This is a genomic window from Pseudomonas sp. GW456-12-1-14-TSB6, from assembly GCF_059424205.1.
On sequence record NZ_JBWKZE010000005.1, the window covers coordinates 171,943 to 269,617 of the forward strand.

A 97,675-nucleotide genomic window follows, 5' to 3' on the forward strand; every position below is an offset into this window, starting at 1 on the left:
CCGTATCACTTTCCAGCGCCGGATTACCGCGCAGATCTTCTGGGGAAGCGCCGCTGATGCGCAGAATTACATTAATGGAGCGTGTGCGTCGTTTCGGCCTCGCCGGAATCGACAGCGTCGCAGTGTTCGGGCGTTCGACCCTGTTCCTGTTTCATGCCCTGCTCGGGCGAGGCGGCATCGGCGGCGGGTTTGGCCTGCTGGTCAAGCAGCTGCATTCCGTCGGCGTGATGTCGCTGGTGATCATCGTGGTGTCCGGGATTTTCATCGGCATGGTACTGGCGCTGCAGGGCTTCAACATTCTGTCGAGTTACGGTTCGGAGCAGGCTGTCGGGCAGATGGTGGCGCTGACCCTGTTGCGTGAGCTGGGGCCGGTGGTGACCGCGCTGTTGTTCGCCGGTCGTGCCGGTTCGGCGCTGACGGCGGAAATCGGCAACATGAAATCCACCGAACAGCTGTCCAGCCTGGAAATGATCGGGGTCGACCCGCTCAAGTACATCATTGCCCCGCGTCTGTGGGCCGGCTTCATTTCCCTGCCGGTGCTGGCGATGATCTTCAGCGTGGTCGGCATCTGGGGCGGTTCGTGGGTCGCCGTTGACTGGCTGGGTGTCTACGAAGGTTCCTACTGGTCGAACATGCAGAACAGCGTGAGCTTCGGTGACGATGTGCTCAACGGCATCATCAAAAGTGCAGTATTCGCTTTTGTCGTCACCTGGATCGCCGTATTTCAAGGCTATGACTGCGAACCCACTTCCGAGGGGATCAGCCGTGCCACCACCAAGACCGTGGTTTACGCCTCGCTGGCAGTACTCGGCCTGGACTTTATTCTGACCGCTTTGATGTTTGGAGATTTCTGATGCAAAACCGCACCCTGGAAATCGGTGTCGGCCTGTTCCTGCTGGCAGGGATCCTGGCTTTGTTGCTGCTGGCCCTGCGGGTCAGTGGCCTGTCTCCGACTTCGACCACCGATACCTACAAGCTTTACGCGTATTTCGACAATATCGCCGGTTTGACGGTCAGAGCCAAAGTGACCATGGCGGGCGTGACCATCGGCAAGGTCACCGCGATCGATCTGGACCGCGACAGCTTCACCGGTCGGGTAACCCTGCAAGTGGACAAAAGCGTCGACAATCTGCCGACCGACTCCACAGCATCTATCCTGACAGCGGGTCTGCTGGGCGAGAAGTACATCGGTATCAGCGTGGGCGGCGAAGACACCCGCCTCAAGGATGGTGGAACCATCCACGACACGCAGTCGTCTCTGGTACTGGAAGACCTGATCGGTAAATTCCTGCTCAATACCGTTAGCAAAGACGCCAAATGAGGAGCTTTTGAATGATCTCTACCTTGCGACGTGGCCTGTTGGTGTTGCTTGCGGCACTGCCGCTGGTGGCTAACGCCGTGGCGGCACAATCGGCGCACGATCTGGTTCAGGACACCACGAACCGGATGCTCGCCGACCTGGCGGCCAATAAAGAGAAGTACAAGCAGGATCCGCAGGATTTCTATACGGCGCTGAACACCATCGTCGGCCCTGTGGTCGATGCCGAGGGCATTTCCAAGAGCATCATGACGGTCAAGTATTCGCGCAAGGCAACCCCGGCGCAGATGAAGACCTTCGAGGAAAACTTCAAGCGCGGCCTGTTCCAGTTCTACGGCAACGCCTTGCTCGAGTACAACAACCAGGGCATCACCGTGGATGCGCCCAAGGATGAGTCGGGCGACCGCACCAGCGTCGGCATGACCGTCCAGGGCAACAACGGCGCGATCTATCCCGTGTCGTACACCCTCGAGAAGATCAACGGCGAGTGGAAACTGCGCAATGTGATCATCAACGGCATCAACATCGGCAAGCTGTTCCGTGACCAGTTCGCCGACGCGATGCAACGCAATGGCAACGATCTGGACAAGACCATCAACGGCTGGGCCGGGGAAGTCGCCAAGGCCAAGCAGTCGGCCGAGCAGAACGAGAAGCCTGCCCAATGACCGAGTCGGCCATTCGTCTGGACGAAGCCAGCGAGCTGCAGCTCAGCGGTGTGCTGGATTACCGCACCGGCCCTGACCTGCGCGAGCAGGGCCGGGCGCTGATCAAGTCGTGCACCGCGCCAGCATTGGTGATCGATTGCTCGGCGGTGGAGAAGTCCAGCAGCGTCGGTCTGTCGCTGCTGCTGTGCTTCATTCGCGATGCAAAGGCCGCCGGCAAGGCGGTCAGCATCCGCGGGATGCCTGAAGATATGCGCGAAATTGCTCAGGTCAGCGAACTGACCGAGCTGTTGGCGCAACCCTGAACCCGCATCAATAGAGAAGCCCCCCGTCAGAGTCCTGCGCAGCGGGGTTCGCAGGCGCGGGGCTTTTTTGTATGATGTCCGACCCGTGCGCACAGGGCGCCGATTGAGGTTGAGCATGCAGGCCGTAGAAGTGAAGAGCTTCCTTGAAGGAAAGCTGCCAGGAACGCTGGTGGAAGTTGAAGGCGAAGGCTGCAACTTTCAGCTGAACGTGATTAGTGATGAACTGGCGGCGTTGAGCCCGGTCAAGCGTCAGCAAAGCATCTATGCCCATTTGAACCCTTGGATCGCCGATGGCAGCATCCACGCGGTCACTATGAAATTTTTCAGCAGCGCGGCCTGGGCCGAGCGCACCTGAGCCCTAGGGCGTCGAGATTCTTATGGATAAATTGATTATTACCGGTGGCGCTCGTCTTGATGGCGAGATCCGCATCTCCGGGGCGAAGAACTCCGCCCTGCCGATCCTGGCCGCCACCCTGCTGTGCGATGGCCCGGTTACCGTTGGCAACCTGCCGCACCTGCACGACATCACCACCATGATCGAGCTGTTCGGTCGCATGGGCATCGAGCCTGTGATCGACGAGAAGCTCAGCGTCGAAATCGACCCGCGCACCATCAAGACCCTGATCGCTCCGTACGAACTGGTGAAAACCATGCGTGCGTCGATCCTGGTGCTGGGCCCGATGGTTGCGCGCTTCGGTGAAGCCGAAGTTGCACTGCCTGGCGGTTGCGCCATCGGTTCGCGTCCGGTCGACCTGCATATCCGTGGCCTGGAAGCCATGGGCGCGGTCATCGACGTCGAAGGCGGCTACATCAAGGCCAAGGCGCCTGAGGGCGGCCTGCGCGGCGCGCATTTCTTCTTCGATACCGTCAGCGTGACCGGTACCGAGAACATCATGATGGCTGCCGCTCTGGCCAAGGGCCGCAGCGTGTTGCAGAACGCCGCTCGCGAACCTGAAGTGGTCGACCTGGCGAACTTCCTTAACGCCATGGGCGCCAAGGTATCCGGTGCCGGCACCGACACCATCACCATCGACGGTGTCGAGCGTCTGGGCTCGGCCTTCTACAAGGTCATGCCTGACCGTATCGAAACCGGCACTTACCTGGTGGCCGCTGCGGTTACCGGTGGCCGTGTGAAGGTCAAGGACACCGATCCGACCATCCTCGAAGCCGTTCTGGAAAAACTCCGTGAAGCCGGCGCAGAAATCACCTGTGGTGAAGACTGGATCGAGCTGAACATGCACGGCAAGCGGCCGAAAGCGGTCAACGTGCGCACTGCGCCGTACCCGGCGTTCCCGACCGACATGCAGGCGCAGTTCATTTCGCTCAACGCCATTGCCGAAGGCACCGGTGCCGTGATCGAGACGATCTTCGAAAACCGCTTCATGCACGTGTACGAACTGCACCGCATGGGCGCCAAGATCCAGGTCGAAGGCAACACGGCCATCGTCACCGGCACCGAAATCCTCAAGGGCGCGCCGGTCATGGCTACCGACCTGCGGGCTTCGGCAAGCCTCGTGATCTCGGCCCTGATGGCTGAAGGCGATACCCTGATCGACCGCATCTACCACATCGACCGTGGTTACGAGTGCATCGAGGAAAAACTGCAGATGCTGGGCGCCAGGATCCGTCGCGTTCCGGGCTAGTCGCTGCATCTGGACACAGGGAAGTGTCCGTTGAATTCGTTTTGATCGGGGGTGGCAACGCCCTCGATGTATGTCCGGCGCCGATTGCGACCGGGCATGAGTACCTTGATAAGGACTGACGTTTCCCATGTTGACCATCGCACTGTCCAAGGGCCGCATCCTTGACGACACCCTGCCACTTCTCGCCGAAGCGGGCATCGTGCCGACCGAGAATCCGGACAAGAGCCGCAAGCTGATCATCCCCACGACCCAGGAAGACGTTCGCCTGTTGATCGTGCGGGCCACCGACGTGCCGACCTATGTCGAGCATGGCGCGGCCGACCTCGGCGTTGCCGGTAAAGACGTGCTGATGGAATACACCGGCCAGGGCCTGTACGAGCCGCTGGATCTGCAGATTGCCCAGTGCAAGCTGATGACCGCCGGCAAGGTCGGCGCGGTCGAGCCCAAGGGCCGCCTGCGCGTCGCCACCAAATTCGTCAATGTCGCCAAGCGTTACTACGCCGAGCAGGGCCGTCAGGTCGACATCATCAAGCTGTATGGCTCGATGGAGCTGGCGCCACTGATCGGTCTGGCCGACAAGATCATCGACGTGGTCGACACCGGCAACACCCTGCGTGCCAACGGCCTGGAACCCCAGGAATTGATCGCCACGATCAGCTCGCGTCTGGTGGTCAATAAAGCTTCGATGAAAATGCAACACGCCCGAATCCAGGCGTTGATCGACACCCTGCGCAAGGCAGTGGAGTCTCGACACCGCGGCTGATGTACCTGCGCGACGTTAAGTCGCGCCCGTCTATCCGCCTCATAGCCAGAATCTCAGGTGCCCAAGCGGAAACGACTGCTAAGTTAGGGCGCCTGAGTTTTTGCCATTCCTATGAGGCTCTCGCTATGACCGCACCGACTGCAATTCGCCGACTCAACGCTGCTGACCCGGATTTCGCGCATCATCTGGATCATCTGCTGAGCTGGGAAAGTGTGTCTGACGACTCGGTCAATCAGCGAGTGCTGGACATCATCAAGGCTGTGCGCGAGCGCGGTGACGCGGCACTGGTCGAGTTCACCCAGAAATTCGACGGCCTCGAAGTCGCCTCGATGGCGGATCTGATCCTGCCGCGCGAGCGTCTGGAGCTGGCCCTGACCCGCATCACTGTCCCGCAACGCGAAGCGCTGGAAAAAGCCGCCGCCCGCGTGCGCAGCTATCACGAAAAACAGAAGCAGGACTCCTGGAGCTACACCGAAGCCGATGGCACGGTGCTGGGCCAGAAAGTCACGCCACTGGATCGTGCTGGGCTGTACGTGCCGGGTGGCAAGGCGTCGTACCCGTCGTCGGTGTTGATGAACGCGATTCCGGCCAAGGTCGCCGGCGTGACCGAAGTGGTCATGGTGGTGCCGACCCCGCGCGGTGAAGTCAACGAACTGGTGCTGGCGGCGGCGTGCATCGCTGGCGTCGACCGCGTGTTCACCATCGGTGGTGCGCAAGCCGTTGCCGCATTGGCCTATGGCACCGAAAGCGTGCCGCAGGTGGACAAGGTCGTCGGCCCGGGCAACATCTATGTCGCCACGGCCAAGCGTCACGTATTCGGTCAGGTCGGCATCGACATGATCGCCGGCCCGTCGGAGATCCTCGTGGTGTGCGACGGCCACACCGATCCGGACTGGATCGCCATGGACCTGTTCTCCCAGGCCGAGCACGACGAAGATGCCCAGGCGATCCTGGTCAGCCCGGACGCCGAGTTCCTCGACGAGGTCGCCGCCAGCATCGACAAACTGCTGCCGACTATGGATCGCGCGACCATCATCGAAACTTCGATCAATGGTCGTGGTGCGCTGATTCACGTGCGCGACATGGCCCAGGCCATCGAAGTCGCCAACCGCATCGCGCCGGAGCACCTTGAGCTGTCGGTCGCCGACCCGCAGGCCTGGCTGCCGCAGATCCGCCACGCCGGCGCGATCTTCATGGGCCGCCACACCTCCGAGGCGCTGGGCGACTACTGCGCGGGTCCGAACCACGTGCTGCCGACCTCCGGCACCGCGCGTTTCTCCTCGCCGCTGGGCGTGTATGACTTCCAGAAACGCTCGTCGATCATCTTCTGCTCCGAAGACGGTGCTTCGGAACTTGGCAAGACCGCCTCGATCCTGGCCCGTGGCGAATCGCTGAGCGCCCACGCGCGCAGCGCCGAATACCGCATCAAAGACGAAGTGAAGGGGAACTGAACATGAGTAAATTCTGGAGCCCGTTCGTCAAGGATCTGGTGCCTTACGTGCCGGGCGAGCAGCCGAAGCTGACCCGTCTGGTCAAGCTCAACACCAACGAAAACCCGTACGGCCCGTCGCCCAAAGCCCTGGCGGCGATGCAGACCGAACTCAACGACAACCTGCGCCTGTACCCGGACCCGAACAGCGATCTGCTGAAAAACGCCGTCGCCAAGTACTACGGCGTACAAAGCAATCAGGTGTTCCTCGGCAACGGTTCGGATGAAGTGCTGGCGCACATCTTCCACGGTCTGCTGCAACACGATCAGCCGATCCTGTTCCCGGACATCAGCTACAGCTTCTATCCGGTGTACTGCGGCCTTTACGGCGTCAAGTTCGATTCGGTGCCGCTGGACGCGCAGTTCCAGATCAACCCGGCGGACTACGCCAAGCCGAACGGCGGGATCATCTTCCCTAATCCGAACGCACCAACCGGTTGCCTGCTGGCGCTGGAAGCGGTCGAGCAGATTCTCAAGGCCAGCCAGGATTCGGTGGTGGTGGTCGACGAGGCCTATATCGACTTCGGCGGAGAAACTGCGATCAGCCTGGTGGACCGTTATCCGAACCTGCTGGTGACCCAGACCCTGTCCAAGTCCCGTTCGCTGGCGGGCCTGCGGGTCGGTCTGGCGGTCGGCCATCCGGACCTGATCGAGGCGCTGGAGCGGATCAAGAACAGCTTCAACTCCTACCCGATCGATCGTATGGCCAACGTCGGCGCGGCGGCAGCGTTCGAAGATCGCGAATACTTCGACAAGACCTGCGCACTGGTCATCGATAGTCGCGAATGGGTGGTTGCGCAGTTGCAGGCCAAGGGCTTCGAAGTGCTGCCGTCGGCCGCGAACTTCATCTTCGCCCGGCATCCGCAACACGATGCGGCAGGGCTGGCAGCCAAACTGCGTGAACAGGGCGTAATCGTGCGCCACTTCAAGCAGGAGCGAATTGCCCAGTTCCTGCGGATCTCGATCGGCACGCCGGAGCAGAATCAGGCGTTGATCGACAGCCTGGGTGATCTTGTAAATCTATAAAGCAAGTCTTGCCCGCGAATAACGATGGCCCGATGTAACAGCTATACTGCGCCATTGTTCTTCGCGGGCGAGGCTCGTATTGGTTGTGATGCCGCTGATCCGGAACATCAACAACTGGAAGATACGGCTTGAGTGTGCGGATATATATTGGTTATTAGCCGTGTTTGATATCGAACAAGCCCAAAACTACCTTGCCGTCGGCTGCATTGAAGGACATCGCTCCCGTTGCTTGAACGCTGTGATCAAATTTGATTATCATCTGGCCGCTTATGCTCTTGTATTCAACGCCTGCAATAGTTACAAGTGCTCTTCCCGTATTTCTGCCCCACCCTTCACCTAGCTCAATCAATTCGGTTCCATAGCCACTTAGGAAGTCAATATCTACTTTGACTGTTCCATCTGAATTACCTGCCCGTATCATGTGCATTTCAGGGTTGTTGTCATACTCAACAGTATCGACATTGTATTCCTTGTTATCGACTTTTAGATGAAATGTCCCTGTGCTCTTCGAGGTCTCACGAGTTTGATCCATCTTTTCTTTAGTGTTTTTATGTGAGGTGATCATGTTTGGATTCCTTTGTTATATTAGAGATGTCCATTGACGGAAATGAGGATATGACTTGGCGGATATCTCGACTACTGATAAAAATGACAGTTTTTTATACTGTTTTATCCGGCCTTCCTCAGTCTGCCTGACAAAAAGGATATAACCCGCCCTCTTGTTCTTAATCGTATTGTGAATGTCGGCGCGGCGGCGTTCGAGGATCGCGAATACTTCGACAAGACCTGCGCACTGGTCATCGAGAGTCGCGAATGGGTGGTTGCGCAGTTGCAGGCCAAGGGCTTCGAAGTACTGCCGCCAGCGGCCAACTTCATCTTCGCCCGGCATCCGCAACACGATGCGGCAGGGCTGGCGGCCAAACTGCGTGAGCAGGGCGTGATCGTGCGTCACTTCAAGCAGGAACGGATTGCCCAGTTCCTGCGGATCTCGATCGGCACGCCGGAGCAGAATCAGGCGTTGATCGACGGTCTGGGCGACCTCTAAATTTTTATAGAAAATGCAGAGGATTCCGTGTTGCAGGGATAAACATGGAATCCTCTTTAAGAATTATATTTTCTTTTTTTTGTCAGTGCTTTGCGGGTACTGATTAGATCTGAAGGGTAGGCGTTGTATCAATCAGATTGATGCAAAGTCTCTTTCTGATTTACTGCGCTAATTCCACTTGATTTCAAATTTTCCTTCGATTTTTTTGCCACTCCCATCGGTAAAATCAAATGATCCGGAGGCCTCCAGGTTGTGGGAGAACTTTACGGTCACTCGTCCTGTTACTGCACTATAACGCTTGCTGCCATAGTCCAAAGTCCAATTGATGTGGGGTTTGTTCTCGAAATCATCCGTGTAGAGGTAGGTGGACTCTGTATTCGGCTTCGCGCTTTGGGCATACCCGATGAAAATAGCTTCTCCGTTGTTTGTTCCTGCTAGATAACCGCCGTTGTTTTCCGAAAATTCATGCCGCTCTACATTGTTGAAATCTATGGGCGAGCCGCCCTCAATTCGCACAGTAAAGTGGCCGACTTGTTTAACCGAAGCCATGATTTTCATTCCTTTGTAAGGAGCTGTTTTTTAAGAGGCGTTTAATAAACTTGTTGCACTGGTGATGCTAGTTTCATGTGATTCGGTTAGCTACTGTCATAAATGATAGGTTTTTAGAACTTTTTGCGATAATTCTGCACTCAATCAGAGGGAGTCGTGCGCCACTTCAAGCAGGAGCGGATTGCCCAGTTCCTGCGGATCTCGATCGGTACGCCGGAGCAGAATCAGGCGTTGATCGATGGGCTCGGCGATTTATGATTGTTGAATAAGCACAGTTCCCGCTTTGTCGGCGGGGACTGTGCGGATCAGCGGTCATAGCTCTGTTCTTGAACAGACTTATTCGAGACGTTTTTGGGCTTTGAATGTAATTTTTGCAACATCGCCGCTCTCGGAAATCATTTCAATGGTTGCGTCAATACTTCTGTAACCAGTTGAGAATGTTCCGGTGGTCGAGCCGGTTCTAGGATAGTGCAGTTTATTTTCGTACTTTAAAGCCCAGCCAAAATGATGGTCTGTAACGCCGCGTTCGTAAAACTGTTGAAAGTTATATTGTGTTTTGGCAAGCAGGCTAACGAGAAAGACATCATTGTCTGTCCCCCCCTCGGGTGAGCCGTCAGCCGGTTTTATGTAATTTGCGGTCATCAAGCCGCTATTGAAGAAAACAATTTTCGACGTAAGCCTTTTACCCTGCCATTCGATGTTGGCCTCTCCAATGTCGAAGCTTGGTTCATCCTTGCTGTCTGGTAGTTTTTTGAAATCGTACGGTTGTTGAGTTGTCATGGTTCTTCCTTTCAGAAACGAAGTTGATGGGATCAAACTCAACTCTCTGTGGCCGAGTGGCGGAAGCTCAACATTAATAGACAGACGAACTGAGCTCACCTGTCATATCTGACAGGTGAGTTAGATTCATTGGTTTGGAAAGTTATCGCGAACGCAATCAAAGGACATTCAGACACATTGCATGTCTGGGTGAGGGGGCGGCGCGAACGCCCCCGCTTTCATAGCCATTTGGGGCGAGTCTTACTCTTCTTTTTCCTTCATCGGTGCCGGCGGCGGACGCAGGCCGATCTCGGCAGTCAGCTTCAACTCCTTGCCATTGCGCATCACCTGAATCGTGACCTTGTCGGTCGGCTTGATCCGTGCAACCTGATTCATCGACTTGCGGCCATCACCGGCCGGTTCGCCGTCGATGCTCAGGATTACATCACCCAGTTGCAGGCCGGCCTTCTGGGCCGGGCCATCGCGGAAAATCCCCGCCACCACGATCCCCGGACGCCCGGACAGGCCAAACGACTCGGCCAGTTCCTGGGTCAGTGGTTGCACTTCAATGCCCAGCCAGCCGCGAATGACCTGACCGTGCTCGATGATCGACTTCATTACTTCCATCGCCAGTTTCACCGGGATCGCGAAGCCGATGCCTTGCGAGCCGCCGGACTTGGAGAAAATCGCAGTGTTGATGCCAGTCAGGTTGCCGTTGGCGTCGACCAGCGCACCACCGGAGTTGCCCGGATTGATCGCCGCATCGGTCTGGATGAAGTCTTCGTAGTTGTTCAGGCCCAGCTGGTTACGGCCGGTGGCGCTGATGATGCCCATGGTCACGGTCTGGCCGACCCCGAACGGGTTGCCGATCGCCAGTGCGACGTCGCCAATGCGGATATTGTCGGAGCGTCCGACGGTGATCGCCGGCAGGTTCTTCAGGTCGATCTTCAGGACTGCGAGGTCGGTTTCCGGATCGCTGCCGATCACTCGGGCCAGGGTTTCGCGACCGTCCTTGAGCGCCACGACGATCTGGTCGGCGCCGCTGGTGACGTGGTTGTTGGTCAGGATGTAGCCTTCCGGGCTCATGATTACGCCGGAGCCGAGGCTCGATTCCATGCGCTTCTGCTTCGGCGAGTTGTCACCGAAGAAACGGCGGAACTGCGGATCCTCGAACAGCGGATGGCTCGGCTTGTTGATGACTTTGGTGGTGTAGAGATTCACCACCGACGGCGCGGCGATGCTCACCGCGTCGGCATAGGACACCGGCCCCTGCTGCACGCTGGTGGTCTGCGGGGCCTGTTGCAGGTTGACGTCGAGGCTCGGAAGCCCGACCCACTGCGGGTAACGCTGAATAATCAACAGAGCGATAAGCACGCCGGCCAACAGCGGCCAGCCGAAAAAACGCAGCGCCTTGAGCATTAAGCACGTCCTGGAAAAGTTGCAGGCGGGGTCAGACCGCCCATAATGTCGCGCATTATACGAGGCCGCGCGTGCCTCTGAACGGGATATTTAGGAGTCTTTCATGGCCGTCGCCCTGAGCACCCTGGTCGAAGAAGCCGACCGTTACCTCGGCAGTGCGAAAATTGCCGATTATTGCCCCAACGGGCTGCAGGTCGAGGGCCGTCCGCAGGTGATGCGCATTGTCAGCGGCGTCACCGCCAGCCAGGCGTTGCTCGATGCCGCCGTCGAAGCCGAAGCCGATCTGGTGCTGGTGCATCACGGTTATTTCTGGAAGGGCGAGAACCCGTGCATCACCGGCATGAAGCAGCGCCGTCTGAAGACGCTGCTCAAGCACGACATCAGCCTGCTCGGTTATCACCTGCCGCTGGATCTGCACCCGGACGTCGGCAATAACGTGCAACTGGCCCGTCAGCTGGACATCACCGTCGAAGGGCCGCTGGATCCGGACAACCTGAAGATCGTCGGTCTGGTCGGTTCACTGAGCGAGCCGATGACTCCGCGTGACTTCGCTCGCAAAGTGCAGGAAGTCATGGGCCGTGAGCCGCTGCTGGTCGAAGGCAGTGCGATGATCCGCCGTGTTGGCTGGTGCACCGGCGGCGGTCAGGGCTACATCGACAACGCCATCGCTGCCGGCGTCGATCTGTTCCTCAGCGGCGAAGCCTCCGAGCAGACGTTCCACAGCGCCCGGGAAAACGACATCAGCTTCATCGCCGCCGGCCACCACGCCACCGAACGCTATGGCGTGCAGGCGCTGGGCGATTATCTGGCGAAACGTTTTGCGCTGGAGCACATCTTTATCGATTGCCCGAATCCGATCTGAGCGCCCGAACAGGCAGGCATATTCATATACCCTTTCGATCTAGTTGGCGTCCTGATTAGAAGGGGTCGCTGTGCTAGGATTCCCCGCTCGAACACGGCCCGCTGGCCGTTCATAAGATAGCTTTCGTGAGTAGCCATGGTCGACAAACTGACGCATCTGAAACAGCTGGAGGCGGAAAGCATCCACATCATCCGCGAGGTGGCCGCCGAGTTCGACAACCCGGTGATGCTGTACTCCATCGGTAAAGACTCCGCCGTGATGCTGCATCTGGCACGCAAGGCGTTCTTCCCGGGCAAACTGCCGTTTCCGGTGATGCACGTCGACACCCGCTGGAAATTCCAGGAAATGTACAAGTTCCGCGACAAGATGGTCGAAGAGCTTGGCCTGGACCTCATCACTCACATCAACCCCGATGGCGTGGCGCAGAACATCAACCCGTTCACCCACGGCAGCGCCAAGCACACCGACATCATGAAGACCGAGGGCCTGAAGCAGGCACTCGACAAGCATGGTTTCGACGCCGCTTTCGGCGGTGCCCGTCGCGATGAAGAGAAGTCCCGCGCCAAGGAGCGCGTCTACTCGTTCCGTGACAGCAAACACCGCTGGGACCCGAAGAACCAGCGTCCCGAGCTGTGGAACGTCTACAACGGCAAGGTCAACAAGGGCGAATCCATTCGTGTGTTCCCGCTGTCGAACTGGACCGAGCTGGACATCTGGCAGTACATCTACCTCGAAGGCATCCCGATCGTACCTTTGTACTTCGCCGCCGAACGCGAAGTGATCGAAAAGAACGGCACGCTGATCATGATCGACGACGAGCGCATCCTCGAGCACCTGTCCGATGAGGACAAGGCGCGCATCGTCAAAAAGAAAGTGCGTTTCCGTACCCTTGGCTGCTACCCGTTGACGGGCGCGGTGGAGTCCGAGGCCGAAAGCCTGACGGACATCATTCAGGAAATGCTCCTGACGCGAACTTCCGAGCGCCAGGGCCGGGTCATCGACCACGATGGCGCAGGCTCGATGGAAGACAAGAAACGTCAGGGGTACTTTTAAGCTTCGAGTTACAAGCCGCAAGCTGCAAGTTAAAGGCGGTACGCGTAACTTTGCAGTTTGGTGCTTGCAGACGGTTGCTGTGAGCCGGAATCGGATGGCTCGTAATGGATTTCGAGAAGCTGGTTGTTTGGCAGCGAAGCAAGTGTCTGGCAGTGGGGATCTACAGAGAGTTCGCACGATGTGGGGATTTTGGATTCAAGGACCAAATCACCCGCTCAGCACTTTCAGTGCCTTCCAATATCGCCGAGGGCATGGAGCGTCGTAGTACCAGAGAAAAAATTCATTTTCTTTGGGTTGCGAAAGGCTCTTGTGGGGAGTTGCGAACCCAGGTCCTTATTGCTCGAGACATTGCATATATCGCAGACCCGCTGGCTGAAAACTGGATTATGGAAACTCGCGAGCTTTCTCGAATGCTGGGCGGGTTGATTAACAAAATTTCTGACTAGCTGTACGCCGACAAGCTTGCCGCTTGAAGCTTACAGCTCGGAGCTTGAATGCAATGAGCCACGCATCTGATTTGATCAGCGAGGACATCCTCGCCTACCTGGGCCAGCACGAACGTAAAGAGCTGCTGCGCTTTTTGACCTGCGGTAACGTCGATGACGGCAAGAGCACCCTGATCGGGCGCCTGCTGCACGACTCGAAGATGATCTACGAAGATCACCTCGAAGCCATCACCCGCGACTCGAAGAAAGTCGGCACCACCGGTGACGACATCGACCTGGCATTGCTGGTCGACGGCCTGCAGGCCGAGCGCGAGCAGGGCATCACCATCGATGTCGCCTACCGCTATTTCTCCACCGCCAAGCGCAAATTCATCATCGCCGACACCCCCGGCCATGAGCAGTACACCCGCAACATGGCCACCGGTGCGTCCACCTGTGACCTGGCGATCATCCTGGTCGACGCCCGTTACGGCGTGCAGACCCAGACCCGCCGCCACAGCTTTATCGCATCCCTGTTGGGCATCAAGCACATCGTTGTTGCCATCAACAAGATGGACCTCAAGGGCTTCGATCAGGGCGTGTTCGAGTCGATCAAGGCCGACTACCTGAAGTTCGCCGAAGGCTTGAAGATGAAGCCGACCAGCATGCACTTCGTGCCGATGTCCGCTCTGAAGGGCGACAACGTGGTGAACAAGTCCGAGCGCTCGCCGTGGTACACCGGCCAGTCGCTGATGGAAATCCTCGAGACCGTGGAAGTGGCGGGCGACCGCAACTTCACCGATCTGCGTTTCCCGGTGCAGTACGTCAACCGTCCGAACCTGAACTTCCGCGGTTTCGCCGGCACCCTGGCCAGCGGCATCGTCAAGAAGGGCGACGAGGTCGTGGTGCTGCCGTCGGGCAAGAGCAGCCGCGTGAAATCCATCGTCACTTTCGAAGGTGAACTGGAACACGCCGGCCCTGGCCAGGCCGTGACGCTGACCATGGAAGACGAGATCGACATCTCCCGTGGCGACCTGCTGGTACACGCCGACAACGTTCCGCCAGTGACCGACAGCTTCGAAGCGATGCTGGTATGGATGGCTGAAGAGCCGATGCTGCCGGGCAAGAAATACGACATCAAGCGCGCCACCAGTTACGTGCCGGGCTCCATCGCCAGCATCGTCAACAAGGTCGACGTCAACACCCTCGAAGAGGGCCCGGCGAGCGCGTTGCAGCTCAACGAAATCGGCAAGGTGAAGATCGCGCTCGACGCGCCGATCGCCCTCGACGGTTACGACAGCAACCGCACCACCGGCGCGTTCATCGTCATCGACCGTTTGACCAACGGCACCGTCGGCGCCGGCATGATCGTCGCCCAGCCGGTGACCCACGGTACGGCTACGCATCACGGCAAACTGGCCCATGTAGCGACCGAAGAACGCGCTCAGCGTTTCGGTCAGCAACCGGCTACCGTGCTGTTCAGCGGCCTGTCCGGTGCTGGCAAGAGCACCTTGGCATACGCGGTCGAGCGCAAGCTGTTCGATCTGGGGCGTGCGGTGTTTGTGCTGGATGGCCAGAACCTGCGTCACGATCTCAACAAGGGTCTGCCGCAGGATCGCGCCGGTCGCACCGAGAACTGGCGTCGTGCCGCGCATGTGGCGCGTCAGTTCAACGAAGCGGGTCTGCTGACGCTTGCGGCGTTCGTCGCGCCGAGCGCCGAAGGCCGTGAACAGGCGAAGGATCTGATTGGCAAGGAGCGTCTGCTGACGGTCTATGTCCAGGCCTCGCCGACTGTTTGCGCCGAGCGTGATCCGCAAGGTCTGTATGCTGCGGGTGGCGACAACATTCCGGGCGAATCCTTCCCGTATGATGTGCCGCTGGATGCTGATCTGGTGATCGACACCCAGTCGCTGTCGCTGGATGAAAGCGTCAAGCAGGTGCTGGATCTGCTGCGCAAGCGTGGCGCGATTTAAGCGTTAGCTGCGAATGAAAAAGCCCGCCGGAGTGATTATCGGCGGGCTTTTTATTTCGGGCCAATTCGGTCGATTGTGGGAGCTAGCCTGCTAGCGATGACGGCCTTTGGGCCGATCAGGCTCTTGGAGTTTTGGGTGAATATCCGTTTCTGCGGGTGTTGCCGCTGGCGGTTCCGCTCTTACAGCGGCTCACTTTTCCAAACGCCGAAAAGTAAGCAAAAGGCTTGGCCCCTGCGTTCGGCCCCTCGCTGGGGCTCGGGGTTCCTTCGTTACGGGATTCATCCGGGGGCATCGCCTACGGTTTGCTTCGCTGCACCTCCTCTCGATGCATGCGGCTGCGCCGCACGGTCGCTGCGCTCCCACCCCCGGATGAATCCCTCCACTCAGCCGGCCGAAGGGGCCGGCACGTCAAGAGCGGTACTCGAGCTAACGCTCATTGTGTTGAGTGGTGGGAAGTTAAAAGCTAACTGTTTTCCTGTGGGAGCCAGCCTGCTGGCGATGGCGGCCTGACAGGCGATCAATTTCTTTCAGGTGTTCCCACAGGGGGGATCAGCGTCGGTTGGGATATTCGCGGTGCATCTGCTCCAGCAGCGCATCCTTGTCTTGCCACAGCTGGTTGATCCAGCCCTGGAATTGCAGGCGGTATTCGCCGTCCTGGTCGTAGTTTTTGCCGATGAACTGCGGTGGGATTTTCAGTTCTTCGAAGTGCACCACTACGTCTCGGACGTTGCCGCACAACAGATCCCAGAAGCCAGGGCGTCCGCCCGGGTAGTGGATGGTGACGTTGACGATCGATTCCAGCTGTTCGCCCATCGCATCCAGCACGAATGCGATGCCGCCGGCCTTGGGCTTGAGCAGGTATTTGAACGGTGATTGCTGCTGCGCATGCTTGCCTTCGGTAAAGCGTGTGCCCTCGACGAAGTTGAAGATGCCTACCGGATTGTCGCGGAATTTCGCGCAGGTCTTGCGGGTGGTTTCGAGGTCTTTGCCTTTCTTTTCCGGGTGCTTCTGCAGATAGGCTTTTGAATAGCGCTTCATGAACGGGAAGCCCAGTGTCCACCACGCCAGGCCGATGACCGGGACCCAGATCAGTTCCTGTTTGAGAAAGAACTTCAACGGCTGGATGCGTCGGTTGAGCACGTATTGCAGCACCAGGATGTCGACCCAGCTCTGGTGGTTGCTGGTGATCAGGTACGAGTGCTGGTAGTCCAGACCTTGCAGACCGCTGAGGTGCCAGCGGGTGCGGCGCACCAGGTTCATCCAGCCTTTGTTGTTGCTGATCCAGGCTTCGTGGGTGTGGCTCATCAGCCAGCGTGAGGCGCGGCGTGCGAGGTCGAACGGCAGCACTTTGATCAGTGCCACGAGAAACAGGAACGAGCACAGCAGAATCGTGTTCAGCGCCAGCAGCAGCGCGGCGATTACGCCGCGCAGGGTGGCAGGGAGAAAAGCCAGCATCGGGTCAGATATCCAGAGGTCGGTTGGCAGCCTGAATCGCGGTCAGGGCGATGGTGTAGACGATGTCATCGACCTGCGCGCCGCGCGGCAGATCGTTCACCGGTTTGCGCAGGCCTTGCAGCATCGGGCCGAGGCTCACGCAATCGGCGCTGCGCTGCACGGCTTTGTGGGTGGTGTTGCCGGTGTTCAGGTCGGGGAACACGAACACCGTGGCGCGACCGGCCACCTGGCTGTTCGGCGCCAGTTGCCGGGCCACGGTTTCGTTGGCGGCGGCGTCGTACTGCAACGGCCCGTCGATCAGCAGCGAGTGCTGTTGTTCGTGGGCGAGCAGGGTGGCTTCGCGGACTTTCTCGACTTCTTCGCCGGTGGCGGATTCGCCGCTGGAGTAGCTGATCATCGCCACGCGCGGGGTGATGCCGAAGGCGGCGGCCGAGTCGGCGCTTTGCAGGGCGATCTCCGCCAGTTCGCTGGCGCTCGGGTGCGGGTTCATCACGCAGTCGCCGTAGACCAGTACTTCTTCGGGAAACAGCATGAAGAACACCGACGACACCAGCGTGCAGCCCGGCGCCGTCTTGATCAACTGCAAGGCCGGGCGGATGGTGTTGGCGGTGGTGTTGATGACGCCGGAAACCAGCCCGTCGACTTCATCCAGCGCCAGCATCATGGTGCCGATCACCACGGTGTCTTCCAATTGCTGCTCGGCCATCGGCGCGTTGAGGCTTTTGCTCTTGCGCAGGGCGACCATCGGTTCGACGTAGCGCTCACGGATCAGGTCCGGATCGAGAATTTCCAGCCCCGGCGGCAACACGATGCCCTGGGCCCGGGCGACGGCTTCGACGTCCGCCGGTTTGGCCAGCAGCACGCAACGGGCAATCCCGCGTTCCTGACAGATCGCCGCCGCTTGCACGGTGAACGGCTCGCTGCCTTCGGGCAAGACGATGCGTTTGTTGGCGGCCTGGGCGCGTTGAATCAATTGATAGCGGAACACCGCCGGCGACAGGCGCATTTCCCGTGGCGTGCCACAGCGCTGGTGCAGCCAGTTGGCATCGAGGTGACTGGCGACGAAGTCGGTAATGATCTCCGCACGTTCGCGGTCATCGACGGGGATTTCCTTGTTCAGGCCGTTGAGCAGGTTGGCGGTGTCGTAGGAGCCGGTGCTCACCGACAGCACCGGCAAGCCAGCCTGCAACGCGCCACGGCACAGGTCCATGATGCGCGGATCGGGCAGGGTGTCGCTGGTCAGCAGCAGGCCGGCCAGCGGTACGCCGTTGATGGCCGCGAGGCTGACGGCGAGGATGATGTCGTCGCGATCGCCGGGGGTCACCACCAGCACGCCGGGCTTGAGCAGATCCACGGTGTTGCGCATGGTGCGGGCGCAAATGATGGTCTTGGTCATGCGCCGGGTTTCGTAGTCGCCGGCGTTGAGCACCTGGGCGCCCATCAGGTCGGCGACGTCGCGGGTGCGCGGGGCGTTGAGTTCAGGCTGGAACGGAATGCAGCCGAGCAGACGGAAATCCCCCGTGCGCAGCAATGGCGAATGCTCTTTCAGACGCGCGGCGAAGGCGTCCATGCTTTCGTCGGTCTTGACCTTGTTGAGGATCACGCCGAGGACTTTCGGGTCTTTCGGCCCACCGAACAACTGCGCCTGCAACTCGACGCGGCCGGACAGCTCGGTCAGCACTTCGTTTTCCGGGGCCGAGACCAGAATCACCTCGGCATCCAGGCTCTTGGCCAGGTGCAGGTTGACCCGCGCGGCGTAGCTGGCGCTGCGGGTCGGCACCATGCCTTCGACGACCAGTACGTCTTTGCCGATGGCGGCCTGCTGGTAGAGAGTGATGATTTCTTCAAGCAACTCGTCGAGCTGGCCGTCGCCGAGCATCCGCTCGACGTGGGCCAGGCCCAGTGGCTGCGGCGGTTTCAGGCCGTGGGTGCGGGCCACCAGCTCGGTGGAGCGCTCAGGGCCGGTGTCGCCCGGATGCGGCTGGGCGATCGGTTTGAAGAAGCCGACTTTCAGCCCGGCCCGTTCCAGCGTACGCACCAGCCCGAGGCTGATGGAGGTCAGACCCACACCAAAGTCGGTGGGCGCGATAAAAAAAGTTTGCATGCGGATTCTCTAAGGGTGCATGGCAATGGCGATCGTCTCTGTGTGCCGATCTGCCGCAATTCAGTCGCCAAGGTTATCGCTAACCGAGCCTTGTGCGCACCAACCGCAAGCAAAGGGTTGGCCTATTTTTTCAATACGTTGCGCGGCGTTCAGCACCCACGCCCGGGACTGCCAGGGCGGGAGGTGGCGCAGGTGCTGGGTGTGGCCGCAGGAGAGCTCGGCGACCCACTGGCCTTCCTCATCCTGATGGAATCCGCTGACGGTCACGGGCGCCAATCGATCCCGTCTGTCCGGGTTCTGTTCGCTTTCGGGCAAATCCTTGTTTAGACTTGTCCGTTCTTCATTCTTATGCAAAAGGTCTCGCCCCATGCTGATCGCCGCCAATAAGGCTGTCTCCATCGACTATACCCTGACCAACGACGCTGGTGAGGTCATCGACAGCTCCGCCGGCGGCGCTCCGCTGGTCTACCTGCATGGCGCAGGCAACATCATCCCGGGCCTGGAAAAAGCCCTGGAAGGTAAAGAAGTCGGCAACGAGCTGGACGTTTCCGTCGAGCCGGAAGATGCCTACGGCGAATACGCCGCCGAACTGGTCAGCACCCTGAGCCGCAGCATGTTCGAAGGCGTTGACGAGCTGGAAGTCGGCATGCAGTTCCACGCTTCGGCGCCGGACGGCCAGATGCAGATCGTCACCATTCGTGACCTGGACGGCGACGACGTCACTGTCGACGGCAACCACCCGCTGGCCGGTCAGCGCCTGAACTTCAAAGTGAAGGTCGTTGCCATCCGTGATGCCAGCCAGGAAGAAATCGCTCATGGTCACGTCCATGGCGAAGGTGGCCATCACCACTGATTTTCTGCGCTAAGCTTTCGAGTACTGGAGAGGCGCCCGAGGGCGCCTTTTTAGTCCGCGGCTGTCCTTGGTGGTCTCGCCAAGTGGCTGTTTCGAGTAGAAAACGGGAATCTGGAGTTCGTCATGAGTGCTTTTCACGACCTTAAGTTGACAGCCCTGGATGGCCAGGAGCTACCGCTGGCACCCTTCAAGGGCCAAGTCGTGCTGGTGGTCAACGTCGCCTCCAAATGCGGCTTGACCCCACAGTACGCGGCACTGGAAAACCTTTATCAGCAATACAAAGGCAAAGGCTTCAGTGTGCTGGGCCTGCCGTGCAACCAGTTTGCCGGCCAGGAACCGGGCAGTGAGCAGGAGATCCAGGAATTCTGCAGCCTCAACTATGGCGTGAGTTTTCCATTGTCGAAAAAGCTCGAAGTCAACGGTCACGACCGCCATCAGCTGTACCGTCTGCTGGCGGGCGAGGGCGCGGAGTTTCCCGGTGACATCACCTGGAATTTCGAGAAATTCCTGCTCGGCAAGGACGGTCGGGTGCTGGCGCGATTCTCGCCGCGCACGGCGCCGGATGATCCTTCGGTGATCACGGCGATTGAAAAAGCCCTGAGCTGAAGCACCAAAATCGCAGCCATCGAGCTGCGATTTTTTTCGCCTGCCTTTTGACCCTTAATCATTCAGATCAATAGTGCTATCGGCTGGGTGGAACTAAACATATTATCGCCGTCATATGAATCGCATGCCCGTCGATCAATTTTTCGTGGAGCCTCCCATGCCCGTGCAAGCCCTGTTCAAACCGTTCCAGCTCGGTGCCCTCGAACTGCCGACCCGCGTGGTCATGGCACCGATGACCCGTTCGTTTTCCCCGGGTGGCGTCCCCAATTCCAAAGTGATCGAGTACTACCGTCGCCGCGCGGCGGCCGGCGTCGGTCTGATCATCACCGAAGGCACTACCGTCGGCCATCAGGCTTCCAACGGTTACCCGAACGTGCCGCATTTCTACGGTGAAGCGGCGTTGGCTGGCTGGAAAAAGGTTGTGGACGCGGTACACGCCGAAGGCGGCAAGATCGTTCCGCAACTGTGGCACGTCGGCAATGTGCGCCGTCTGGGCACCGAGCCGGACGCAAGCGTGCCGGGTTACGGCCCGTCGGAAAAACTAAAGGATGGTCAGGTCGTCGTACACGGCATGACCAAACAGGACATCCAGGACGTGATCGCAGCCTTCGCCCAAGCGGCGAAAGATGCCCAAAGCATCGGCATGGACGGCGTGGAAATCCACGGCGCCCACGGTTACCTGATCGATCAGTTCTTCTGGGAAGGCAGCAACCAGCGCACTGACGAATACGGTGGCAGCCTGGCCAACCGTTCGCGTTTCGCCATCGAGCTGATCCAGGCCGTACGCGCGGCGGTGGGCGAAGGCTTCCCGATCATCTTCCGTTTCTCGCAGTGGAAACAGCAGGACTACACCGCGCGTCTGGTGCAAACCGCCGAAGCGCTGGGCGAATTCCTCAAGCCGTTGTCCGACGCCGGCGTGGACATTTTCCACTGCTCGACGCGCCGTTTCTGGGAGCCGGAATTCGACGGTTCCGACCTGAACCTGGCTGGCTGGACACGCAAGCTGACGGGCAAACCGACCATCACCGTCGGCAGCGTCGGCCTCGACGGCGAGTTCCTCCAGTTCATGGTCAACACCGACAAGGTCGCGCAACCGGCCAGTCTGGAAAAACTGCTGGAGCGTCTGAACAACGACGAGTTCGATCTGGTGGCAGTGGGGCGTGCGCTGCTGGTGGATCCGGACTGGGCGCTGAAAGTGCGCGAAGGCCGCGAGCAGGACATTCTGCCGTTCAGCCGTGAGGCGTTGATGACGCTGGTTTGATCGTTGTGGGAGGCTTGTCGCGCAGGTCGCGGCAAGCCCCCAACAAATGGTTTTCAAACTGTTCGACGATAGCCGCCCAACCCTGGCGGCTGGCGTGTTGGCGTGCGTTCAGGCGTACGCAGCGCAACCTTTCGTCTTCTTCCAGCAGCCACGCCGCTGCCTCGCAGAACGCCTCTTCATCCCCGGGCATCGCCAGCACGCCGTTGTAGCCATGGCGAATATGCTGGGCCGCCGCAGCCTGATCGTAAGCCACCACCCCAAGGCCTGAGGCCAGCGCTTCCAGCACGACGTTGCCGAAGGTTTCGGTCAGGCTCGGAAACAGAAACACATCCCCCGACGCATAGTGCGCTGCCAGTGCTTCGCCCCGTTGCGAGCCGCAGAAAATCGCCTCGGGCAGTTCCTTCTCCAGTGCCATTCGTTGCGGTCCGTCGCCGACCACGATCAGCTTCAGGTTGCGTTGTGGATACGTACCGGCGAGCTTTTCGAAACTGCGCTTGAGCAGGCCGAGGTTTTTCTCCGGCGCCAGGCGTCCTACGTGAATGACCGCAATGTCCTGCTCGCCAAGACCCCATTGCTCACGCAAGGCATTCAGGCGCTTGGCCGGGTGAAACAACTGACTGTCGACACCTCGCGACAGCAGCGCCAGGCGCTCGAAGTGCCGGCGCTCCAGTTCCAGGCGCTGGCTGACGCTCGGCACCAGGGTCAGGGCCGAACGATTGTGAAACCAGCGCAGATAGTGGGTGAGCAAGCGCGTCAGCAAACCCAGCCCATATTGGTGGGTGTACTGCTGGAAATTGGTATGAAAGCCGCTGACCACGGCAATCCCCAGACGCCGTGCCGCGCGCAATGCCGACAACCCGAGCGGGCCTTCGGTGGCGATATAGAGCACGTCCGGGCGCTGGCGCGTCCAGCGCCGCAGCAACTTGTGCATCGATGACTGACCCCATTGCAACCCCGGGTAACCCGGCAACGGCCAGCCTCGGCACAGCAGCAGCGAGTCATCTTCACTTCGCTGCGGATCGTCGGCCTGACGCGGTCGCACCAGTTCCACCCGATGCCCGCGTGCGCGCAAGCCGTCGCACAAGCGGCCAAGGGTATTGGCCACGCCGTTGATTTCCGGTGGGAAGGTTTCGCTGATGAGGGTGATATGTAGAGCTGTCGTCATGACCTCAGTGTCGGCTGAGGCCATGTCGTCATTGTGTCGGGTTGATGATGGATTGATGACAGGCTTTTTTGGCAGGGCCTCAACATTTAGCGGGGGCGGTCGTTAGCCTTTCGAATACTTCAATCAGGGAGAGAGTCATGACTGAAAATGCTTATGCGCCGCCCGAGGCGAATCTGTTGAGCGAGGATGTACAAGCGAGCGGGTTTTACGTGGTCGCCCGCTGGAAGTTCATTTTGCTGTCGGTGCTCAGTTTCGGTTTGTACTTCTACTACTGGTCTTACAAGAACTGGAGTCTGTACAAGCAGCGGACCCAGGAAGAATCGTGGCCGCTGGCGCGAGGACTGTTTTACATCTTCTTCGTCCACAGGCTTTTCCGCCAGGCCGACAAGGCGATCCACGACAGCGGGCGCAAGTCAGATTGGGACCTTGAACAGTGGGCGACAGTCTTTGTTGTATTGACTCTGGCTGCTGCGGTACTCGAAAAGCTATCCGGTCAATTCGAGAACCTGGCTTATCTGGCGGCATATGCTGTAGCCCTGTTGCCTGTCAGAGCCTATGTGGCCAGTGAAGGCCAGCGTCTGATCAACCTGGCCGCCAATGACCCTGAAGGCCAGAGCAACAATCGCCTCAACGTCTGGAACTTCCTGATCATCGTGCCGGGTCTTTTGTTATGGGCGATGGTGCTGTTGGGCTTGTGGGTCATTTTTCGCTGAAACGATACGAACCCGAGGCGGGGTTCAGGCTTTTTCCTGAACCAGCGCCTCGGCCCCGCGCTCGCGCACCCAGAACAGTGTCGCGCCAGCCACGGCGGCCGGCATCATCAGGATGTTGACCACCGGAATCAGCAACACCAGATAGACGATTGCGCCGAAGCTCATGCTCTGCCAGCGTTTCTGCCGCAGCCAGGCGAGCATCTCGTTCCAGCCGAGCTTGTGGTTGTCCGCCGGGTAGTCGATGTACTGGATTGCCATCATCCACACCCCGAACAGCAGCCACAGCGGTGCGGCGACGATGTTCACCACCGGGATGAACGAGAGGATGAACAGGCCGATCGCCCGGGGCAGGAAGTAACCGAGCTTGCGCATTTCCCGGGCCAGGGTGCGCGGGATCATGGCGATCAGTTCACCCCAGCTGAAGGCCGGGAAGTCGTCGGTGCCGCGTACCACCACTTCAACCTTTTCCGCGAGGAAACCGTTGAATGGGGCGGCGATCACGTTGGCCAGCATGGTGAAGGTGAAGAACACCATCAACGCCACCAGCACCACGAACAGCGGCCACAGGATGTAACTGAGAAAGCTCAGCCATTCGGGCAGCGACGGCATCAGCGTGTCGACCCAGAGGCTGAACTGGTGACCGGCCAGATAGATCAATCCGACGAACAGCACCAGATTGATGGCCAGCGGCAGCAGCACGAACAGGCGCAGGCCCGGGCTCAAGACCAGTTTGAGGCCTTCGCGCAGGTATTGCGGGCCGGACAGAACAGGGGCGGGCATAAGGTGCTCCGAGCAAGGGAAAACGCGCCGACCTTACCGACTTTGCAGAACCTGTGAAAGCGCGGCAGCGGGATCGACATTCACTGTAACAAAGACGTCCATCTCGTCAGTGTGTCGGCATAGAGACCACCTATGAGCTGGATTGTTAAACCGTATTTCCTTAATCTTGCCCCCCTCGATACGCTGCACCCAACTTTTTACAGGACTGTCGAGCTCACGCCTTCCCCAAGGTTATCCACAGTCCTTTTTTATTCCCGCCGGCAGTCCGGCGTCCGGCCAGGTGTCTTGGCCGGTCAACAGGAGCAGGTTCATGTCTGAAGTCCGTCATTCGCGAGTGATCATCCTCGGTTCCGGCCCTGCCGGTTACAGCGCTGCCGTCTACGCTGCCCGCGCCAACCTCAAGCCGCTGCTGATCACCGGCATGCAGGCCGGCGGTCAACTGACCACCACCACCGAAGTCGACAACTGGCCGGGCGACGTCCATGGTCTGACCGGCCCGGTGCTGATGGAGCGCATGCGTGAGCACGCCGAGCGTTTTGAAACCGAGATCGTCTTCGATCACATCAATGCTGTGGACTTCGCTTCCAAGCCATACAGCCTGACCGGCGACAGCGGCACCTACACCTGCGACGCGCTGATCATTGCTACCGGCGCCAGCGCTCGTTACCTGGGCCTGCCGTCGGAAGAGGCGTTCATGGGTAAAGGCGTTTCGGCCTGCGCGACCTGCGACGGTTTCTTCTATCGCAACAAGCCGGTGGCCGTTGTCGGTGGCGGCAACACCGCTGTCGAAGAAGCCCTGTACCTGGCCAACATCGCCAGCAAGGTCACCCTGATCCACCGTCGCGAAACCTTCCGCGCCGAGAAGATCCTGATCGACAAGCTCAACGCCCGTGTGGCCGAAGGCAAGATCGAGCTGAAACTGAACGCGACCCTGGACGAAGTGCTGGGCGACAACATGGGCGTGACCGGTGCACGTCTGAAGAACAACGACGGCAGCTTCGACGAAATCAAGGTCGACGGCGTGTTCATCGCGATCGGCCACACCCCGAACACCTCGCTGTTCGAAGGTCAGCTGGAGCTGAAGGACGGCTACCTCGTGGTTCAGGGCGGCCGTGAAGGCAACGCCACCGCGACCAGCGTCGAAGGCATCTTCGCTGCTGGCGACGTGGCCGACCACGTTTACCGTCAGGCCATCACCTCGGCCGGCGCTGGCTGTATGGCGGCACTGGACACCGAGCGTTACCTGGACGGTCTGCAGAACGCTTCGTTCTAAGATCGCAGACAACACGACAATGATCGTTCCCACGCTCTGCGTGGGAATGCCTCATCTGGACGCTATGCGTCCTTGGGACGCGGAGCGTCCCCGGCTGCATTCCCACGCAGAGCGTGGGAACGATCTGACGAAAAAAACCGGCCAATTGGCCGGTTTTTTCATGCCTGCGATTCGCTCGGAATCAGCGGCGGGTCAGCGGTTGCGCTTCGAATTTCACGCCCGCCAGACCGTGCTGGATCAGCGCACGGATATTGCCGTGATCGCTGCCTTCAGGCGTTGCCACGACCGAACGGTAGTGTTCGCCGAACGCCAGCAGTGCTTCTTCATCGCTCAAGCCTTCCAGCAGCGCCAGACCCAAAGTCTTGCACGAACCTTCGTTCTGCCCGGCGGCGTTTTCCACGCCGCCATTGTTGAACGCCTGCGGCTGGTAGTCGTAACCGGCGGCGATGAACGACAGGGTGTCGGCAAAAACGTGTTCGCCGCTCTTGAGGCTGGCGCGCAGGGTGTTCAGATCACTCATTGGGTTTTCCTTTGGCAAACGCCGCTTGCTGTTCGGCGCTGGCTTCTTGCTGATATTGGGCTTTCCAGTCGGCGTACGGCATGCCGTAAACCACTTCACGGGCATCGTCGAGGCTGACCTCGATCCGGCGCTCGTCGGCCTCGGCCTTGTACCACTTGGACAGGCAGTTGCGGCAGAACCCGGCGAGGTTCATCAGGTCAATGTTCTGCACGTCCTTGCGGCTGTCCAGGTGGGCGACCAGCCGGCGGAAGGCGGCGGCTTCGAGTTCGAGGCGTTGTTGTTCGGTCATGGAAGTCTCTTCGAGACAGCTGAGAGCGGCAAGCTCCAAGCTGCAAGATTCTGGATGGTGGGTGCCCCTAGCTTACCGCTTGAAGCTCGAGGCTTGAAGCTTAGCGGCTGGCGGCGAGGGTGATCGACACCGACTCGGCAAAACGCAAGGCATGCGGCTTGTCGACTTCAACCTCGGCATACAGCACCGACTCGTTGGCCATCACCAGATCCAGCAGCTCTTGGGTCAGGCGTTCGAGCAGCGCGAAGCGGTTGCCTTCCACGTGGGCGATGATCGCCTTGGTGATGGTGCGGTAGTTCAGCGCGTGGTCGATGTCGTTGTCACGCACCGCTTCCTGCGCGGCATACAGGATGGTCAGGTTGATCAGCACATCCTGCTTGTTGAGGATTTCGTCCTCGTTGATCCCGATAAAGGTGCGCAGGCGCAGATCCTTGACCCGGATGCGCGCCATTCCCGGTTGAAGTTGTGGCATTTACTTGCTCCGTCCAATCAATTGCAGGAACTCCTGGCGGGTGTTGCTCGACTCGCGGAAGGCGCCGAGCATGACCGAGGTGTTCATGGTCGAATTCTGTTTCTCGACACCGCGCATCATCATGCACATGTGCCGGGCTTCGATGACCACCGCGACACCGGCGGCATCGGTGACTTGCCGGACCGCTTCGGCGATCTGGCGGGTGAGGTTTTCCTGGATCTGCAGGCGGCGGGCGAACATGTCCACCAGCCGTGCGATCTTCGACAGCCCCAGCACCTTGCCCGTCGGAATATAAGCCACATGGGCCTTACCGATGAAGGGCAGCAGGTGATGTTCGCACAACGAATAGAGCTCGATGTCGGCGACGATGATCATTTCGTCGGTGTCGGAGGCAAACAACGCGCCATTGACGATCTCTTCAACGCTCTGTTCGTAGCCGTGACACAGATACTGCATGGCCTTGGCCGCCCGCACCGGTGTGTCGAGCAGTCCTTCGCGGTCAGGGTTTTCACCGAGGCCGATCAGGATCTCGCGGTAATTCTCGGGCAGGGAACGGGTCATGGAGCATCCTCGCGGGGGGCGTATTACTTGACGTGCCGCCCGCCGTTGACGGTCAGGGTCGTGCCGGTGACATACGGGTTGTCGAGCAGATAACGCAGGCTCTGATAAATCACTTCGCTGCCGGGTTCGATGCCCAGCGCGGACTTGGCCAGCGCCTTGGCGCGGTACGCCGCGTCGTCGTCGGGATTGAACAATAGCAGGGCTGGCGCGATGCCGTTGACCTTGATTGACGGCGCGTAGCGCGCAGCGAAGGACAACGTGAGACTGTCGAGTCCGGCCTTGCTGGCGCAATAGCCGATGTGTTTGCTGCTGCCCTTGCGCGTGACGTCATCGCTGATGTGGATGATGTCGGCAGGGCTCGAACGTTGCAGCAGTTCGGCGCAATGCAGGTTGATCAGGTAGGGCGCCAGCATATGAATGTTGAACATGCGGCTGAAGGCTTCGGCTTCGCCGTCGTCGGTTTCCGCCAGCCACTCCGAGGCGTTGTGCACGATGGCGCGCAGGCTGTCGGTGTGAGTCTTCAGTTCGGTGATGAACGCGAGGATCGAAGCTTCACTGGAAAAATCCGCATGCAACCCGAGGGCGCCCAGATCCCGCAACGTCTTCACCCCCGGTCGTTCGCTGCGATAGGTAAAGATCACCCGATGGCCGTCTTCCAGCAGACGCTGCGCACAATGCAGGCCAACCCGCTGGCCGGCGCCGGTGATGAGGAAGGGAGCTGTGGAGGAAGTCATGTACGGCTCGCGTCGAAGTCAGAGCAAAAACTATAACAGCGACGCGAGCGACGGCTTCAGCGATTTTGTGTGGAGGGGGCGGCAGGCAGCGGGCGTGCAGGCGCCGGGTTGAGCCAGCCGGCCAGCAGGCGGGTCGACAGCGGAATGAAGAAATAGACCATCAACGGGGTCAGACACAGCGTGCTGATGAAGACTCTCGGCAACAGGCTCATTTCAGCGAGCAGCGGGCCCAGCACGAAGTTGAACAGCAGCGACACCGGGAAGAACGCCAGCCAGATCGCCACGGCCTGTTTCCAGCGCGGCGGGCGATGACCGGCAGCACCGAACCAGCCTTCGATCCCGCTGACCCGATGTTCCGTCGGGTGGGCAAACAGATCGCTGCCACGGGCCAGCCATGCAGTGCGCGATGCCGAGTGTTCCCAGGCGTGCAGGGTCTGTTCGTCGACGAAGCGGAAAATGATCTGGAATTCATCGTCGCCGGGAGGCGGTGCCAGTACGCCGGAGCCGAGATAACCGGGGAAGTCGGTGGCCAGTTGTTCGCCTTCTCGCAACCAGGCGATCAGGTCCTGATAACGACCATTGGCGACACGACGCGCTACCATCAGCGTCACGGGGGAAGTAGACATTGTGTATCTCCGTATTGCAGGTGCGTCGCTCCGGGTAGGAGTTTCGCCTGACGCAGCGCCGGGGTAGAGGGCTGCGTTTTTTGACAAGCAAGGATTATTCCTCATTTTCGTGTCGAACCAGAGACTTTCGTCCCATTTGATTGCTTGAACCCTCATAGGGCATCAGGAGTAGAATGGATCCAACTTTGCCAACAAGGACGTGTCCGCACCAATGCCTGTGATCACAGACGTTCGCCCTGCTTTGCAGGCGCCTGTTGCGCTGGAGCGCGAGGAGTTGTTCCCGATCCGCGAAGTGGCGCGTCTGACCGGCGTGAACCCGGTCACGCTGCGCGCGTGGGAGCGCCGCTATGGTTTGATCCAGCCGACACGCACCGAAAGTGGGCATCGTCTGTATTCGATGACCGATATCGAGCGCGTTCGCAGCATCGTCGACTGGATCGATCGGGGCGTTTCGGTGAGCAAGGTCGGCAAGATCCTGGCCAAGACCGAGCCAATGAAAGTGCTGGCCCACTTCATTCCCGATGATCTGGTGCAGGCGGACTATCTCCAGTGGCAGGAACAGGTCCGGCAGGCAGTCAGTTCGTTCGACGATCAGTTGCTTGATCGCGTCTACGGTCAGATTTTCTCCTCCTATGCTCTGCCCGTGGTGTTTCAGGACATCCTGATGCCGCTGTGGCTGCAAATGCTGCAGCGTCAGGATGCGTTCGGACAAACCAGTGAGTGGCTGTTCTTCGATGGTTTTCTACGGGCGAAGGTGCTGCAGCGCATCGTCGTGCTGCGGGGCACGCAGCCGCGCAAGGTGATCGTCAGCGCGCTGGCCGGTCAGTGCCGCGAGCTTGAGTTGTTGGTGGCAGCGCTGTTTCTCAGCGGCAATGACGCGGGGGTTCGTGTGCTAACCACCGGTCAACCGTTCGATGAGCTGACGCTGGTGTGCGAGAAGATCAAGCCCGAGGCGCTGGTGCTGTTTTCCAATCACGCCCCGGCACCCGAGTTGCCGCGTCGGCTGAATCGTCTGGCGTTGAGTCTTGATTGTCAGTTGATGCTGGCGGGGGATGCTGCCGACCTGGCGCAGGACAGCCTGGCGGGATCATCGGTCGGCTGTCTGGGCAATGAAGGATCGACCATGCGCCAGCGCATGAATCAGTTTCTGGCGGGGACGCTGGATACCTGAGAATCAGGTGTGCAGGGCAGGGTGGGTCAGACGATGCTGTTGCAGGATGAACTGGCGCAGGCGCTCGGTTTCGTCGGCATCGCTCTGGCTTAGCTCGTAAGCATAAAAGCCGCTTTCGGTTTCCCGCTCGAAGGTCCCGCGCAGGGCAATCCGCTCATAGCCCGACGGGCTGAACCACAACGCAAAATGCTTCGGCGGCTTGGTTTTGTTGCGCACTTCCAGCAGCACACCCTTGTGCGAAACCTCGTGAACCCACAGAGTGCCCGGCTGGCCCTTGGCATTTTCCAGTGCCACCGGCTCTTCCAGGGTCAGGCGCCATGGACGCACCATCGGCCCGTCTTCATAGATGCTCGGCACCCCAAGACGCAGATGCAGGGCGTGGAACTCGTCTTCCACCAGATGCAGCGGGAAAGTCATCTGCTGATTTTCGAAGTTAGCCTGGATGGTGACTTGCTCATGGGCCGCCAGGCGCGTGAGCAGATCACGGATCTGCGAACCACCGTTGACCAGCAGGCTCGACGTCGCATCCCGCACATTGAGTTGCGGGTTGTGTTGCATGGTCTGGATGAAATCCAGCTCATCCTGGGTCAGGAGGGCGTCACGCTGCATGGCTAACTCGAAATGAATAATTACAAAGTCATTGGTGATTGTAGTTAATGACAATTAGTTCGCTGTTTTGTTTACGCCGTTCGTCGCTTTCAAGGCAGCAATTTCTGCTTCCAGTGCCGCAACCTGGGCTTCCAGTTGCGCCACCCGCTGCTGCGCCTTGACCTGAACCGTAACGTCCTTTTGTACGCCGACAAAGTAGGTCTGCCCGTCGTCGGCATTTTTTACCGTCGAAAGAGACAGTTCGTTCCAGAAGGGAGTGCCGTCCTTGCGGTAATTGCGCAGGATTTCCCGGCATGAGCCACCGTTTTTCAAAACATCGCGAATCAGTTCCAGACTGGCCTGGTCGCGATCCCCGGCCTGCAGGAAACGGCAGTCCTGATAGAGAATTTCTTCGCTGGTGTAGCCGGTCAGTTTTTCGAAAGCCGGATTCACGTAGATCAGGATGTTGTCCTGGTCGCCTTCTTTTTCTGCTACCACAATCCCGTCGTTCGACGCGTTGATCACCATTTTCAGCAGGCTGGCATTGATCATCTTTGAATCCTTTCAAGGTTGTCAGTGGCTGGCATTCTAGAAGATCGTCCAGCGCTGTCTACTGGCCGGCAGCCCTTATCGAGAGCCAATCGCATCATGGCGTCGCTGGCTGTTACTATCGCCGCTCTTTTTTCAGTTTCAGGATCAGATTGATGAAAGTCGCCATCCTCTCCGGCTCGGTGTACGGCACGGCCGAAGAAGTCGCTCGCCACGCTCAGAGCCTGTTGAACGCCGCCGGTTTTGAAACCTACTACAACTCGCGCGCCAGCCTCGCCGATCTCCAGGCGTTTGGCCCTGAAGCCTTGCTCGGCGTGACCTCGACCACCGGCATGGGCGAACTGCCGGACAACCTGCAACCGTTGTATTCGGCCATTCGTGATCAACTGCCGGCAGCCTGGCGTGGTTTGCCCGGCGGGGTGATCGCACTGGGCGACGCCAGCTACGGCGACACTTTCTGCGGCGGCGGCGAGCAATTGCGCGAATTGTTCGGCGAGCTGGGTGTGCGCGAAGTGCAGGACATGCTGCGCATTGACGCCAGCGAAAGCGTTACCCCGGAATCCGACGCCGAGCCTTGGCTGGAACAGTTGATCGCCATCCTCAAGGGGTGATCCCGCGCTCACGCAGCAGCGCCAGCCAGGCCTGTGCAGCCTTCGACAGGTAGGCACCCCGGCGCCAGATGAAAGCGATATCCCAGCGCAAGTAGTCTGGCGCATTCAGGGCCAGGCGCACCACGCCTGGCCGCACCAGACCGCGCGCCACCACGCTGGGCAGCAACACCACGCCTTGTCCGGCGGCGACCAGCGCCGCGAGAAAATCCGCCTGCCCGCTGCGCCCGCCTTCCTTCGGGGTGAAGCCCATTTGCTGGCACGCCTGGAGCAAACGATCGTTGAGCACGAAACTGCGCTGATACAAAAGAAACGGCGTATCTGCCAGCTCCTCCAGACCGATTTCACCTTTTGCCGCCAGTGGGTGATCCACAGGCAGCAGCGCATCCAGCGGTTCATCGCAGAATGGCTGAAAGTCGAATTGCGGATCCTTCGGCAGCAGACTGCCACCCAACTCCAGCTCCCCGCTGAGCACCGCCTGTTCGATGTTACGGCTGCCGCCTTCAAGCAATTGCACATTGATGTTCGGGTAGCGCCGTCGGTATTCGGCGAACAGACCGGCAAACAACGCATCGCTGCCCAGCAATGGCAACCCGAGACGTAACTCGCCGCGCGCGAGATGACTGAGGTCATCCAGTTCGCTGAGCAATTCATCACGCAACCGCAGCATGCCTTCGGCCCGTTGCAGCACCACGCTGCCGGCGGCGGTCAGGCGTATCTGCGAGCCGAGTCGTTCAAGCAAAGGCGTGCCGAGGCTCTGTTCGAGCTGGGCGATTTGCTTGCTCACAGCGGACTGACTGATGTGCAGGGTTTTTGCAGCTTGAGTGAAACCGCCCTGATGCATGACTTCGACGAAACTTCTGAGTTGTTTGAATTCCATGGCCTGATTCCAGATTGGAATGGCTTTGAGTCTAACAATTCGCTTCGGAGATGGCAGTCAGCTTCGTAAGATAGGCATCCGAAAGGAGCTCACCGATGAAAGTCTCAACCGTCAAATACCTCTCTCGCCTGCTGGCCGAACTGGCCGTGCTGCTTGCTCTTTACCTGCTCGGCTGCCAGATCGCAGCGTGGCTGGCCTGGCCGATTCCCGGCGGCGTGATCGGCATGGCGCTGTTGCTGCTGGGTTTTGCGTTCGGCTGGGTCAAACCGGCGGCGCTGCAAATGGGCGCAGGCTTGTTGATGGCCGAGATGCTGCTGTTCTTCATTCCGGCGCTGATGAGCCTGCTGGATTACGGCGCATTGTTGCGCGATGACGGCTGGCGGATCTTGTTGGTGATCGCAGCCAGTACGCTGATGGTGATGCTGGTGACCGCGTTCACTGTGGAGCTGGCCGTGCGCCTGAGGCGGTCCCATGAAGCTTGAATTGATGCCGATGTTCTGGCTGGCGTTCACCTTGCTGGCTTATCTGTTCAGTCGCTGGCTGTATCGGCGGACCGGACGTTACGTGCTGTCGCCACTGATTCTGGTCCCCGCGTTGCTGCTGGCGCTTGCCGTGCCGCTGCACACCGCTTATGCCGAATATTCGAGCAACACCCATTGGCTGATGCTGGTGCTCGGGCCGGTCACCGTGGCGTTTGCGGTGCCCATCTGGCAACAGCGACGCCTGCTGGTGCGGCATTGGTCGGCGTTGCTGCTGGGCATTCTGGCCGGCAGCGCTGCGTCGATCGCCACCTCGTTCGGCCTGGCGAAAGCGCTGGCGCTGGACAGTTCGGTGACGCTGTCGCTGGTGCCGCGCTCGATCACCACACCGTTCGCCATGCCGCTGGCGCAGGACCTCGGTGGCGTGCCTGAGCTGACAGCGGTGTTCGTGATGTTCACCGGGGTGATCGGCGCCATGCTCGGCGGTGTGCTGCTCAAGTGGCTGCCGTTGCGCAGTGCCTTGGCTCGTGGAGCGTTGTTTGCCGTGGGGGCTCATGGCGCGGGCGTCAGTCGCGCCCATGAAGTGGGCGGTGAAGAGGGCTCGGTGGCGGGGCTGGTGATGGTGCTGACGGGGCTGCTCAATCTGTTCGCCGCGCCTTTGTTGGCGTCGTTGCTTTGACATGGATCCAAGCTGTTTGCGTCGCTGACTCGTTCAGTCATCAAGCTGGCTGCCAATGCAACTACGCGACGGTCCGGGGCTGACTAGACTGCTGACACACGCAAAAACAATAAGAACGCAGAGGTGCATACAGTGAGCGTAGCCCCCGTCCCTTCGTCCGTGAGTGTCAAAGACCAGGTCAGTGCCGCGGAATGGCAGGCCCGGGTCGATCTGGCCGCCTGTTATCGTCTGGTCGCGCTGCATGGCTGGGACGATCTGATCTTCACCCACATTTCCGCCAAGGTGCCCGGCACCGAAGATTTCCTGATCAACCCGTTCGGCCTGATGTTCCATGAGATCACCGCGTCCAGTCTGGTGAAGGTCGACCAGGCCGGTAACAAGCTCATGGACAGCCCCTACGAAATCAATCCCGCCGGCTACACCATCCACAGTGCCGTGCACGAAGTGCGGCACGACGTGGCCTGCGTGCTGCACACCCACACCGCCTCCGGTGTTGCGGTGTCGGCGCAGAAGCAGGGCGTGTTGCCGATCAGTCAGCAATCGCTGTTCGTGTTGTCGAGCCTGGCCTTTCACGCCTACGAAGGTGTGGCGCTCAACCATGAAGAGAAAGCGCGGTTGCAGGCGGATCTGGGCGACAGCAATTTCCTGATGCTGCACAACCACGGTCTGCTGACCTGTGGCGGCACCATCGCCGACACGTTCCTGATGATGTTCACCTTTCAGCGTGCGTGCGACATTCAGGTCATGGCGCAGACCGGCGGTGCCGAACTGATCGCCATCGAACCGCAGATTCTGGCAGGCGCCAAAGCGATGATTGCCGGCGTCACCAAAAGTGCTCAAGGCATGGGTGGCGCGCTGGCCTGGCCGGCGCTGCTGCGCAAACTCGATAAACAAGACCCGGGGTATAGACTCTAATGCCTCTCGCCGAGATCCCTCTGAGTGTCTGGCGCAAACGCGGCCAGACGTTTGTCTTCCGTGGTCAGCCGATCCGTTACTGGACGGCCGGGCAGGGCGAACCGCTGCTGCTGATCCATGGCTTTCCGACGGCCAGTTGGGACTGGCATTACCTGTGGCAGCCGCTGTCCCAGCGCTACCGGGTGATTGCCTGCGACATGCTCGGCTTCGGCGACTCGGCCAAACCGCTCAATCACACCTATAGCCTGCTGGAACAGGCCGATCTGCAACAGGCCTTGCTGGCGCATCTGCAGATCGAACAACCGGTGCACATTCTGGCCCACGACTACGGTGACAGTGTTGCCCAGGAGTTGCTGGCCCGGCATTACGAAGACCTGATCGAAGTGGCCAGTTGCGTGTTCCTCAACGGCGGTCTGTTCCCGGAAACCCATCGACCGCTGCTGGCGCAAAAACTGCTGCTCAGCCCATTGGGCTGGATGATCGGCCGGGCCTTCTCCCGTGATGCGCTGGTCAAGAGCTTCCAGCAGATTTTCGGCCCGGACACCCGGCCCAGCGAAAGCGAAATGGATGATTTCTGGAGCCTGATCGAATGCAATCGCGGGCAACGCGTCATGCACAAGCTGATTCACTACATTCCCGAGCGCCGGGTTCAGCGTGATCGCTGGGTCGCGGCGATGCAGCGTGGCGAGGTGCCGCTGCGGGTGATCGATGGCGAAGTCGATCCGATCTCCGGGGCGCACATGGTCGAGCGTTATCGCGAGCTGATCCCCGACGCCGACACCGTGTTGTTGCCAGGCATCGGCCATTACCCGCAAAGCGAAGCGCCGGTGCAGGTGCTCAAGCACTACCTCGAATTTCGCGATCACTTCGTGTTGCCACCGCGCAAGGTGGCGTGCTCCTGACTTGGTGCCCGAGGCGCCTGACGCCTCGGCACGTTTCATCATCCCCCAGCCTTATCGCGCACCATTCAGCCTCAGCCGTGTTCGTTGTGACCGCACGCCCTGTGCCTGACACTCAGGGACACTGTCCCTCAGGTCTGCTGGAGTTGCCCCGATGAATGATTCTGTGCGTTTCGAAGATAAAGTCGTGATCGTCACCGGTGCCGGTGGTGGCCTGGGACGCGCTCACGCTTTGCTGTTCGCCAAACAGGGCGCCAAAGTGCTGGTCAACGACCTCGGCGGCTCGACCCAGGGTGAAGGCGCCAACGCTTCGGCCGCTGATCGCGTGGTGGCGGAAATCCGCGAGGCCGGCGGCATCGCCGAAGCCAACCATGACTCGGTCACCGACGGCGACAAACTGGTACAGAACGCGCTCGATGTGTTTGGCCGTGTCGATGTGGTGGTCAACAATGCCGGGATCCTGCGCGACAAATCCTTCCACAAAATGGAAGACGCCGACTGGGATCTGGTCTACCGCGTCCACGTCGAAGGCGCCTACAAGGTGACCCGCGCCGCGTGGCCACACATGCGTGAGCAGAACTATGGGCGAGTGATTTTCACCGCATCGACTTCGGGCATCTACGGCAACTTCGGCCAGTCCAACTACGGCATGGCCAAACTCGGTCTCTACGGCCTGACCCGCACCCTGGCCATCGAAGGTCGCAAGAACAACATCCTGGTCAACGCCATTGCCCCCACCGGCGGTACGCGCATGACTGAAGGCCTGATCCCGCCGCAAGTGTTCGAACAACTCAAGCCGGAGCTGGTCAGTCCGTTGGTGGTGTACCTGGCCAGCGAGCAGTGCCAGGAAACCTCGGGCCTGTTCGAAGTCGGCGGCGGCTGGATGGGCAAGGTGCGTTGGGAACGCAGCCTTGGTGCCGGGTTCGATCCTCGCGTCGGATTTTCCCCGGAAGATGTCGCGGCGCACTGGCAGCAGATCTGTGATTTCGAAGGGGCGGCGCATCCGAAGGACAACATTGAGGCGCTGAAGGAGATGATGGGGAATTTGCAGAAGTATTCGTTGTAGCTTGAAGTGGCCACCAGGCGGGAGCCTGGTGGCTGATTTGCTGATCAGGTGTATCTGTTTTCGGTCATGAACTTTGGAGGGGACCAGTTCGGGCCTTTGATCGCCAGACCGTGCTCCCCAATAGCCAATACACCGGCAGCGAAGAGTCGCGAATATGCGCTTTCTAGCGCACCATACTCTTTAAGGATGTCGCGGTTGTAGAGCCTGATCATCCTGTCCAGATGCGGATTTGGTTTGATCAGCGCGAATACCGCAACGATGTCATCCAGAGACTCGTTTTTTATTATCTGTTCTACGGTGTTCATTTCCACATCTCCTTCAGCAACTGCTGGTAAGCGCGTTTTGCTTGTTCTGCGTCTGCTGCCAGCGCTTCAGGTGTGTAGAGCAGAGTAGCGTCATCTTTCAGTTTGAAGTCTTCCAATGTTGCTGTGTGCACATTGTTCCAAACAGGTGAGTCTGGATCAGGCCGCTCGGTATCGCCATAACCCAAGGCTCTGAATCTTTCCAGCTCCCTCAACTCGTGAGTGTAGAAGCGCTTGTCTGTGTCCGTTATTTCAAGCTCTCCTCTGATGATTTTTTCCAGGCGGTCAATCATTACCTTATTGGCGGCCGATTCAGGAAATCTGGATATATGCAGTTTCACGTCAGTTGCTCCTTCTGATGTTGCAGTAACAGGTGTCCATGCCAAATCAAGAATTGAGCCGCCACTTTCTGTGGGGTTGAATGCGCGGCCGCTGTGCTCGCCATCTTCGACGCCTCCGTCATAAGGACTGCTGAAAACCACATACAGCGGTTCAATCCCCGAATCAGCCGGAAACACGATGATGAATCGATCCCAGCCTTCCACCAGTATCGGATTCAAATCCAGCCGTCCTTCAACCGGCACGATGGATACCCCGGAGTAAGCGGGAGAATCGGTATCCACTATTGGCGAGGCGGTCGAGGCGTCACCCGGCGAGATAGCGGGTGTCCAGGTCAAGTAGTCGGTGGGCGAGTCCGATAGCGCGACCTTGTATACGTCGTTGAGCAGATCGTAGGCGGCATTCAGGACCAGCACACTTGAGCGAATATGGAAGTCATCGCTCGTAGCGACGAACACTTGCATACCTGCACCGAGTCGCCTCACGCCGAGCCCGGCTTGCATCTCCAGCGTACCCTGTCGATCGGCGATTTCCCGGAGCGTCTCTGCCGGCTCGGACGACAACTCGGCGAAAGGAACACTCATGGAAAAGCGCTCGCCGTTGCCCAGATTTGAAGGCATCAACAGCGCCGCGAACCCCATCAATACCGGACTGCCGAACAGCGCCGTGCCCGTCGCTGTCAGGGTCGCTGTTGCGGTACGTAGTGCATTGAGTATTCCCGCCGAGTTGGCCGGGCTGAGGTTGACCGCTGTCGAAGCGAAAGAAACGGCAGGGCCGTTGCTGGCCATTGCTCCGGAAGCCGGGAAGACATGCTTCCTTTCCTCCTGTAACCGAGCCTGTTCTGCCGCAAGCGCCAGCGCCGCTGTTTCAGCTTTGGCTTGTGCCTCGGCCTGGGCGATCTTCAACGCAGCCACCCGCTCTTTCTCCCGAGCTTCAGCCTCAGCGTTCAGGCGCGCGGTCTCGGCCGCCAGTCGAGCCTGTTCGGCATCCCGACGTTGTTTCTCCGCCAATGCGGCCAGTCGAGCCTGTTCGCGTGCACGTATTTCCTCCTGCTCCCGGCGCGCTGCTTCGGCAATATCTCGCTGGCGTTGTTGCTCCGCCGCAATTCGGGCACGTTCCGCGGCCTGCCGCTGCGCCTCTGCCGCAGCCGCCTGATCCTGTGCTTGCACGGTGGCCAGCCAGTTGAGCACGCCGACCTGTTGCTGGTTGAGAAGCGCCAATGTCTGGCCCAGCAGCCGGGCTTCGTGGGCGGCCCGAAACGATTCACTCCATAACGCTCTGCTCTTGACCCCCGCGCCGTGCGCTCGTCGAAGGGCAGATGCCTGATCCAGGTAATCCTTGAAGGTTTTCCCCAGCGGATCGCTGCCATAAAAGCGGTTGGCGATGGCGGTCTGTCTTTGAAACTCTGCGCTCTTGCGTTGAATCAGCGTGTTCCTGACGCCCACTTCGCGAGCCAATGCCGCCGCGGGTGGCAGAGGGTTCGTCGGGCCTTCCAGTCTGATGGTCGCCAGTTCCACTTCGATGGATTGTGGGATCGAGGCGGCTTTTGCGTTGAATTCCTGTTCAACGGCAAGTTGTGTTTCATGCATCAATTGACGCGTTTGCGAATTGGCACCGGCAGGGCCGAATGTGCCGCTGTAGGAATAACCCACATTGGTTTCTTTGAATGGCTCGTAATCATCCGGGGCGAACTCCCGGATATGTAATGCGTCCAGCTCTAACGGTGGAGGTTTTGGCATATTCATGTCCTTTTGAATGTGCGTTTTCATTCGCCCGAAAAATGCCCACGGGGGCGATGACATCCGTGTCACCGGCGAATGGTTGAGGTGTTTCAGGTTACCTCGCAATGGCGGTGATCAAATCCGAGAAGCCCGTAAGTAACAGGGCGTTGTGTGGAAAGGGTTTTCGCGGGTTGCTGTTAATGCAGAAGGGATTCGTTCGGGACTCAAGGAAATGTCTGACGCGGTAATCGGAGGATCTTTGCAATCCGCCATCCACATTTTTTTAAACGCCCATAAAAAAGGCCGCTGCAAACGCAGCGGCCAAGGTAAGACGTTGGATCAAGGAGCTACAAATCAACGTCAGTGAACACCGGGGCGATGGATCGAAAAACGCTTCGCGCCATCAGAAATCGGTTGCCGACGACTCGGTCGCGGACTTCGTGCTTTCTCGCGGTCTGCGGTGAAAGCCGGCACAGAATAAGGGCTGGCGCCTCAGGGAAAAATAGCGATTCCGGACATGCACTGTTGCGGGGCGTGTAACAGTGGCGCGCACCGGGGTGGTCATTATCCGCTGCGTTGATAGTGGTCCATCCAGCCTGTTCATGGCGGGCGCAAACCCTTGTCGCAGGCGGGGATTCATCCTTTCGAGCGACAGCGTGAATACCTCCTTGGTGCGCTTATCCTCGTCGTGGCGCGGCAGTAGGGTGGGGCCTTCTGTCACTCACCGGGGAAGACGCATGACAAAAACAACAATGCGCGCCATCTTCACGCCGCAGGCGCTCGCCGCTGCTGTGGCTTTGGGTTGCTGTGCCCAGGCGCACGCGGTCGCTTTCAATATCGGGGAAATCGAAGGCACCTTCGATTCGTCGCTGTCGGTCGGAGCGAGCTGGGGCATGCGCGATGCCGACAAGTCGCTGGTCGGTACGGTCAACGGCGGCACGGGCCAGTCTTCCACCGGTGATGACGGGCGTTTGAACTTCAAGAAGGGTGAGACCTTTTCCAAGATCTTCAAAGGCATCCACGACCTCGAACTGAAGTACGGCGACACCGGTGTGTTTGTGCGCGGCAAGTACTGGTACGACTTCGAACTCAAGGACGAAGACCGCGAGTTCAAACAGATCAGTGACAAGGGACGCAAGGAAGGCGCGAAGTCGTCCGGCGCGCAGATTCTCGACGCGTTCGTTTATCACAACTACTCCATCGCCGATTTGCCGGGCACCGTGCGCGCCGGCAAACAGGTGGTGAGCTGGGGCGAAAGCACCTTCATCGGCAACTCGATCAACAGCATCAACCCGATCGACGTCTCGGCGTTCCGGCGGCCGGGTGCGGAGATCAAGGAGGGGCTGATTCCGGTGAACATGCTGTTCGCCTCTCAGGGGCTCACCGACCAACTGACGGTCGAGGGCTTCTATCAACTGGAATGGGATCAGACCGTCCTTGACAACTGCGGGACGTTTTTCGGCGTCGATGTGGCAGCGGACGGTTGCAACAACGGCTACACCGTCGGCAGCCCGGCGATCGCCCCGTTGGCGCCGCTGGCGGCAGCCTTCGGTCAGCCGATTCAGGTGACCCGCGAAGGGGTGATTGTGCCCCGTGGCGGCGACCGCGATGCGCGGGATTCCGGGCAGTGGGGTACGGCGCTGCGCTGGCTCGGCGACGACACCGAGTACGGCCTTTACTTCATGAACTACCACAGCCGCACGCCGACCGTTGGCACCAGCACCGCCGGCCTGTCGACCCTGGCGTCATTGCCGGGCATGGTCGGGATCGCCAACCGCCTGGCGCCCGGCAGCGGTTCGGGACTGGCGCAAAGCGTGATGCTCGGGCGCGGCCAGTACTACCTCGAATACCCGGAAGACATTCGCCTGTACGGCGCGAGTTTCTCCACCACGTTGCCAACCGGCACCGCCTGGACCGGTGAGATCAGCTATCGGCCCAATGCGCCGGTGCAGGTCAACACCAACGACCTGACCCTGGCGCTGGTCAATCCGATTGCCGGCGGTGCCGCGTCGCCGCTGGTCACCTCGCCGGGGGCCGACAACAAAGGTTACCGACGCAAGGAAGTGACGCAGATCCAGAGCACGCTGACGCACTTTATCGATCAGGTCTGGGGGGCGCAGCGCCTGACCCTGGTCGGCGAGGCGGCGGTGGTGCGGGTTGGCGGACTGGAGTCGCGCAGCAAGCTGCGTTATGGGCGTGACTCGGTCTACGGCCAGTATGGTTTCGGGGGGGATACCGACGGTTTCGTTACTTCCACCTCCTGGGGCTATCGCGCCCGGGCGATCCTCGATTACGCCAACGTGATCGGCGGGATCAACCTCAAGCCCAACCTGTCCTGGTCCCACGACGTCGCCGGCTATGGCCCCAACGGTCTGTTCAACGAAGGCGCCAAGGCCGTCAGCGTCGGGGTCGATGCCGACTACCGCAACACCTATACCGCGAGCCTCAGTTACACCGACTTTTTCGGCGGTGACTACAACGTCCTCGAAGACCGTGACTTCGTAGCCCTGAGCTTCGGTGTGAACTTCTGATCTGCCCGAGAAGGATGAATGCAATGCGCAAGATGATTCTGCAATGCGGTGTCCTGGCCCTGAGCCTGCTGGCCGCCAACGTGATCGCGGCGGTGTCGCCGGAGGAAGCCAACAAGCTCGGCACCAGCCTGACGCCGCTGGGCGCCGAGAAGGCCGGCAACGCCGACGGCTCGATTCCGGCCTGGACCGGCGGTATCCCGAAAAACGCCGGAGCAGTCGACAGCAAGGGTTTTCTGGCTGACCCGTTTGCCAGCGAAAAACCGTTGTTCACGATTACTGCCGCCAACGTCGACAAGTACAAGGACAAGCTGTCCGACGGCCAGGTGGCGATGTTCAAGCGCTACCCGGAAACCTACAGGATCCCGGTCTACCCGACCCATCGCACCGTGGCCGCACCGCCGGAAATCTACGAGTCGGCCAAACGCAGCGCACTCAACGTCACCAGCATCAACGACGGCAACGGCCTGGCCAATTTCACCGGTAACCGCTACTACGCGTTCCCCATTCCCAAAAATGGCGTCGAGGTGTTGTGGAACCACATCACCCGTTATCACGGCGGCAACCTGCGGCGGATCATCACGCAGGTGACGCCGCAAACCAACGGCAGCTACACGCCGATCCGCTTCGAAGAAGAGATCGCCGTGCCGCAACTGATGAAGGATCTCGATCCGGAAAAAGCCGCCAACGTCCTGACCTTCTTCAAGCAGTCGGTGACGGCCCCGGCGCGCCTGGCCGGTAACGTGCTGCTGGTACACGAAACCCTCGATCAGGTGAAGGAACCGCGTCTGGCGTGGATCTACAACGCCGGTCAGCGTCGGGTCCGTCGTGCACCGCAAGTCGCCTATGACGGCCCGGGCACCGCCGCCGACGGCCTGCGCACCTCGGACAACTTCGACATGTTCTCCGGCGCCCCGGATCGCTATGACTGGAAACTGATCGGCAAGAAGGAAATGTACATTCCGTACAACAGCTACAAGCTCGACTCGCCGAGCCTCAAGTACGACGACATCGTCAAGGCCGGGCACATCAACCAGGACCTGACCCGCTATGAACTGCACCGGGTCTGGGAAGTGGTCGGCACAGTCAAACCGAACGAACGGCACATCTACGCCAAGCGCCACATGTACATCGACGAGGACAGCTGGCAAGTGGCGCTGGCCGATCACTACGACGGTCGCGGGCAACTGTGGCGAGTGGCTGAAGGACACGCGCAGTACTACTACGATCACCAGGCCCAGGCCTACACCCTCGAAGCGCTCTACGACATCATCGCCGGCCGTTACATTGCCCTGGGGATGAAGAACGAAGAGAAGCACAGCTTCGAATTCGGCTTCGAAGCCAAGGCCGCCGATTACACCCCGTCGGCCTTGCGTTCGGAGGGCGTACGGTAAGGGTCTCGATACAGGGGCAGACAAAAAGGCGACCGCACGGTCGCCTTTTTTATGGGCGCCAATCAGCGTACTGAATACTCGTCAACAAGCAGCAGGGAGAGGGCTAGGGTGAGCGTACAACGATAAAAAGGCGTACCCGATGACCGCCATGACCCACGCTCCGGATCGTCCGGGATTCTTGCCCAGACTCTCGGCTCATCATCTTCCACGTCCGCGTCTGACTGCATCACTGCTCGAATCTGCGGCAAGGGTCCGGCTGATCTGCGCACCGGCCGGCAGTGGCAAGAGCACGTTATTCACCGAATGCCTGTTGCAGGCGCCCGTCGAATGTACGGTGTGCTGGCTGCCGTTGGCGGGCATGTCGATGAGTGTTGCGGCATTTTGCGAGCGACTGGCGCAGGCATTGGGGCTGGCCACGGCGGATGAGTCGTCGCTGCTGCATGAGCTGGCGTGCCGGTCCTCGCCGGTCTGGGTGTTTCTCGACGATTACTGTCGTGTTGAAGAGCCGGCGCTGGATGCACTGCTCGACCGGATGCTGGCGCTTGCCGGCCCCGCCGTCACCTGGTGGATCGGCACGCGTCGACGCCCGCAATGCAACTGGCCGCGCCTGTTGCTCGATGACGCCTTGTACGAGTGCGAATGCGCGGCGCTGGCGTTGAGTCGCGGCGAGATCGCGCAATTGTTGCGGCACCTGCCGTCCGTCCAGGCCGATCAAGTGGCTGCTCGCATTCATCAGCGCAGCGGCGGCTGGTGCGCCGGGGTGCGAATGCTGTTGATGCAAAAATGCGACTGGTCGCAAAAGACCTTGCCGCAGCAACGCATGGACACTCTGCTGGATTATCTGCAACACGAACTGTTCAGTGGATTGAGCCCGGAACTGGCCGAGGCCTGGCGGGTGCTGGCGCATCTGCCGCGGTTCAACGCCAGCCTGTGCGATCACCTGTTCGGTGCAGGCGAAGGCGCGCAGTGGATGCGCACGCTGCAAACGCTTGGGTGTTTTATCGAACCCTGGCAAGGGTCGCCGGACTGGTTGCAGGTGTGCGCTGCGCTGTCGCGCTTGATGCGCGATGAGCCCTGGCCCGCCGGACGTTCCTGGCATCGTCGGGCCTGTCAGTGGTTCGCTGCCGGACAGCATTGGAAATGCGCCTTTGAACAGGCGCTGCTGGCCGAAGAATACGAGGTGGCGGTGAGCCTGCTGCAACACTTCAGTTTCGAGCATTTGTTCGAGGAACAGACAGTCGTGTTGTTACTGCGCCTGTACGAGCAACGCGGCGAGGAACTGCTGCTGGGCTCGGCGCAACTGGTCGGTCTGATCACGGCGGCGTTGCTGTTCGCCGGACGATTTACCCAGGCGGCGGAATGCATCGGACAACTGTCGCGTTTTCTACCGCCACCGTCGGCGGGTCAGCAACGGCAATTGATCGCGCGCTGGCAGGCTCAGCAAGGATGGCTGTTGCATTTGCAGGGGCATATGGACGAGGCGCGCGAGCATTTCGAGCAAGCCTTGAACGATCTTTCGCCGCAGGCCTGGACGGCCCGTCTGCTGTGCCTGTCGGGCCGCACTCAGCAAGCGTTGCTGTGCGGTGATCTGGAGCTGGCTCATTCGATCAATCGTGAAGCGCTGTGCCTGGCACGGGCCGAGGGCTCATTGCTGTTCGAGGCGTTGCTGGAGCTTGATCACGCCCAACTGCTGGAGCAACGGGGCGCGTCGGCTCGCGCCGAAGAGTTGCTGGCCAATCTTTGCGAAATGCTTGAGTCCTCCATCGAGCGACCGACGCCGTTGTTGGGCCGTATCGCCTTGCGCCGGGGGCGACTGGCGCTGAGCATGGGGCAATCAATACGGGCTGCCGAGCTCTTTCAGCAGGGGCTCGACGACTGCTTGCGCAGCTTTGACAAGCGCGTGCTGTACGGTTTTCTCGGTCAGGCGCAACTGGCCGCTGATCAGGGTGATTATTCGCAAGCATTCATGCACCTGCGCGATGCCGAACGTTTGATGCAGCAGCGGCAGATTCCAGACACGGTTTATCGCGGTGTTCTGTTGCAGGTCAGCAGTGAGTTCTGGCTGCAACAGGGACGACCCGAACTGGCTCGTGAAGCGTTGAGTCGAGTGCTCAGGCACTATCGTGGCCCGCGTGGACGGCAGGCGCCGCCGGCGACGCTGGAGCTGATCCCGCGTATCGAGTATTTGCTGATTCTGGCCGAGACCCGCTTGAAGCAGGCGCACCAGCCGCAGGCGCGGCTGCAGTCCTTGCTCGAGCAGGCTCAGTCTTGCCGGATGATCGTTCTGGAAGCCGAGCAGTGGCTGGCAATGAGCGAGGTGGCGTCGATTCTCAATGATCGGGAATCTGCCCGACAGTATTTCGACAGGGGCCGCAAGCTGGCCTGTCAGTTCAACTTGCAGCGTCTGGTCATGAAGTTTGACGAAGCTGCTTCGGATATTCGCCCTGAGTCCCCCGAACATCCATTTCTTGATGGTAGTGATAATGAAAATTCATTAAGCCTGAGAGAATCGCAAGTGTTGGGGTTGATTGCGGCGGGAAGTTCCAATCAACAAATAGCGGATAAGTTGTTCATCTCGTTGCATACCGTTAAAACTCATGTCCGGCGAATTCATGCAAAGTTGGGCGTCGAACGCCGGACGCATGCCGTGGCGCGCGCGAGAATGCTGGGTTTGTGTTGTTAATCGTCATTTAATCAGTATGTTGGTTTTTTTTAAGTTTGATCTGTTAAATGTCTTGCAAAGGACGGTGGGTTTTTTATTGGTTTTGCTCCGGTTAAGTTGTTTGCACGGCTTGGACGATGTTTTGTCGTCTGGTTATCCTGTGTAATAACGGAGTTTTATCATGAATGCAGTTGGAAGGTTATCGGCGGAAAAACATCTGAGTGAAATCAATAAGCGCAGGTACGACCTGGAAGGTTTGCTGGGTGCACTACCGTCGTTCAAATCGCTTTTGCAGGATTTGGTGTTAAAGGAACTTCAACAGTTATCACCGAATATTTATATCAGCAAAACTTACATTGCCGCCCAGCATTCAGAGATTGCGAATCCACAACCGACCGGGTTGTTGATGGACGTGTTCATGCAGTGCCTGGTGTCCGGCAATGCGCCCGTCTATGACGCCAGTCTGTACGGCGTCTACGATTGGCCTGACTCCACGGATGAAGAGGACCGGATTGAAGGGCTGGATGTAGTAGCCGTCGGTTCGTTGATCGGTAATGTGCTCGGATCGCTGGCGCAGAAGTACACGCCTTTGCTGGCGCAATACTGGGCTGCATCTTCGGGGAAGGACGGTCTGGGGCGTGAGCTGGCTTCGCGCAGTCGTCAGTTGCAGGATGCCTATGCAGCGCTGTTCTGGCAGGAATTGGGCGCGACGGTGCAGATGCAAGGCGTTCGGCCGGAGGTAGAGGAAAGCTATGCCGTTTTCATCAAGGGCACATCTTTGACTCCGGCCTACAGTCTTTCACTGCAACTGGAAAACGGTCGATTCGCAACGCTCGCCGGCTGCTTTGTCACGTACCTTTCGGGGCGCTCTATCCCCGAACTGGTTCTGGACGATGACGAATGGGTTGTCCTCTACACTTCCGTGAACGGCCTGGAAACATTCCGCACACCCACCTTGATGCATCAAGCGTTGCAGCAACGCCTGGGCAATGCAGAAACCCGGGCACAACTGCTCGGGAGTGTTTCACAGGAAGATGCCGAGCAGCTCGGCAGCGTTCCGGATATCCGTTACCTGAACATTCAAGGCGAAATCTTCCAGACCCTCACCGCCCAGCTTCTTGAAAAACAACAGCGCGACGTTGCTTACCATCTTCGTCGGTTACAGGCGCCGGGCGGGGATCGGCCTGCTCTCGTGCGTTCGGTCGAGAGCACCCTTCAGCAGCAGGCAGTCATCGACGCTGCCCGGGGGCGGATCGCGAGACTACTGGCCCTGATGAACCGAAACGCCCGGCCGCAATGGTTGAAAGATGCCACCGCCAACCATCAGGAAGTATTCGCTTCTCTGGAAAAGGAACTGCTCAGGGGGCAGGTGAGCCTGCATGAGGCCCTGGGGGGAGTATCTTCTTTTCAGGACTACGTGCGCGGAGTTGTCGAAACCCACATCAGCGCGGGCGATACCCGGCGAGTGGACCCTGATACTGTCTGGGTAACAGTGGAATATTCTTTGCGTATGGGCACTCGGCGTATTGAACATGTCGAGCGTAAAACCCTGACTCAGTTGTTCATGTACGGCGTGCATGACACGGCGGCTCCCTACACGATCAAGCTCGAAGCCTTTCACACCAATCCTCGACTGACGGCTTCGAGTATCGAACTCGCCATCCGCCAGTTTGATCTGCGTTTGCAATATGCCAATCAACGCAATCAGCGTTTCGCACAGGCACGGATTCGCGAAGCCATGCGCGAAGTCCTGGGGCAGGAAATTGCGCTCAGCCACTTCGCCGCCGTCCTGCAAAAACACATCGGCCCGCAAGGGCAGAATATGGTGCAGCGGTATCTGCATGGCGATCCGGGAGTCGAAGCGTTTGGCGTTGCGTTTCGTCAATACTACAAGCCGTTCAAGGACATGATTGCGTTTCGTGCAAGGGGGGCTGCGCCAGACCTCCAGTTACATGTGCTGTATGCGCCAGGTGCCCCGACCGGGCAGCAATGGTACGAATTCTCCGATCTGACCGGATTGAAACGACAGTTCATCTCCTGGGGTTTCGAGCCACGTGATCGTGAATTCCTGACCGCTCAGGCTTTCAGCAAGGATCGCGCAGCTTTCGTGAAAGACGAGCTTTCTTATGTCGAGCCAGGCCCTGTGTTTGAACCGAGGTGGTGGGGTGGAGTCACCCTGGTCGAGTGGACTCGGGGGCACGGTGAAGGGCCACTGATGGGGGCCATCCATGAAATCATCGATTGGGAAATCGCTGAGGAACAGGTGGCCACGCCCGTCTGGTACAGGAATGCGGCGTCGCGGGATCGCGAGATGCTTACCCGAGTGAACACGGATTTCAAGGCGCTCTACGAACTGTCGAAAGACGAGCTGAATATCCCCACGCTGGTTTCTTATTCGCGAGACCAGGTGATGGAACGGTTGAACAGTCACCTGCGTCGTTCTGACCCGAACCACCCCTTGATCGATCCTGATCGCGTTAATGTCAAGGTGAAAGGGCAGGACTGGATGACGCTTACCCAGCTCTTCATTCAATGGCAGCTTTGGCCTGGTGATGATCAGGTGGCATTCGTCTCCAGGGATGGTTCTTCACTGGGAAATCTGAATGCGACGGTCGTCAAATCGTTGATCGGTTTGCGGCCGGGCATGATGTATGAGTGGCATCTGGTCGACCGCTTTGCCAACGGCCCGTCGCTGGATCTCAAGGCGAAACTGTTCTGCAAGCTCAAGCAGAACGAAATGCTCAGGGCCGCATTGACTCAGAAGATGCAGGGCTCTCTGTCCTCCGAACAGTTCAATTGGCTGGCGGGACTGGTCGACGGGCTCGATCATGACCGTCCTCATCAAGTGGAACCGTTCAAGCCGGGCACTACCCCGCAGGAGGGTATCTACACGCTGGTTCTTGAAGGGCGACGCATCGAGGGCGCTTATACGTTTGGACGCCGGGTGGCAGGGAAGCTGCAGCTGCTGGCCTATATTCCGAAGGCTCCGGACGGGCTGAGTTTCCGCCCGCTCGAATCCTTGACACTGGGGCTCAAGGACGCCGACCTGGGAAATCACGTCATTGCACTGACCAGGCTCGAACACAGGGGTGTCGTACAGAACTTTGTCATTCGCTGCCAAAATGCTTCAGGCGCTCTCCCTGTCCCTGCGTTGGACAACAGTTATGCCGTGACCCATTTCAAGTTCGAATTCGACAGCATGATTTCCCGTGTGCTCAGCGACGTTGACTATCAAACCACCACACCTGCCGAGCGATTCTGGAACACGGTCATGGTGATCACCGAGCTTGCGGTGGATATCGTCTCGCTGTTTGTCCCGCCGGTGGGATTGGTGAGCAGCATCGTGCGCATCACACGTTCGATCGTCCAGGGCATCGTTGCCTACAGTCTGGGAGATGACAAAGCCGGCAAGAACCATCTCGCCTCGGCGTGGAGAAGCTCCATTCTCTTGTATGTGGGAATTGTGGCAGGCGTTGGCGGATCTGTTTCGGCAGTGGGGCTGCTGTCGCGAGTCAAGGATATTTCCGAGATCGTGTCGACCGTGACCGGGGTGCCGGTGGGGATTGGATATGTCACCGCCGTGGCTTCTCCCTACGTGATCGCGGACAGTAAAACCCGAATCATCGGCTGACCCCTTGCCTCGTCAATCTGGCTGATAACCCATCCGCCAACTCACGGCCCGCGTCGCAGCCAATAACCGCTGCGCCGCCGGGCCGTTTTCGTCGGCGTGGAACAACGATGTCGGGCCGACGATGGTCAATACCGCAGCGACCTGGCCGAGGGCGTTGAACACCGGAGCCGACAGGGCATCGACGCCGGGCATCAGCAAGCCGTGGACATGATGCAGACCGCGTTCGCGGATCTGTTCGCACAATGCCTCATAAGCTTTTTCGTCCGCCAGCGGATGGCCGCCGACGGCGATTTCCTGTTCGCGCAATTCGTCGGTTTCCCGGTGCGGCAGGTAAGCGCCGAACACCAGGCCGGTGGAGGAACTGAGCAGTGGCAACACCGAGCCCAGTTGCGTCACCACCGTCACCGCGCGCACCGCCGGTTCGATGTGCACCACGGTCGCGCCCTGATTGCCCCACACCGCCAGGAAACAGGTTTCGTTGAGTTCGTCGCGCAACTCGGCCAGCGGCAGGGCGGCGACTTTCAGCACGTCCATACTGTTGAGAGCGGCCAGACCCACCCGCAACGCTTCACGGCCGAGACCGTAGTGGTTGGTGGCGGTGTTCTGTTCGGCAAAGCCCGAGGCAATCAAGGCCTGCAGATAACGGTGGACCTTGCTCGCCGGCATCTGCACATGTTCGGCCAGACGCGACAGCGAAGTGGACGGCGACAACTCGGCCAGAGCCTTGAGGATGTCGGTGCCGACTTCGGCGGAGCGGACTTTCTGTTTGCCGTTGCTGTCGCTGGTTTTTTCCATGGTGCTGCCGTGTCCCGGAACGAATGGGCGTCTTTATAGCTTGACGCTCGATAGCGAGCAAATTACGTTATGCGTAATTGAATTACGATAAAAATAACCCCGGCGTGCCAAGACCTCCGATCCAGAGCGTCCGGCCATGCCGACTCCCTGTTCAGGAGGCTCCATGAACCTCGATTCAGCCCTGGCTTACCAGTCCGGTTTTGGCAACGAATTCAGCTCTGAAGCGTTGCCCGGCGCACTGCCCGTCGGCCAGAACTCCCCGCAGAAAGCCCCGTACGGTCTGTACACCGAACTGTTCTCCGGCACCGCGTTCACCATGACCCGCAGCGAAGCGCGGCGCACCTGGATGTACCGGATCCAGCCGTCGGCCAATCACCCGGCATTCGTCAAGCTGGAGCGGCAACTGGCGGGCGGCCCGTTGGGCGAAGTCACCCCCAATCGCCTGCGCTGGAATCCGCTGGAGATCCCGGCCGAACCGACCGATTTCATCGACGGTCTGGTGAGCATGGCGGCCAACTCCGGCGCCGACAAACCGGCCGGCATCAGCATCTATCACTATGGCGCCAACCGTTCGATGGAACGTGTTTTCTTCAACGCCGACGGCGAGCTGCTGCTGGTGCCGCAACTGGGGCGCCTGCGCATCGCCACTGAACTGGGTGTGCTGGAAGTGGCGCCGCTGGAAATCGCCGTGCTGCCACGGGGCCTGAAATTCCGAGTCGAACTGCTCGATCCGCAAGCGCGCGGTTACGTCGCCGAGAACCATGGCGCGCCGCTGCGCCTGCCGGATCTGGGGCCGATCGGCAGCAACGGTCTGGCCAATCCGCGGGACTTCCTGACCCCGGTCGCCGCCTACGAAAACCTGCAAAAACCAACCACCCTGGTGCAGAAATTCCTCGGCCAGTTGTGGGGTACCGAACTCAATCACTCGCCGCTGAACGTGGTCGCCTGGCACGGCAACAACGTACCGTACAAATATGACCTGCGCCGCTTCAACACCATCGGCACCGTCAGTTTCGATCACCCGGATCCGTCGATCTTCACCGTGCTGACCTCGCCGACCAGCGTCCACGGTCTGGCCAACCTCGACTTCGTGATCTTCCCGCCGCGCTGGATGGTGGCCGAGAACACCTTCCGTCCGCCGTGGTTCCACCGCAACCTGATGAACGAATTCATGGGCCTGATCCAGGGCGAATACGACGCCAAGGCCGAAGGCTTCCTGCCCGGCGGTGCGTCCCTGCACAGCTGCATGAGCGCCCACGGCCCGGACGGCGAGACCTGCACCAAAGCCATTAACGCGGACCTGAAACCGGCGAAGATCGACAACACCATGGCCTTCATGTTCGAGACCAGCCAGGTGCTGCGCCCCAGCCGTTTCGCCCTCGACTGCCCGCAATTGCAATCCACTTACGACGCCTGCTGGGCCACGCTGCCCGCCACGTTCGACCCGACCCGGAGATAACCCATGACTCAGAATTCCATCACCCGCAGTTGGGTCGCTTCGGCCAACGACCACACCGAATTCCCGCTGCAGAACCTGCCGCTGGGCGTGTTCAGCACCAATGGCTCGGCACCGCGCGCCGGCGTGGCGATTGGCGAACACATCTTCGATCTGCAAGTGGCGCTGGAGGCCGGTCTGTTCGACGGCGTCGCGCGCAGTGCCGTCGAAGCCATGCGCGGCGGTCAGTTGAACGCGTTCTTCGAACTCGGCCGCGACGCCCGCGTTGCCTTGCGCGAACGTCTGCTGGAACTGTTCAGCGAGGGCAGCACTCATCGCGGCAACATTGAAGCCCAGGGCGCAAAACTGCTGCCACTGGCCGCCGATTGCCAACTGCACCTGCCGGCGCGCATCAGTGACTACACCGACTTCTACGTCGGCATCGAACACGCGCAGAACGTCGGCAAACTGTTCCGTCCGGACAACCCGTTGCTGCCGAACTACAAACACGTGCCGATCGGCTACCACGGTCGCGCGTCCACTGTGCGCGCTTCCGGTGCCGACGTGCGCCGCCCGAAAGGCCAGACCCTGCCAGCCGGTGCGACCGAGCCGACCTTCGGCCCGTGCGCGCGGCTGGACTACGAGCTGGAACTGGGGATCTGGATCGGTCAGGGCAACGAGATGGGCGAGCCGATCGCCATTGGTGACGCCGCCGAGCACATCGCCGGTTTCTGCCTGCTGAACGATTGGTCGGCCCGTGACATCCAGGCCTGGGAATACCAGCCGCTCGGCCCGTTCCTGTCCAAGAGCTTCATCACCAGCGTCTCGCCATGGGTGGTGACCGCCGAAGCGCTGGCACCATTCCGCACCGCGCAACCGGCGCGTCCGCAAGGCGATCCGCAGCCGCTGCCGTACCTGCTCGACAAACGCGATCAGGAGGGCGGTGCCTTCGACATCGAGTTGGAAGTGCTGCTGCTCACCGAAAAAATGCGCGAGCAGAACCTGCCGGCCCATCGCCTGACCCTGAGCAACACCCGCTACATGTACTGGACTGTCGCGCAAATGGTTGCGCACCACAGCGTCAACGGTTGCCAGTTGCAGGCCGGTGACCTGTTCGGTTCGGGCACCTTGTCCGGCCCTGAAAACGGTCAGTTCGGCAGCCTGCTGGAAATCACCGAGGGCGGCAAAAAGCCGATCGAACTGGCGTCCGGTGAAGTGCGCAAATTCCTTGAAGACGGCGACGAAATCATCCTGCGCGCCCGCTGCGCCCGCGAAGGTTTTGCCTCGATCGGCTTCGGCGAATGCCGTGGCACCGTGCTGGCGGCGCGCTGACAGGAGCGGCTCATGGACCTCTACACCTATTACCGTTCCACCTCGTCGTACCGGGTGCGGATCGCGCTGGCCCTCAAGGGCCTCGACTACCAGGCGTTGCCGGTCAATCTGATCGCACCGCCGGGTGGCGAGCATCGGCAACCGGCGTACCTGGCGATCAATCCTCAGGGCCGGGTGCCGGCGCTGCGCACTGACGAAGGCAAGTTGCTGATTCAGTCACCGGCGATCATCGAGTATCTGGAGGAACGTTATCCACAGGTGCCGTTGCTGCCCGAAGACCTCGTTGCCCGCGCCCAGGTGCGCGGCGTGGCGGCGGTGATCGGCTGCGACGTGCATCCGCTGCACAACGTCAGCGTGCTCAATCGCCTGCGCGGGTTGGGGCATGACGAGCCGCAGGTGACCGAGTGGATCGGCCACTGGATCAGTCAGGGGCTGGCGACGGTGGAGCAGTTGATCGGCGACAGCGGCTTCTGTTTCGGCGAGTGGCCGTGCGTGGCGGACGTGTACCTGATTCCGCAGTTGTACGCGGCCGAGCGGTTCAACGTTTCGCTGGAGGCGTATCCACGGATTCGTCGGGTGGCCGCGTTGGCCGCTGAGCATCCGGCGTTCATTGCGGCGCATCCGGCGAATCAGCCGGACACGCCGAAATAACTGAGCACACCCACGCTCTGCGTGGGTGTGCTGCCAAGGATGCTCTGTGCCCAGTGTGACGCGGAGCGTCACGGGATGCATTCCCACGCGGAGCGTGGGAACGATCTCTCGATATGCGCTGTGACCAAAAAATCATAAAAACAAAACAGGTACCTTGCGATGCACAACCAGATTGCCAGCTTCCGGGCGGCACTCGACGCCCGTCCTGTGTCCCGCTTTCAGTGGTTACTCCTGATGCTTCTCGCCTTGCTGCTGGTTACCGACGGCTATGACGCCCAGGTGCTCGGTTACGTGGTGCCGGCGCTGGCGCAGGACTGGGGCCTGGAGAAATCCGCATTCGGCCCCGTGTTCAGTGCCAACCTGCTGGGGCTGACCCTCGGCTCCCTTGCTGTGACGCCACTGGCCGACCGCTTTGGCGTTCGACGGATTCTGCTCGCCTGCGTGCTGATCTACGCCAGCCTCACCGTGCTGATGGTGTTCGCCGATTCCCTGAATACCCTGATGATCGCGCGCTTCATCTGCGGCATCGGCATGGGCGGCGCGATGCCCAGCGCCATGGCCTTGATGTCGGAATATTCACCGCCTCGCCTGCGCACGTTGATGGTCACGCTGGCGGCGTGCGGCTTTTCATTCGGCGGTGCGGCGGGTGGTTTTGTCGCGGCCGGTTTCATCGACCGTTTCGGTTGGCAGGCAGTGTTCCTCGCCGGCGGTGTCACGCCGTTGCTGCTGTTTCCGTTTCTCTGGTGGATGCTGCCGGAATCCTTGCCACGCCTGCTGCGTGACGCGCCGCCCTATGCGCGCCTGCGCAAGGTCACCGCACGGATGCTTCCGGACTGGCAACCGCCCGCTGCATCGGTCGAGCAGAACGAGCGCGAGCAGGGCAGCAAACTCACCGTGGTGGAGTTGTTCCGCAACGGTTACGCCCGCCCGACCTTGCTGATCTGGGCCACGTTTTTCGTCAGCCTGATCCTGTTGTATTTCATGATCAGCTGGCTGCCGTCGCTGCTGCTGGAAAGTGGCCTGAAGCTCAACGAAGCGAATCTGGTGACGTCGATGTTCCTGTTCGCCGGCACGCTGGGGGCGATCTGCATGGCGTGGTTCGCCGACCGGTTGAAAAGCAAGGTGAGGCTGCTGTCCGGTGTGCTGGCTGGCGCGGCGGTGTGCACGATCCTGCTGGGCCTGAATCACGACAACCCGCGCTATCTGGTGGCCTGTGTGTTCGCGGCAGGGTTCTGCATCATCGGCGGGCAACTGACGCTCAATGCGTTCGCCAGCAATTTCTATCCGGCCCACGTACGCGCCACCGGCACCGGTTGGGCGTTGGGAGTCGGGCGGTTCGGGTCGATTCTCGGCCCACTGTTCGGCAGTCTATTGTTGGCGATGCACATTCCGGTGGAGCAGATTTTCTTCTTCTGCGCGATTCCGGCGGTGATTGCGGCGTTGCTGATCATTCAGGTGAGTTCGCCAGCCACTGCCCTGCTCAGTGGACGACTGAGTTCGGCGGCAGATGCCCCAGTCGTTCCGTCAGGCGAAGTCGCTGAATCGGGTCGTCACTGAGCAATAGCGCGTGCTCCAGATCGAAACGCTCGGCGTTTGGGCAATCGAGGCGCTGGTACAGACTGGCCCGGGCCAGATAGTCGGCGGCGCTGGCATTGCCCAGTTCGAGCACGCGCTCGGCATCGATCAACGCGGCGATGAAGTCGTCGTGGGTCAGGTGCAACTGGCGCAGGTTGCGTGACAGGCGCTGAAGCATCTGCACCGGTTCGGCAGTCAGCAGGTGATCGGCGCTGAGTTTCATCTGGTGGCCGTACTGGCGGTGCAGCAGTTCGCGGCAATCGTTCGGATACAGACGCCGTCCGCCGCAGGGATCGAGCAGGTGATCGGCCCCGGGAACCTTGAGCAGGAAATGCCCGGGGAAGTTCACCCCGACCAGCGGAATCTCCAGGCCACGGGCCAGTTCCAGAGCGATCAATGCCAGCGCCAGCGGCTGGCCGCGTTTGGTCTGCATGACTTTGTGCACCATTGCGGCCTGTGGGCGCAGCGGTATGAAATCATCTTGCGCGAAGCCCAGATCGGTCATGCGCCGCAGCAGCGGTTGCGCCAGTTCGCTGACCGGCAGCAACGGCAAGCCATAGCTGACCCGCTGTTGCAGCTCCTTGAAGTCCTGCAGCAGTGCTTCGGGATCGGCTTGTTTGTCGTGTTCGGCGGCCATCCACAACGCGGCTTCGAACAGCGCGGGCGGTGAACGGTGCAGACATTCGAAAAAACGTTGGCGCGGACTCATCTCAATCTCCGGGGCATGCCTCGTTTTAGCCCCGTCTTTGCCATTCGTCCAGTGCCGGGCCGCTCTGCCATCGGGTTATGCCACAACCCGGTGATCAGTGGCGGCGCTTATTCCGGCGCGCTTCAGCAATTTTCAGGCGCAAGCCTATACTGGCGTCTACCAGAAGTGATTCGGGAGCCTGCCGATGTTCGCTCTCATGCAAAGCACTCGCCTGGAATCGCTGCACCTTAGCGTTGATCCGGTGTCCGGATTGAAGGCGGTCATTGCCATTCATAACAGTCGCCTCGGGCCTGCCCTGGGCGGGTGTCGTTATCTTGCCTACCCGAACGACGAATCCGCAGTCGAGGACGCCATACGCCTGGCCCAGGGCATGAGCTACAAGGCTGCATTGGCCGGACTCGCCCAGGGTGGCGGGGTGGCCGTGATCGTGCGGCCGGCCCATGTGGAAAACCGCGCCGCACTGTTCGAGGCGTTCGGTCGTTGCATCGATCAGCTCGACGGGCGCTACATCACCGCCATCGACAGCGGCACTTCGGTGGCGGACATGGACTGCATTGCCCAGCAGACCCAGCATGTCACCAGCACCACCTCCGCCGGCGACCCGGCGCCGCATGCGGCGATGGGCGTGTTCACCGGAATTCGTGCCACGGCCATGGCGCGGCTGGGCAGCGACAACCTCGAAGGCTTGCGCGTGGCGATTCAGGGGCTGGGCAACGTTGGTTATGCCCTCGCTGAACAGTTGCACGCAGCCGGTGCCGAGTTGTTGGTCAGCGACATCGATCACGGCAAGGTGCAACTGGCGATGGAGCAGCTCAACGCCCATCCGATTGCCAACGACGCCTTGCTCAGCACGCCGTGCGACATCCTCGCGCCGTGCGGCCTCGGCGGGGTGCTCAACAGCCACACGGTCACCCAGTTGCGCTGCTCTGCGGTGGCGGGCTCGGCCAACAATCAGCTGACGCACCTGGATGTCGCCGATCAACTGGAACGACGCGGCATCCTGTATGCGCCGGATTACGTGATCAATGCCGGCGGGCTGATCTACGTTTCCCTCAAGCATCGCGGCGAAGAACTGACGACCATCACCGCGCACCTGTCGAAGATCAGTTCGCGCCTGACCGAAGTCTTCGCCCACGCCCAGGCGGAAAAGCGTTCACCTGCGCGGGTGGCGGACGAGCTGGCGGAAAAGGTGTTGTACCGCTGAGGTTTGTCCGGACATGAAAAAGCCCCTGAGTCTTTCAACTCAGGGGCTATTCAATTCAGAGGCTGCAATTCAGATGCCGATTACTTCGCTGCCTTTGCTGCCTTGGCGGGTTTGGCTGGCGCTTCTGCCGGTTCGGCCACTTCGGCCGTTTCGGTCGCCACAACCGGTGCCGCCGGTGCGTTGATCAGCTCCGACAGGGCATCAGGCTGGCTCTTGAACGCCCGGGCGAACACATCGCGGTTCTTCGCCATGAAGATCCCGACTTCTTCCACTTGCTGCTCGCTCAACGAAGGAACGGCTTTTTCCAGCACTTCGGCCAACAGTTCGGCCAGTTCGAGCATTTTGTCATGACGGTCAGCTTCGGCTTTATCCATGAACAAGCGCTCCAGATCTCGGCTGCTGCGGTATACCACTTCGACGGCCATTCACCACCTCACATGCCTTCACATTAAGTTGTCTTTGCGACTACTGTATCTATATACAGCGAAAAGGATAAGCGAATCCCTGCGCTTTGGGTAGTGGCTTCTTAATGTAGACCGGATTCGGATTTTGTCAGCCCGACGCCTGCGCACAGGTGCGACCAAACGCCACGGCGCAGGTTTCGCGGCGGCTCGCCATGATGGCGTGGCCTCTTTTCTGCATGCATCTGCGTACGTGCGCAATAACCGTCACGTCCAGCAAGCAACATCCGCTCGAACCGGGCTAAGGAACCTTCATCGTGAAAATCAACTGGGCCGAGAAACTGCGGCAAAACGTGCATCAACTGGCCGAGTCCCTGGGCAACCTGTTCGTCGAGACTTTCCACTACCTGGCGCTGTTCGCCATTGGTGCGGTAACCGCATGGGCGGCGGTGATGGAATTTCTCGGCATGCTCGAGGAAGGGCACATCAAGATCGATGACATTCTGTTGCTGTTCATCTATCTGGAACTGGGGGCGATGGTCGGGATTTACTTCAAGACCAACCACATGCCGGTGCGCTTCCTGATCTACGTGGCGATCACGGCACTGACGCGCCTGCTGATCTCCAACGTCTCGCACCACAATCCGCCGGACATGGGCATCATCTACCTGTGTGGCGGGATTCTGCTGCTGGCGTTCTCGATCCTGGTGGTGCGTTACGCCTCGTCGCAATTCCCTTCGGTGAAAATCGAGAACCCGCACCGCAAGATCGGCACGGGTTCCAGTGAACATCCGGAAGTGGAGAAGGGCGAACTTTAAAGGCCGGCAGTTGGCCGGGGCTGATGTTTGGCCTGACGCGGTGGTGGAGCGATTCCGTCGCCGCGGGTCATGGCATCGAGGATCGCCATGGCGCTATGGCCCTGTTCGATGGCGATGCCGAACTGAATGCTTTGCACCAGGCGTTTGAGGCGCTTGGGGTCATTGCGCTGTTCGGCGCTGATCATCCGTTTGGCGACGATCCGCCCGCTTTTGGAGAGGGTCAGCATGATGCTGCCGTCGAGCCCCTGAATGCTCAGGTTGATCTGATAGTCCGGCGCGAAGGCATCGGTAATGATCTGAAAAGGATTGTCCATGATGCGTCACCGCCTGATTGAACGTGCAGTTGTTGACCGGCCTTGATCGGGTTGGTTCGCCAAACCTGACCATCGGCCTTTCCGTGGTCCTGTCTCCTTCAGCGATGTAGCAAGGGACATGCCGGGAATATTGTCGAACAATGAAACCGGCCAAAAAGAAGGCGAGCCCCTGGCTCGCCTTCTTCGTTTGCGGCCCGTTTCAGGGCAGAACCGAGTAGATGATCGCAGACAGTGCAATCAGGCCGATCAACACCACGAACACGTTGGACGCCTGGCCCGAATACTGGCGCAAGGCCGGCACGCGGCGGATGGCGTACATCGGCATCAGGAACAGCAGGCAGGCAATCACCGGCCCACCGAGGGTTTCGATCATGCCGAGGATGCTCGGGTTGAAGGTCGCCACGGCCCAGCAGCTGAGGATCATGAACAGCGCGGTCGCACGGTTCAGCCAGCTCGCCGACATCACCCGGCCACGGCTGCGCAGGCTTTTGACGATCATGCCCTGGAAGCCTTCGCTGGCGCCGATGTAGTGGCCGAGGAAGGATTTGGTGATCGCCACCAGCGCAATCAGCGGCGCGGCGTAAGCGATGACCGGGGTCTGGAAGTGGTTGGCCAGGTACGACAGGATCGAAATGTTCTGCGCCTTGGCCGCTGCCAGATCCGCCGGCGACAGCGCCAGCACGCAACTGAAGCAGAAGAACATCACCGTCACCACCATCATGCCGTGAGCCATGGCGAGGATACCGCTGCTCTTGCGCTCGGCCTGCTCGCCGTAACGCTGTTTCTGCTCGACGGCGAACGCGGAAATGATCGGCGAATGGTTGAACGAGAACACCATCACCGGGATCGCCAGCCACAGGGTCTTGAGGAACACCGACAGTTCCATCGGTTCTTGAGCACTGGCGAAGAACGCGCCATTCCAGTTCGGAATCAGGCTGATGCCGAGCAACAGCAGCGCGGCGACGAACGGATAGACCAGCACGCTCATGGCTTTGACGATCACGCTCTGACCGCAGCGGACGATGGCCATCAAGCCGAGGATCAGCGCCAGCGACAGCACCGCGCGTGGCGGTGGGGCGATGTGCAATTGATGTTCGAGGAAGCTGCTGAGGGTGTTGGTCAGCGCCACGCTGTACACCAGCAGGATCGGGAAGATCGCGAAGAAATACAGCAGCGTGATCAGTTTGCCGGCGCCGATGCCGAAGTGTTCTTCCACCACTTCGGTGATGTCACCGGAACGGCCCGACAGCACGAAGCGGGTCAGGCCCCGGTGCGCGAAGAAGGTCATCGGGAACGCCAGCAACGCCAGGATCAGCAACGGCCAGAAGCCGCCGACACCGGCGTTGATCGGCAGGAACAAGGTGCCGGCACCGATGGCCGTGCCATACAGGCCGAGCATCCAGGTGGTGTCGAATTTGCTCCAGCCCTTGTGGGCGGTTTCGGTATTGCGTGTGCGGTCTACAGCGGGATTTTCGGCAGCAGGTGTGCGTACATCGGTCATCGTTTTTGCCTCGTTATTATTCTTGCTCGGGCTCACGTGTTACGGGCGGTCAGGGAGTGCTCCTCAGCACTCCACCCAGCTCACGGCCAGGCCGCCCCGTGAAGTCTCTTTGTATTTGTCATGCATGTCGGCGCCGGTATCGCGCATGGTGCGGATCACCCGGTCGAGAGAAATGAAGTGTTTGCCGTCGCCGCGCAGGGCCATTTGCGTGGCGTTGATCGCCTTCACCGCAGCGATGGCGTTGCGCTCGATGCACGGCACCTGTACGAGCCCGCCAACCGGGTCGCAGGTCAGACCGAGGTTGTGTTCCAGGCCGATTTCGGCGGCGTTTTCCAGTTGCTCCGGGGTGGCGCCGAGCACATCGGCCAGACCTGCAGCGGCCATCGCACAGGCGGAGCCGACTTCACCCTGGCAGCCGACTTCGGCACCGGAAATCGAAGCGTTTTTCTTGCACAGGATGCCGACCGCTGCCGCGCCCAGAAAGAACGCAACCACGTCGTCGTCCGACGCATCCGGATTGAATTTCATGTAGTAGTGCAGGACGGCCGGGATGATCCCGGCGGCACCGTTGGTCGGCGCGGTCACCATGCGCCCGCCGGCGGCGTTCTCTTCGTTGACGGCGAGGGCGAACAGGTTGACCCACTCCATCGCCGACAGGGTCGAACTGATGACGTTCGGCTTGCCGATTTCCAGCAGGCTGCGGTGCAATTTCGCAGCGCGGCGGGGAACATTCAGACCGCCAGGCAGGATGCCTTCGTGACGCAGGCCTTGCTCGACGCATTCGCGCATCACCGACCAGATGTGCAGCAGGCCCTGACGGATCTCGGCGTCGCTGCGCCAGGCCCGTTCGTTGGCCATCATCAGTTCGGACACCCGCAGGTTGTGCTGCTTGCACAGCGCCAGCAGTTCGACGGCGCTGGAGAATTCGTAAGGCAACTCGACGTCGCCGGCCGGCGCCACACCCGATTCGGCTTCGGCCGCTTCGATGATGAAACCGCCGCCGACCGAGTAGTACGTTTGCTCGAACAGTTGGCCGGATGCACCGAAGGCTGTCAGCGACATGGCGTTGGGGTGGTAGGGCAGGCTCTCGTCCAGCAGCAGGAGATCGTGCTGCCAGTTGAAGGCAATTGAACGTTTACCGGCCAGAGACAGTTGGCCGGTTTCGCGCAGTTGCTGGATGCGTGGCTCGATGGTCGACGGATCGATGCTGTCCGGCCATTCGCCCATCAACCCCATGACCGTCGCGCGGTCAGTGGCATGGCCGACGCCGGTGGCCGAAAGCGAGCCGTACAAACGGATTTCCACCCGCTGCACATCGTTCAGCAAATGCTGGTCGATCAGGGCCTGGGCGAAGGTCGCGGCGGCGCGCATCGGGCCGACGGTGTGGGAGCTGGACGGGCCGATGCCGACTTTGAATAGATCGAAAACACTGATAGCCATGCTAAACCCTTACAAGCAATGGAGTAGGAATCGCTGCCATTTTTTGTAGGACAAGCGCAATGTCGGCGATACTGCCTACCTCGCTTCGACGTGACTAACGAAACTTCCTAAGTAAGCCTTTAGCAGGACTAAACCATGAGTCGTCAATTGCATGCCCAGACTTACGTCTGGCTGCAGGTGTTTTCCTGTGCCGCGCGGCACCTGTCATTTACCCGTTGTGCCGAAGAACTGCACATCACGCCGGGGGCGGTGAGTCAGCAAATCCGACAGCTGGAAGAGCGGCTGGGATTTCGCCTGTTTCATCGCCGTGCGCGGGGCGTGGAGTTGAGCGCGGAAGGGCAGCGACTGGCGATCACGGTCAACGAGGCTTACGGCAGCATCGACGCGGAATTGCGTCGCCTGGATGCGGGGATGATCAGCGGGATTCTGCGGGTCCGTTCGATTCCGTCGTTCCTCAGCAAGTGGCTGACCCCGCGCCTGCCGCGCCTGCAACAGCGATACCCGGACATCCAGTTGCGGCTGGTGGCCGAGGACAGCAGCGTGCCGTTGCATGAAGGGGATTTTGACCTGGCCATCGACCTGAACGACGGCAGTTATCCGGGACTGTTATCCACAGCCTTGCTCGACGAGCAGATTTTCCCGGTGTGCGCGCCGGGCCTGCTGCGCGGACGGCCGCCGCTGCACGGGCCGGCGGATCTGGTGCATTTCCCGCTGCTGCACGACATCACCGCCTGGCGCGGCAGCTATGAATACGCGGAGTGGGAGTTTTATCTCAATGCCATCGGTTTCGAGGGCGCGGATGTGCGGCGCGGGCACACGTTCAATCGCAACCACCTGACCATCGAAGCGGCGATTGCCGGCATGGGCGTGGCGATTGCCCGGCGCACGCTGCTCAACGACGAGCTGGAGCGGGGGACATTGATCGTGCCGTTCGGGATTTCGGTGCCCAATCACAAGCGCTATGTATTGCTTTATGCGCCGGGGGCCCTGAGCCATCCGGGCGTACGGGCGGTGCATGACTGGCTGGTGGAAGAAGCGGGGATTTTTCGCAGCCTGCACCCGTTGGGTGATGGCCAATTGTGAGCAGATTTTTCGGGGTGGCGGGGCGACCCAACTCCCGACCTTACCAGCGCTTTACTCGGTTGTCCGGCTTTTTTTGCGAATGAATATTTATCTTTTTTAAGGGGTTGAAATGTTCGTCCGGCGGGCCGATTGTTGTAATCAAGAGGTCACGAAATCCTGTTCCAGGCCTCTTGCGAGCTAGCTGAAATAAGGGATGAACTATGCAAATCCAAGTCAACAGCGACAACCATATTCAAAGCAGCAAACGACTGGAGGAGTGGGTACGAACCACAATTGAGAGCACGCTCGACCGTTATGAGGAAGACCTGACCCGTGTCGAAGTCCATCTGAGCGACGAGAACGGTGACAAACCAGGTCCTCATGATTTGCGCTGCCAACTGGAAGCGCGGCCAAAAGGCCATCAACCGATTTCCGTCACCCACAAAGCCGATTCGCTGGAACAGGCGATCGATGGTGCAGCCGAAAAACTGGAGCACGCGCTGGAGCACCTGTTTGGCAAACTGCGCGGCAAACCGCGAGCCGCTGTGGTGCCATTCACAAGCAAAGCCAATGACAAGCTGTTGGCGGAAGAGTTTGACGAGAACGAACAGGCAGCGATCAACAGTTGATGCGCTGATTTTCCAAGCCACCCAATGAGAAAGGGCCTGCAATTGCAGGCCCTTTCTGTTTTCAGCAGGGGTCAGAACGCAACGGAAGTCTGCACGTATACCGTGCGTGGCTCACCGACATACTTTCCTTTGTTGTTGTCATCGAACGAGCGGGTGAAGTACTGGGTGTTGAAGATGTTCTTCACCCCCACCGCGACGTTCAGGTCCGACAGTTGCGGGCCGAAGTCATAACCGGCGCGGCTGCTGAATAGCATGTAACCGGGGATCTTGCCGGTGCTGCCGTCGGCGCTTTCTTTCGAGGTGTTGGCGTTGTCGGCGAACTGGTCGCTCTGGAAGCTGCTGTCCAGGTTGAGCTTCCACGGGCCTTCGGTGTAACCGACGCCGATCGTGCCTTTGTGTTTCGACGAGAACGGCACACGATTGCCCTTGTTCGGCCCGTCTTCGCGGATGGTCGCGTCGACATAGGCGTAAGTGGCGTACACGTCGAAACCAGCCAGTGCCGGGCTCAAGTCATCCAGCGCGTAATTGACGCTGGTCTCGATGCCCTGATGGCGGGTTTCGCCACGGGCGATCACCGAATCATTGGTCTGGTTGCTTTCGTACTGGTTGTCGAAGTTGATCAGGAACGCGCCGATCTCCGCTCGCAGCGCGCCGTTGTCGTAACGGGTGCCGACTTCCCAGGTGCGGGCCTTCTCCGGTTTCACTTCGCCGCTGCTCACGCGGTTGGGCATCTGGCTGTATTGCACGCTGCCGAATGAACCCTCGGTGTTGGCGTACAGGTTCCAGCTGTCGGTCAGGTGATACAGCACGTTCAACGCCGGCAGTGCGGTGTTGTAGTCGCCCTTGTATTTGACGTTGGTCAGATTGTTGGTCTGTTGCGACTCGATCATCTCGTAGCGCACGCCCGGGGTGATCGTCCACTTGCCGATGTCGATCCGGTCATCGACGAAGAACGCATTGGCTTCGGTGCCGCCGCGAGTGTCGCGGTCATTGCGGCTGTTGGTGGTCGGGTATTCGTTGCTGCTGATCGGCGTGCGATAGCGCAGTTCGTGGCCGGCTTCGTTGATGTAGCGATAGCCGACGCCGACTTCATGGCTGGTGGCGCCGAGGTCGAAGCCTTGGGCGAAGCGGGTTTCCAGACCGCGCACCCAATACTCGCGCGGCGACAGCGACAGGAACGTGCCCTGATCCAGGTAACCGCTGCGCAGGGTCTTGGTGAAGAAGGTATTGGCGGTGAATTCGCGGCGGTCTTCCTGATAGCGATAGCCGACATTGAACATCGTGCGACGGCCCCAGAACTGGTCTTTTGGCCGGGTCGACTGATACGGATCGGCATCGTAATCGGCGACATTCAGGCCGCCGGGCATGTCGGCCTTGCCTTCGTAATACTGGGCCATGGCGTTGAAACTGTTGGCCTCGTCGAGTTGGTATTTGCCCTTGAGGATCAGGTCGTCGATTTCTGTATCGCTGTGCTCACGCCAGTCGCCTCCGCGAGTGCCGGAGTACAGCAACGCGCCGCCCAGACCGTTGGCATTGGTGCCGCCGGCCAGCAGGTTGGCGCTGGTCTTGAAGCCGTCATGGCTGGACGATGGACTGGTTTCAGTCTGGAAACCGCCCTTGACGGTCGGCTCGTCCGGAATCGCCCGGGTCACGAAGTTGACCACGCCGCCGACGTTCTGCGGGCCGTAACGCACGGCGCCGCCGCCCCGCACCACGTCCACGGCGTCCATGTTGCCCATGCTGATCGGCGCGAACGACAACTGCGGCTGGCCATAAGGGGCGAAGGGCACCGGAATGCCGTCCATCAACACGGTCGAACGTGCGGCCAGGCGCGGGTTGAGACCGCGAATGCCGAAGTTCAGCGCCATGTCGTGGCTGCCGGTGCCGTTGTTTTCCGGGGCGTTGACGCCGGGAATGCGGTTGAGCACATCGCGGGCCTGGGTCGCGCCCTGGCGTTCGAACTCTTCGCGGCGGATCACGTCACGGGCACCGGGATGTTCGAACACGTTGACCTGCGCCGCCTCGCCCAGCCAGTCGCCGACCACTTTCGAGGTGTCCAGCTCCAGGGCGTTGTCGTTCGACGGCTGCAGGCTGAAGGCATTGCCACCCTCGGCGCGGGCTTGCAGGCCGGTGCCTTCGAGCAGCGCGTTCAGACCTTGTTCCGCTGTGTAGTTGCCTTCCAGACCACGGCTTTGCACACCGCTGGTGACTTGCGAGCCGAACGAGATCAGCACGCCGGCTTCACGGCCGAACTGGTTGAGGGCGTTTTCCAGCGTCGACGGGGCGATGTGATAAGCCTTGGTATCGGCGGCTTGCGCAAGGGGCAGGGCGCTGAGGCTCAGGCTGGCGCCGAGGACGAGGTTGCGCAGGGTTCGGGCCAGCGGCGTGAGACGGGTGGGGTGCATGGAGGACGGTCCTGAGAAGGTTGAATCAAGGGGGCTTTCCTTCTCTGTCACGCCAGATCTGAAAAACGGCTCATTTATTTTTACGGCTGATCAAACCTTGGCTTCGACCGTCACCCAATAGCGAGTAAAACGCTTCACTTTCACGGGCAGGCTTATTTCCAGCAGGTCGAGAATCCGCTCGCTGTCGTCCAGTGGGTAAGTCCCGGAGATCAGCAAGTCAGCGACTTTCGCATCGCAATTGAGCTGCCCGCGACGGTAGCGGCCGAGTTCGTCGAGGAAGTCGCCCAGGCGCATGTGCGCGGCCACCAGCATGCCGTCGGCCCAGGCGCCGCTGTTGGCGTCCAGCGGTTTTGCCACGCTGACGCCGGTGGTGCTGAAACTCAGTTGTCGGGCGACCGGCAGCAGCATCGGCGCGCGACTTGGCGCGTTCAGTTCAACCCGACCTTCAAACAGTGCAACCTGCGTGCGGTCGGCAAACTGCCGTACGTTTATTCGCGCGCCCTGGGTTTTCAGCAGGCCTTGGGCGGTTTGCACTTCGAAGGATTGCGTGGCGGTCAGCAGCATTTCGCCTTCGAGCAGACGGATCAAACCATCGCCCCGTACATCCGCCGCGCTCGCGGTGTTGAGCTGCAACTGGCCGTCGGCGCCGAGCGAGATCTTGCGCCGCTGACCAATCGGGCTGCGGTAATCGGCCAGCAGCGATGGCAACGGATTGTGCTCGCGCATGCTCCAGGTGACTGCTGAGCCGGCGCCAAGAATCATCAACAGCTTCAGCGCCTGACGACGGCTGCCGGACTTCGGCGCATTCAGCGCGGCGTGAGCCAGTGGCGATGACAATCCGCGCAACCGCGAATTGACCCGCTGAATGTGCTCCCACGCGCGGCGGTGTTCGCTGTGGGCATCGATCCATTGTTGCCAGGCTTGTTGCTGACGCGGGCTCAATTGGCCCTGCTGCATTTCCAGCAACCAGTGCACCGCCTGTTCGGCGACCTGCGCGGAAAAATCCATCGACGGGTTCACAGGGCGAAGTAGCAGCGCATCGCTGCCTTGTTCAGATGACGTTTGACCGTGGCCACGGAAATGCCCAGTTCGGCGGCGATCTGCGGATAGGTCAGGCCATCGACCTGCGCCAGCAGAAATGCCCGTTTGACGACGCGCGGCAGGCCATCAAGCAACTGATCCAGCTCCATCAGGGTTTGCAGGATGATGGCTTTCTCTTCTTCCGAAGGCGCGACCATCTCCGGCATCTGCGCGAGGGTGTCGAGGTAGGCGCGCTCCAGGTCCTGGCGGCGGTAATGGTTGAACAGCACGCGCTTGGCCAGGGTGGTGAGGAATGCGCGCGGTTCGATAATCACTGGCGGCTCGCGGGCGGTCAGCACCCGGATGAAGGTGTCCTGAGCGAGATCGGCGGCGCTGTCCGGGCAGCCGAGTTTGCGCCGCAGCCAGCCGGTGAGCCAGCTGTGATGGGCCTGATAGAGCGATTCGACAGGATGGGCGGACGACAACGGCATCACTCCGGGCGCATGCGGGATGCGTTAGAGAACAAGAATGGTTCGCATTGTAGGGCTGCCAGTGAAGTCCGGCAATCAGACTCTTTTGCGTATGAGAATATTTATCATTAATATTGCTCGCCTGTCGTCCGGCGTGTTGGCCGGGCGTTAACCGTTTCAGGGTCGAAACATGAAAGCCAAACTCGCCACACTTCCCCTGTCCTATCGTCTGGCCGTCACTTCGCGGGTGCTCGCGGCGGTGTTCGGCGGCTATCTGGTCGCGGCATTGGCCAGCGTGACGCTGACGTTGTGGCTGCCGCTGAACCGCGCCGAGGCGGTGGTGACCGGCATGACCGTTTCGTTCCTGGTCTATCTGGTGGCGGTGCTCTGGTGTTTCGCTTGTCGCACGGCGTGGTCGGCGTGGGTTGGTCTGCTGGTGCCAAGCGTGATCCTGGCGACCGTTTCCGGGGCAGCGCGCGGTTTGGGTCTGGCATGAAAGAGGGCTTCCGGCAGGCGATGGCCTGGCTGCACACCTGGACCGGGCTGATTTTCGGTTGGCTGTTGTTTGCGATTTTTCTGACAGGGACACTTGCTTATTTCAAAGACGAAATCAGTCACTGGATGCAGCCGGAGATCACGGCCCATCCATTGAATGCCGAAAAAAGCCTGACGCTGGCCCAGCAGTATCTGCAACAAAACGCCCCCGACGCTTCGCGCTGGATCATTGGCCTGCCCGACGCCCGCGATCCCGGGCTGAGCGTGGGCTGGCAGCAGACATCAGCCAAACCCGGCGAGCGCGGCGCATTCACCCGCAAGACCCTCGACGCGCAAACCGGTGCCGAAGTGCGGCCCCGGGAAAGCATGGGCGGCGAGTTTTTCTACCGATTCCACTTCCAGCTGCAAATGCCTTATCCGTGGGGCCGCTGGCTCTCGACCATCGCCGCGATGGTGATGTTTGTCGCGCTGATCACCGGGATCATCACCCACAAGAAAATCTTCAAGGACTTCTTCACCTTCCGCCCGCGCAAGGGCCAGCGTTCGTGGCTCGACGGGCACAACGCGGTGGGTGTGCTGGTGTTGCCGTTTCATCTGATGATCACCTACAGCAGTCTGGTGATCTTCATGTCGATGGTGATGCCGGCGAGCATTCTGGCTTCGTACGGCAACAACGTCCGAGCGTTTTACGACGAGGTATTTCCCGAATCCAGCATTCCTGAACGGGCCAATCAACCGGCGACACTGGCACCGCTGGCGCCCCTGTTGCTGGCGGCCAGTGAGCAATGGTCGGGTGGACGTGTCGGGCGTATCAGCGTGAACAATCCGGGCGATGCCAATGCCTCGGTGGTGATGTCCCGTGCGGGCTCCGACCGTGTGGTGAGTGATTCCGGCAGCGCCTTGACCTTCAGCGGTGTCAGCGGACAAGTCATCGGCACAACGCCCGATCAGCCAATGGCGATGGCGGTTGCCGGCAGTTTCTACGGTTTGCACATGGGCCACTTTGCCGGGCCGGTGTTGCGTTGGCTGTATTTCATCTGTGGTCTGGCGGGCACGGCGATGATCGGCACCGGGCTGGTGATCTGGCTCGGCAAGCGTCAGCTCAAACACATCAAAAGCGGTGTGATGCCCTTCGAGTTGCGGCTGGTGCAAGTGCTGAACATTGCCAGCATGGCCGGGCTGGTGGCGGCGGTCGCCGTGTTCTTCTGGGCCAATCGTGTGCTGCCGGTGAGTCTGGCCGGGCGTGCCGATTGGGAAGTGAACGCGTTTTTCATCGCCTGGGGCTTGAGCGTGGTGCACGCGATGTTGCGGCCGGGGCGCAAGGCCTGGGTCGAACAGCTGTCGCTGGGGGCTGCACTGTTTATCGCGGTTCCGCTTCTTAACGGTTTGACCTCCCCGTATCACCTCGGCGTGACAGTGCCTGAAGGCGACTGGGTTTTGGCCGGTTTCGACCTGACGTGTCTGGGCGGCGGCCTCTTTCTCGCCTGGGCCGCCCGGAAAATGCAGCGCGCCGGACACACCGTCAGCGTGCAAAAGCCAGCCCGCCAAAACGCCCGGTCGCTCACCGTTGAGCAGGGGGCGAACTGAATGCTGCTGGCGCTGTTGCTCTGTTATTGCGCATTCACGGCGCTGTGCCTGGCGATGCCTCGGCATCATGAAGAACTGCTGGGCCACAAACCTTCGACTCGCCGTCGGCAAGGTTTGAAACTCGCAGGCTGGCTGTTGCTGGGGCTGTCGCTGTGGGCGGCGGTTGCCATGAAGGGCTGGAGTTTTGGTCTGGTCGACTGGTGCGCGGTGTTGATGCTCAGTGCGCTGACGTTGGTGCTGTTGTTGCCCTATCGCCCACGCCTGGCCTTGACCATGGCCGGACTGAGCCTGCTCGCCAGCCCGGTCGCTGCATGGGCCTTGAACTGACATGCTGATCGGCCATCCTCCCGAGCACCGCGACGACGAACCCCACGGCGCCCGTGCGCATTTTCTTCAGGTGTTCCTGTCCCAGCGTTCGCAGATGGAAGCGCTGGTGAGCCGGCGCGTCGGTTGCCGGGCGACGGCAGCGGATCTGGTGCAGGATCTGTTCCTGCGTTTCTGGCGTCGACCGCTGGTGCAGGTCGAAGAACTCAGCACTTATCTGTTGCGCTGCGCCGGCAATATCGCCATCGATCATTTGCGCAGCGAAGGCGCGCGGGTGCGGGTCAACGAAGGCTGGCAACCGGACGAGCCGGACAGCAGCGCCAGCGAACCGCAAGCGGCGCTCGAAGCGGGCAACGATTTGCGCCATGTCGAAGCGGCGTTGCGCGCGTTGCCCGAGCGCACGCGGCAGATCTTTTTGCTCAATCGCATCCACGGGCGCAAGTACGCCGAGATCGCCAAAGCCATGGGCCTGTCCCAAAGCGCCGTGGAAAAACATATGATGCGCGCCCTCGAGGCCTGCAAGGCCAGCCTGCGCGAACCCGCGCCACGCCTGCCAGGGAAAGCACCGTGAACAACACCGACCGCGTCATCCCGACGCCCGCTCAGGAACAGGCCGCTTTCGCCTGGCTGAGCCTGCTGCATGACCGCCCGAGCACCGGTGATCAACTGACCTTCAGTCAATGGCTGCATGCCGATCCGGCCCACGCCGAGGCCTATGCCCAGGCGCAAGTGGTGTGGGAATTGAGCGAAGGGCCGGCGCGCACTCTGGCCGATGAAGACGCGCTGGCGTTGCAGGGGTTGCTCAATGCGATGGACCGGCCGCGTCGTCCGCAGGTCCGGCGTTGGGCCGGCGCGCTGGCGATGGCGGCCTGTCTGCTGCTGATGATCAGCCTCGGCAGCGGTTGGCAGCCGCAGCGCTGGATCGATGATCTGGGCGCTGATTACGTGTCGGCACCGGGCGAGATCCGCACCGTGACCCTGGCCGATCAATCACAGGTGACGCTGGACGCCGACAGCGCCATCGCCGTGGATTTCAGTCACGGCGAGCGGCATGTGCAATTGCGCCGAGGGGCCGGATTCTTCAGCGTGACTCACACGGGTGATCCCTTTGTGGTCGAGGCCGAGAAAGGCCAGGCGCGAGTGTTGGGCACGCAGTTCGAAGTGCGCCTGCAACCTCATGGCGCACAAGTCACTGTGCTTTCAGGGCGCGTCGGCGTGACGGCGGCGCGTGATGCCGAGCAGCAGATTCTCACCGCCGGCCAGCAAGTGGCGTACGGCGCCGGCACTGCAGAAAAACTCCACGCGGTGGACAGCGAAGCTCAACTGGCCTGGCGCCAGGGTTGGCTGACTTACTACAAGTCGACACTGGCCGATGTGGTGCAGGATCTGCGGCGTTATTACTCCGGACGGATCGTGTTGCTCAACGACGAACTGGGTGCGCGCAAGGTCAGCGGCAGCTTTCCGAGCAAGGATCCGCAAGCGGTGCTGAACTCGCTGCAAGGGGTGTTGGGATTCGAGCAGCATCAGGTGTTGGGCAAGCTGATCATCCTGCGCTGAAAATATTTTCAACTTTGTGGTGAGGTAAACCCGGACGCCATCCGTGTAGTGACTGAAACTGCGAGTCATTCGCATCCGTTGCGGTTCTACACAGGTCATGAGCAATGAAGTCCAGGGCAAAATCGGGTTCGGTCAAACAGTGGTTGGGCGTTTCGGCCTTGAGTTTTTCGGCATTGGCCCTGTTGCCGGTGAGCGTGGCGCTGGCCGCTGAATCCGTCAGCAGTCAGCCACAAAAGCAATTCAGTTTTTCCCTGGCCGCCAAGCCGTTGCCTCAGGCCCTGAGCGACTTCAGCCGCGTCACCGGGCAGAGCGTGGTTTACACCGATGAAGCCCCGTATGGCCTCACCGCTCCAGCGATCAACGGCCAGATGAGTGCCGAACAGGCGCTGCAACGTCTGCTCACCGGCTCCGGCCTGACCTTCCGCCGCACCGACAGCCATACCCTGGCGCTCGAACCGCAACCGACCGCAGGCGCGTTGAACCTCGGCGCGACGAACATCACCTCGGTCATCGATCAACCGATGAGTTACCAGCCACCGGAAACCAGTTCGGTGATGCGCTCTTCCGCTTCGCTTCAGGAAATCCCCCAGACGGTCAACGTGATTGCGGCCCAGGTCATTCGTGATCAGGCACCGCGCAATCTCGATGATGCACTGGCCAACGTCAGCGGCATCACCCAGGGCAACACCTTGGGCAGCACCCAGGATTCGGTGATGACCCGCGGTTTTGGCGATAACCGCAACGGCTCGATCATGCGCGACGGCATGCCGCTGGTGCAGGGCCGTGGCATGAACGCGACCGTGGATCGCGTCGAAGTGCTCAAGGGCCCGGCCTCGCTGCTCTACGGGATTCAGGACCCGGGCGGCGTGGTCAACATGGTCAGCAAGAAGCCTGAACTGACCCAGTACAACGCGCTGACCCTGCGTGGCTCGACCTACGGCGACGGCAAGAATGGCAGCGGCGGCTCGTTCGACAGCACCGGTGCGCTGGGGGATTCCGGCCTCGCGTATCGCATGGTGCTGGACCACGAAGACGAGGATTACTGGCGCAATTTCGGCACTCACCGCGAAACCCTGATCGCGCCGTCGCTGGCCTGGTACGGCGAGCGCACCAAGCTGTTGTTCGCTTACGAGCACCGTGAATTCCTGACCCCATTCGATCGTGGAACCCTGATCGATCCACGCACCAACCATCCGCTGGACATCTCGCGCAACGAGCGTCTCGACGAGAAATTCAACGACATGGAAGGCCGCTCGGACCTCTATCACTTCGAGGCCGACCACGAACTCAACGACGACTGGAAAGCCCATTTCGGCTACAGCTGGAACCGCGAAACCTACGACGCCAGCCAAGTCCGCGTAACCGCGATCGACACCAAAAAAGGCACCTTGACCCGCAGCATGGACGGCACGCACGGCGCGATCAGCACCGACCGCTTCACCACCGCCAGCCTCGAAGGCAAGGTCAACGTGCTGGGCATGCAGCATGACCTGGTGTTCGGCGTCGAAGACGAGTACCGCAAGATCTACCGCGCCGACCTGATCCGCCAGAAAAGCCTGAGCACCTTCAGTTACGTCAATCCGGTGTACGGTCGTGAGGTCGAAGGCACCACCGTCAGCCCGGCGGACAGTGCGCAGACCGACGAACTGCGCAGCGATTCGGTGTTCCTGCAGGACTCGATCCACCTCAACGACCAGTGGATTCTGGTGGCCGGCGGGCGTTTCCAGGAATACGACCAGTACGCCGGCAAAGGCGTGCCGTTCAAGGCCAACACCGACAGCAACGGCCAGAAGTGGGTGCCGCGCGCAGGTCTGGTGTATCGCTACACCGACGCATTGTCGTTCTACGGCAGCTACACCGAATCGTTCAAACCCAACTCGACCATCGCGCCGCTCAGTGGCAGCAGCACCGTGCTCGACGGCAGCATCGCGCCGGAAGAAGCCAAGTCCTGGGAGTTGGGCGCACGTCTCGACATACCGGGTCGCATCACCGGCAACATCGCCCTGTTCGACATCAAGAAACGCAACGTGCTGGTGGCCAATTCCGAAGGGCCGACGACGATTTACAGCGCCGCCGGCGAAGTGCGTTCCCGGGGCCTGGAAGTAGACCTGACCGGTCAGCTCAGCGACCGCTGGAGCATGATCGGCAGCTACGCCTATACCGACGCCGAGGTTACGGAAGATCCGGACTACAAAGGCAACAGGCTGCAGAACGTGGCGAAAAATACCGGCTCGCTGTCGGCGGTCTACGACTTCGGCAGTGTGATCGGTGGTGATCAACTTCGGGTCGGCGCCGGCGCGCGCTATGTCGGTGAACGAGCGGGTAACGCGGTCAACGATTTCGATCTGCCGAGCTACACCGTGGCCGATGCGTTCGCCACTTACGACACCAAAGTCGAAGGGCAGAAGGTCAAGTTTCAACTCAACGTGAAGAACCTGTTCGATCGTACCTACTACACCTCGGCGGCGAGCCGTTTCTTCGTGTCGATGGGCGATTCGCGGCAGATTTCGTTGTCGAGCACGCTGGAGTTCTGATCAGCGCAAAAACGCCTGGCGATAATCGCCGGGCGTTCCACCCAGCACCTGGCGAAAGCGGTTGGTGAAGTGGCTGGCACTGGCAAATCCGCACGCCAGGGCAATCTCCCCCAGCGGCAACGCTGTGCCCCGCAACAACTCCCGCGCCCGACTCAAACGCCGCGCCAGCACATACTGATGTGGCGGCAGTCCGAAGCTCACCCGGAACATCCGCGCGAAGTGGTATTCCGACAACGCACACAACCCCGCCAGTTGCCCGAGGCTGATCGGCTCGGCCAGTTGGCTGTCGATGAACTCCACCAGTTGCCGACGTTGATGCGACGCCAGCCCGCCCTTGAGACGCAAGCCGTGGCGTACGCCGACCTGGCTCAACAAGGTTTGGCTGATCAGTTCGTGGGCCAGGCTGCTGGTCAGCAGACGCTCGCCAGGCTCGTCCCAATTTAGAGTGAGTAACTGGCGAAACCGTCGGGCCTGTTGCGGATCTTCCAGAAAAGTCTGTTCGCGCAGCTGCATTTCCCGGGGCTCGCGATCCAGCAGCGTGACGCAACCCAAGGCAAATTGTTCGGCGCTGAAATACAGGTGGGCCAGGCGAATGTCGCCATTGATCACCCACCCCGACTCGTGGTCGGCTGGCAGGATGCACAACTTGTCCGGACTGCCTTTGTTTCCGGGGGCGCCACGGCGGAACGTGCCGGTGCCGCCAGCGATGTAGCAGGAGAGCGTGTGATGGCTCGGCGCGTCATAGTCGCGGGCGTCGTGGTGGTTGGTCCACAAGGCTGCGGACAGACCGTCCCCCAGCTCGGCGCTGCGCACAAGGCATGCGTTGGGCGAGCTGTTCAAGGCTTGAAAGACTTGCAGGGTATCGATGGCGGCCATGGTCGGTTCTCTTCAACGCCTTGCATCCTACTCCGTAGATGTTGCGCTGCCAGCCTGCGCGCCGACAAAAGCGCAAGTTTATGCAAGCGAGGGGTGAAGGCGCAGGCGGACACTGAAACCCAATCGAGGAGTGTCTGCCATGAACCTGTCGTTGTATTTGTTAACTGTGCTGATCTGGGGCACCACCTGGATTGCCCTTAAATGGCAACTGGGCGTGGTGGCGATTCCGGTGTCGATCGTCTATCGCTTCGGTCTCGCGGCGCTGGTGTTGTTCGCGCTGTTGCTGCTCAGCCGTCGCCTGCAACCGATGAATCGGCGCGGGCATCTGATCTGTGTCGCGCAGGGGTTGTGCCTGTTCTGCGTCAACTTCATGTGTTTCCTGACTGCCAGCCAATGGATCCCCAGCGGTCTGGTGGCGGTGGTGTTTTCTACCGCAACGTTGTGGAACGCGCTGAATGCGCGGGTGTTCTTCGGCCAACGCATCGCGCGCAATGTGCTGATGGGCGGGGCGCTGGGGCTGTCGGGCCTGGGCCTGTTGTTCTGGCCGGAGCTGGCCGGGCATCACGCCAGTCCGCAAACCTTGCTCGGTCTTGGCCTGGCGCTCTGCGGCACGCTGTGTTTCTCGGCGGGCAACATGCTCTCGAGCCTGCAACAGAAGGCCGGCCTCAAGCCGCTGACGACCAATGCCTGGGGCATGGCCTACGGCGCGGCGATGCTCTCGGTGTGGTGTCTGGTCAAAGGCATTCCGTTCGAGATGGAATGGACGTCGCGCTACATCGGCGCGCTGCTGTACCTGGTGATACCGGGTTCGGTGATCGGTTTCACGGCGTACCTGACGCTGGTCGGTCGCATGGGGCCGGAGCGCGCCGCCTATTGCACGGTGCTGTTCCCGGTGGTGGCTTTGAACGTTTCGGCCTTTGCCGAAGGCTATCAATGGACGGCACCCGCATTGGCGGGGCTGGTATTGGTGATGCTGGGGAATGTGCTGGTGTTTCGTAAACCCGCAGTTGCAGTTGTTTCCACGCATGGAAAGTTGGCCTGAGATCGATTTGGCTTTGAGCGCTGTCTATTCAGCGCTCGTTTTTCAATGTTATGAAAATCAGTACAGGCAATATGAAGTCGACAATATGTCGTGCCCAGTCTTTCGCATTCCATACTTGTGAAGTGTCCATGTCGAACCATTCAACACCGATGGTTTGCAGGCAAACGTAATAGGTGAAGATTGCGATCAGCAAGCCAATGATCGAGAACCTTTTTGCCTCGTGAAATACAGCCGCAGATTCATTGACTTTGCGATAGAGATAATAAGTGCCGAGCAGGCAATAGGCGGTGTAGATCGCTTCCGTCGTGATGATGAACCAATAGATCCGATGGTGCATCATGGGCGATTCAATCGCCCTGTAACGTATGTTCTCGTTGATTTGAGTGGTATCCATACTCAGGATGTGTCCGACGTACACATAGTTTGCCGAATAGTCGGTCAGGTTTCCGTACATCACCAATAGTCCAAAAAAACTGATGTAGGCCATCAGGCAGACTTTGCTGTAACGGATTAATTGATCGGTATTGGAAATTCTCAAGGTGGCTATTCTCTGGAGTGTTTATCGTTATATTTGATAAGTCCGGAAATTTTATAGCGCGATAGTTTATTTTGTTGGTGTGTTGATTTTCAAAGTATGTATTGGCTGTAAGTTGTGCGGGCAAGTACTTTGCAATACTTGCCCGATTTATTTATCCGCGCCAGACCTGCGGGTTCACCAGATCCTGCGGACGCTCGCCGAGCAGGGCACTGCGCAGGTTGGCCAGGGCACGATTGGCCATGGCTTCGCGGGTTTCGTGGGTGGCCGAACCGATGTGCGGCAAGGTCACGGCGTTTTTCATCTGGAACAGCGGTGACTCGGCCAGCGGTTCCTTCTCGTAGACGTCCAGACCGGCACCGCGAATCCGGTTGTTCTGCAATGCCTCGATCAATGCCGGCTCGTTGACCACCGGGCCGCGGGAGATGTTCACCAGAATCGCATCCGGCTTCATCAGCGCCAGTTCGCGATGGCTGATCAGGTGGCGGGTCTTGTCGCTTAGCGGCACCACCAGGCAAACGAAGTCGGCCTCGGCCAGCAGTTGGTCAAGACTGCGGAACTGTGCGCCGAGTTGCTGTTCGAGTTCGGTCTTGCGGCTGTTGCCGCTGTAGAGGATCGGCATGTTGAAGCCGAAGTGGCCGCGACGGGCGACGGCGGCGCCGATGTTGCCCATGCCGACGATGCCCAGGGTCTTGCCGTGCACGTCGCAACCGAACAGCGGTGCGCCGACGCTGGCCTGCCATTGGCCGGCCTTGGTCCAGGCGTCGAGTTCGGCGACGCGGCGGGCGCTGCTCATGATCAGGGCGAAGGCCAGGTCGGCGGTGCTTTCGGTGAGCACGTCCGGGGTGTTGGTAAGCATGATCCCGCGTTCGTTGAAATAGGCGAGGTCGTAGTTGTCGTAGCCGACGGAGACGCTGGAGACCACTTCGAGTCTGGCGGCGGTTTCCAGTTGGGCCTTGCCGAGTTTGCGACCGACGCCGATCAGGCCGTGGGCGTGGGGCAGGGCTTCGTTGAACTGGGCGTTGATGTCGCCGTTTTTCGGGTTGGGGACGATGACGTCGAACTCTTGTTGCAGGCGTTCGATCATGGGCGGGGTGATGCGGCTGAAGGCCAGGACTGTTTTTTTCATTGGCATTGGGCTCGGCTGTTCTGGGTTGCCAAGCAAGCTAACATTCTTCGCCAGGTTTGGCTTGTCCTTGGCGGCCTCTGGGCCGACCAGGTTCTTGGGGTTTTGGGTGAATATCCGTTGCTTCGGGGGTTGCGGCTGGCGGTTTCGCTTTTACAGCGAGTCACTTTGGCAAACGCCCCAAAGTAACCAAAACGCTGGGCCCCGGCGTTCGGCACCTCGCCTAGGCTCGGTGTTCCTTCGCTCCGGGATTCATCCGGGGGCATCGCCTCCGGTTTGCTTCGCTGCACCTCCTCTCGATGTGTTTGGCTTCGCCAAACGGTCGCTGCGCTCCCACCCCCGGATAAATCCCTCCACTCAGCCTTCCGATAGGGCCGGTACGTCAAAAGCCTTACTCGAGCTAACGCTCATCGTTTTGAGTGGTGAGAAGCGAACAGCGAACTCGAGCTAACGCTCATCGTTTTGAGTGGTGAGAAGCGAACAGCGAACTTGAGCTAACGCTCATCGTTTGATCGTTCCCACGCTCTGCGTGGGAATGCAGCCCGGGACGCTCTGCGTCCCATCCGAGCTGCCAGCGAATGCGGTTGTCGCTGGCAGGTCGGTTTGGTCAGAGCGGCTTAGCTGTGTGTGGGATGACGTTGTACTTCGACGTTATCCAGCACGCGGTTCACGGCGAGCTCGGCGAGCATGATGACTTGTTGGATGCCCAGAATCCGGTGTCGCTGTGGTGAGTCGACATAGGCTGCCACGTCACTGGCCATGACGCTGGCCGAGGCCAGGGATTCGCAGGCGTGGGCCAGCAGGCTTTCGTCGTCCATGTCCGGTGAAATCTGGAACATTTCGCTCGGTTTGCGGCCGGGGCATTTTTTCGGGAGAGGGTTCAGGTAGTGGTCGAGCGCGCGTTCGGCGGCGTCGTGGAGTTTGTTTGAATCGGCGGATTCGTAGGGCGAGGTGTCGTTGGTTTCAGGGGGATTCGGAGTAAGTTTTTTCATGGCAAAGATCCTTAAGTCTTGGAGGAGCTGCCATTTTTCGTTTTCCAGGCGAAAGAGGTGGCAGCTGTACGCGGACTGGAAAAACCGGAAAGGATCAAACCCGGCAGACCCGAAGGTCTCCCACGTACAGCTACCATAACGTCGCGAAAAAACGCCGCATTATGTCATGGGCTGTGATCCTGAACTTCGGGTTTTCCAGACCCGGCCGCTGATGCGTCAGCGACCCTCAAAAGCCTATCCACCTCGTTTCCGAGGGACAACCGACGCGACTTGTCGGAAACGTCCCCCCAAATCACCCCGTCTGTAGGACGGTAAACTCAGTTCGCGAGCCTGGCTCCACCCAGACTCCCACTCATCTCATAAGCCGCCAACTCCGCCTGATGCCCCGCCAATATCTCCGGCAGCGAACCACGCAGGTATTCAACCCAGGTCTTGATCTTCGCATCCAGGTACTGCCGTGACGGGTAGATCGCATACAGGTTCAGTTCCTGCGAGCGGTAGTTCGGCATTACCCGCACCAGTGAGCCGTTGCGCAAGCCTTCAATCGCCGCGTACACCGGCAATACGCCGACACCCATCCCACTGGTGATCGCGCTTTTCATCGCGTCAGCGGAGTTCACCAGGAAAGGGGAGCTGTTGATAGTGACCACTTCCTGACCGTCAGGACCATCGAAGGCCCATTTTTCCAGGGGGATCACCGGGCTCACCAGGCGCAGGCAGGCGTGGTTCAGCAGGTCGCTGGGTTTTTGTGCGCAGCCGTTGGCTTTCACGTAGGCCGGCGAGGCGCAGACGATGCTGTAGGTGATGCCCAGGCGTTGCGAAACGAAACCCGAGTCCGGCAGTTCGCGGGCCAGGACGATGGACACGTCGTAGCCTTCGTCGAGCAGGTCCGGCACGCGGTTGGCCATGGTCAGGTCGAAGGTCACGTCCGGGTGGGTCTTGCGGTAGCGGGCGATGGCGTCGATCACGAAGTGCTGGCCGATGCCGGTCATGGTGTGCACTTTCAATTGTCCGGCCGGGCGGGCGTGGGCCTCGCTGGCTTCGGCTTCGGCCTCTTCGACGTAGGCGAGGATCTGCTCGCAACGCAGCAGATAGCGCTTGCCGGCTTCGGTGAGCGCGATGCGGCGGGTCGTGCGATTGAGCAGGCGGGTTTGCAGGTGGGCCTCAAGGTTGGAGACCGCGCGCGATACGTTGGCGGTGGTGGTGTCGAGCTGCACGGCGGCGGCGGTGAAGCTGCCGGCTTCGGCCACACAACTGAAGGCGCGCATGTTTTGCAAAGTGTCCATGGGGTGCTCTCAAGGGAGATGGCAAATTGTGACACGAAGTTTCAGGGTCTGAGACCCCCGACCAAGGGATTATCTCGTTAACGGTAACAAAGATTCACAGGATTCCCAGCTTATCGCCGTAATGGCGCCCCCCTAGAATTGCGCCCACCTCGAAACATCTCCCACCTCAGGAATTCGCAGCAGTGCCGCGTCGCATCAACAGAGCGCTTTTGCCGCTCAGTGTTCTGGCTCTTTCGTTAGGTCTCGGCGGCTGCATTGGAACCGGAGGAATTGCCCCGCAGGGCAAGGCTCTGGAGGCTAATGAACTGGCCACCGACGAGGCCATCGCCCACGCCGCCCGTGACGCAAACTGGCCCACCGCCCAATGGTGGCAAGCCTACGGTGACCCGCAACTCAACCATTGGATCGACCTCGCCGTGCAGGGCAGCCCGACCCTGGCCATGGCCGCCGCGCGCGTGCGTCAGGCCCGGTCCATGGCCGGTGTCGCCGAGGCCGCCGAGTCGTTACAGATCAATGGCGAGTCGACCCTCAAGCGCCACAACTGGCCGACCGATCAGTTCTACGGCCCCGGTGAGCTGGCCAACAGCACCACCTGGGACAACAACGCCGCGCTGGGTTTCAGTTACGCCCTCGACCTCTGGGGGCGTGAAAGCAACAGCACCGAGCGGGCGGTGGATCTGGCGCACATGAGCGCGGCCGAGGCGCGTCAGGCGCAGCTCGAATTGCAGAACAACATCGTGCGCGCCTATATCGAGCTGTCGCTGCATTACGCTCAGCGCGATATCGTGGCGGCGACGCTCAAGCAGCAACAGCAGATTCTCGAACTGGCACAGAAACGCCTGGACGGCGGGATCGGCACCCACTTCGAAGTCAGCCAGGCCGAAACCCCGCTGCCGGAAACCCATCGGCAACTGGATGCGCTGGACGAAGAAATCGCCCTGAGCCGCAACCAGATCGCTGCACTGGCCGGCAAAGGGCCGGGCGCCGGGACGCAATTGCAGCGGCCGACCCTGTCCCTTGGCACAGCGCTCAAACTGCCGTCGGCACTGCCCGCCGAACTGCTCGGCCAGCGTCCGGACGTGGTCGCCAGTCGCTGGCAAGTGGCGGCGCAGGCGCGCGGGATCGATGTGGCGCATGCCGGGTTTTACCCTAACGTCGATCTGGTCGGCAGCCTCGGCTACATGGCCACCGGCGGCGGGGCGCTGGAGTTCCTGACCGGCAAGAAACTCAACTACAACGTCGGGCCGGCGATCTCGCTGCCGATCTTTGACGGCGGGCGACTGCGTGCGGAGCTCGGCGAAGCGTCGGCGGGTTATGACATCGCCGTCGCGCATTACAACCAGACCCTGGTCAATGCGCTGAAGAACATCTCGGATCAGTTGATCCGCCGCGAGTCGATGGACAAGCAGCAGACATTCGCCGCCGAATCCGTGGCCACGGCGCAGAAGACCTACGACATCGCGATGATCGCCTACAAGCGCGGGCTCACCGATTACCTCAACGTGCTCAATGCGCAGACCTTGCTGTTCAAACAGCAGCAGGTGCAGCAGCAGGTGCAGGCAGCGCGGTTGAGTGCCCATGCGGAACTGGTGACGGCATTGGGTGGTGGACTTGGTGCGGGTAAAGACGTGCCGACTGCCGCACAGACCGCCGCCCCGAAAACCCCGGCCCTTCTTCAAGCCCTCGACCACTGAGCAAGCCTTAATGACTCCCTTGCCCGCACCTTTGCGCTGGCTCTACTCCCTGGAATGGCGCCGGGGTTTCTTCGACTGGGCGCGCAGCGACGGCGTGACCTGGGTCTACATCTTCAAGGTGTTGATTGCCGCGTTCCTGACCCTGTGGCTGGCAATGCGCCTGGAACTGCCGCAGCCGCGCACGGCGATGATCACCGTGTTCATCGTCATGCAGCCGCAGAGCGGCCAGGTGTTCGCCAAGAGTTTCTATCGCTTCCTCGGCACCCTGGCCGGGTCGGCGATGATGGTCACGCTGATTTCACTGTTTGCCCAGAACACCGAATTGTTCCTCGGCTCGCTGGCGATCTGGGTCGGCATCTGCTCGGCCGGCGCCGCCCGCTGCCGCAACTTCCGCGCCTACGGTTTTGTGCTGGCTGGCTACACTGCCGCGATGGTGGGACTGCCGGCACTCGCCCATCCTGACGGTGCGTTCATGGCGGCGGTGTGGCGGGTGCTGGAAATTTCGCTGGGGATTCTCTGTTCGACCCTGGTCAGTGCCGCGATCCTGCCGCAAACCGCCAGCGCCGCGATGCGCAACGCCTTGTATCAGCGCTTCGGTGTGTTCGCGTTGTTCGTCACCGATGGCCTGCGCGGGCGCAGCAAGCCGGAGTCGTTCGAGGCCAGCAACGTGCGCTTCATCGCCGAAGCGGTGGGGCTGGAAGGGCTGCGTAGCGTGACCGTGTTCGAAGACCCGCACATGCGGCGGCGCAACGGTCGGCTCAGTCGCCTGAACAGCGAGTTCATGGGCATCACCACCCGTTTCAACGCCTTGCACCAGTTGCTCGAACGCCTGCGCAACAACGGTGCCGATCATGTGGAAGCGGCGATCAAACCGGGCCTGCAGGACTTGGCCGAAGTGCTCGACGGCTTCAGTGGCCGCGCCCTGACCAGCCCGGATGCGGCGCGTCTGGTGCTGGCGCTGGCGGCGTACAAGGAAGGCTTGCCGGCGCGGGTGCGCAGTCTGCGGGCGATCTTCCAGGAGAGTGAACCGAGCGACGCCGAGCAGCTGGATTTCCACACCGCATACGAGCTGCTCTATCGCTTCGTCGATGACTTGCACAGTTATGCACAGACCCACGCGTCTCTGGCCGATCACAGCCACGAACGCGAGCGCTGGGATGAGCCGTTCACCCCGCAAACCAGTTGGTGGGCTGCAGCGGCTTCGGGGATTCGTGCGTCATTCATTCTGATCGTGCTTGGCAGTTACTGGGTCGCCACTGCGTGGCCGAGCGGCGCGACCATGACCCTGATCGCTGCCGCTACCGTGGGCCTGTCGGCCGCCACGCCGAACCCGAAACGCATGGCCTTCCAGATGGCCTGCGGCACGTTCCTCGGGGCGTTGATCGGCTTCGTCGAGATGTTTTTCATCTTCCCGTGGATCGACGGTTTTCCGCTGCTGTGCATGATGCTCGCGCCGGTGATCGTGCTTGGATCGTTCCTCGCTTCGCGGCCGCAATACGCCGGTGTCGGCCTCGGGCTGCTGATTTTTTTCAGTACCGGTTCGGTGCCGGACAACCTGACGATCTACAACCCCTACACCTTCATCAACGACTACATCGCCATGGTCATGGGCATGCTGGTCTGCGCAGCGGCGGGCGCGATCATTCTGCCGCCGAACAGCCGCTGGTTGTGGCAGCGCCTGGAGCAGGACCTGCGCGGGCAAGTGGTGTACGCGATCAGCGGCAAACTCAAGGGCCTGGCGTCGAGTTTCGAAAGCCGTACCCGCGACCTGATGCATCAGGCTTATGGGCTGGCGGCCGGTCAGCCGCAGGTGCAGAAAAACCTGCTGCGCTGGATGTTCGTGGTGCTGGAAGTCGGCCACGCGATCATCGAGTTGCGCAAGGAACAGGCGATCCTGCCGGTGCATCCGGCGTATGCCGAATCCCAGCCATGGCGCCAGGCAATCCGGGTCATGGGGCGCTCGCTGGTGCGGCTGTTCCTGCAACCGAATTCGAGCAATCTCGAACGCGCACTGGTCGCGGTCGATCACGCGATCAGCCGGGTCGCCGCCACCGACGAGCCGTTCGCCCCGCACTTCGATACCTCGGCACTGCGGCGGGTGAAAAGCTACCTGCACTTCATCCGCACCTCGCTGCTCGACCCGCAATCGCCCCTTGCTGCCTACGCCATCGCCAAGCCCGAAGGACTTGCCCATGCCTCGTGAAATCGCCTTCCACGGCGTGTACATGCCGACCATGACCCTGATGTTTTTCGTCGCTGCGGCACTGGCCTGGGCGCTGGACCGGTTTCTGTCGGGGTTCGATCTGTATCGCTTCTTCTGGCACCCGGCGCTACTGCGCCTGAGCCTGTTTACCTGTCTGTTCGGCGCGATGGCGCTGACTGTCTACCGTTGAGAACGTTCTGATGAAAAAGTTTTTCAGCCTGCTCGCGACCCTGCTGGTGCTGGCCCTGGCGTTGTGGATCGGCCGCACGTTGTGGGAGCACTACATGAACACGCCGTGGACCCGCGACGGCCGGGTCCGCGCCGACATCATCAACGTCGCGGCCGACGTCACCGGTGAAGTGGTCGACGTGCCGGTGCACGACAACCAGTTGGTGAAGAAAGGTGATCTGCTGATGCAGATCGACCCCGAGCACTATCGCCTGGCGGTGAAACAGGCGCAGTCGCTGGTCGCTTCGCGCAAGGCCACGTGGGAGATGCGCAAGGTCAACGCCCATCGCCGCGCCGACCTCGACAACCTGGTGATCTCCAAGGAAAACCGCGACGACGCCAGCAACATCGCCGACTCGGCGCTGGCCGATTACCAACAGGCTCAGGCGCAACTGGAAGCGGCCGAACTCAACCTCAAACGCACCGAAGTGCGGGCGGCGGTGGACGGCTACGTGACCAACCTTAACGTCCATCGCGGCGATTACGCCCGCATCGGCGAAGCGAAAATGGCTGTGGTCGACATGAACTCGTTCTGGGTCTACGGCTTCTTCGAAGAAACCAAACTGCCCCACGTGCGCGTCGGCGATAAAGCCGACATGCAGCTGATGAGCGGCGAAGTCCTCAAGGGCCACGTGGAAAGTATTTCCCGTGGCATCTACGACCGCGACAACCCGGAAAGCCGCGAGCTGATCGCCGATGTGAACCCGACCTTCAACTGGGTGCGTCTGGCGCAACGGGTGCCGGTGCGGATTCACATCGATGAAGTGCCGGAGGGTGTGCTGCTGGCGGCGGGGATTACCTGCACGGTAGTTATTGAGGGTTTGAACTAAAAGCAAGCATGTCGCGAGAGATAAGTGCTTTCGCGACTTGTGCTTTTAGTTGTGGTTGTTAGTGGAGTGTTTGAAGTTTTTTTTGAATTGTAAGTGCCTATTGTTTTTCGGTTCCTGACTTTATTCCTGTGTTAGTGTTTTTTCGTCGTCTGGATAAAGGCGCTATCTCATTGATTTTAATATTGCCGATTGCAATCAGGCATTGGCAGCTATTGGCTTTTTAATAGGAAGTTTTAAGTTATGGAACTGATTGATATCAGGATGGATGACTTTGTCAGTCATATAGTCAGCGGGGAAACGGTGACATTGGGCTTTACAATGTTGACCGATGGTACGCCACCCCCCGTTGGCTCGCGTATGCAGTTTCGGGCCTACAACGGCGCAGCGTTTGTGCACGCTTCGATGCCCGCCAGCGGTGCGCAGATGAGCTATTCCGAAGCGTCAAAGTCCGCCACTTTGACCATTACCGAAGATCAACTTGAAGGATGGAATCCAAGGCGCACGCTGACGTTTACAGCACCTGTGAACATGGACCCTTCAGAAGTGTGCGAAATGTTAAGCATTGTTTATTATCAGCCCCGGTATGAGGCAGGGAACTTTTCTGTACTCGTTAAGCCGGATGGGGAACAGGCCATTTCGGCCCGGCAGGTATTTACTGCGAAATGGCAGGACATTGTGACCGGCGGCTGGGTTTATAGTTACGACGTTATGGTCCAAGCAAATAATCAATCGTTTGCCCAATGGAAGTTTTCAAGTGCAGGCTTACCGGTGGGAACGAAAATTTACGCCAATCCGTGGCTTGACGTCGTTCATGATGCAAAAGAGGGCATTGTCGAACTGGCCACACCACCGGGAGACAAGTATTTTCTGATCCCGGGCCAGGAAGTCGCCATTTCGATCCAGCTCTTATACCCAGCAGCATCGGGACAATCTCCAGCCTTTGAATCCTTGCCCAATCTGATGGCGTTCCCGCGCTGACGCTACGGGGTAACCAGGTTGTGATGGTTTGAGCCCGCCGCTGGCGAACTCAAACCTGTGGATCAGAGTTTCCCTTGCAGCCCGAAGCGCTTCATCAACGTCGATTCCAGCAAGCCTTTCGGCAACAACGTCGCCAGCAACGGCAACGCCCGGCTGCCATTGCCGATGCGGATCAGCCGTGGCGGCTTGTTCTGCTGCACAGCCTTGAGCAGCTCGGCAGCAAATTCGCTGGCCGGGGTCGGTTTGTCCTGGGACGCCTTGGCCCGCGCCCGGATGCCTTCACGCAACGGAAACCACGGCGATTGTTCGTTGATCAGTTGTTCGGCCTCATGCCCGGCATTCCTGGCGAAACTGGACTGGATCGCTCCGGGCTGCACTTCCATGACGCGAATCCCGAACGGCGCCAGCTCCATGCGCAACGCATCGCTCAACGCGTGCACCGCCGCTTTCGACGCGCAATAGGCGCCGGCAAATGGCGTGACCAAAACCCCGGAAACACTGCCAACATTCACCACCAGGCCCTTGGCCCGGCGCAGCACCGGGAACAGCGCACGGGTCACGCCGACAATCGAAAACACGTTGGTTTCGAACTGGCGCTGCATGGCCGGAACACCGCCATCGAGCAGCGGCCCCATGGCGCCGTAACCGGCGTTGTTGATCAGCACGTCGAGGCCGCCGTGTTGCTGGTTGATTCGCTCGGCAAGTTGTTCCAGCGCTGCATTGTCATTGACGTCAAGCTGCACGGCCGTGAACCCGGCAGCGGCAAGTGCCGCAACATCTTCAGCCTTGCGCGCGCTGGCCCAGACCTCGTAGCCGGCGGTTTTGAAGGCATCGGCGAGGGCGCGGCCGATGCCGCTCGAACAACCGGTAATCAACGCAACGGGCATGGCGCATTCCTTGTGCAAAAGAGTGGGAGAGGGGATCAGTCGGAGAAACTACCCTGCAATCGCTCGGCGCGAAACTCCAGGGTTTGCGGGCGATAACCGGGACGCAACGGCGGCATCGGCAGACAGTCTTCCCAGTTGCCGCCAGCCTGCAATTCGCCGGGGCCGCGATAGCGCGGGGCGGCGTATTGGTTGTCGGCCAGGTTCACGGTGTCGCCCGGCGCGTACGCCGCGATGCGCCAGCGCAGTTCGGTCAGCGGCACGTCGTTACCATTGTTCAGCTTGAGCAGCAGCGGACGGTCGGCGGGGCAGTGTTCGGGGGCATAGACGATGCGCAGTTCCAGACGCGCCAGCTGCTTGACCTCGCGATTGTCCAGCCACACCACCCACATCGCCACCAGCCCCAGGCCCACAGCGGCGGCCATCGACACCGGCAAGGCCTTGGCCGGGTAGCGCAACAGCAGGATCAGCCAGGTGATGACCAGCAAGACGCCGATGAACATGTTCTAACGCTCCTTGAACTTGTGCCTGCCATCCTACCGAAGGGGCGCGGGAATGGACATTCGTGGGTAGATCGACGGCGCCGGTGGTCGAGACTGTAATTTCTGACAGTAGCCAAACGAGCGCTGCGCTTGCTCAGATACCCGAGGCAGAAAGAATGCCGGTCGCGGGGGGAGCGCGCTTCATGAGCTTGCATGCCAATACGCCGAGGATGTCTGTGGTCGACCCACGCGGCTTGCCGGTCCGCACGGTCGACTATTGCCGTGTAGTCCAGGGTGGACCTGTCGAGCCCCGGATCAACCGAGTGCTTCATGATCCACAGGGAAACGCGATCAAACAGTGGGATCCACGCCTGTGGCAACGGCAAGCCGAAGACCCTATGACACCGGCCAACCTGACGCAGGTATTTACCCTCGACGCCACCGTGATTCGTTCGGACAGCGTTGATGCCGGCACGCAAATCGAGTTGAACGGGCTCGCCGGGCAAACAGTGTTCAGTTGGGACAGCCGGCAGACGCGACGCGACATTGAATGCGACTTCATGCAGCGACCAGTCGCAATATTCGAACAAGGCGCAAACGAGCCACGTCGTTGCGTAGAGCGAATGACCTACGGTCATCCCGGCTGTGGGGATCAGTCGCGAAACCAGTACGGTCAGCTGATTCGTCATGACCATCCGGCGGGCAGCGTACTGTTCAAAGGGTTTGCAATCAGCGGCCCCTGCACCGAAGACATCCGCCACTTCACGCTGGAACCGCTGGCAACTGACTGGCCGGAGCGGGAGGAGGATCGTCTGCGGCTGCTGGAACCCGGCGCCGGTGCGACATCGCGGTGGCGCCATGGTGCGCTCGGCGATGTACTGGAGCAGACGGACGCCCGAGACAACCGACATACATTCGCGCTGACCGTCGATGGCCGCTTGCGCGAGCGCCGCTTGCAGTTGAGGGGTGAGGCTGAACAGATCCTGATCAGCGATATTCACTACAACGCTTACGGCAGTATCGAGCAGGAAACCGCTGGCAACGGTGTGCAGACCACCCGCGTATATCGGCCCGAAGACGGTCGCCTGATGGTCCGTCGGGACGAAGACACTCGCGGTGGAGTGCTGCAACACTTGCGTTATGGATACGACAGGACTGGCAATGTCCTGAGTATCGAAGACAAGGCGCTGCCGATCCGTTACTTCGCCAACCAGCGAATCGATCCGGTCAGCCGCTTTGTCTACGACAGCCTTGACCAGTTGATCATGGCGTCGGGCTGGGAAGCCGGAATGGCGAGGCAGGGCCCGCAATCGATAGGGCGCGTCGATCCGGCGGTTGTCAGTAACTATCAGCAGACTTACGAATATGATCCCGCTGGCAACCTGCGCAGGCTGACTCATGCGGGCGCACAAAGTCACGGGCGCAAACTGCAACCGGCGAGTTACAGCAACCGCGCTCTGCCTTATGACGACACACCTCCCGACGACGCTCAAATCGAAGCCGCCTACGACCGCAGAGGCAACCTGTTGCAGCTGGAACCGGGGCGGGTACTGAGCTGGAACCTGCGCAACCAACTGCAATCAGTCAGCCCGGTGGAGCGCACCTTCGGGCTCGCCGACCAAGAGGTCTATCTCTACGCGTCTGGCAGTCAGCGAGTACGCAAGATCCGCTCATTACGAACCAACGCCCGCACCCTGGTTTCCGATGTGCGCTATTTACCTGGACTGGAATTGCGCATCGACAACGGCACCGGCGAACGGGTGCAAGTCATCATTGCCGACAACGCTCGAGTACAGCACTGGGAAAGCCCGCCGCCTTCGGGAATCAACAATCGGTATAGATATCAACATGTCGATCATCTGGGTTCGGTCTGTCTGGAAACCGCCGCTGACGGCGCGATGATCAACCGCGAAAGGTTTCACCCTTTCGGCACCAGCGCCTGGCGGGACGGCGAATTCAGCTGCAAATTCGTCCGTTACTCGGGCAAGGAGCGCGATGCCTCCGGGCTCGACTACTTTGGTCTGCGTTACTACATCCCATGGCTACAACGCTGGTCCAGTGCGGACCCTGCCGGTCATGGCGACGGTGCCAACCTCTACCGAATGGTTCGCAACAATCCACTCACCTTCACCGATGACGAGGGGGCGGTCACGCGTAGAAGGCTGGCCAACGGATTGTGGCAGCCTGTTATCGCGACGGGGGCTGATCGATTGATGACCGGAGCTCTGGAGGTGAAAAGCGGCGCACCTCGGCGCGGAGTGCCCGCAACAGGCAGGTCTGGCAACATCCGAAAGTCGCTGGAGATTGGCGAGCTGGGCAGGATTGAGGTCAGTACCAAACTGCTGGACCCCACTCCCGGACGTTACTCGAACGAAACCGTCGCGCAGTTGAGCCGCCGTAACGGTGGCGCCGAGTTTATTTTCAGTATGGATCGCATGACTTATTCCGGTGCTGGCAGTGGGGAATTCAATGCTTTGCGGATCGTCGATATTCCCAATGGCGAGATCCCTGACCAGAACAACGCGGTATCCGGGTATTGGGCGCCTCAGGGTGGCTATGTCGATATTCCGCTGCATCCGACAGGTACTCAGCCTGACTATGTATTTACCCCCGGTTTCAGCGGTTGCTCACTGACGGTGGATCAACTCAACGACAACGTGCTGCGTGTCCGGCATGTGGAAGGCGGATATGAAAATGCCCAATACAACGATCTCTCCGAAGGCCACGGAATGGGGCAGGCCGCCGCCATGGAATATCAGGATTATGGTTATGCACCGGATGATCAGGGCCGTCAGGAAAACCTCACGACCGGTTTCGCTTTCATGAAGTACGACCGCAAACAGCAGCAATGGAACATCCATTATCAGACCATTCAGGGCTCCAGCGGAATCGAGCGTTACAGCCCTGGCAGCACCGGGTTTTTCAAGAAAACCAATGCATCGGTTTCGGTTTATCCACAGACACGTATCAGGAAAACCATGAGCCGAGCAGTCATTCCGAGTGACAGGCGCAAGACGGGCTGAAAAAAGCCCCCGCCCAACCCGCTGCGGATAGGGGACGCAGCGGGCTGGACGGGGGCTTCTTATTGCAGGTCGATCACTGCGCGATGGGTTTCACCGACACGCCGCGTTCGACCGGGGTGGAGCGACCGTAGATATCTTCGAAGCGCTCGATATCGTCTTCGCCCAGGTATGAGCCCGACTGCACTTCGATGATTTTCAGCGGGATCTTGTCGGGGTTGCGCGCAGGTGCCGTTGGTCGGGACTGTAATTTCCGACAGTAGCCGAACCAGCGCTGAGCTTGCTCAGATGCCCGGAGGCACAACAAATGCCGGTTGCGGGGAAGTACGCTCCATGAGCTTGCACGTCAATACGCCGAGAATGTCTGTGGTCGACCCGCGCGGCTTGCCGGTGCGCACGGTCGACTATTGCCGAGACATCGAGGACGGACCGGTCGAGTCCCGGATCAACCGCACCCTGCATGACGCTGCGGGGCGTGCGGTGAAACAGTGGGACCCGCGACTTTGGCTGTCGCAGGCCGGCGATCCGCTGCCCCCGGCCAACCTGACGCAGGTGTTTACTCTGGACTCCACGGTGATTCGTTCGGACAGCGTTGATGCCGGCACGCAAATCGAGTTGAAGGGGCTCGCCGGGCAAACAGTGTTCAGTTGGGACAGCCGGCAGACGCGACGCGACATTGAATGCGACTTCATGCAGCGACCAGTCGCAATATTCGAACAAGGCGCAAACGAGCCACGTCGTTGCGTAGAGCGAATGACCTACGGTCATCCCGGCTGTGGGGATCCGTCGCGTAACCAATACGGTCAGCTGATTCGTCATGATCATCCGGCCGGCAGCGTGCTGTTCGACGCGTTTGCAATCAGCGGTCCCCGCACCAAGGACATCCGCCACTTCACGCTGGAACCGCTGGCGACTGACTGGCCGGAGCGGGAGGAGGATCGTCAGCGGCTGCTGGAGCCAGGCGTCGGTGCGACCACACAGTGGCGCTATGGTGCGCTGGGTGATGTGCTGGAGCAGACGGATGCCCGAGACAACCGGCATACGTTCGAGCTGACCGTCGATGGCCGTTTGCGTGAACGCCGACTGCAGTTGAAGGACCAGCCCGCGCAGATCCTGGTCAGTGACATCCGCTACAGCGCGGATGGCAGCATCGAGCGCGAAACGGCCGGCAATGGCGTGGTGGCCGCGCTGACGTATCGCCCAGAGGACGGTCGCCTGACGGTCCGCCGGGATAAGGATGCCGCCGGCCGAGTACTGCAGCACTGGATTTACGACTATGACCCGATGGGCAATGTCTTGAGCATCGAGGACAAGGCGCTGCCGATCCGTTATTTCGCCAATCAGCGAATAGAGCCGGTCAGCCGGTTTGTCTATGACAGTCTTTATCAGTTGATCATGGCGTTCGGTTGGGAAGCTGGCAGTGCCAGTCAGGGCCCGCAATCAATGGGACGAGTCGACCCGGCGGCGGTCAGCAACTATCAGCAGACTTATGAATATGATTCCGGCGGCAACTTGCGCAGGCTGACTCATGTCGGCGCACAAAGTCATGGGCGCAAACTGCAACCGGCGAGTTACAGCAACCGCGCTCTGCCTTACGAGCACGCACCTCCCGACGACGCTCAAATCGAAGCCGCCTACGACCGCAGAGGCAACGTGTTGCAGCTGGAGCCGGGGCGGATACTGAGCTGGAACCTGCGCAACCAACTGCAATCGGTCAGCCCGGTGGAGCGTGCCTCCGGGGGCAACGACTGCGAGGTCTATCTCTACGGCGATGTCGGCCTGCGAGTGCGCAAGATCCGCTCATTAAAAACCAACGCACGCACCGTGGTTGCCGAGGTGCGCTATTTGCCCGGGTTGGAGCTGCGTACCGATAACGAGATCGGTGAACGTTTGCAGGTCATCACTGCCGAGGGCGGGCTGAACAATATTCGAGTACTGCATTGGGAGATCCCTCCGCCCACGGGGACCAACGATCGATATCGATATGCGTGCTCGGATCACCTGGGGTCAGTCAGCCTGGAGTCGGACGACCGTGGCGCAATTATCAGTCAGGAAGTATTTCACCCGTTCGGTACTACGGCCTGGCAAAGCGGTGAACTCAAATATAAGTACGTGCGTTACTCGGGCAAGGAGCACGATGCGACGGGGCTTTACTATTATGGCTTCCGTTACTACATCCCGTGGTTGCAACGCTGGGCCAGCACCGATCCTGCCGGCTATTCGGATGGGCTGAATATTTACCGGATGGTTCGCAACAATCCGCTCACGATGAGAGACGCGCTGGGGCTGCAAGCCGAGACCGGAACCTACGAAGCGGACGTGGGCATTCGAGTGAGATTGGCCTTCAAGCTGCTTTCCTCCCAAGCACATGTGTCCAGGCTTGACCTGGGAGGTGTGGAATACAGCAAGTCTGCTGATTTCAAACTGGTTGAAGTCGGCGAGGGCCCGGATTTTTCAGTGAGCAAGCGCGAGCTCTTGAGTCATCTGAGGATGTACCGGCGCCAGTACCGTGAGATGTACCACGACTCTATGCGGCGAGAACTGCAGAACACAAATGTCAGCGCGGAACAAAATTTTGAATTGGGAAAAGAGATCGCCGAGATCACATCCTCGTCCCTCAAGTATTCAAGCGAACCACGGGTATCGGAGGAAAAAACGGTCACCAAGCACTTCTTCGCACTGATCAATCGCGACGATGTCGAAAAAAAGGGCCAGGATAAAGTGATTTATGGCATCGCTGAGTTGAGTGTCTCGTCAACAAAGGGCGGAGAAAGCACGGTTCATGTGAGCAACGTAATTGCGCACCCACTGACGCAGCCGGGCGTGGATAAGTTCCTGGGTGAATCGGTCGAGACCACCGAGGCCATCCAACCTTTCAAATTGCGTGGTATTGGGACCTACCTGACCGTCAAGTCGTTGGCCAGGATGGTGAGCACGCACAACGTTCAGAAAGTCAGGACGGCCGCGGTCAATCCGCGATCAGCGGCTATCGCCAAAAGACTGGGAGCCAGAAAAGTGGCGTAAAAAAGCCCCCGCCCAACCCGCTGCGGATAGGGGACGCAGCGGGCTGGACGGGGGCTTCTTGTTACGGAACGCTTACTGCGCGATGGTTTTCACCGACACGCCGCGTTCGACCGGGGTGGAGCGACCGTAGATATCTTCGAAGCGCTCGATATCGTCTTCGCCCAGGTATGAGCCCGACTGCACTTCGATGATTTCCAGCGGGATCTTGCCCGGGTTGCGCAGGCGATGCACCGAGGCGATCGGGATGTAGGTCGACTGGTTTTCAGTGAGCAGAAACACGTTCTCGTCGCAGGTCACTTCGGCGGTTCCGCTGACTACGATCCAGTGTTCGGCGCGGTGGTGGTGCATCTGCAGCGACAGGCACGCGCCCGGCTTGACCGTGATGTGCTTGACCTGGAAGCGACCGCCCATGTCCACCGAATCGTAGGAGCCCCACGGACGGTAGACCTCAAGATGGTTCTGGGTTTCGCTGCGACCCTGCTCGTTGAGGGTGTTGACCATCTGCTTGACGCCTTGGACCTTGTCCTTGTGGGCGATCATCATGGCGTCCTTGGTTTCGACCACCACGATGTTTTCCAGGCCGATCACCGACACCAGTTTGCCGTTGCCGTGGATCATGCAGTTCCTGCTGTCCTGGATCACCACGTCGCCCTTGCTGACGTTGCCGTTGGCGTCCTTCTCGTTGACTTCCCACAGCGACGACCAGCAACCGACATCGCTCCAGCCGGCCGTCAGCGGCACCACGCAAGCGCGCTGGGTTTTTTCCATCACCGAGTAGTCGATGGAGTTGTCCGGGCAGCAGGCGAAGGTGGCTTCGTCCAGTGTGACGGTATCGGCATCCTGTTGGCTGCGCTCGAGGGTCAGCAGGCAGGTGTCGTAGATGTCCGGATCATGCTTTTTCAGTTCTTCGAGGAAGCGGCTGGCGCGGAACAGGAACATGCCGCTGTTCCAGTAGTAACCGCCGGACTCTACGTACTCGGTGGCGCGTTTGACGTCGGGTTTTTCCACGAAGTGCGAGACGCGGCTGACGCCTTCCGGCAGCAGCGAATCACCGGTGGACTTGATGTAGCCGTAACCGGTTTCCGGTTTGGTGGCCGGCACGCCGAACAGCACCATCTCGCCGTTTTCGGCGGCAACGGTGGCCAGAGCGAGGGCACGTTGCAGGGCTTTCTGGTCTTCCAGAACGTGGTCGGCCGGCAGCACCAGCATCAGTTCGTCGCGACCTTCATTGACCAGCATCATCGCGGTCAGGGCCACGGCCGGCGCGGTGTTGCGACCGAACGGTTCCATCAGGATCCGCTGGCATTCCAGATTGCGGCTGGCCAACTGCTCGTTGACGATGAAGCGGTGATCCTTGTTGCAGACCACGATCGGGGTGTCCATGCCTTCGAACACCAGACGCTCGAGGGTTTGCTGGAACAGTGTGTGTTCGCCGGTCAGGGCGAGGAACTGCTTGGGAAACTGCTTGCGCGAAAGCGGCCAAAGACGTGAGCCGCTACCACCTGACAAGATCACCGGAATCATATTGTTTACTCCTAAAAATGCAGTTGGGAGCTGCAAGCTGCAAGCGGCGAGTTAGAAGCACTTCACTTGCAGCTTGAGGCTTGTAGCTGATAGCTCGAGCGATTAGCGAGTCGACACCGGGCGTTTCACCCAGACTGGCGACAGGTTGCTGCCGTTGCCGGTGACGTACAGCACGGCTGCTTCACCGCGCTCCAGGGCGACTGGTTTGACGTCGCCGACTTTCTTGTCACCTTCGTACAGCGCCAGGCTGACTTTCACCGGGTTGATTTCACGCTCGCCACGGCCCTTGGCGGCCACGTTCGGCACCACGTCGGTCTTGCCGTCGGCGGTCTTCAGGGTCAGCGACTTGTCGCTGAGGTTCTGCACGCGCACCAGGGATTTCTGCTTGTTCTTGAACGGCGGTTCTTCGATCAGTTGCGGCGCGCCGGAAGCGTTGTTGACCAGGGTGTAGTAGTGGTCACCGGCGAGTTTCACCGGCAGGGTCTGGCTGCCGACCTTGGCGCTGTAATCACCGCCCGGCATGAAGCTGAAGTCGCTGCTGGCCAGCGGTGCGACGTCGGCAAGGTTAGTGCTGCCGACGGTGGCGCTGACTTCAGCGTTGCTGGCGTTGTAGACGCGCACGAAGGTCGAGCCTTTCGGTGCAGTCGGGCCGTACAGCGCAGCGTCGCCACCGGCGAAGGCCTGGACCGACAGCACGCTCAGACCCGCAACCAGAGCGAAGCGTTTGGCGAGACGACGAGGAGTTGTAGTGAAAGTCATGGTGTACCTCTCTTTCAGTTTTGCGCCCGATCGGGCGTCTCGGATTTAGTGTTGATGGCTACGTTTTGTTGGCGAGCACCGGCTTGTTTGAGCTCTGCGACCCACTGTGGGTCGGCGTCGCCGATTTCGTTGTTCACAGGCAGATATCGTTCAGGAAACTCCCAGATCAGCACCTGTGGCGGGCTGTTCTTGAAGTCATCGCTTTTCAGGTAGCTGAGCATCGGCAGGATCGGGCCGTGGCCGTCTTCGGCGTAATTGACCACGTCGCTGTGCAGCGCTTGCTTGAGCGCACCGACGAAGTTCCAGTTCGGGTTGGCGCTGTAGCTGGTGCCGATCAGGGCCACCGGCACTTCGCTGTTGGCGAACAGGGCGTCGTCCCCGGCAGGTTGCTCGACGGCCACGGTGTTGCGCTTTTGCAGCGGCTCCTTGGCCGGCATCAGGTTTTCGAACAGCGGATCCAGCGGCAGGAACAGACGCAGGTCGCCCTTGTGCGTGACCTTCTCCGCCGGGGTGGTGACGAAACGCTGCGGCTCGCCGCTGAGCGGGAACTTGTCGGCGATGGTCCTGGCCAGGGTGTTGGCGGCGATTTCCGCGCCTTCCGGGGTCCAGTGGGTGTCGGTGCGCAGGAACACTTGCTGACCGTTCTGCTTGGCCGCTTGCAGCGGGCCGAGCAGGTCGGGGGCGAGGATCTTGTCCGCCGCGACACGGGCGTGGAAGTCCTGATAGAGGTTGGCGTGGATGCTTGCCGGTTTCACTTCACCCAGGTGTTCCGGGTACAGGCGAGCCTTGGCCGGCACGATCGCCATCACCAGTTTCACGCCTTTCTCTTTCAGGGTCTGACGCACGCCTTCGACCAGCGCGTAGTTGCCTTGCAGGTTCAGCTCTTCGTTGACGATCGGGTTGAATTCCTCATCGCTGTACAGCCACTGATCGCGACCGAGCACCACGCCCGGACGACCTTCGTTGAACAGTTTGAAATCCAGCGCGGCCCAAAGATTGGTGCCCAGGCGCTTGATCGGGAATTCGTCGTCGTAGTGGGTTTCCACCGCTTTGGTCCAGCGGCCGTTGAGCACCGTCGCATCGGCGTTGGTGCTGAAGCCGAAGAAGCTGCGCACCGACCACAGACCGAGCACCAGCAGGGTCACCAGAAACAGCGCGATGTAGAAGATGCGTAATGAGCGGGTCATGTCAGATCCCTCAGAACTGGAAGTAAAGGAACGGCGAGAAGCTTTGCGCCGAGAGTTTGAGAATCGAGGCGATGAACAGCAGCAGGATCAACCCGCGCATCACGTAGCGCGACCAGTCCGCGGTCCAGTAGGCCGGTTGCACCTGGGCCTCGACGCCGACGGTGTAGCCAGGCTCGTGGATGCTCGCCGGGTTTTCGCCCGGAGCGGCCTTGATCATTCCCGGAGTCGCCGTGGCCGGGCCGTTGGCCTCGACGTTGACTTCAGGTTTGGTCTTGGCCGGCGGCTGGTTGGTGTACAGATCACGCAGGCCGAAGAACGCCAGGGTCACGTAAGCCACCACCAGGGTCGCCACTTGCAGGCCGGTGAGGCTGGCCTGGTTGAGTTCCGACAGCGACCAGTCGCCGAAGCTGAACATCGCGCCGTACATGCGGCCGGCGACGTGCAGGTTCTCGGCGCGGAAGATCACCCATCCCATGACCACCAGCAGGAAGGTCAGCGCCCAGCGGATCGGATTGAGGCTGCGCGGCGCGGTGTTGAGGCCGAGCATTTTTTCGATCGCCAGCCACATGCCGTGCCACGCACCCCAGACGATGTAGGTGATGTTCGCGCCATGCCACAGACCACCGAGCAGCATGGTCAGGAACAGGTTGCGATAGGTCATCAGCGTGCCTTTGCGGTTGCCGCCAAGCGTGATGTACAGGTAGTCACGCAGCCAGGTCGACAGGCTGATGTGCCAGCGGCGCCAGAACTCGGTGATCGACTGGCTGATGTACGGCTGCTTGAAGTTTTCCATGAAGCGGAAACCCATCATCAGGCCCAGGCCGATGGCCATGTCGCTGTAACCGGAGAAGTCGAAATACAGCTGCGCGGTGTAGGCCAGTGCGCCGAGCCAGGCATCGCCCGTGGTCGGGTTTTGCAGGGCGAAGCAATGGTCGGCCACCACGGCGAGGGTGTCGGCGATGAACACCTTCTTGATGAAACCCTGCATGAACCGCGTGCAGCCCTCGGAGAACTTGTCGAGGGTGTGGGTGCGGTTGTTGAACTGGTCGGCCAGGTCACGGAAACGCAGCACGGGACCGGCAATCAGGTGCGGGAAGATCGCCACGAACGCTGCAAAGTCGATCAGGTTGCGGGTGGCCGGGGTGTCGCCGCGGTAGACGTCGATGATGTAGCTGATCGACTCGAAGATGTAGAACGAGATACCGATCGGCAGCAGCACGTGGGTCAGGATGAACGGCTCAAGGCCCATCGAGGTCATGATCGCGTTGATGCTGTCGACCCCGAAGTTGGCGTACTTGAAGTAGCCGAGGATGCACAGGTCCACCGCCACGCCGAGCAGCAGCCAGCGCTGGGCCGGTTTGGTGCGCACGCCGGCGGCGCCGACTTTCAGGCCGATCCAGTAGTTCCACAGGGTGACGCCGGCGAACAGCGCCAGGAAGTCCACCCGCCACCACGCGTAGAACACGTAGCTGGCGATCAGCAGCAGCAGGTTGCGATAGCGTTGCCCGCTCAGGTAGTACAAGCCGAGAAAGATCGGCAAGAACAGAAACAGGAACACGTTGGATGAAAATACCATCCCGATCTCTCCATGTTTGAACCAACAGTCAAGGGCCAAAGCCCCCCCAACCCCCCC

General features: G+C 60.2%; 91 protein-coding genes and 4 pseudogenes (1 of these 95 cut by a window edge). 54 read left to right on the forward strand and 41 right to left on the reverse strand.

Annotated features, from left to right (window positions below; translation table 11 throughout):
* The 10 genes from AC07Y2_RS06570 to hisC all read left to right on the forward strand — a co-directional run.
* Positions 1 to 57, forward strand: partial view of an ATP-binding cassette domain-containing protein gene (locus tag AC07Y2_RS06570; RefSeq protein ID WP_039769298.1) — the 3' end only. 756 nt of this gene lie to the left of the window's left edge; 57 of the gene's 813 nt are visible here — the last part of the coding sequence; its start codon lies off the left edge, out of view; its stop codon occupies positions 55 to 57.
* The gene (mlaE, locus tag AC07Y2_RS06575; RefSeq protein WP_007953561.1) at positions 57 to 854 is read left to right on the forward strand and encodes a lipid asymmetry maintenance ABC transporter permease subunit MlaE; all 798 of its coding nucleotides are present in this window, start codon (positions 57 to 59) and stop codon (positions 852 to 854) included. Before AC07Y2_RS06570 ends, mlaE begins: the two co-directional genes overlap by 1 nt.
* Positions 854 to 1,321: an outer membrane lipid asymmetry maintenance protein MlaD gene (mlaD, locus tag AC07Y2_RS06580; protein ID WP_007953559.1), complete on the forward strand. Its 468-nt coding sequence runs from the start codon at positions 854 to 856 to the stop codon at positions 1,319 to 1,321. Before mlaE ends, mlaD begins: the two co-directional genes overlap by 1 nt.
* A gap of 11 nt (positions 1,322 to 1,332) precedes the next feature.
* On the forward strand, positions 1,333 to 1,983 hold the full coding sequence (locus tag AC07Y2_RS06585; RefSeq protein ID WP_074691810.1) for an MlaC/ttg2D family ABC transporter substrate-binding protein: 651 nt from the start codon (positions 1,333 to 1,335) through the stop codon (positions 1,981 to 1,983).
* On the forward strand, positions 1,980 to 2,285 hold the full coding sequence (locus AC07Y2_RS06590) for an STAS domain-containing protein (protein WP_039769302.1): 306 nt from the start codon (positions 1,980 to 1,982) through the stop codon (positions 2,283 to 2,285). Before AC07Y2_RS06585 ends, AC07Y2_RS06590 begins: the two co-directional genes overlap by 4 nt.
* 115 nt (positions 2,286 to 2,400) lie before the next feature.
* The gene (locus tag AC07Y2_RS06595) at positions 2,401 to 2,640 is read left to right on the forward strand and encodes a BolA family protein (RefSeq protein ID WP_039769303.1); all 240 of its coding nucleotides are present in this window, start codon (positions 2,401 to 2,403) and stop codon (positions 2,638 to 2,640) included.
* A 22-nt stretch (positions 2,641 to 2,662) separates the two neighbouring features.
* Positions 2,663 to 3,928, forward strand: coding sequence for a UDP-N-acetylglucosamine 1-carboxyvinyltransferase (murA, locus tag AC07Y2_RS06600; RefSeq protein WP_074691804.1), 1,266 nt, complete (start codon positions 2,663 to 2,665; stop codon positions 3,926 to 3,928).
* A 127-nt stretch (positions 3,929 to 4,055) separates the two neighbouring features.
* Entirely contained in the window at positions 4,056 to 4,691 is a 636-nt protein-coding gene (gene hisG / locus AC07Y2_RS06605; RefSeq protein WP_007953554.1) for an ATP phosphoribosyltransferase, read from the forward strand.
* Positions 4,692 to 4,816: 125 nt separating this feature from the next.
* Positions 4,817 to 6,142, forward strand: coding sequence for a histidinol dehydrogenase (gene hisD, locus AC07Y2_RS06610; protein WP_103385661.1), 1,326 nt, complete (start codon positions 4,817 to 4,819; stop codon positions 6,140 to 6,142).
* Positions 6,143 to 6,144: 2 nt separating this feature from the next.
* Entirely contained in the window at positions 6,145 to 7,206 is a 1,062-nt protein-coding gene (gene hisC / locus AC07Y2_RS06615) for a histidinol-phosphate transaminase (RefSeq protein ID WP_103385662.1), read from the forward strand.
* Between the two features lie 154 nt (positions 7,207 to 7,360).
* Here the strand turns inward: hisC and AC07Y2_RS06620 are convergent, their stop codons facing one another.
* Positions 7,361 to 7,771, reverse strand: a complete 411-nt coding sequence (locus AC07Y2_RS06620; protein WP_103385663.1) for a hypothetical protein — start codon at positions 7,769 to 7,771, stop codon at positions 7,361 to 7,363.
* A 159-nt stretch (positions 7,772 to 7,930) separates the two neighbouring features.
* Here AC07Y2_RS06620 and AC07Y2_RS06625 point away from each other — a divergent pair.
* Positions 7,931 to 8,251, forward strand: a pseudogene (locus AC07Y2_RS06625) (aminotransferase class I/II-fold pyridoxal phosphate-dependent enzyme); the annotation flags it as partial.
* 168 nt (positions 8,252 to 8,419) lie between these two features.
* On the opposite strand, the gene AC07Y2_RS06630 reads toward AC07Y2_RS06625, so the two are convergent.
* Positions 8,420 to 8,800 carry a hypothetical protein gene (locus AC07Y2_RS06630; RefSeq protein WP_103385664.1) on the reverse strand — a complete coding sequence of 127 codons (381 nt, stop codon included), beginning with the start codon at positions 8,798 to 8,800 and terminating at the stop codon, positions 8,420 to 8,422.
* 153 nt (positions 8,801 to 8,953) lie between these two features.
* Between AC07Y2_RS06630 and AC07Y2_RS06635 the strand changes: the two are divergent.
* Positions 8,954 to 9,058, forward strand: a pseudogene (locus AC07Y2_RS06635) (hypothetical protein); the annotation flags it as partial.
* 78 nt (positions 9,059 to 9,136) lie between these two features.
* On the opposite strand, the gene AC07Y2_RS06640 reads toward AC07Y2_RS06635, so the two are convergent.
* Together AC07Y2_RS06640 and algW are read right to left on the reverse strand one after the other, a co-directional pair.
* Positions 9,137 to 9,580, reverse strand: coding sequence for a hypothetical protein (locus tag AC07Y2_RS06640; protein WP_103385665.1), 444 nt, complete (start codon positions 9,578 to 9,580; stop codon positions 9,137 to 9,139).
* A gap of 240 nt (positions 9,581 to 9,820) precedes the next feature.
* On the reverse strand, positions 9,821 to 10,978 hold the full coding sequence (algW, locus tag AC07Y2_RS06645) for a Do family serine endopeptidase AlgW (RefSeq protein WP_103385666.1): 1,158 nt from the start codon (positions 10,976 to 10,978) through the stop codon (positions 9,821 to 9,823).
* 103 nt (positions 10,979 to 11,081) lie between these two features.
* On the opposite strand from algW, the gene AC07Y2_RS06650 reads away from it, so the two are divergent.
* From AC07Y2_RS06650 to cysN, 4 genes are all read left to right on the forward strand, one after another.
* Positions 11,082 to 11,840, forward strand: coding sequence for a Nif3-like dinuclear metal center hexameric protein (locus AC07Y2_RS06650; RefSeq protein WP_011332485.1), 759 nt, complete (start codon positions 11,082 to 11,084; stop codon positions 11,838 to 11,840).
* A 135-nt stretch (positions 11,841 to 11,975) separates the two neighbouring features.
* Positions 11,976 to 12,893, forward strand: a complete 918-nt coding sequence (gene cysD, locus AC07Y2_RS06655; protein ID WP_007912374.1) for a sulfate adenylyltransferase subunit CysD — start codon at positions 11,976 to 11,978, stop codon at positions 12,891 to 12,893.
* 104 nt (positions 12,894 to 12,997) lie between these two features.
* Entirely contained in the window at positions 12,998 to 13,339 is a 342-nt protein-coding gene (locus AC07Y2_RS06660; RefSeq protein ID WP_039769318.1) for a four helix bundle protein, read from the forward strand.
* Positions 13,340 to 13,392: 53 nt separating this feature from the next.
* The gene (gene cysN, locus AC07Y2_RS06665; protein ID WP_085666894.1) at positions 13,393 to 15,291 is read left to right on the forward strand and encodes a sulfate adenylyltransferase subunit CysN; all 1,899 of its coding nucleotides are present in this window, start codon (positions 13,393 to 13,395) and stop codon (positions 15,289 to 15,291) included.
* Between the two features lie 549 nt (positions 15,292 to 15,840).
* On the opposite strand, the gene yihG is transcribed toward cysN, so the two are convergent.
* The 3 genes from yihG to AC07Y2_RS06680 are packed head-to-tail and all read right to left on the reverse strand — an operon-like array spanning position 15,841 to position 19,219.
* Complete coding sequence (gene yihG, locus AC07Y2_RS06670; RefSeq protein ID WP_103385667.1) at positions 15,841 to 16,746, reverse strand: 1-acylglycerol-3-phosphate O-acyltransferase, YihG family; 906 nt, start codon at positions 16,744 to 16,746, stop codon at positions 15,841 to 15,843.
* A 4-nt stretch (positions 16,747 to 16,750) separates the two neighbouring features.
* On the reverse strand, positions 16,751 to 18,850 hold the full coding sequence (gene pta, locus AC07Y2_RS06675; protein WP_039769324.1) for a phosphate acetyltransferase: 2,100 nt from the start codon (positions 18,848 to 18,850) through the stop codon (positions 16,751 to 16,753).
* A gap of 60 nt (positions 18,851 to 18,910) precedes the next feature.
* Positions 18,911 to 19,219, reverse strand: coding sequence for a DUF3565 domain-containing protein (locus AC07Y2_RS06680; RefSeq protein WP_103385698.1), 309 nt, complete (start codon positions 19,217 to 19,219; stop codon positions 18,911 to 18,913).
* Between AC07Y2_RS06680 and AC07Y2_RS06685 the strand changes: the two genes are divergently transcribed.
* From AC07Y2_RS06685 to AC07Y2_RS06695, 3 genes are all read left to right on the forward strand, one after another.
* A complete protein-coding gene (locus AC07Y2_RS06685) occupies positions 19,218 to 19,703 on the forward strand; it encodes an FKBP-type peptidyl-prolyl cis-trans isomerase (RefSeq protein WP_007959084.1) in 486 nt (161 codons plus the stop codon). The genes AC07Y2_RS06680 and AC07Y2_RS06685 overlap by 2 nt on opposite strands.
* Before the next feature lie 123 nt (positions 19,704 to 19,826).
* Positions 19,827 to 20,309: a glutathione peroxidase gene (locus tag AC07Y2_RS06690; RefSeq protein WP_007959082.1), complete on the forward strand. Its 483-nt coding sequence runs from the start codon at positions 19,827 to 19,829 to the stop codon at positions 20,307 to 20,309.
* A 157-nt stretch (positions 20,310 to 20,466) separates the two neighbouring features.
* Positions 20,467 to 21,570 (forward strand): NADH:flavin oxidoreductase, encoded by a 1,104-nt coding sequence (locus AC07Y2_RS06695; RefSeq protein ID WP_103385668.1) that lies wholly within the window; start codon positions 20,467 to 20,469, stop codon positions 21,568 to 21,570.
* Here AC07Y2_RS06695 and AC07Y2_RS06700 read toward each other — a convergent pair.
* Positions 21,539 to 22,759 carry a glycosyltransferase family 4 protein gene (locus AC07Y2_RS06700; protein WP_103385669.1) on the reverse strand — a complete coding sequence of 407 codons (1,221 nt, stop codon included), beginning with the start codon at positions 22,757 to 22,759 and terminating at the stop codon, positions 21,539 to 21,541. The genes AC07Y2_RS06695 and AC07Y2_RS06700 overlap by 32 nt on opposite strands.
* Before the next feature lie 113 nt (positions 22,760 to 22,872).
* Here AC07Y2_RS06700 and AC07Y2_RS06705 point away from each other — a divergent pair, with 113 nt between their 5' ends.
* The gene (locus AC07Y2_RS06705; RefSeq protein ID WP_039769333.1) at positions 22,873 to 23,448 is read left to right on the forward strand and encodes a hypothetical protein; all 576 of its coding nucleotides are present in this window, start codon (positions 22,873 to 22,875) and stop codon (positions 23,446 to 23,448) included.
* 24 nt (positions 23,449 to 23,472) lie between these two features.
* On the opposite strand, the gene cysZ is transcribed toward AC07Y2_RS06705, so the two are convergent.
* Positions 23,473 to 24,228: a sulfate transporter CysZ gene (gene cysZ, locus AC07Y2_RS06710; RefSeq protein WP_039769335.1), complete on the reverse strand. Its 756-nt coding sequence runs from the start codon at positions 24,226 to 24,228 to the stop codon at positions 23,473 to 23,475.
* Positions 24,229 to 24,538: 310 nt separating this feature from the next.
* On the opposite strand from cysZ, the gene trxB reads away from it, so the two are divergent.
* Entirely contained in the window at positions 24,539 to 25,501 is a 963-nt protein-coding gene (gene trxB, locus AC07Y2_RS06715) for a thioredoxin-disulfide reductase (RefSeq protein ID WP_039769336.1), read from the forward strand.
* Between the two features lie 181 nt (positions 25,502 to 25,682).
* On the opposite strand, the gene AC07Y2_RS06720 is transcribed toward trxB, so the two are convergent.
* From AC07Y2_RS06720 to AC07Y2_RS06745, 6 genes are all read right to left on the reverse strand, one after another.
* The gene (locus AC07Y2_RS06720; RefSeq protein WP_011332495.1) at positions 25,683 to 26,021 is read right to left on the reverse strand and encodes a HopJ type III effector protein; all 339 of its coding nucleotides are present in this window, start codon (positions 26,019 to 26,021) and stop codon (positions 25,683 to 25,685) included.
* On the reverse strand, positions 26,014 to 26,310 hold the full coding sequence (locus AC07Y2_RS06725) for a DUF1244 domain-containing protein (protein ID WP_007957206.1): 297 nt from the start codon (positions 26,308 to 26,310) through the stop codon (positions 26,014 to 26,016). Before AC07Y2_RS06725 ends, AC07Y2_RS06720 begins: the two co-directional genes overlap by 8 nt.
* A gap of 100 nt (positions 26,311 to 26,410) precedes the next feature.
* Positions 26,411 to 26,782: a dihydroneopterin triphosphate 2'-epimerase gene (gene folX / locus AC07Y2_RS06730; protein WP_007957207.1), complete on the reverse strand. Its 372-nt coding sequence runs from the start codon at positions 26,780 to 26,782 to the stop codon at positions 26,411 to 26,413.
* Positions 26,783 to 27,343 (reverse strand): GTP cyclohydrolase I FolE, encoded by a 561-nt coding sequence (gene folE, locus AC07Y2_RS06735; RefSeq protein WP_039769341.1) that lies wholly within the window; start codon positions 27,341 to 27,343, stop codon positions 26,783 to 26,785. It abuts the gene before it with no gap.
* Positions 27,344 to 27,366: 23 nt separating this feature from the next.
* Positions 27,367 to 28,077: a dihydromonapterin reductase gene (gene folM, locus AC07Y2_RS06740; protein WP_039769343.1), complete on the reverse strand. Its 711-nt coding sequence runs from the start codon at positions 28,075 to 28,077 to the stop codon at positions 27,367 to 27,369.
* A gap of 56 nt (positions 28,078 to 28,133) precedes the next feature.
* The gene (locus AC07Y2_RS06745) at positions 28,134 to 28,703 is read right to left on the reverse strand and encodes an antibiotic biosynthesis monooxygenase (RefSeq protein WP_011332499.1); all 570 of its coding nucleotides are present in this window, start codon (positions 28,701 to 28,703) and stop codon (positions 28,134 to 28,136) included.
* Positions 28,704 to 28,914: 211 nt separating this feature from the next.
* On the opposite strand from AC07Y2_RS06745, the gene AC07Y2_RS06750 reads away from it, so the two are divergent.
* Positions 28,915 to 29,874: a MerR family transcriptional regulator gene (locus AC07Y2_RS06750; protein ID WP_074691783.1), complete on the forward strand. Its 960-nt coding sequence runs from the start codon at positions 28,915 to 28,917 to the stop codon at positions 29,872 to 29,874.
* A 3-nt stretch (positions 29,875 to 29,877) separates the two neighbouring features.
* Here the strand turns inward: AC07Y2_RS06750 and AC07Y2_RS06755 are convergent, their stop codons facing one another.
* Both AC07Y2_RS06755 and AC07Y2_RS06760 read right to left on the reverse strand, forming a co-directional pair.
* Positions 29,878 to 30,483, reverse strand: coding sequence for a hypothetical protein (locus AC07Y2_RS06755; protein WP_039769347.1), 606 nt, complete (start codon positions 30,481 to 30,483; stop codon positions 29,878 to 29,880).
* A gap of 54 nt (positions 30,484 to 30,537) precedes the next feature.
* Complete coding sequence (locus AC07Y2_RS06760) at positions 30,538 to 31,014, reverse strand: PAS domain-containing protein (protein WP_103385670.1); 477 nt, start codon at positions 31,012 to 31,014, stop codon at positions 30,538 to 30,540.
* 152 nt (positions 31,015 to 31,166) lie between these two features.
* On the opposite strand from AC07Y2_RS06760, the gene AC07Y2_RS06765 reads away from it, so the two are divergent.
* On the forward strand, positions 31,167 to 31,622 hold the full coding sequence (locus AC07Y2_RS06765; RefSeq protein WP_103385671.1) for a flavodoxin: 456 nt from the start codon (positions 31,167 to 31,169) through the stop codon (positions 31,620 to 31,622).
* On the opposite strand, the gene AC07Y2_RS06770 is transcribed toward AC07Y2_RS06765, so the two are convergent.
* Positions 31,612 to 32,499 carry a LysR family transcriptional regulator gene (locus AC07Y2_RS06770; protein WP_103385672.1) on the reverse strand — a complete coding sequence of 296 codons (888 nt, stop codon included), beginning with the start codon at positions 32,497 to 32,499 and terminating at the stop codon, positions 31,612 to 31,614. The two genes, AC07Y2_RS06765 and AC07Y2_RS06770, sit on opposite strands and share 11 nt — an antisense overlap.
* 95 nt (positions 32,500 to 32,594) lie before the next feature.
* Here AC07Y2_RS06770 and AC07Y2_RS06775 point away from each other — a divergent pair, with 95 nt between their 5' ends.
* From AC07Y2_RS06775 to AC07Y2_RS06795, 5 genes are all read left to right on the forward strand, one after another.
* The gene (locus AC07Y2_RS06775) at positions 32,595 to 32,981 is read left to right on the forward strand and encodes a CidA/LrgA family protein (RefSeq protein WP_103385673.1); all 387 of its coding nucleotides are present in this window, start codon (positions 32,595 to 32,597) and stop codon (positions 32,979 to 32,981) included.
* Positions 32,971 to 33,657 carry an LrgB family protein gene (locus AC07Y2_RS06780; protein WP_039769357.1) on the forward strand — a complete coding sequence of 229 codons (687 nt, stop codon included), beginning with the start codon at positions 32,971 to 32,973 and terminating at the stop codon, positions 33,655 to 33,657. The genes AC07Y2_RS06775 and AC07Y2_RS06780 overlap by 11 nt, the downstream gene beginning before the upstream one ends.
* 132 nt (positions 33,658 to 33,789) lie before the next feature.
* Positions 33,790 to 34,572 (forward strand): class II aldolase/adducin family protein, encoded by a 783-nt coding sequence (locus AC07Y2_RS06785; protein WP_103385674.1) that lies wholly within the window; start codon positions 33,790 to 33,792, stop codon positions 34,570 to 34,572.
* Entirely contained in the window at positions 34,572 to 35,474 is a 903-nt protein-coding gene (locus AC07Y2_RS06790) for an alpha/beta fold hydrolase (protein ID WP_103385675.1), read from the forward strand. The genes AC07Y2_RS06785 and AC07Y2_RS06790 overlap by 1 nt, the downstream gene beginning before the upstream one ends.
* A gap of 151 nt (positions 35,475 to 35,625) precedes the next feature.
* The gene (locus tag AC07Y2_RS06795) at positions 35,626 to 36,537 is read left to right on the forward strand and encodes an SDR family oxidoreductase (RefSeq protein WP_103385676.1); all 912 of its coding nucleotides are present in this window, start codon (positions 35,626 to 35,628) and stop codon (positions 36,535 to 36,537) included.
* A 44-nt stretch (positions 36,538 to 36,581) separates the two neighbouring features.
* Here AC07Y2_RS06795 and AC07Y2_RS06800 read toward each other — a convergent pair whose 3' ends face one another.
* Both AC07Y2_RS06800 and AC07Y2_RS06805 read right to left on the reverse strand, forming a co-directional pair.
* A complete protein-coding gene (locus tag AC07Y2_RS06800) occupies positions 36,582 to 36,842 on the reverse strand; it encodes a hypothetical protein (protein WP_074691774.1) in 261 nt (86 codons plus the stop codon).
* Positions 36,839 to 38,917, reverse strand: coding sequence for an S-type pyocin domain-containing protein (locus AC07Y2_RS06805; protein ID WP_039769705.1), 2,079 nt, complete (start codon positions 38,915 to 38,917; stop codon positions 36,839 to 36,841). The genes AC07Y2_RS06800 and AC07Y2_RS06805 overlap by 4 nt, the downstream gene beginning before the upstream one ends.
* A gap of 719 nt (positions 38,918 to 39,636) precedes the next feature.
* On the opposite strand from AC07Y2_RS06805, the gene AC07Y2_RS06810 reads away from it, so the two are divergent.
* The 4 genes from AC07Y2_RS06810 (at position 39,637) to AC07Y2_RS06825 (ending at position 49,114) form a co-directional block, all read left to right on the forward strand.
* Positions 39,637 to 41,430, forward strand: a complete 1,794-nt coding sequence (locus AC07Y2_RS06810) for a DUF1302 domain-containing protein (protein ID WP_103385677.1) — start codon at positions 39,637 to 39,639, stop codon at positions 41,428 to 41,430.
* Positions 41,431 to 41,453: 23 nt separating this feature from the next.
* Positions 41,454 to 42,821 carry a DUF1329 domain-containing protein gene (locus AC07Y2_RS06815; protein WP_039769368.1) on the forward strand — a complete coding sequence of 456 codons (1,368 nt, stop codon included), beginning with the start codon at positions 41,454 to 41,456 and terminating at the stop codon, positions 42,819 to 42,821.
* 139 nt (positions 42,822 to 42,960) lie between these two features.
* Entirely contained in the window at positions 42,961 to 45,504 is a 2,544-nt protein-coding gene (locus AC07Y2_RS06820) for a LuxR C-terminal-related transcriptional regulator (protein ID WP_103385678.1), read from the forward strand.
* Between the two features lie 160 nt (positions 45,505 to 45,664).
* The gene (locus AC07Y2_RS06825; RefSeq protein ID WP_103385679.1) at positions 45,665 to 49,114 is read left to right on the forward strand and encodes a dermonecrotic toxin domain-containing protein; all 3,450 of its coding nucleotides are present in this window, start codon (positions 45,665 to 45,667) and stop codon (positions 49,112 to 49,114) included.
* A 12-nt stretch (positions 49,115 to 49,126) separates the two neighbouring features.
* Here the strand turns inward: AC07Y2_RS06825 and AC07Y2_RS06830 are convergent, their stop codons facing one another.
* Positions 49,127 to 49,909, reverse strand: coding sequence for an IclR family transcriptional regulator (locus AC07Y2_RS06830; RefSeq protein WP_085647708.1), 783 nt, complete (start codon positions 49,907 to 49,909; stop codon positions 49,127 to 49,129).
* Positions 49,910 to 50,072: 163 nt separating this feature from the next.
* On the opposite strand from AC07Y2_RS06830, the gene hmgA reads away from it, so the two are divergent.
* The 4 genes from hmgA to AC07Y2_RS06850 all read left to right on the forward strand — a co-directional run bounded on the left by hmgA (position 50,073) and on the right by AC07Y2_RS06850 (position 54,884).
* Positions 50,073 to 51,368 carry a homogentisate 1,2-dioxygenase gene (gene hmgA, locus AC07Y2_RS06835; RefSeq protein WP_103385680.1) on the forward strand — a complete coding sequence of 432 codons (1,296 nt, stop codon included), beginning with the start codon at positions 50,073 to 50,075 and terminating at the stop codon, positions 51,366 to 51,368.
* A gap of 3 nt (positions 51,369 to 51,371) precedes the next feature.
* Positions 51,372 to 52,676, forward strand: a complete 1,305-nt coding sequence (gene fahA, locus AC07Y2_RS06840) for a fumarylacetoacetase (protein ID WP_103385681.1) — start codon at positions 51,372 to 51,374, stop codon at positions 52,674 to 52,676.
* 12 nt (positions 52,677 to 52,688) lie between these two features.
* The gene (maiA, locus tag AC07Y2_RS06845; protein WP_103385682.1) at positions 52,689 to 53,327 is read left to right on the forward strand and encodes a maleylacetoacetate isomerase; all 639 of its coding nucleotides are present in this window, start codon (positions 52,689 to 52,691) and stop codon (positions 53,325 to 53,327) included.
* A 159-nt stretch (positions 53,328 to 53,486) separates the two neighbouring features.
* A complete protein-coding gene (locus tag AC07Y2_RS06850; protein WP_103385683.1) occupies positions 53,487 to 54,884 on the forward strand; it encodes an MFS transporter in 1,398 nt (465 codons plus the stop codon).
* On the opposite strand, the gene AC07Y2_RS06855 is transcribed toward AC07Y2_RS06850, so the two are convergent.
* Entirely contained in the window at positions 54,808 to 55,611 is an 804-nt protein-coding gene (locus AC07Y2_RS06855; RefSeq protein ID WP_039769388.1) for a SirB1 family protein, read from the reverse strand. The genes AC07Y2_RS06850 and AC07Y2_RS06855 overlap by 77 nt on opposite strands.
* Before the next feature lie 184 nt (positions 55,612 to 55,795).
* Between AC07Y2_RS06855 and AC07Y2_RS06860 the strand changes: the two genes are divergently transcribed.
* The gene (locus AC07Y2_RS06860) at positions 55,796 to 56,815 is read left to right on the forward strand and encodes a Glu/Leu/Phe/Val dehydrogenase family protein (protein ID WP_011332519.1); all 1,020 of its coding nucleotides are present in this window, start codon (positions 55,796 to 55,798) and stop codon (positions 56,813 to 56,815) included.
* A gap of 167 nt (positions 56,816 to 56,982) precedes the next feature.
* Here AC07Y2_RS06860 and AC07Y2_RS06865 read toward each other — a convergent pair.
* Positions 56,983 to 57,240 (reverse strand): annotated as a pseudogene (locus tag AC07Y2_RS06865) (YebG family protein); the annotation flags it as partial.
* A 293-nt stretch (positions 57,241 to 57,533) separates the two neighbouring features.
* Here AC07Y2_RS06865 and AC07Y2_RS06870 point away from each other — a divergent pair.
* Complete coding sequence (locus tag AC07Y2_RS06870) at positions 57,534 to 58,034, forward strand: phosphate-starvation-inducible protein PsiE (RefSeq protein WP_007957255.1); 501 nt, start codon at positions 57,534 to 57,536, stop codon at positions 58,032 to 58,034.
* On the opposite strand, the gene AC07Y2_RS06875 is transcribed toward AC07Y2_RS06870, so the two are convergent.
* The 3 genes from AC07Y2_RS06875 to AC07Y2_RS06885 all read right to left on the reverse strand — a co-directional run bounded on the left by AC07Y2_RS06875 (position 58,031) and on the right by AC07Y2_RS06885 (position 61,289).
* Positions 58,031 to 58,348, reverse strand: a complete 318-nt coding sequence (locus AC07Y2_RS06875; RefSeq protein ID WP_103385684.1) for a DUF3509 domain-containing protein — start codon at positions 58,346 to 58,348, stop codon at positions 58,031 to 58,033. The genes AC07Y2_RS06870 and AC07Y2_RS06875 overlap by 4 nt on opposite strands.
* Positions 58,349 to 58,547: 199 nt before the next feature.
* On the reverse strand, positions 58,548 to 59,849 hold the full coding sequence (locus AC07Y2_RS06880) for an HAAAP family serine/threonine permease (RefSeq protein ID WP_103385685.1): 1,302 nt from the start codon (positions 59,847 to 59,849) through the stop codon (positions 58,548 to 58,550).
* 63 nt (positions 59,850 to 59,912) lie between these two features.
* Positions 59,913 to 61,289 (reverse strand): L-serine ammonia-lyase, encoded by a 1,377-nt coding sequence (locus tag AC07Y2_RS06885; protein WP_074691739.1) that lies wholly within the window; start codon positions 61,287 to 61,289, stop codon positions 59,913 to 59,915.
* A gap of 135 nt (positions 61,290 to 61,424) precedes the next feature.
* Between AC07Y2_RS06885 and AC07Y2_RS06890 the strand changes: the two genes are divergently transcribed.
* Both AC07Y2_RS06890 and AC07Y2_RS06895 read left to right on the forward strand, forming a co-directional pair.
* Positions 61,425 to 62,372, forward strand: coding sequence for a LysR substrate-binding domain-containing protein (locus AC07Y2_RS06890; RefSeq protein ID WP_011332523.1), 948 nt, complete (start codon positions 61,425 to 61,427; stop codon positions 62,370 to 62,372).
* A gap of 200 nt (positions 62,373 to 62,572) precedes the next feature.
* Positions 62,573 to 62,980: an HPF/RaiA family ribosome-associated protein gene (locus AC07Y2_RS06895; protein WP_011332524.1), complete on the forward strand. Its 408-nt coding sequence runs from the start codon at positions 62,573 to 62,575 to the stop codon at positions 62,978 to 62,980.
* A gap of 71 nt (positions 62,981 to 63,051) precedes the next feature.
* Here the strand turns inward: AC07Y2_RS06895 and fecA are convergent, their stop codons facing one another.
* From fecA to AC07Y2_RS06910, 3 genes are all read right to left on the reverse strand, one after another.
* Positions 63,052 to 65,385: a TonB-dependent Fe(3+) dicitrate receptor FecA gene (gene fecA, locus AC07Y2_RS06900; RefSeq protein WP_103385686.1), complete on the reverse strand. Its 2,334-nt coding sequence runs from the start codon at positions 65,383 to 65,385 to the stop codon at positions 63,052 to 63,054.
* Positions 65,386 to 65,475: 90 nt separating this feature from the next.
* Positions 65,476 to 66,393, reverse strand: coding sequence for a DUF4880 domain-containing protein (locus tag AC07Y2_RS06905; RefSeq protein WP_219736826.1), 918 nt, complete (start codon positions 66,391 to 66,393; stop codon positions 65,476 to 65,478).
* An 8-nt stretch (positions 66,394 to 66,401) separates the two neighbouring features.
* The gene (locus AC07Y2_RS06910; protein WP_039769707.1) at positions 66,402 to 66,890 is read right to left on the reverse strand and encodes a sigma-70 family RNA polymerase sigma factor; all 489 of its coding nucleotides are present in this window, start codon (positions 66,888 to 66,890) and stop codon (positions 66,402 to 66,404) included.
* A 175-nt stretch (positions 66,891 to 67,065) separates the two neighbouring features.
* Between AC07Y2_RS06910 and AC07Y2_RS06915 the strand changes: the two genes are divergently transcribed.
* The 6 genes from AC07Y2_RS06915 to AC07Y2_RS06940 all read left to right on the forward strand — a co-directional run bounded on the left by AC07Y2_RS06915 (position 67,066) and on the right by AC07Y2_RS06940 (position 73,372).
* Positions 67,066 to 67,371 (forward strand): DUF3649 domain-containing protein, encoded by a 306-nt coding sequence (locus tag AC07Y2_RS06915; RefSeq protein ID WP_039769401.1) that lies wholly within the window; start codon positions 67,066 to 67,068, stop codon positions 67,369 to 67,371.
* Positions 67,368 to 68,957, forward strand: a complete 1,590-nt coding sequence (locus AC07Y2_RS06920) for a PepSY-associated TM helix domain-containing protein (RefSeq protein ID WP_103385688.1) — start codon at positions 67,368 to 67,370, stop codon at positions 68,955 to 68,957. The genes AC07Y2_RS06915 and AC07Y2_RS06920 overlap by 4 nt, the downstream gene beginning before the upstream one ends.
* Entirely contained in the window at positions 68,958 to 69,284 is a 327-nt protein-coding gene (locus tag AC07Y2_RS06925) for a DUF3325 domain-containing protein (protein WP_074691728.1), read from the forward strand.
* Between the two features lies 1 nt (position 69,285).
* Positions 69,286 to 69,852, forward strand: coding sequence for an RNA polymerase sigma factor (locus AC07Y2_RS06930; RefSeq protein WP_074691725.1), 567 nt, complete (start codon positions 69,286 to 69,288; stop codon positions 69,850 to 69,852).
* The gene (locus tag AC07Y2_RS06935; RefSeq protein WP_103385689.1) at positions 69,849 to 70,838 is read left to right on the forward strand and encodes a FecR family protein; all 990 of its coding nucleotides are present in this window, start codon (positions 69,849 to 69,851) and stop codon (positions 70,836 to 70,838) included. The genes AC07Y2_RS06930 and AC07Y2_RS06935 overlap by 4 nt, the downstream gene beginning before the upstream one ends.
* 104 nt (positions 70,839 to 70,942) lie before the next feature.
* Entirely contained in the window at positions 70,943 to 73,372 is a 2,430-nt protein-coding gene (locus tag AC07Y2_RS06940; RefSeq protein ID WP_103385690.1) for a TonB-dependent siderophore receptor, read from the forward strand.
* On the opposite strand, the gene AC07Y2_RS06945 is transcribed toward AC07Y2_RS06940, so the two are convergent.
* The gene (locus AC07Y2_RS06945) at positions 73,373 to 74,248 is read right to left on the reverse strand and encodes a helix-turn-helix domain-containing protein (RefSeq protein ID WP_103385691.1); all 876 of its coding nucleotides are present in this window, start codon (positions 74,246 to 74,248) and stop codon (positions 73,373 to 73,375) included. It lies immediately after the preceding gene.
* A 139-nt stretch (positions 74,249 to 74,387) separates the two neighbouring features.
* On the opposite strand from AC07Y2_RS06945, the gene AC07Y2_RS06950 reads away from it, so the two are divergent.
* Complete coding sequence (locus tag AC07Y2_RS06950; RefSeq protein ID WP_103385692.1) at positions 74,388 to 75,290, forward strand: DMT family transporter; 903 nt, start codon at positions 74,388 to 74,390, stop codon at positions 75,288 to 75,290.
* Positions 75,291 to 75,318: 28 nt separating this feature from the next.
* On the opposite strand, the gene AC07Y2_RS06955 is transcribed toward AC07Y2_RS06950, so the two are convergent.
* The 4 genes from AC07Y2_RS06955 to AC07Y2_RS06970 all read right to left on the reverse strand — a co-directional run bounded on the left by AC07Y2_RS06955 (position 75,319) and on the right by AC07Y2_RS06970 (position 79,229).
* Positions 75,319 to 75,828 carry a DUF2165 family protein gene (locus AC07Y2_RS06955; protein WP_039769411.1) on the reverse strand — a complete coding sequence of 170 codons (510 nt, stop codon included), beginning with the start codon at positions 75,826 to 75,828 and terminating at the stop codon, positions 75,319 to 75,321.
* Positions 75,829 to 75,979: 151 nt separating this feature from the next.
* On the reverse strand, positions 75,980 to 76,954 hold the full coding sequence (locus AC07Y2_RS06960) for a 2-hydroxyacid dehydrogenase (RefSeq protein WP_039769412.1): 975 nt from the start codon (positions 76,952 to 76,954) through the stop codon (positions 75,980 to 75,982).
* 614 nt (positions 76,955 to 77,568) lie between these two features.
* Entirely contained in the window at positions 77,569 to 77,943 is a 375-nt protein-coding gene (locus AC07Y2_RS06965; protein WP_039769418.1) for a DUF6124 family protein, read from the reverse strand.
* A gap of 317 nt (positions 77,944 to 78,260) precedes the next feature.
* Complete coding sequence (locus AC07Y2_RS06970) at positions 78,261 to 79,229, reverse strand: LysR family transcriptional regulator (protein WP_039769420.1); 969 nt, start codon at positions 79,227 to 79,229, stop codon at positions 78,261 to 78,263.
* A 182-nt stretch (positions 79,230 to 79,411) separates the two neighbouring features.
* On the opposite strand from AC07Y2_RS06970, the gene AC07Y2_RS06975 reads away from it, so the two are divergent.
* The 5 genes from AC07Y2_RS06975 to AC07Y2_RS06995 all read left to right on the forward strand — a co-directional run bounded on the left by AC07Y2_RS06975 (position 79,412) and on the right by AC07Y2_RS06995 (position 85,162).
* Entirely contained in the window at positions 79,412 to 80,923 is a 1,512-nt protein-coding gene (locus AC07Y2_RS06975) for an efflux transporter outer membrane subunit (RefSeq protein ID WP_103385693.1), read from the forward strand.
* A gap of 10 nt (positions 80,924 to 80,933) precedes the next feature.
* On the forward strand, positions 80,934 to 83,126 hold the full coding sequence (locus AC07Y2_RS06980) for an FUSC family protein (RefSeq protein ID WP_103385694.1): 2,193 nt from the start codon (positions 80,934 to 80,936) through the stop codon (positions 83,124 to 83,126).
* Complete coding sequence (locus AC07Y2_RS06985) at positions 83,116 to 83,316, forward strand: DUF1656 domain-containing protein (RefSeq protein WP_003221811.1); 201 nt, start codon at positions 83,116 to 83,118, stop codon at positions 83,314 to 83,316. Before AC07Y2_RS06980 ends, AC07Y2_RS06985 begins: the two co-directional genes overlap by 11 nt.
* Before the next feature lie 10 nt (positions 83,317 to 83,326).
* Positions 83,327 to 84,184 (forward strand): efflux RND transporter periplasmic adaptor subunit, encoded by an 858-nt coding sequence (locus AC07Y2_RS06990; protein ID WP_085666873.1) that lies wholly within the window; start codon positions 83,327 to 83,329, stop codon positions 84,182 to 84,184.
* A gap of 240 nt (positions 84,185 to 84,424) precedes the next feature.
* Positions 84,425 to 85,162, forward strand: a complete 738-nt coding sequence (locus AC07Y2_RS06995; RefSeq protein WP_039769433.1) for a hypothetical protein — start codon at positions 84,425 to 84,427, stop codon at positions 85,160 to 85,162.
* A 62-nt stretch (positions 85,163 to 85,224) separates the two neighbouring features.
* Here AC07Y2_RS06995 and AC07Y2_RS07000 read toward each other — a convergent pair whose 3' ends face one another.
* The gene (locus AC07Y2_RS07000; protein ID WP_103385695.1) at positions 85,225 to 86,049 is read right to left on the reverse strand and encodes an SDR family oxidoreductase; all 825 of its coding nucleotides are present in this window, start codon (positions 86,047 to 86,049) and stop codon (positions 85,225 to 85,227) included.
* Positions 86,050 to 86,084: 35 nt separating this feature from the next.
* The gene (locus AC07Y2_RS07005; RefSeq protein ID WP_064382468.1) at positions 86,085 to 86,549 is read right to left on the reverse strand and encodes a hypothetical protein; all 465 of its coding nucleotides are present in this window, start codon (positions 86,547 to 86,549) and stop codon (positions 86,085 to 86,087) included.
* A 182-nt stretch (positions 86,550 to 86,731) separates the two neighbouring features.
* Here AC07Y2_RS07005 and AC07Y2_RS07010 point away from each other — a divergent pair, with 182 nt between their 5' ends.
* On the forward strand, positions 86,732 to 89,551 hold the full coding sequence (locus AC07Y2_RS07010; RefSeq protein WP_080770635.1) for an RHS repeat-associated core domain-containing protein: 2,820 nt from the start codon (positions 86,732 to 86,734) through the stop codon (positions 89,549 to 89,551).
* Between the two features lie 73 nt (positions 89,552 to 89,624).
* Here AC07Y2_RS07010 and AC07Y2_RS07015 read toward each other — a convergent pair.
* Positions 89,625 to 89,768, reverse strand: a pseudogene (locus tag AC07Y2_RS07015) (hypothetical protein); the annotation flags it as partial.
* A gap of 113 nt (positions 89,769 to 89,881) precedes the next feature.
* On the opposite strand from AC07Y2_RS07015, the gene AC07Y2_RS07020 reads away from it, so the two are divergent.
* A complete protein-coding gene (locus tag AC07Y2_RS07020; RefSeq protein ID WP_103385696.1) occupies positions 89,882 to 92,572 on the forward strand; it encodes an RHS repeat domain-containing protein in 2,691 nt (896 codons plus the stop codon).
* 72 nt (positions 92,573 to 92,644) lie between these two features.
* Here AC07Y2_RS07020 and AC07Y2_RS07025 read toward each other — a convergent pair whose 3' ends face one another.
* The 4 genes from AC07Y2_RS07025 to AC07Y2_RS07040 all read right to left on the reverse strand — a co-directional run bounded on the left by AC07Y2_RS07025 (position 92,645) and on the right by AC07Y2_RS07040 (position 97,618).
* On the reverse strand, positions 92,645 to 94,096 hold the full coding sequence (locus AC07Y2_RS07025) for a mannose-1-phosphate guanylyltransferase/mannose-6-phosphate isomerase (protein ID WP_103385697.1): 1,452 nt from the start codon (positions 94,094 to 94,096) through the stop codon (positions 92,645 to 92,647).
* Positions 94,097 to 94,198: 102 nt separating this feature from the next.
* Positions 94,199 to 94,855 (reverse strand): alginate O-acetyltransferase AlgF, encoded by a 657-nt coding sequence (locus tag AC07Y2_RS07030; protein WP_039769442.1) that lies wholly within the window; start codon positions 94,853 to 94,855, stop codon positions 94,199 to 94,201.
* Positions 94,856 to 94,869: 14 nt separating this feature from the next.
* Positions 94,870 to 96,042: an alginate O-acetyltransferase gene (locus tag AC07Y2_RS07035; protein ID WP_085746987.1), complete on the reverse strand. Its 1,173-nt coding sequence runs from the start codon at positions 96,040 to 96,042 to the stop codon at positions 94,870 to 94,872.
* Positions 96,043 to 96,052: 10 nt separating this feature from the next.
* Complete coding sequence (locus AC07Y2_RS07040) at positions 96,053 to 97,618, reverse strand: MBOAT family O-acyltransferase (protein WP_064593528.1); 1,566 nt, start codon at positions 97,616 to 97,618, stop codon at positions 96,053 to 96,055.
* Positions 97,619 to 97,675: the final 57 nt, after the last annotated feature.

What these genes read in the sequence shown, in the direction of transcription:
- mlaE (WP_007953561.1), top strand. Translation starts at nt 57, where the DNA reads ATGCGCAGAATTACATTAATGGAGCGTGTGCGTCGTTTCGGCCTCGCC.
- AC07Y2_RS06630 (WP_103385664.1), bottom strand. Translation starts at nt 8,800, where the DNA reads ATGGCTTCGGTTAAACAAGTCGGCCACTTTACTGTGCGAATTGAGGGC.
- AC07Y2_RS07030 (WP_039769442.1), bottom strand. Translation starts at nt 94,855, where the DNA reads ATGACTTTCACTACAACTCCTCGTCGTCTCGCCAAACGCTTCGCTCTG.
- fecA (WP_103385686.1), bottom strand. Translation starts at nt 65,385, where the DNA reads ATGCACCCCACCCGTCTCACGCCGCTGGCCCGAACCCTGCGCAACCTC.
- AC07Y2_RS06860 (WP_011332519.1), top strand. Translation starts at nt 55,796, where the DNA reads ATGTTCGCTCTCATGCAAAGCACTCGCCTGGAATCGCTGCACCTTAGC.
- AC07Y2_RS06720 (WP_011332495.1), bottom strand. Translation starts at nt 26,021, where the DNA reads ATGAGTGATCTGAACACCCTGCGCGCCAGCCTCAAGAGCGGCGAACAC.
- AC07Y2_RS06695 (WP_103385668.1), top strand. Translation starts at nt 20,467, where the DNA reads ATGCCCGTGCAAGCCCTGTTCAAACCGTTCCAGCTCGGTGCCCTCGAA.
- murA (WP_074691804.1), top strand. Translation starts at nt 2,663, where the DNA reads ATGGATAAATTGATTATTACCGGTGGCGCTCGTCTTGATGGCGAGATC.
- AC07Y2_RS06745 (WP_011332499.1), bottom strand. Translation starts at nt 28,703, where the DNA reads ATGTCTACTTCCCCCGTGACGCTGATGGTAGCGCGTCGTGTCGCCAAT.
- cysZ (WP_039769335.1), bottom strand. Translation starts at nt 24,228, where the DNA reads ATGCCCGCCCCTGTTCTGTCCGGCCCGCAATACCTGCGCGAAGGCCTC.
- AC07Y2_RS07005 (WP_064382468.1), bottom strand. Translation starts at nt 86,549, where the DNA reads ATGTTCATCGGCGTCTTGCTGGTCATCACCTGGCTGATCCTGCTGTTG.
- maiA (WP_103385682.1), top strand. Translation starts at nt 52,689, where the DNA reads ATGGACCTCTACACCTATTACCGTTCCACCTCGTCGTACCGGGTGCGG.
- yihG (WP_103385667.1), bottom strand. Translation starts at nt 16,746, where the DNA reads ATGCTGGCTTTTCTCCCTGCCACCCTGCGCGGCGTAATCGCCGCGCTG.
- AC07Y2_RS07040 (WP_064593528.1), bottom strand. Translation starts at nt 97,618, where the DNA reads ATGGTATTTTCATCCAACGTGTTCCTGTTTCTGTTCTTGCCGATCTTT.
- AC07Y2_RS06775 (WP_103385673.1), top strand. Translation starts at nt 32,595, where the DNA reads ATGAAAGTCTCAACCGTCAAATACCTCTCTCGCCTGCTGGCCGAACTG.
- AC07Y2_RS06960 (WP_039769412.1), bottom strand. Translation starts at nt 76,954, where the DNA reads ATGAAAAAAACAGTCCTGGCCTTCAGCCGCATCACCCCGCCCATGATC.
- trxB (WP_039769336.1), top strand. Translation starts at nt 24,539, where the DNA reads ATGTCTGAAGTCCGTCATTCGCGAGTGATCATCCTCGGTTCCGGCCCT.
- AC07Y2_RS07000 (WP_103385695.1), bottom strand. Translation starts at nt 86,049, where the DNA reads ATGCCCGTTGCGTTGATTACCGGTTGTTCGAGCGGCATCGGCCGCGCC.
- folE (WP_039769341.1), bottom strand. Translation starts at nt 27,343, where the DNA reads ATGACCCGTTCCCTGCCCGAGAATTACCGCGAGATCCTGATCGGCCTC.
- AC07Y2_RS06895 (WP_011332524.1), top strand. Translation starts at nt 62,573, where the DNA reads ATGCAAATCCAAGTCAACAGCGACAACCATATTCAAAGCAGCAAACGA.
- AC07Y2_RS07010 (WP_080770635.1), top strand. Translation starts at nt 86,732, where the DNA reads ATGAGCTTGCATGCCAATACGCCGAGGATGTCTGTGGTCGACCCACGC.
- AC07Y2_RS06830 (WP_085647708.1), bottom strand. Translation starts at nt 49,909, where the DNA reads ATGGAAAAAACCAGCGACAGCAACGGCAAACAGAAAGTCCGCTCCGCC.
- pta (WP_039769324.1), bottom strand. Translation starts at nt 18,850, where the DNA reads ATGCAAACTTTTTTTATCGCGCCCACCGACTTTGGTGTGGGTCTGACC.
- AC07Y2_RS06940 (WP_103385690.1), top strand. Translation starts at nt 70,943, where the DNA reads ATGAAGTCCAGGGCAAAATCGGGTTCGGTCAAACAGTGGTTGGGCGTT.
- AC07Y2_RS06930 (WP_074691725.1), top strand. Translation starts at nt 69,286, where the DNA reads ATGCTGATCGGCCATCCTCCCGAGCACCGCGACGACGAACCCCACGGC.
- AC07Y2_RS06945 (WP_103385691.1), bottom strand. Translation starts at nt 74,248, where the DNA reads ATGGCCGCCATCGATACCCTGCAAGTCTTTCAAGCCTTGAACAGCTCG.
- AC07Y2_RS06760 (WP_103385670.1), bottom strand. Translation starts at nt 31,014, where the DNA reads ATGATCAATGCCAGCCTGCTGAAAATGGTGATCAACGCGTCGAACGAC.
- AC07Y2_RS06990 (WP_085666873.1), top strand. Translation starts at nt 83,327, where the DNA reads ATGAAAAAGTTTTTCAGCCTGCTCGCGACCCTGCTGGTGCTGGCCCTG.
- AC07Y2_RS06705 (WP_039769333.1), top strand. Translation starts at nt 22,873, where the DNA reads ATGACTGAAAATGCTTATGCGCCGCCCGAGGCGAATCTGTTGAGCGAG.
- cysD (WP_007912374.1), top strand. Translation starts at nt 11,976, where the DNA reads ATGGTCGACAAACTGACGCATCTGAAACAGCTGGAGGCGGAAAGCATC.
- AC07Y2_RS06765 (WP_103385671.1), top strand. Translation starts at nt 31,167, where the DNA reads ATGAAAGTCGCCATCCTCTCCGGCTCGGTGTACGGCACGGCCGAAGAA.
- cysN (WP_085666894.1), top strand. Translation starts at nt 13,393, where the DNA reads ATGAGCCACGCATCTGATTTGATCAGCGAGGACATCCTCGCCTACCTG.
- AC07Y2_RS06810 (WP_103385677.1), top strand. Translation starts at nt 39,637, where the DNA reads ATGACAAAAACAACAATGCGCGCCATCTTCACGCCGCAGGCGCTCGCC.
- AC07Y2_RS06800 (WP_074691774.1), bottom strand. Translation starts at nt 36,842, where the DNA reads ATGAACACCGTAGAACAGATAATAAAAAACGAGTCTCTGGATGACATC.
- AC07Y2_RS06595 (WP_039769303.1), top strand. Translation starts at nt 2,401, where the DNA reads ATGCAGGCCGTAGAAGTGAAGAGCTTCCTTGAAGGAAAGCTGCCAGGA.
- AC07Y2_RS06815 (WP_039769368.1), top strand. Translation starts at nt 41,454, where the DNA reads ATGCGCAAGATGATTCTGCAATGCGGTGTCCTGGCCCTGAGCCTGCTG.
- AC07Y2_RS06950 (WP_103385692.1), top strand. Translation starts at nt 74,388, where the DNA reads ATGAACCTGTCGTTGTATTTGTTAACTGTGCTGATCTGGGGCACCACC.
- AC07Y2_RS06685 (WP_007959084.1), top strand. Translation starts at nt 19,218, where the DNA reads ATGCTGATCGCCGCCAATAAGGCTGTCTCCATCGACTATACCCTGACC.
- AC07Y2_RS06805 (WP_039769705.1), bottom strand. Translation starts at nt 38,917, where the DNA reads ATGCCAAAACCTCCACCGTTAGAGCTGGACGCATTACATATCCGGGAG.
- algW (WP_103385666.1), bottom strand. Translation starts at nt 10,978, where the DNA reads ATGCTCAAGGCGCTGCGTTTTTTCGGCTGGCCGCTGTTGGCCGGCGTG.
- hisG (WP_007953554.1), top strand. Translation starts at nt 4,056, where the DNA reads ATGTTGACCATCGCACTGTCCAAGGGCCGCATCCTTGACGACACCCTG.
- AC07Y2_RS06920 (WP_103385688.1), top strand. Translation starts at nt 67,368, where the DNA reads ATGAAAGAGGGCTTCCGGCAGGCGATGGCCTGGCTGCACACCTGGACC.
- AC07Y2_RS06890 (WP_011332523.1), top strand. Translation starts at nt 61,425, where the DNA reads ATGAGTCGTCAATTGCATGCCCAGACTTACGTCTGGCTGCAGGTGTTT.
- AC07Y2_RS07020 (WP_103385696.1), top strand. Translation starts at nt 89,882, where the DNA reads ATGAGCTTGCACGTCAATACGCCGAGAATGTCTGTGGTCGACCCGCGC.
- folX (WP_007957207.1), bottom strand. Translation starts at nt 26,782, where the DNA reads ATGCCACAACTTCAACCGGGAATGGCGCGCATCCGGGTCAAGGATCTG.
- hisD (WP_103385661.1), top strand. Translation starts at nt 4,817, where the DNA reads ATGACCGCACCGACTGCAATTCGCCGACTCAACGCTGCTGACCCGGAT.
- AC07Y2_RS06880 (WP_103385685.1), bottom strand. Translation starts at nt 59,849, where the DNA reads ATGACCGATGTACGCACACCTGCTGCCGAAAATCCCGCTGTAGACCGC.
- AC07Y2_RS06700 (WP_103385669.1), bottom strand. Translation starts at nt 22,759, where the DNA reads ATGGCCTCAGCCGACACTGAGGTCATGACGACAGCTCTACATATCACC.
- AC07Y2_RS06795 (WP_103385676.1), top strand. Translation starts at nt 35,626, where the DNA reads ATGAATGATTCTGTGCGTTTCGAAGATAAAGTCGTGATCGTCACCGGT.
- AC07Y2_RS06660 (WP_039769318.1), top strand. Translation starts at nt 12,998, where the DNA reads ATGGATTTCGAGAAGCTGGTTGTTTGGCAGCGAAGCAAGTGTCTGGCA.
- AC07Y2_RS06790 (WP_103385675.1), top strand. Translation starts at nt 34,572, where the DNA reads ATGCCTCTCGCCGAGATCCCTCTGAGTGTCTGGCGCAAACGCGGCCAG.
- AC07Y2_RS06750 (WP_074691783.1), top strand. Translation starts at nt 28,915, where the DNA reads ATGCCTGTGATCACAGACGTTCGCCCTGCTTTGCAGGCGCCTGTTGCG.
- folM (WP_039769343.1), bottom strand. Translation starts at nt 28,077, where the DNA reads ATGACTTCCTCCACAGCTCCCTTCCTCATCACCGGCGCCGGCCAGCGG.
- hmgA (WP_103385680.1), top strand. Translation starts at nt 50,073, where the DNA reads ATGAACCTCGATTCAGCCCTGGCTTACCAGTCCGGTTTTGGCAACGAA.
- AC07Y2_RS06885 (WP_074691739.1), bottom strand. Translation starts at nt 61,289, where the DNA reads ATGGCTATCAGTGTTTTCGATCTATTCAAAGTCGGCATCGGCCCGTCC.
- hisC (WP_103385662.1), top strand. Translation starts at nt 6,145, where the DNA reads ATGAGTAAATTCTGGAGCCCGTTCGTCAAGGATCTGGTGCCTTACGTG.
- AC07Y2_RS06585 (WP_074691810.1), top strand. Translation starts at nt 1,333, where the DNA reads ATGATCTCTACCTTGCGACGTGGCCTGTTGGTGTTGCTTGCGGCACTG.
- AC07Y2_RS07025 (WP_103385697.1), bottom strand. Translation starts at nt 94,096, where the DNA reads ATGATTCCGGTGATCTTGTCAGGTGGTAGCGGCTCACGTCTTTGGCCG.
- AC07Y2_RS06650 (WP_011332485.1), top strand. Translation starts at nt 11,082, where the DNA reads ATGGCCGTCGCCCTGAGCACCCTGGTCGAAGAAGCCGACCGTTACCTC.
- AC07Y2_RS06985 (WP_003221811.1), top strand. Translation starts at nt 83,116, where the DNA reads ATGCCTCGTGAAATCGCCTTCCACGGCGTGTACATGCCGACCATGACC.
- AC07Y2_RS06965 (WP_039769418.1), bottom strand. Translation starts at nt 77,943, where the DNA reads ATGAAAAAACTTACTCCGAATCCCCCTGAAACCAACGACACCTCGCCC.
- AC07Y2_RS06995 (WP_039769433.1), top strand. Translation starts at nt 84,425, where the DNA reads ATGGAACTGATTGATATCAGGATGGATGACTTTGTCAGTCATATAGTC.
- AC07Y2_RS06755 (WP_039769347.1), bottom strand. Translation starts at nt 30,483, where the DNA reads ATGCAGCGTGACGCCCTCCTGACCCAGGATGAGCTGGATTTCATCCAG.
- AC07Y2_RS06770 (WP_103385672.1), bottom strand. Translation starts at nt 32,499, where the DNA reads ATGGAATTCAAACAACTCAGAAGTTTCGTCGAAGTCATGCATCAGGGC.
- AC07Y2_RS06620 (WP_103385663.1), bottom strand. Translation starts at nt 7,771, where the DNA reads ATGATCACCTCACATAAAAACACTAAAGAAAAGATGGATCAAACTCGT.
- AC07Y2_RS06725 (WP_007957206.1), bottom strand. Translation starts at nt 26,310, where the DNA reads ATGACCGAACAACAACGCCTCGAACTCGAAGCCGCCGCCTTCCGCCGG.
- AC07Y2_RS06875 (WP_103385684.1), bottom strand. Translation starts at nt 58,348, where the DNA reads ATGGACAATCCTTTTCAGATCATTACCGATGCCTTCGCGCCGGACTAT.
- AC07Y2_RS06825 (WP_103385679.1), top strand. Translation starts at nt 45,665, where the DNA reads ATGAATGCAGTTGGAAGGTTATCGGCGGAAAAACATCTGAGTGAAATC.
- AC07Y2_RS06980 (WP_103385694.1), top strand. Translation starts at nt 80,934, where the DNA reads ATGACTCCCTTGCCCGCACCTTTGCGCTGGCTCTACTCCCTGGAATGG.
- AC07Y2_RS06680 (WP_103385698.1), bottom strand. Translation starts at nt 19,219, where the DNA reads ATGGGGCGAGACCTTTTGCATAAGAATGAAGAACGGACAAGTCTAAAC.
- mlaD (WP_007953559.1), top strand. Translation starts at nt 854, where the DNA reads ATGCAAAACCGCACCCTGGAAATCGGTGTCGGCCTGTTCCTGCTGGCA.
- AC07Y2_RS06590 (WP_039769302.1), top strand. Translation starts at nt 1,980, where the DNA reads ATGACCGAGTCGGCCATTCGTCTGGACGAAGCCAGCGAGCTGCAGCTC.
- AC07Y2_RS06780 (WP_039769357.1), top strand. Translation starts at nt 32,971, where the DNA reads ATGAAGCTTGAATTGATGCCGATGTTCTGGCTGGCGTTCACCTTGCTG.
- AC07Y2_RS07035 (WP_085746987.1), bottom strand. Translation starts at nt 96,042, where the DNA reads ATGACCCGCTCATTACGCATCTTCTACATCGCGCTGTTTCTGGTGACC.
- AC07Y2_RS06905 (WP_219736826.1), bottom strand. Translation starts at nt 66,393, where the DNA reads ATGGATTTTTCCGCGCAGGTCGCCGAACAGGCGGTGCACTGGTTGCTG.
- AC07Y2_RS06970 (WP_039769420.1), bottom strand. Translation starts at nt 79,229, where the DNA reads ATGGACACTTTGCAAAACATGCGCGCCTTCAGTTGTGTGGCCGAAGCC.
- fahA (WP_103385681.1), top strand. Translation starts at nt 51,372, where the DNA reads ATGACTCAGAATTCCATCACCCGCAGTTGGGTCGCTTCGGCCAACGAC.
- AC07Y2_RS06690 (WP_007959082.1), top strand. Translation starts at nt 19,827, where the DNA reads ATGAGTGCTTTTCACGACCTTAAGTTGACAGCCCTGGATGGCCAGGAG.
- AC07Y2_RS06925 (WP_074691728.1), top strand. Translation starts at nt 68,958, where the DNA reads ATGCTGCTGGCGCTGTTGCTCTGTTATTGCGCATTCACGGCGCTGTGC.
- AC07Y2_RS06850 (WP_103385683.1), top strand. Translation starts at nt 53,487, where the DNA reads ATGCACAACCAGATTGCCAGCTTCCGGGCGGCACTCGACGCCCGTCCT.
- AC07Y2_RS06855 (WP_039769388.1), bottom strand. Translation starts at nt 55,611, where the DNA reads ATGAGTCCGCGCCAACGTTTTTTCGAATGTCTGCACCGTTCACCGCCC.
- AC07Y2_RS06640 (WP_103385665.1), bottom strand. Translation starts at nt 9,580, where the DNA reads ATGACAACTCAACAACCGTACGATTTCAAAAAACTACCAGACAGCAAG.
- AC07Y2_RS06820 (WP_103385678.1), top strand. Translation starts at nt 42,961, where the DNA reads ATGACCGCCATGACCCACGCTCCGGATCGTCCGGGATTCTTGCCCAGA.
- AC07Y2_RS06915 (WP_039769401.1), top strand. Translation starts at nt 67,066, where the DNA reads ATGAAAGCCAAACTCGCCACACTTCCCCTGTCCTATCGTCTGGCCGTC.